Genomic DNA, 114,878 nt, shown 5'->3' with positions numbered 1-114,878 from the left:
CCGCCAGCTTGAAAGTCTCGCAGCATCAGGCGCGTTCGACGAAATTCATCCTGACCGGGCTGGAGTGCATGCAGCGGCGGATACTATCCTGAGCGTTGCCGCCAGTGCTGCTGAAGCGCGCGAAAGCGGGCAGGGCGGCTTGTTTGGCGACGTTGAGACGCCGCATGCAGACGTCCGAATTCCGCCCCATCAGACCTGGTCTACTGCGGACAGGATGGCGCAGGAAAAGGAAGCCTTTGGCTTCTACTTCTCGGCGCACCCTGTTGATCGCTATCGCCATTTGGCTGAGGCGCGTGGCGCTAGGAGCTACGGAGCGATCTGCTCCGAGCAGGTGGCGGAGGGCGGGCGCGCCAATGCGGTCATGGCCGCGATGGTGGAAGAGGTGCGCTGGCGCGAAACGCGACGCGGTGCGCGATATGCGGCAGCGACCTTCTCCGACAGCAGCGGACAATTCCAGGCGAGTTGCTTCGATGAAGATGCATGCAAAGCTATCGAGGTTATGGCGCGGGACGGTGATTGCGCCCTGTTGATGGTAGAGCTGGATCGTATGCCGGGCGAGGAAACACCTCGCGTGACGATCAGAGGCGTGGAGCAGTTTAACCAACTCGCCAGCGCATCGCGGATGGAATTGGTCGTGGATGTGCAGGATGCATCAGCTGTCAACGCGTTGGCGGAACTGCTGCTACGCAACAGGGGCGGGCGCAGCGAAGTTTTCCTGCGTACCCCACTGGCGGGCGGAAAGGCTGCGCGGATGTTCGTTGGGGATGATTTCCTGATCGGGGCGGATCAGGTGGACGCGATCGCGCTCATTCCGGGCTTGTCCATCCAAAGATTCGAACGGATGGAGCCGAAAGCGGATGGGTATCGGGCACGGACACGGCGCTCTGGCTTCAGGCTGGTCGCGGCAACGGCCTGATCAAAAGAGTTGAAGCTGCGGACCTGCAGGCGGACGGAACAAGTCGGTCCTGAGCATCAGCCTCTCGCCTGAAAAGCCGACGCGTTTTCGCGCTTTGATGAAACGGGTGCGTATCAGGTCGGCCCAAACCCCCTGTCCTCGCATTCTGGTCCCGAAATCAGGATCATTGTCGCGGCCTCCCCTAATTTCACGAATGATTCCCATGACCTTCGCGGCTCGGTCTGGGTAATGTTCCTGAAGCCAGGCGCGGAATAGGGGCGCCACTTCGAAGGGGAGCCGCACCGGGATGAAGGTAGCGTCGCGAGCTCCGGCGGCGGCGATCGTCTCGACTATGGCCTCTATCTCATGGTCCGTGATGGCGGGGATTATGGGAGAGACGCTGGCGACGACCGGCACGCCTGCTTGCGCCAGCTGACGGATAGCCTCAACCCGCCGAAGTGGATGGGCCGCGCGAGGTTCCAGAGTACGCGCGACTTTTGGATCAAGGGTCGTTACGGAGATCATCACGGCGACGAGCCGGTCGCGCGCCATCTCCTTCAGAAGATCAAGGTCGCGAAGAACCCGGTCGGACTTTGTCGTGATGAAGACTGGGTGGCGGCATTCAGCCAATATCTCAATAGACTGCCGAGTGATCTTCCAATCCCGTTCGATCGGTTGATAGGGATCGGTGTTGGTCCCCATGGCGATAGGGGAGACGCTGTAGGAGGGCTTGGACAGTTCGGCGCGGAGCAGGGCGGGCGCATCCGGCTTGGCGAAGAGGCGCGTTTCGAAATCCAGGCCGGGTGACAGATCGTGATAGGCGTGGGTTGGCCGGGCGAAACAGTAAATGCATCCATGCTCGCAGCCTCGATAAGCGTTGATCGATTGGCTAAAGGAGAGATCAGGCGACTTGTTGCGGCTGATGATAGTCCGGGGATGTTCGACGGTGACCTGTGTGCGACGGCGCGGTACGGGGCCATCTATGGCATCAAGCGTATCGAGCCAGTCGCCGTCAGCGATCTGTTCCGCGATATTGAAGCGGTGACTAGCGACATTCAACGTCGCGCCTCGACCCTTTTCAGCGACCATGCTCCATTAGAACATAATAGGAACATTGTGGCAAGGGCCAGTGCGTCAGCGCTCCATCAAGCGGGGCATCAGTTCGACGAAATTGCAGGGGCGATAACGGCTGTCGAGTTGGGTGGAGAGAATGCCGTCCCAAGCATCCTTCACCGCGCCGGTAGAACCTGGCAGTGCGAAGATATAAGTCCCGCGCGAGACGCAGGCGGTGGCTCGCGACTGTATCGTCGAGGTTCCGATTGTCTGGTAGCTGAGCCAGCGGAACAGTTCGCCGAAGCCAGGTATTTCCTTGTCCTGGACCTGGGCGATCGCTTCCGGGGTCACATCGCGACCGGTGACGCCCGTGCCTCCCGTAGAGATGATGCAATCAATTTGTGGATCGTCAATCCAGCTGTGCAGGCGCGCAACGATGGCAGATCGATCGTCTTTTTCGATATAGCGCGCAGCCAATATGTGGCCCGCAGCCTTTATCCGCTCGACCAAGGTGTCGCCGGATCGATCGTCTGCAAGGCCTCTGCTGTCGGACACCGTCAGGACCGCAATTCGCACCGGCAGAAATGGCCGGTCCTCATCGATCGGCATTAGTCAGAGCCGCCCGCGATGCTGGGTGCGGACAGATTGCTGTTCTGGCTCAGCCTGACCATGCGCGTCCCCTTGGCGGTGGGGAAGGTGGGCCACATGCCCTGCGCCATGCCGGTGAGGCAATCAGCGCTGCCCTTCGCCTGGATTTGGTACATCCAGTAGTTGCGCATGACGATGTTCACATAAGCGCGGGTTTCATAATAGGGCAGCGACTCCATGAACAGGAGAGGGTCGCCATTGTCCTTGACCTCGCTGTTCCACCGTTCGACGGGCAGGGGGCCTGCATTATAGGCGGCCATGACCTTGGGCAGCAGCCCGCCGGTGGCGCTCATGTTGCGGAGATTTTCCAGGTAACGCTGGCCATATTCCATGTTGGTCGATGGCACGAAGAGTTGGGCAGGGGAGGAAAGGCCCATGTCGCTGCCGGTGCCAGGCAGGACCTGCATCAGGCCGCGGGCACCTGCACTGCTGACGACGTCGCTACGGAACCCTGATTCCTGAAGTGTGTGGGCATAGATCAATGCGGGATCGACGCGCCATCCCCCATCCGGACGCCAGTCGGGCGTCGGGAAGCGGGCGAAGCTGCCAGGCTGTTTACCCGCCGGACCATTGTGCGCGAGCCAAAGCTGGGTGGCGGGAAGGCTGAGAGCGTTGGCCAGTTTCAGCAGCGCGTCATATTGGGCCGCGCCGCCCAGCCGCGCCTGGTGGCGGATGAACTGGTCGGCTTTCGCGATCTGCCCGATGGACGCAAGAGCAATGGCCGCGCGGACATTCGGGCTGTCCTTGAGCTGTTGCCAATCGGCTGCGCCAAAGTGGGGCGCCATTTTGGCGCCGCCAACCGGTATGCCCAGCGTCTCGCGGGCAAGCAAGCCATAGAAGGTTTCATCGGATCGAGCTGCCGTCTTCAGAAGGCTTTCGACCTTTTCGGCCTGACCGCAGACCATATAGGCGCGGGAAGCCCAATAGGCGCCTGCTGCCCGCATGTCGGCATTTCCAGCGAGAGCCGCAACATTGGCGAACGCAGGCGCGGCTGTGGCACAGTCATGCTGGCGCCAAGATGCGAGACCCAGCGTCCAATGTGCTTGCACCGTCCAGTCGCTGCTCGAACGGGTTTCGAGCGCTCGGTTGGCCATGCGGCGTGCGTCGGCGTCGTTATTCTCGATATAATAGGACCAGGCGACACGCTGGCGCACCTCCGTCACACCTTCAGGAGTAAGGCCGATTTCCCCGGACGCCAGCAGCGTTTCCGCTCCGATAGGATCGTCATTCTTAATGAAAGGCGTGATCTGGCCAACCAGCGCCTGGGCCAGCAGGTCGGTCTTCGTCGTGGCGACATATTCGCGGCGGGGGGCCGATCCCAGCCATACCATCTTCTGGATTTGCGGGAGGGTAGGCAGGATCGTCGCGCCGCGCTTCTGCGCGAGCCGCGAAAGTTGATCCGCGTTGGGAAGCCAAGCTGCCTTGTTCACCAGGTCGAGCACATCGAACAGCTCGACGCGTGGAGAGTCCTTCGCCACATAGAGGTCGGAGAGGGCAACGAAACGCATCGGATCCTGCTGATCCAACGCCAGGATCATGGCTTTTGCGTCAGCCCAACTCTGACTCGTCAGTGCGGCGTATATGGCGGAGTAACGCCCCTTGTCGGCGTCATTGATGGACAAGGCGGAGTTGAAGTCGGACCTGAATGCTGCGGCCGACGGCGCGTTATCCGCTTTTGCGGGCATGGCCGCGGCGGCACTCATGGCGGCCAGAGCCAGACAGGACGATCGGGTGAGCGCGCGAATCACTGATGCATATCCTCGACCAGGCGTTGCAATGTTCGCCAACATTCCGCTTTCGCCGCGGGCTGCCCGAGCAGGAGCCGCGGGTGGAAAGTGGCTAAAGCAGGCACAATGCCGCCATCATGGTTAAAAAAGTGTAAACTTTCCATCCCCTGCTTGTCTTGTACGGGAAGGAATGTGCGGATCGTCCGGTCGCCCAGAAGCAGGAGCTTGCCGGGAGCGGCGAGGGAAACATGGGTGCGCATGCGATCGGCCGCAGCATTCAGATCCGCCGCCTCCACCATGCCGCCGGGTGGGCGCGCGCAAAAGAGGGAAGCGATGTAGACCGTCTCACGCGACAAGCCGATGGCAGAGAGCATGGCATCGAACAAGCGTCCGGCGCGATCGGCAAGCAATGTGCCTGCGTCCATGTCTGCCGGATCGGGCATGTCCGTGATTATCATCAGCGGAGATCCAGCTTGTCCCTGCGGCAATATGGGCGTTCCGGCCCAGCGGCGCTCGGGTTGTCCCGCATCCTCAGCGAGCCAGGTCGTGAAATCCTGAAGCGATCCGGGCTTCTTCACTGTGGTGGGAGAGGAGGTGGACGATGGCGGGGTGGCAACTGGCGTTGGACGCAGCCAATTCACCGGCGTTTCCGTCGTCGCGCCATCAACGCCCGCCATTTCCCACCATGCCAGATAGGCGCTGGCAGCATCGGCCAAGTCTTCCGTCATTCCCCGCATCGTTCTTCTAGGGCCAGAGGTTGACGCCGGGGTCAAGAATCTTCATCGGCAACCAGTGGTAAATCGTTTGAGTAATGCGGCGGCCGGACAGGAGAGGGAAACTATCCGGCCCGTCTCGATGGAGGGATTATGAGCGAACGGGAATCGATGCCCTATGACATCGTCATCGTCGGCGGGGGACCGGCGGGGCTGTCCGCGGCGATCAGGCTGAAGCAGCTGGCCAATGACGCCGGTCAGGAACTGGCGGTGTGCGTTCTGGAAAAAGGGTCCGAGATCGGCGCCCATATTCTGTCGGGCGCGGTGATCGATCCCAAGGCGCTGGATGAATTGCTGCCGGACTGGCGCGACATGGGCTGTTCGCTTGCCGAGGTTCCCGTGCGCGATAACCAGCACTGGTTCCTGACCAAGCGCGGCAAATTGCCCGTGCCCCACATCGCCACGCCGCGATGGATGCACAACAAGGGGACCTATACCGGGTCGCTGGGCAATCTGTGCCGCTGGCTTGCCGAGCAGGCTGAGGGCCTGGGTGTCGAAATATTCCCCGGCTTCGCCGCCGCCGAAATTCTCTACAATGAAGATGGCAGCGTAAAAGGCGTTGCCACCGGCGACATGGGTATCGACCGGGAAGGCAATCGCAAGGGCGATTATCAGCCGGGGCTGGAACTGCACGCCAAATATACCTTCTTCGCGGAAGGCGCGCGCGGCCACCTGACCAAGATCCTCAAGCGCCAGTTCGAACTGGACAAGGATTGTGAACCGCAGGTCTATGGCCTGGGCATGAAGGAATTGTGGGATATCGATCCCGCCAAGCACAAGCCGGGCCTGGTCATCCACACGCAGGCTTGGCCACTAACAGATGCCTATGGCGGCGGCTTCCTCTATCATCAGGCAAACGGGCAGGTTGCGATCGGCTTCGTGGTTGGCCTCGGATACCGTAACCCCTACCTCTATCCCTTCGAGGAGTTCCAGCGCTGGAAACAGCATCCGGCGATCCGCCAGTATCTGGAAGGCGGGCGCCGCGTGTCCTACGGCGCGCGCGTGATCAATGAAGGTGGCTGGCAGTCGGTGCCGAAACTGGTGTTCCCTGGCGGTGCGCTGATTGGCTGCTCGGCAGGCTTCGTCAACGTACCGCGCATCAAGGGCACGCATACGGCGATGAAGTCCGGTATGCTGGCGGCCGAGGCGGCGTTTGAGGCGATTCAGAACGAGCGCTCGCGCGATGTCCTGCACGACTATGATGATCGCCTGCGGTCGAGCTGGATCGCGGACGAATTGAAGCTGGTCAAGAATGCCGAGCCGCTGCTGGCCAAGTTCGGCAATACGATCGGCACGTTGCTGGCGGGTGTCGATATGTGGATGCGCACGCTCAAGATCGGCCTGCCTTTCACGATGAAGCACAAGCCGGACAATGAAAAGATCTGGCCCAAGGAGATCGGGCACAAGATCGACTATCCCAAGCCCGATGGGGTAATCAGCTTTGACCGGCTGTCCTCTGTGTTTCTGTCGAACACCAATCATGAGGAGGACCAGCCGGTTCACCTCCAGTTGAAGGACCCGTCCATCCCCATCGCCTACAACCTCCCCATGTATGACGAACCGGCGCAGCGCTATTGCCCGGCGGGGGTCTACGAGGTGGTTGGGCAGGATGAGGGCAATCCCCGATTCCAGATCAACGCCCAGAACTGTGTCCACTGCAAGACGTGTGACATCAAGGACCCGACGCAGAACATCAACTGGGTCGTGCCCGAAGGCGGCGGGGGGCCGAACTATCCCAACATGTAGGCGCCTGCTCTCTGCGATGTTGCTGCCGATGCTGCTGGCTTTCCCTGCTGGCGCATCGGTGGATCGGTCGAGCGCGCTGCATGCTTATGCGCGGGGCAGGTTGGCCGACAGTGATGGAGCGGCGCGCATTGCGCTTAATAGCTATCGCGATGCGCTGGCCGGGGATTCGGACAGTGTGGAGGTGGCACGGCGTTCCTACCTGCATGCTTTGATGAGCGGCGACATGGCTCTGGCCATGCGATCGGCAAGGCTGCTCGACGCCAAAGGCCTGATGCCGAGGGACGGGACGCTCCTGTTCCTTGGCGAAGCTTTGACCCGCAAGGATTGGAAGGCGGCCGGTCAGATCACGGATCGGGTCGCGGCTGAAGGCAATTTCGGCTTTCTGGCGCCGATAATCCGCAGCTGGATTGCGGTGGGCGAAGACCGGGTTGCGCCGCCCGAGATCGACCCTGCGGATCGTTATGCCTCCCTCGCGCGCCGATACATTGATGAGCATCTCGCGCTCCAGGCGCTTGGCCGTGGAGACGTTGCGGGCGCTAGGCTGGCGATCAATCGCGCGCTCGGGCTGCGCACGGTCGAACTCGCCGAAATGCGGCTGACCTTCGCGGCGCAGCTTGCGGCTCGGGGCGCAAGAACGGAGGCGATGGCTTTGCTTCCTGATGGGCGGGCCGACTATGCTCTGGCGCGGAAGGATATCGCGCGCAAACGCGGAGTCGGGGAAGCAGGGCGAGCGCTGACGCCAGCGCAGGGGTTTGCCCGGCTGCTTGTGCGTTTGGCTGCCGACATTTCATCTGATGAGAGCACGCGTATGCTGGCGATCAGGCTGGCTCGCATCGCCAGCTTCGCCAATCCCGGCGGCGCTGATGGCAGGCTGGCCCTGGCGCAATTGCTGACCGAGGCCGGGCGCGGGGACCAGGCTGTGTCTGAATTGAACCAGGTCGCGCCAAAGGGTTGGTTTGGGTCGCTTCGGCAAGCGGCGATGGTCAACGCACTCGCGGCGTCTGATGATAGCAGGGCAGCAATATCGCTCGCCCGCTCCCTGGCTAACGCATCGGGTGCGGATGTGGATCATATGGTGAAGCTGGGGCAGTTGCTGGCGCAAGCAAAGGATTTCACCGGGGCTGCTGACGCTTTCCGGATGGCCGAAGGGCGCTACGGCGCGGACAATGTGCCTTGGGCTCTCTTGCTGATGCAGGGCAGTGCGCTTGAGCAGGCGGGCCGCTGGGACGAAGCGCGTGCAGCCCTGGAGCGCGCTGCGAAGATCGCGCCCAATGAACCGGCGGTGCTGAACTATTTGGGCTATGCTCAGGTCGAGCGGCGACAGAATGTTCCGGCTGCGCTTGAACTTTTGAAGAAGGCGAGCGCCCTGAAACCAGACGACCCGTCCATAACGGACTCTCTTGGATGGGCGCATTTCGTGACCGGAGATGTGGAAACGGCTGTGCCTGTGCTGGAGCGTGCGGCGGAAGGTGCTCCGGCTGATGTGACCATCAACGAACATCTCGGCGACGCGTTATGGGCCGCCGGACGCCGCTATGAAGCGCGCTACGCCTGGCGGGCTGCGGCTGTCTTCGCGGAAGGAGAAGTGGCGGCGCGACTTCATGCGAAGGCGAAAACCGGGATGACGCCAGAATATGTCGCGCCCTGAAGCTGCAATGTTGTTGGAAACCGCCTTCGCAAAGGTGAATCTCGCCCTGCACGTGCGAGATCGGCGGCCGGATGGCTATCATGCGCTGGAAAGCCTGTTTGTGTTTGCGAAGGACGGAGACCTCCTCAGCGGAAGTCTAGGCCATGGGGAGGAAATCAGCCTGACGCCGGATGGGCCGTTCGGCAAGGCATTGGGCTCCGACACCGATAATCTCGTCATGAGAGCCGCCCGGGCGCTGCAGGACTATTTGGGTGAAGCGCGCGGCGCTGCGTTGAAGCTGACGAAAAACCTTCCGGTAGCATCGGGCATTGGCGGCGGCTCCGCCGATGCGGCGGCGACGTTGCGACTGCTGAACCGGTTGTGGGACGCACGACTTCCCGGCGCTGAACTGGAGCGCATCGGCCTGTCCCTGGGTTCGGACGTGCCAGCCTGCGTCAGCAGCGTTACGCAGATGGTGCGCGGCCGGGGCGAAGTGCTCGAGGCCCTGGATGTCAAAGGCTTGGAGGGGACGGCGATGCTCCTGGTCAATCCAGGTGTCGGCGTCTCCACGGCCGATGTCTTCAGTCGATGGGACCGGCTAGATCGAGGCCCCTTAACCGCTGCGACCCTCGACGATGTGATCGCAAGTGCGCGCAATGACCTGGAACCGGCGGCGATCGCCGTAGCGCCTGTCATTGCCGACGTGCTTTCCCTGCTACGGGAGCAAGTGGGTGTCAGGCTGGCTCGGATGTCGGGGTCTGGCGCAACCTGCTTTGCGTTGTTCGATGATCCGGGCGAGCGAGCAGTGGCTGCGCGGGCAATATCAGCGATGCAACCCGGCTGGTGGGTAATGGAAACGGAGATCGGCGGAGCGTGAGCGAGGCATTTACACAGGTGGAAGGCGGCCCCCTCGACCTGCTCATCATCGCGGATCATGCGTCGGCTCATGTGCCTGCCGACATCGATTTGGGTATCGATCCTGCCCTGCTGAGCAACCATATCGCCATAGACATCGGAGCGGCCGAGGTCAGCCGGTTACTCGCGGAGCAGTTGGAATGTACCGCCATATTGGGTGGCGTTTCCAGGCTTGTGATCGACCTTAATCGCGAGGATGATGCGTCGGGCCTACTGCCCGTGATGAGCGATGGTCATGTCATTCCGGGCAATCGCCATGCGGACCTTTCCGACCGGATGATCCGCTTTCATCATCCTTATCATCATCAAATCGGCCGACTGCTCGACGAAATGACGTCGCCCTTCATCCTCTCAGTGCACAGCTTTACCCCGCAGTTGGCAAGTGACCCCGCGGCAGAACGGCCATGGGATATCGGCGTGCTTTACAATGAAGATGACCGTGCGGCCCGCATCGCCATTCCGATGCTGGAGGAGGCTGGCCTGATGGTCGGCGATCAGCTGCCCTATTCGGGGCGGTTGCTGAACGCGACCATGAACCGTCATGCCGAAGCCAATGGCATACCTTATCTCGGCATCGAGATGCGGCAGGATCTGGTGAGCGACGGCAACGGGCAAAGCCGCTTCGCCAGCATAATTGGCCCCATCGTGCTACAATGCCGCAATAGCCTTGCGTGACTCGTCCCTTTTTGGAAAGGAGGCGCGCAAGAAGGGTAGGTTTTATGTCTCATACATTCGACAAGTCGAAACTGCCGAGCCGCCATGTCTCGGTTGGTCCGGAGCGCGCTCCGCATCGTAGCTATTATTATGCGATGGGCCTGACCGAAGAAGAGATTGGCCGTCCCTTCGTAGGCATTGCGTCGGCGGGCAATGACAGCGCGCCTTGCAACACGACACTCGACATGCAGGCGGACTTCTGCCGTCAGGGCGTGAATGAGGCAGGTGGCATGCCGCGCCGGTTCAACACCATCACCGTCACCGACGGCATCGCGATGGGCCATCAGGGCATGAAGAGCTCGCTGGCGAGCCGCGAAGTCATCGCGGATTCGGTTGAGCTTTCGGTGCGCGGCCACTGCTATGACGCTCTCGTCACTTTTGCCGGATGCGACAAGTCGTTGCCGGGCATGATGATGGCGATGCTGCGCCTGAATGTGCCGTCTATCTTCGTTTATGGCGGGTCGATCCTGCCGGGCCGTTTTGAAAATCGCGACGTTACCGTCGTCGATGTGTTCGAGGTGGTCGGCAAATATGCAGCGGGCGCTTGTCCGCTGAAGGATGTGATCGCGCTAGAAAAGGTGGCTTGCCCCGGACACGGCGCTTGCGGCGGTCAGTATACGGCGAACACCATGGCCTGTGTGGGTGAGGCGATCGGCCTCTCGCTGCCGAACAGCAACATGGCGCCTGCTCCCTACAAGAGCCGCGAAGAGGTCGCCGTCGCAGCGGGCCGTCAAGTGATGGAACTACTGGCGAAGAACATACGTCCGCGTGATATCTGCACCCGTGAGGCCTTCGAGAATGCGGCCCGCATCGTCGCTGCGACGGGCGGCTCGACCAACGGAGCGCTGCATTTGCCCGCTATGGCGAACGAGTGCGGCATCGATTTCGACCTGTTCGACGTGGCGGAAATCTTCAAGTCGACGCCTTACATCGCTGACCTCAAGCCCGGCGGTAAATATGTCGCCAAGGATATGTACGATGCTGGCGGCATCTACATGCTGATGAAGACCTTGTTCGACAACGGCTTGCTGCATGGCGATTGCATGACCGTCACCGGCAAGACGATCGCCGAGAATATCGAGGAAGTGACCTGGAATTCTGACCAGAAGGTCATCTATGACGTCAAGTCGCCGATCACGCCGACCGGCGGCGTCGTGGGCTTGAAGGGGTCGCTTGCTCCCAATGGCGCGATCGTGAAGGTGGCGGGCATGCACCGCCTTCAGTTCGAAGGGCATGCTCGCGTTTTCGATTGTGAGGAAGACGCTTTTGCGGCGGTCGAAGCGCGCGACATCGCCGAAGGATCGGTTATCGTCATCCGTTACGAAGGTCCCAAGGGCGGTCCCGGCATGCGCGAGATGCTGTCGACCACCGCCGCGCTGTATGGCCAGGGCATGGGCGAGAAGGTGGCGTTGATCACCGATGGGCGCTTCTCCGGCGCGACGCGCGGCTTCTGCATTGGGCATGTGGGGCCGGAAGCTGCCGAGGGTGGTCCGATCGCGCTGGTCGAGAATGGCGACCTCATCGCTATCGACGCCGAAGCAGGCACGATCGACCTCAAGGTTTCCGAGTCCGTGTTGGCTGAGCGGCAAAAGAACTGGAAGCCTCGCCAGAATGATTATCAGTCAGGCGCGCTCTGGCGCTATGCACAGAATGTGGGACCGGCTTACAAGGGGGCAGTGACGCATCCCGGAGCGAAGACCGAAACCCATGTCTATGCGGATATCTGAACAGATCGCCGGGGCGGGGCTCCTGTGCCTCGCTCTGGCAGGCTGTGATCAGGGCGAAGGGGCGCAGAGCCCCTTTGCGAACTCTGCATCGGAAAAGAGGGCTCTTGCGGACTGCGCGATCGGTGCCGACGCCAAATGGGCGCGCATTTGCGCGGTCGAGCAGGACGGAGAGCTTCTAATCATCCGCCACCCGGATGGTGGGTTCCGCCGTTTTCATATTCTGGACGACAGGCGGGGTCTGGCATCGGCTGATGGTGCGGAGTCCGCGAAGATCGCCGTAATTAGCGACGCTGTTATCGAAGTAAGCGCGGGCCAGGATCATTACAGACTGCCAGCGACTGTTACTCCGGCAACTATGCCATGATCGGGACGTCCATCCTGACCGCCGCCGAGATGCGGCAAGCCGAACAGGCCGTGTTCGCTAGTGGTATCCCAGAATATGAACTCATGGAGCGCGCGGGGGCTGCGGCGGCAGAGGTCATCTGGCGCGCGGGCGGTCGGCGGGACCTTCTGGTGCTGTGTGGTCCAGGTAATAATGGCGGCGATGGCTTTGTCGTTGCCCGTTTGTTGCGGGCGCGGGGCGTGCCGGTCCGTGTCGCCGCATTGGGGGAGAGCCGCACGGATTCGAGCCGCCGTGCACGGGCAGCATGGAATGGGCCGATCGAGTCCCTCAATGACGCGGGTTCGGCAACCCAAATGGTCGATGCTCTATTCGGCACGGGGCTTTCGCGTGGGCTGGATACGGTTGTTGCCGAACGGCTGAACAGCCTCACGGAGCGAGCCGGTCTCAGCTACACCATCGATCTGCCGAGCGGGGTCGATACGAACAGTGGGGCACTGCTGTCCCCGGTGCCGCAATTCGACGTTTGCATTGCGCTGGGGGCGCTCAAGCCTGCTCATGTGCTGCATCCTGCGGCCGGTACGTTCAAGCGGCTGACTTGTGCGGACATTGGCGTGGGAGATGACGGAGCCGTTCATAGGCTTGCTCCGCCTCGCCTGACAGCGCCGGGAGCAACAGATCATAAATATAGCCGTGGACTGGTCGCCATAGTGGGCGGCAGCATGGCGGGGGCAGGGCGGCTTGCTGCCGAGGCTGCGGCGCGCTCCGGCGCAGGCATGGTTCGTCATCTGGTCATGGACACAGCTTCTTCCACTGTGGACGCCATCGTGACGTTGCGGTCTGACGAGCCTGATCAGGTAAAGGCGCAACTTCAGGACGAGAGGTTTGCGGCGGTGCTGGTCGGGCCTGGCTTGGGCCATGATGAGCATGCAGCCGATCGTTTGAAAGCAGTGCTGCAATGCGGTCATCCACTGGTGCTCGACGCTGACGGGCTAACATTGTTGGCAACGGGGCGGGTAGGGCCAGTTCCGCCTTCGTCGATCCTGACCCCACATGAGGGAGAGTTCGTGCGGCTGTTTGGCGATCTGCCCGGCAGCAAGATTGATCGTGCGGCTGAAGCGGCACGGCGCACGGGGGCCATAGTGATCCTCAAAGGACCGGATAGCATCATCGCGGCACCCGATGGCCGCGCTGCTGTAGCAACCGGCGGGTCATCCTGGCTATCGACAGCCGGAACGGGGGATGTTCTGGCGGGCCTGGCTGCCGGACGGCTGGCGGTTGGGGGTGACCCGTTTCGCGCGGCGAGCGAAGCCGTCTGGCTTCATGGCGAGGCAGCGAGACGTGCAGGAGCGGCGTTTGTCGCGGATGATTTGATCACCCGGTTGCCAGCGGCTATCGCCTCCCGCCTGTGACCGACATCGACAATGATCTTGTAATTCGCATCGCCGCAAAGGGCGATGGCGTAACCGCCGATGGGAGGCACGTGCCGCTTGCAGCGCCGGGAGACAGGCTGGCGGCCGATGGCAGTCTTTCAACTGGTCCCCATCATGTTGAAGCGCCCTGTATTCATTTCCCCGCCTGTGGTGGGTGCGAACTGCAGCATGTCGATGAACAAAGCCTCGCTGAGTTCGTCACGGGGCGCGTGACCGGCGCCTTGATGGGGCAGGGCCTGCCGCTGGCGGCTGGATCATTGTTGCCGCCTCATCTGTCGCCGCGCAGGACACGGCGCCGGACATCCTTACGGGCCGTTCGGGAGGGGCGGCGGATCGCCATCGGTTTTGCTGAATCGGGTAGTCACAAGCTGATCGATCTTGCGATGTGCGAGATATTGGAGCCTCGGCTTTTTGCCCTGATCGAGCCGCTGAGAGCGTTGCTGCCCCTGATCTTGCCGGATAGGCGGGCCGCGCATGTTCGCATGTCCCTCATCGATCAGGGCGTGGACCTGCTTCTGGAGAATGTTCAGGTTTCGGGCTTGGCGGCGGACGAGGCGTTGCGTGACTTTGCTGCTGTTCACAGCTTGGCGCGATTGACGATCGATGAAGGCGATGGCCAGCTAACGCGCTGGGAGCCTGAGCCGGGCACGATGACATTTGGTGGCGTTGCCGTACCCTTCCCTCCCTTCGCCTTTCTTCAGGCCACGCCGGATGGGGAAGCAGCTTTGCTCCAGGTCGTGAGACAGGCTCTGCCTGCAGGCGGTGCGGTTGCCGATCTTTTTAGCGGGCTTGGCACATTCGCGCTGGGGGTCGGTAAGGAGTGTCCGGTATATGCGGCCGAAGGCGCGCGCGATCTGGTGCTGTCGCTCAAACTGGCGGCCAATCGCGCTCAACGGCGCATGGTTGCCGACCATCGCGATCTGTTCAGGCGTCCGCTGGTTCCTGAAGAATTGAACCGGTTTGCAGCGGTGGTAATCGATCCGCCCCGGGCGGGCGCGCGGGAGCAGGTGATGCAGTTGGCGGCGTCAACAGTGCCGGTTATCGCCTATGTTTCGTGCAACCCGGCGAGCTTTGCCCGCGATGCGGCGCATCTTGTGGCGAGCGGATATGTTTTGGACAAGGTGAAGCCGGTCGGCCAGTTCCGATGGTCGACCCATGTCGAACTGGCGGCGGTCTTTCGCCGACCATAAAGAAAATCCCTCGCCACATATTTGCGGCGAGGGACAGGCACCCTCTCCAAAGGGGAGCTTGAGCCTTTTAGCCCAGCTTGATGACAGTTGCGCGACGGCGTGCCGGAACCGGATCGGCGTAGAGGCTGGCCATAGGCTCGTCCTCCACCTCAATGACCGCTTCTGATGTGAAGCCGTTGAACCCGGTGCGCATCGCCGCGCCATATGCGCCGAGCATGCCGATCTCGATATAGTCGCCCGCAGCCACATCGTCGGGCAGCATGAACGGGCCCACCATGTGATCCATGTCGTCGCAGGTCGGGCCGTAGAAGGAGAAGCCGGTCAAATCCGCCTCGCTCTCATCCTCGCGCAGCAGGGCGACTGGGAAACGCCAGCCGATATGCGCAGCGTCGAACAGCGCGCCATAGGCACCATCGTTGATGTAGAGTTCGGTGCCGCGACGACGCTCTACCCGCACGATGATGGAGCTATATTCGGCCGAAAGCGCGCGGCCAGGCTCGCACCACAGTTCGGCGGAATAGCTGATCGGCAGGCTCTCAAAGCCGCGATAGATAGCGTCGAAATAAGCTTCCAGCGCAGGCGGTTCCATGCCGGGATAAACGGACGGGAAGCCGCCACCTACGTCGATGATGTCGACCGTAACCGCCGCATCGACGATCGCCGCGCGGACGCGTTCGATCGCGTCGCTATAGGCTTGCGGGCTCATCGCCTGGCTACCCACATGGAAGCAGATGCCGAGCGCATCAGCAGCCTGACGGGTGGCCATCAGCAGTTCGCGGGTTTCGCCGAGTTCCGCGCCGAACTTGGACGCCAGGCTCAGTTCCGAATGTTCGGACGAGACGCGCAGGCGAACGCAGAGTTCAAGGTCCGTGGCGTCGTCGGTGGCACGCACAATCTTTTCCAGCTCGTCGATCGTGTCGAGCGAGAAGGTGCGCACGCCATGAACATGATAAGCCTCCGCAATGGCTTCTTCAGCCTTGACGGGGTGCATGAAGCACAGCTTCGCTTGCGGCAGCGTTTCCGCGACGAGGCGAACCTCGGCGATGGACGCAACGTCATAATGCGTGATTCCGCTGTCCCACAAAGTCCGGAGCAAGTCCGGCGAGGGATTAGCCTTTACAGCGTAAAGCGAGCGCCCCGGAAACTTCTCATCGAAGAATCGGGCGGCGCGGGCCGCAGCCTGCGGGCGGATCAGCGTTACCGGTGCTGCCGGTTTGAGGGCGGTCGCTACCCCCAGCGCGCTATGGTGCTTGTGCAACTCAAGGGACCTCCAGTGTAGTTCAGGGCATTAAAAGCTGCCTTGCGGTGGAAGTCCCATGGGGCAGCGGAACGGCGATATATGCGTAGGGGTCCCCCCTGTAAAGCGCATGCGTAAATTTTGTTGCGCGGGCGGGCATGAAGCGTGCGTCAGGAGAGACGGGACTTAAAATCCTCGTATGAAAACTGGCGGATTTGCTTGAGTTCGTCGGTGTGCGAGTTCCACAGCCAGATAGACGGGAGCGGTACACCGTTGAAGGTGTTGGTCTTTACCATCGAGTAGTGGGCTTGGTCGAGGAAGGCGATGCGCCGTCCCGGAGTCGCGCCGCCGGGGACTCGATAGTCGCCGATGATGTCGCCAGCCAGGCAGGAAGGGCCGCCGAGTCGCGTGGCGGGACCGTCCGCCTCTTCATGCAGCATGGCGGGGCGATAGGGCGCCTCTATGACGTCAGGCATGTGGCAGGTGGCTGAAATGTCGGTGATGGCGACGGGCATCCCATTGTCGATGACGTCCAGGATTTCGCCGATCAGGATTCCGGCATCGAGGGCCATTGCCTCGCCAGGTTCGATATAGAGTTCAAGTCCGGTCTGCGCCTTGATCCGCTGGAGAAAGGCGATCAGATCGTCGATCTGATAGTCGGCGCGGGTGACATGATGGCCACCGCCAAAATTCAGCCATTTGAGACCGCCCACATGCGGCATGATGCGGGATTCGATGGCTGCCCATGTGCGTTCGAGGGGCAGGAAATCCTGCTCGCAGAGATTGTGGACGTGTAGGCCATCGACGCCTTCGAGATGTTCCGGACGTAGCTGGTCGATCGGAAAACCCAGGCGGCTGTGGGGCTGTGAGGGGTCATATTTGGGTACTTCTCCCTCGGCGTGGAGGGGATTTATGCGCAGACCGATGTCGAAGTTCACACCGTTCATTCTGGCATTGTCGATGATTGGTTTCAGCCGCTCGATCTGGCCGAGGCTGTTGAAGATGACGTGGTCGGAGATTTTGAGGATCGCCGCCAGATCGTCCGGCTTATAGGCGGCGCAGTAGGTCGCGACCTCGCCGCCATATTCTTCGCGGCCGAGGCGGGCTTCGTAGATACCGGACGCGCAGACGCCGTCGAGATATTCGGCGACTACGGGGCCGAGGGACCACATGGAGAAGGCCTTGAGCGCGCCCAGCACCTTGATGCCCGCGCGATCGCCTATGTCGCGCAGGATGGCGAGGTTCCGGCGGATCGCGGCCTCATCCACCACAAAGGCGGGTGAGGGGACGCGGTGCAAGTCGAAATGCGCGAAGGCGGCGGGGTCGCCGGCTTTGGTTTCCATGTTCAATACTCCGTCATCCCAGCGCAGGCTGGGATCTCAGGTGGTCGGGCACGGCGTGACGGCACGAGACCCCGGATCAAGTCCGGGGTGACGATCCCTTACGGGACCGTCAGAAGTCCAGCGGCTTGTCCAGTTCCTTTACCTGCCAAGGCAGGCCATGCTTGTTCAGCATGTCCATGAAGGGGTCGGGATCGAACTGTTCGATGTTGAACACGCCTTCGCCCTTCCATGCGCCGGTCAGCATCATAGCAGCGCCGATCATCGCGGGGACGCCGGTGGTGTAGCTGACCGCCTGATTGCCGGTTTCGGCATAGGCGTCCTCATGGTCGCAGATGTTGAGGACATAGAAGGTCTTTTGCTTGCCGTCCTTCAGGCCGGTGGCGATGTCGCCGATGTTGGTCTTGCCCTTGGTCGTGGAGCCGAGGCTCGACGGTTCGGGGAGAACGGCTTTCAGGAACTGGAGCGGGATGATTTCCTGCCCGTTGTAGGTCACCGGATCGATGCGGGTCATGCCGACATTCTGGAGGACTTCGAGATGCTTGAGATAGGCATCGCCGAAGGTCATCCAGAAGCGGATACGTTTGATTTCCGGGTAGAATTTGGCGAGTGATTCCAGTTCCTCATGATACATGAGGTACATATTCTTTTCGCCGACCTGATCGAAATTGAACGCCTGCTTGTGCTTGAGCGCCGGGCCTTCGACCCACTTGCCGCCTTCCCAATGGCGCGAGGGTGCGGTCACTTCGCGGATGTTGATTTCCGGGTTGAAGTTGGTGGCGAAATGCTGGCCGTGGTCGCCGCCATTGCAGTCCAGAATGTCGAGCGTGTCGATCCGGTCGAGCAGATGCTTCTTGATGTAGCTGGCGAAGACGCTGGTGACGCCGGGGTCGAAGCCCGAACCCAGCAGCGCCATGATGCCCGCCTCCTTGAAATGGTCCTGATAGGCCCACTGCCAGCCATATTCGAACTTGGGCGTGTCGCGCGGTTCGTAATTGGCGGTGTCGAGATAATCGGTCTTGGTCGCGAGGCAGGCGTCCATGATCGCCAGGTCCTGATAGGGCAGGGCCAGATTGACGACGAGCTTGGGCTGGACCTTTTCGATGAGCGCAATGGTTTCCGCGACATTGTCGGCGTCAACCTGCGCCACGTCGATGGTGACGCCGGTGCGCGCCTTCACCGATTCGGCGACCTTTTCGCAGCTGACGATGCGGCGGCTGGCGAGCGTGATATGGCTGAAAATGTCAGAATTCATCGCCATCTTGTGAACTGCGACAGACCCGACGCCGCCTGCGCCGATGACCAGAACCTTGCTCAATTCCACTGCTCCATAGGTGAAGCGCGCCCTTTGCGCGAAAGCGCTCATATAGGGGCTACGCGTGACAGCGCAAAGTCAGTCTGGCAGAAGCAGGAACCTTCATCGAGGGATGGGCCGAACGGATGAGCGATGAGCAGCAGGCTTCCGCACTGATCGACGCGCGGATCGCGGAACTTGGCGACTGGCGGGGCGCGATGCTGGCGCGGGTCCGGGGGCTGATCAGGGAGGCTGATCCGGCGGTTGTCGAGGAATGGAAATGGCGCGGCGTTCCAACCTGGAGCCATGCCGGGATCATCTGCACGGGCGAGACTTACAAGGCGGTGGTGAAGCTGACCTTTGCCAAGGGGGCTTCGCTGGATGACCCGGCGGGGCTGTTCAACGCGAGTCTTGAGGGCAATGTCAGGCGCGCGATCGATATCCGCGAGGGTGAGGATATCGATGCGGAGGCGTTCAAGGCGCTGGTGCTTGCGGCGGTTGCGCTGAATGAGGCGAAGCCGCCGCGGGGCAGGAAGAAGGCTTAGGCCTTCCCTTCATGCGCCTCCGCGCGAGCAGAAATGCGGTGCGCGCGGTCCGTCCTAGAAGCTGGCGCCATCGACCTTCTTGATCTTGAGCGCGTCGATATCGACCGAGGGCACGCAGCGCAGGTTGATGGCGCGGGTCGGGCCTTCGGGGGAATCGCCCTCAGCGAAGGATTGCGTGCCGCAGATATTGCAGAAGCGGTGCGTGATCTTGTGCTTGTAGAATTGATAGTCGGTCAGCTTGTCCTCGCCGCTGTCGAGGGTGAACTGGTCGGCGGGGACAAAGGTGAGGAGGAAGCCCTTGCGGCTGCAATGGGAGCAGTTGCAGGACATGGCTTCGGTCGGGGCGTCGGCGGCTACGGTGTAGGTGACTGCGCCGCAGTGGCAGCTTCCGGTGTAGGGCATTATCCGTTCTCCTAAGCTTGCAGGCTAGCGGAGGCGAGCTAAAAGGCGAAGCACCTTTTCCGAGCGGCACTCGCATGAATAGTATCGATTCCCTTCACGGCTTGGTTTGGCATCTTGAATGCATGTCGCTCTCAGTTAGGGAAATCGAGAATTTTCATCCTCCCGCTGATTCGTTTCAAATGCGGATGCATTATTCGCTTTACCTAACTAACTTGATGTCGGCGATCGACATGGTTGCTGAATGGTGCGGTGAGCCTTTTAATAGCGAATTGCTGGATGGTTTGAAGACTCCATCGCTGTCGGGGTCTGACATCCTTGGCTATGTACGCGAACTTAGAAACGGAGTGGTTCATAGAGGTGTAGATCCCACAAATGGAGGCACTCAAATAAGTGGATGTGTTTGGGCGGTATCTCCGCCTACGGTTAAAGATCGCAAAGGTGTTCGAAGTTATTCTGCACCCACGCCGTTGTTGCGCGATCTATTTATACATTGTGAAGTCCGGGCAAAGCCAATTATCAAGCGTTTCATACAACCGAATGTGGAAAGGCTTAATTCGATCTCCCCGGACGCCATGCTTGCCGATATATTCGGTACCATGGAAGCCTTTCCTCACGTGCCGGATTGGGTAACGGAGATGGCGCGTGAGCACATAACAACAGAAATATTAGAAATGGCTCGAACTCATCATTGGGGAAAGCTTGACGATTTGCTCAGGCCATCAGCGGATCAACCGCTCGTTCAAATGTAGATAGGATCAACTCACCAACCGCCGCAACCCCTCCACAGTATCCGCCTCCCCAGCAGGCTTATCCCGCCTAATCCGCGCGATCCTTGGGAAGCGCATCGCCAGCCCCGATTTGTGCCGCTTGCTGTCGTGGATGCTGTCGAAGGCGACTTCCAGCACCAGTGACTTTTCCACCTCGCGCACGGGGCCGAAGCGGTTGACCGTGTTCGTGCGCACGAAGCGGTCTAGCCACTTCAGTTCCTCGTCGGTGAAGCCGCTATAGGCTTTGCCGACGGGGAGCAGTTCGCCTTCCTCGGTCCAGCAGCCGAAGGTGTAGTCCGAATAGAAGGACGAGCGTTTGCCGTGGCCGCGCTGGGCGTACATCATCACGCAGTCGGCGGTCAGGGGATCGCGTTTCCATTTGTACCAGAGCGCGGCCTTGCGCCCGGCGACATAGGGGCTGTCGCGGCGCTTGAGCATCACGCCTTCGATGGCGGCGTCGCGGGCGCCTGCACGGATCTGGCCAAGGGTTTCGAAGTCGGGGGCTTCGATCAGGGCAGAGATGTCGAAGCGGTCGGGGTTTAACATCGGGACGATGGTTTCGAGGCGGGGGCGGCGCTCGGCCCAAGGGAGGGGGCGCAGGTCTTCGTCGGCGTGGAGGAGGATGTCGTAGAGGCGGACGAAGGCGGGATAATCCGCCATCATTTTCGCCGTCACCGCCTTTCTGCCGAGGCGCTGCTGGAGGGCGTTGAAGCTCGCCGCTTCTCCGCCCTGAAATTCGCCTTTGACGAGGAGTTCGCCGTCGAGGACTGCGTGGGCGGTGAAGGCTTGTGCGATTTCGGGGAAGCTGCCGGTGATGTCGTCTCCGGCGCGGCTGTAGAGGCGGGTCTGCTCGCCCGTGCCGACGATCTGGATGCGGATGCCGTCCCATTTCCATTCGGCGGCATAGTGGGTCAGGTCCACGCTGTCGGCTTCGAGCGGGTGGGCGAGCATGAAGGGGCGGAAGAAGGGTGTGCCTGCGGGGTCGGGGCGACCGGACCTGCCCTCGGCCCAGTCGAACAGGGCGGTGTAGGGCGGGGAGAGGGCGTGCCAGCATTCCTCCACATCATCGACGTCCAGGTCGAAGGCGTGGGCGAAGCCGGTCTTGGCGAGGCGGGCGGAGATGCCGACGCGCAGGCCTCCGGTGGCGAGTTTCAGGAGGGCGAAGCGGCCGGAGGCGTCCAGGTGGTCCATCATTTGCGCGAGTGTATCGGGGGCGGCGGCGCGGCTGACGTTGTGGAGGCGATCGACTACGGCGGAGAGGGTGAGGGTGGCGTCGTCTATTTCGGCGGGCTGGTCTTCGCGCTTGGGCCAGAGGAGGGCTACGGTTTCGGCAAGGTCGCCGACATAGTCGCGGCTCATTTCGTAGAGGACCGGGTCGGTGCGGGCGCGGATCATTTCGCCGATGGCTGAGGCTTTGACGGCTTTTATGTCGAGATTGCCGGTTAGGGCGGCGAGCGCCCAGCCTCGATCGGGGTCAGGGGCTTCGCGCATGTAGCGGGCGATGAGGTCCAGCTTGCCGTTGCGGGAGCGGGTGTAGACGAGGCCGTCGAGGAGTTGGGAGAATTGTCTCATAGAATGAAACCTCTCGTCCGTTCGGGCTGTCCGAATGAGCCGCTTGTCTCGTTCGAATGTCGAAGCCCTTTACTTCCCTTCAAGAAAGATAAGCCCTTCGACAGGCTCAGGGCGAACGGGGATAGAGGGCGTTTGGTGATCATCAACCCTCATCCTCATCTTCGCGGCCGACCAGTTCGAGGGCGCGGGCGCGCATCTGGTGGGTCATGCACCAGTGGAGCAGGGCTTCCTCGCGGCCGTGGGTGATCCAGGTTTCTGATGGGGCGACTTCGCGGATGGTGCTGGTCAGTTCGTCCCAATCGGCATGGTCGGAGATGACGAGCGGCAGTTCGACATTCTTCTGCCGGGCGCGCTGGCGGACGCGCATCCAGCCTGACGCCATGGCGGTGATGGGATCGGGCAGGCGGCGGCTCCAGCGGTCGTTGAGGGCGGAAGGGGGCGAGACGATGAGGTGGCCTCGCATCTCCTTTGCCGGGATGCCCGTCGCGGGGCGGAGTTCGCCAAGGTCGATGCCGAAATCCTGATAGAGCGCGCACATGCGCTCCATCGCGCCGTGGATGTAGATGGGGTCATGATGGCCGCGCGCGCGGACTTCGCAGATCAGGCGTTGGGCTTTGCCAAGTGCATAGGCGCCGACGAGGACGCAGCGGTCGGGAAGGGCGTGGAGGGCGGCGAGCAGGCGGTCGACTTCGCTGCCTGTGTCAGGGTGGCGGAAGACGGGGAGGCCGAAGGTCGCTTCGGTTACGAAGATGTCGCAGGGGACTGGTTCGAACGGTTTGCAGGTGGGGTCGGGGCGGCGTTTGTAATCCCCGGTGACGACCACCCTCTCCCCCGCATGTTCAAGCAGGATTTGCGCCGAGCCGAGTACATGGCCTGCGGGAATGTAGGAGATGTCCACCCCGCCCATGCGGATATGCTCGCCGTAGCCGACGGGCGTCCCGCTCGCCGTGCCGTAGCGCAGCGCCATGATGGCGAGGGTTTCTAGCGTCGCCCAGACATGGCCGTGGCCGCCGCGCGCGTGATCAGCATGACCGTGGGTGACGAGCGCGCGTTCGGCTGGCTGGGAAGGATCGATCCAGGCGTCAGCGGGGCGGACGTATATTCCGGTGGGGTGCGGTTCGATCCAATGGGGCATATCCATCCAAGAAGATGGGAAATGCCCCTATTGTTCCGCAAGAGGTCCGGTTAGGCGGCCTTCTTGAGTTCCAGCTCCAGCCGATCCCAGATTTCGACGAGCGCCTGAACCAGGTCCTGCATCATTTCCACCGTATGCGCGGGGCCGGGCGTGAAGCGCAGCCGCTCGGTGCCGCGCGGGACGGTGGGGTAGTTGATGGGCTGAACATAGGCGCCATATTCGGCGAGCAGGATGTCGCTGATCCGCTTGGCCTTCACTGGATCGCCGACCATCAGCGGGACGATGTGGGTGACGGACGGCATGACCGGCAAGCCCGATTCCGCCATCAAACGCTTGAGCGTAGCAGCGGCGACCTGCTGGCCTTCGCGCTCTTCATTGGACTGCTTGAGGTGGCGGACGCTCGCGAGGACGCCCGCGACGAGGACGGGCGAAAGTGACGTGGTGAAGATGAAACCGGGCGCGTAGCTGCGGATCACATCGACGATCATCTGATCGGCCGTGATATAGCCGCCCATGACGCCGAAAGCCTTGCCCAGCGTGCCTTCGATGATCGTCAGGCGATGCGCGACATCGTCACGTTCGGAAATGCCGCCGCCACGCGCGCCATACATGCCGACCGCATGGACTTCGTCCAGATAGGTGAGCGCGTTGAACTCGTCGGCCAGGTCGCAGATTTCGGCGATGGGGGCGACGTCGCCATCCATCGAATAGACGCTTTCAAAGGCGATCAGCTTGGGAGCGTCGGGATCTTCTGCGGCGAGCAGCTCGCGCAAATGATCGACGTCATTGTGGCGGAAGACGCGCTTTTCACAGCCGGAATTGCGGATGCCCGCGATCATCGACGCGTGGTTCAGCTCGTCGGAAAACACGATGCAACCGGGCAGCAGCTTGGCGAGGGTGGAGAGCGCCGCTTCGTTCGACACATAGCCGGACGTGAAGAGCAGAGCCGCTTCCTTGCCATGCAGATCGGCCAGTTCAGCCTCCAGATCGACATGATAATGGGTGTTGCCGCCGATGTTGCGGGTGCCGCCGGAGCCTGCGCCCACATCGTGCAGCGCCTCTTCCATCGCGGCTACGACCTTGGGGTGTTGCCCCATGGCGAGATAGTCGTTGGAGCACCAGACGGTGATGGGCTTCGGGCCATTATGGCCGTGGAAGCAGCGGGCGTTAGGGAAGGCACCCTTGTTCCGCAGAATATCGATGAACACGCGGTAGCGGCCTTCGCTGTGAAGCCGGTCGATCGCCTGCGCGAAGATATGCTTGTAGTTCACGTAACGCCCTAGTCCCTTAGTGGCCCGCATTCCCCTCTTGCGGGCGTTTACCTGCTGCCGCGCGTCATTACCAGCGATAACCGTTCGCAGCGTTAGGGAGAAATACCTATCACGATGATAGAGGAAATTGGGAGTGGACCAAAGGTCTCACCCCTCAAAGCGCTTCCATCTGGGTAAGGCCGAAGTCAGCCAGCGCCGGGGCGAGCGTCGCGACGCTATTGTCGAGGCGCGTGAACACGGCTTTTCCGGACGGGGGGGAGGCTGGCCAGCCCTGTCCTTGGGTCAGGTAGGCGATGCGGCGCGCGATGCCCTCCCCGCCGTGGACGAAGGTGAGGGGCCTGGGCGCGGCGGCCGCGAGTTCCGCCTCCACCAGCGGGAAGTGCGTGCAGGCGAGCACCACCGTGTCCATAAGGTCGCCGCCGGGCTGATCGAGAAGGCCAGCAAGAGCGTCGCGGGCGATAGCGGGGTTCAAAGGCTCGCCACGCAGCTTGGCTTCGGCCAGCTGGACAAGGGCGGCAGAACCGTGACGCAGGACGGTGCAGTCTGCTCCGAACTCGGCGGTGAGGCGATCGACATAAGGCTGGCGCACGGTGGCGTCGGTGCCTAGCACGCCGAATACGCGACTTTTGGAAAGAAGCGCGGCTGGTTTGATCGCGGGGACGGTGCCGACGACGGGGATGTCCAGCGCGGCGCGGACAGCGGACAGCGCGATGGTCGAGGCGGTGTTGCAGGCGATCACGGCAAGGCGGGGGCGGAAGCGTTCGACCAAGCGGCCGAGCAGCGCGGGCACGCGGGCGGCGATCTCCGCCTCGCCCTTCGTTCCATAGGGGAAGCCTGCGCTGTCGGCGGCATAGACGATAGGGGCGTTGGGCAACGCTGAGCGTGCTGGCGCGAGGATGGAGAGCCCGCCAACGCCGGAATCGAAGAAGAGCAGGGGGGCTGATGGAGCGACCTTCATTATGGCGCACATGTCGCGGGTGAGGATGAGGCTGTCAATATTTCGGAGCAACCGTCGGCGTGTGCGTCAATGCAAAGCTTGCCCCCCGCGGCGGCAACGCTATGGTCGCGCCGCAATCATTTCGGCGAGATCATGAACCCTCCCTGGCTACTTCCCGCATTCGTCCTGCTGATATCCTATCTGCTGGGCTCCATACCCTTTGGCCTCCTGTTGACGCGCATCACAGGTGCCGGAGATTTGCGGCAGATCGGGTCGGGCAATATCGGCGCGACCAATGTGTTGCGGACGGGGCGCAAAGGGCTTGCGGCGGCGACCTTGTTGCTCGACCTGCTGAAAGGCGCGGCGGCCGTACTGATCGGCGCGGCGTTGATCGACAATGGCGGACCGATGGCGGGCGCGATGGCCTTTATCGGGCATTGCTATCCTGTGTGGCTGCGCTTTGCGGGTGGCAAGGGCGTAGCGACGATGATGGGCGTGGTGACCGCGCTGCACTGGCCTGCGGGAATAGTGTTTGCGCTTGTATGGCTGGGGGCGCTGTTCGGGACGAAATGGTCTTCAGTCGGAGGCATGGCGGCGGGGATTAGCGCCCCGGTCGCGTTGTGGTTCATGGGGCGGTTTGATCTGGTTCCTGTAGCGTTGGCAATGACGCTGATCCTGTTGTGGCGGCACCGGGCCAATATCGCGCGGCTTGCGAAGGGGACCGAACCCAAGATCGGGGCTGCCAGAGAGTGAGTGAGCAGGAGCGGTTCGATCGCCTCCGCCTGATCCGTTCGCCCCGCATCGGGCCGGTTACTTTCCGGCAGTTGATGGCGCGCTTCGGAAAGGCGGGAGATGCTTTGCGGGCGGTGCCGGAGCTTGCCGCAAGAGGCGGCGGGAAGGCGGCAGTGGCGGACGCAGGCGCTGTTGAGCAGGAGATTGCCCGCAGCCGGGCGCTTGGCGCGCGCTACCTGCTGATGGGGGATCAGGATTATCCGTTTTTGCTGGAGCAGATGGATGGTTCGCCGCCTGCGTTGATTGTGCGCGGCGATGTGGGACTGGCGGGGCGGCAATGCGTGGCCATGGTGGGTGCGCGAAATGCTTCTGCCGCCGCTTGCCGTTTCGCGCGGACGCTGGCGCAGGAATTGGGACAGCAGGGCGCGGTGGTGGTGTCGGGCCTTGCGAGGGGTATCGATACGGCCGCGCATCAAGGGTCGGTGGGAACCGGAACGATCGCGGTTATCGCCTGCGGCATCGATGTCGTGTTTCCGCCAGAAAATGGCGACTTGCAGGAGCAGGTCGCGAGTGAGGGTTTGCTGGTTACGGAGCATCCTCCCGGTACGCAGCCGCTCGCGCGTCACTTTCCGGCGCGTAATCGCATCATTGCTGGACTGGCCGCAGGGACGGTGGTCGTGGAAGCGGCGCCCAAATCGGGATCGCTCATCACGGCGCGCTTGGCTGTCGAGGCCGGGCGGGAGGTCATGGCGGTGCCGGGATCGCCAGCCGATCCACGGGCGCAAGGTTGCAATCACCTGATCCGCGAAGGCGCGACGCTGGTGCAGAATGGCGCGGATGTGATCGAGGCAATTGGAGGCATTGACGCGCGCATGGTGCGGCAGGGGCGGCTCGACTTTAGCGGCGCGCCGGTTTCGTCCGATGTGGCGGGGCAGGAGCGGGAGGTCGTTCTGGGACTGCTGGGCCATGCGCCGGTGCCCGTGGACGAGGTTATTCGTCTATCCGGCCTTTCCCCAGCCATTGTTCAGACCGTGCTGCTGGAGCTGGAATTGGCAGGGCGGCTGGAACGTCGTGCGGGCGGCAAGGTAAGCCTGTCGTGACGCTCTTGACGCGGGGTGCCACCGCCTTCCAGACTCGCGCGTGTACGTGAGAGAACTCAAAAACCGGGGCATTAATGCAGCTTGTCATCGTTGAATCGCCAGCCAAGGCGAAGACCATCGAGAAATATCTGGGCGGCGATTTCCACGTCCTCGCCAGCTATGGCCATATCCGCGACTTGCCGCCGAAGGACGGGTCGGTGGACCCCGACGCGGGCTTTGCCATGCAGTGGGAGAATTATGGCGACAAGGGCAAGCAGCTCAAGGCCATCACAGATGAGGCCAAGAAGGCGACCCGATTGATTCTCGCGACTGACCCTGATCGCGAAGGGGAAGCGATCAGTTGGCATGTGCAGGAAGTGCTGCGCGCGAAGAAGGCGCTGCCTGCGACCGTGGACCGGGTGACCTTTAACGCGATCACCAAGGCGGCAGTGCTGGATGCGATGGCGAAGCCGCGAGCGCTGGATGAAGATCTGATCGACGCCTATCGGGCGCGGCGGGCGCTGGACTATCTGGTGGGCTTCACGCTGTCGCCGGTATTGTGGCGTAAGCTGCCGGGGGCGAAATCCGCCGGACGCGTGCAGTCGGTGGCGCTGCGTCTGGTGGTTGAACGTGAGCGTGAGATTGAGAGCTTCGTCGCTCAGGAATATTGGTCGGTCGCGGCCGAGATGGAGCAAGGCGGCCAGGGCTTCACCGCACGGCTGGTGCGTTGGAAGGGCGAGAAGATTGACCGGCTGACCATCGGCAAGGAAGGCGACGCCATGGCCGCGAAGGCGGACGTGGAGGCCGGGCGCTTCACCGTCGAGAAGGTCGAGACCAAGCCCGTTTCGCGCAATCCTCCCGCGCCGTTCACGACATCGACTTTGCAGCAAGAGGCCGCGCGCAAGCTTGGTTTCTCCGCCAGCCATACGATGCGGATCGCGCAGCAGCTCTATGAGGACGGCGCGATCACCTATATGCGTACCGACGGCGTGCAGATGGACGGCAGCGCCATCTCCGCCGCGCGCAAGGCGATTGCGGAGCGTTATGACGGCGGTTACCTACCGGAGAAACCGCGCCAATATCAGACCAAGGCCAAGAATGCGCAGGAAGCGCACGAAGCCATTCGCCCGACCGAATTTAATCGCGACAAGGTTGGATCGGGCGATCATGCGCGGCTCTATGACCTGATCTTCAAGCGCGCGCTGGCGAGCCAGATGGCTTCGGCGCGGCTGGAGCGGACGGTGATCGATCTGGTCGATGGCACGGGGCAGCATGCGCTGCGCGCGACAGGTCAGGTTGTGATCTTTCCGGGCTTCCTCGCGCTCTACGAAGAAGGGCGCGACGATGCCGAGGATGATGACAGCAAGCTGCTGCCGCGTCTCGTGGCGGGCGACGCGCCTGCCAAGAAGAAGGTGACGGCCGAGCAGCATTTCACCCAGCCGCCGCCGCGCTATTCGGAAGCGTCGCTGGTCAAGAAGCTGGAGGAGTTGGGCATCGGGCGGCCTTCCACCTATGCCTCGACTCTGCAGGTTCTCAAGGACCGCGACTATGTGCGGGTGGAGAAGAACCGCTTCTTCGCCGAGGAGAGCGGGCGGCTGGTGACGGCGTTCTTGGAGCGCTTCTTCGAACGTTATGTCAGCTACGACTTCACGGCGGGCCTTGAGGACGAGCTGGACGAAATTTCTGGCGGCCGGGCGCAATGGCAGGCCGTTTTGGAGGCCTTCTGGCGCGACTTCAAGCCGAAGACGGCGGAAGTGATGGAGCAGAAGCCGTCGGACATCACGGCGGAACTGGACAAGTTCCTGGAGCCGATGCTGTTCCCGCCCAAGGCTGATGGCAGCAACCCGCGTGCCTGCCCGATATGTGGCGACGGACAGCTGGCATTGCGTGGCGGCCGGTTTGGCGCGTTCATCGCCTGCTCCAACTATCCGGAGTGCAAATTTACGCGCAAGTTCGGGCAACCGGGCGGCAGCGATGGCGGTGATGACAAGGGGCCGGAGGTGCTGGGGCAGCATCCCGAAACCGGGCAGGATATCGTGCGCAAGTCCGGGCGCTTTGGTCCCTATATCGAAATGGGCGAGGGCAAGGAGGCCAAGCGCGGCTCCATCCCCAAGGACCTGCCCGATGGCGAGATGACTCTGGATTGGGCGGTGAAGCTATTGAGCCTGCCGCGTGAGGTCGGGCTGCATCCGGAAACGGGCAAGCCGATCGTCGCGAATATCGGACGCTTTGGGCCTTATCTGCTGCATGACGGCAAATATGGTCGGCTGTCCTCCACCGCCGAGATTTTCGAGGTGGGGATGAACAGCGCTGTCGCCAAGTTGGCGGACGCGGCGAACAAGGGGCCGCGTGGTGGTGCGTCGCGTGATCCGCTCAAGGTGCTGGGCAAGCATCCGCGTACCGAGGCCGAGATCAAGCTGATGGCGGGGCGCTATGGTCCGTATGTAACCGACGGCACGACCAATGCGACCTTGCCCAAGACGATCGAGCAGGATGCATTGACGCTGGAGGAAGCGGCGCAGTTGATCGATGCGCGGGCGGCTGCGGCGCCTGCGAAGAAGGGGAAAAAGAAGGCCCCGGCCAAGAAAGCTGTGGCTAAAAAGCCAGCGGCGAAGAAGGCTCCGGCTAAGAAGAAGGCGGCGGCGGAGTAATCCGCCACCGGAATAAGCAGCGTGCTCCTGCCTGCGCAGGAGCACGTGGCTGCAAGACTACTCCACCCAATCCAACCCGATGTCGCGGTAGATGAAGCGGTCGTCTTCCCAATCTTCCTTCACCTTGACGTGGAGGTAGAGGTGGACCTTGACGCCCAGCAGCTGCGCCAGTTCGGCCCGAGCCTTTGAACCGATTTCCTTGAGCCGCTGACCGCCCTTGCCGAGCACGATGGCACGCTGGCTGGAACGGCCGACAAGGATCTGCTGATGGATTTCGACCGAGCCATCCTCGCGTTCCTTATACTGTTCCGTATCGACTGCAGCCGCGTAAGGCAGTTCGGCGTGAAGCTGGTGATAAAGCTGCTCGCGGGTGATTTCGGCGGCCAGCATGCGGTCGGTTGCGTCGGAGACCTGATCTTCGGGGAAGTGCCAGGGGCCTTCGGGCATAGCACTGGCGAAGGCGGTCTTGAGTTCAGCGAGACCGTCGCCGGTCGCGGCGCTGATGAAGAATGTCTCTTCGAAGCCAATCCGTTCGTAAAGCTTCTGGGTGTGGACCAGCAGCTTCTCCTTGATGGCGATATCGACCTTGTTGAGGATCAGCCATTTGCGTTCGGGCCGATGTATCAGCGCTTCGATGATCGGCTCCATCTTTGAACCGAGGCCCGCCTTCCCATCGACGATCAATGCGATCAGGTCAGCGCCTTGCGCGCCGCCCCATGCGGCCTGAACCATGGCGCGATCAAGGCGGCGCTTGGGTGCGAAGATGCCGGGTGTGTCGACCAAGACGATCTGCGTGTCGCCTTCGATAGCGACGCCCATGACGCGGGTTCGAGTCGTCTGCGCCTTGGGACTGGTGATCGCGACCTTTTGGCCGACCAGGGCGTTGACCAGCGTGGATTTACCCGCGTTGGGGGCGCCGACTATGGCGATGACGCCGCAGCGTGGGGATTCGGGATCAATCGTCAAACAAAAACTCCGTTCGCCCTGAGCTTGTCGAAGGGCTCTACTTTAATTTTGGGCGCGCCAATGTGGAGATTAGTCTTCAATCTTCTCGGATCAGAGCGAGCTTTTTGGCTCTGCTCCAGCCCTTGATTTGGCGTTCGGCTTCTAGCGCCTCCATACGTGTTCCGAACTCCTGCGACCAGACCAGTTTTACCGGGCGACGGTTTTGCGTGTAGCCAGGGATCGCGCCGGCTTCATGCTGAGCGATCCGGGTTTGCAGATGGTCCGTGTGGCCGGTGTAAAGCTGCGATCGCCGCAATGGAGCATGTAGGTGTAGAAAGGCATGTTGGCTCGAAGAAGGGAAGTGAAGCCCTTCGACAGGGCGAACGGGGTAAGTAGCAGGTTGGAAGACGGGGTTCAGCCGTTTAGCTTATCCAACAACGCCTTCGCCGCAGCCGTCTCCGCCTCTTGCTTGCTTCCCCCCGTTGCGCTCGCTTCGCCCGCGCCCTTGATACTCACCGTGACCGTGAAGCGCAGCGCATGGTGCGGCCCGGATCGGTCGGTCATCGCATATTCCGGGGGCTTGCGGCGATTGGCGGCGGCCCATTCCTGAAGGGTGGACTTGGGATGTTTGGGCGCGCTTTCCTGCGTGTCCACGCGGTCGGCCCAGAGACGACGCACCAGCCCGCGGGCATCGTCAATGCCTGCTTCCAGATAAAGCGCGCCGATCAGGGCCTCCATGACGTCACCCAGCACATTGTCGCTGTCGGCCGCGCCGTCGTCGCGGGCTTGTTTACCCAGGATGAGATGCGTGGGGACGCCAGCCGCGCGCGCTACTTCGGCGCACGTTTCACCCGACACCAGCGCGTTGAAGCGGCGCGACAGCTTGCCTTCGGGTTCTCCCGAGAAACGCTCATAAACCCATTCGGAGACGATCAGGCCAAGCACCCGATCGCCGAGAAATTCCAGCCGCTCATAATTGACGGCATTCGCGCTGCCATGGGTAAGCGCCTGACGGAAAGGCGCCTCGTCCTTCGGCGCTCGTCCGATCAGCCCGGCGAGCCAGCCAGACGTGTCGGCCTTGGTCAAAAGCCTTCCCCGATCCGGTTCCAGCGGGCTGCGGTGAACCATGTCCAGGGGAGCAACCAATTGGCGCTGCCATCGGTGGAGAAGACGGAGATCATCGCCTTTCCAACCAGATTTTCCTCGGGCACCAGCCCGATGCCGCCGCCTTCAACCGCCGGGAAGCGGCTGTCCGCGCTGCGATCACGATTGTCGCCCATCATGAACAGATGGCCCTCGGGCACCAGCACCGTGTCGCGGTCGTCGGCGGCGCCGTCCGGCACGAGATCGAGGACGTTGTAGCTTTTGCCGCCGGGCAATGTCTCACGATATTGCGGATAACGGCACTGACGCCCGCCGCTCGCTGCATCTTCCTCGAACTTCGGGCGGTAACAGGGGGAAGGGCTGCCCTCCTTGGCTGCGGCATCGACCATGTTAGGTGAGACGGGGATGACGAGGTCGGCGACCCTCTGTTTCCGAATGGCCTGACCGTTGAGGTAAACCGTGCCCCCGCGTACCGAAATCATGTCGCCGGGCAGGCCGATCACCCGCTTGATATAATCAATCTTCTGGGTAGGCGGCGCCTTGAAAACCACCACATCGCCGCGCTGGGGCGTGGATGCCAGGACGCGGCCGGGGATCAGCGGCAAGTTGAAAGGCAGCGAGTAGTGCGAATAGCCATAGGGCCATTTGGCAACGAGCAGATAGTCGCCGATCAACAGGCGGGGCTGCATCGATTCAGACGGTATATTGAACGGAGATACGATGAAGCTGCGCAGGACAAAGACGAACACCGCCAGCTTAGCGAGAAACCAAAGGAAGTCCCGCGTTTCGGATTTTGCGCTCATGCTATATTGTCTAGTCCTTCGATCCGCCTTGAAAACAGGCCGTTGCGGCTTTTGCTGCGTTGTAAACCCGCCGTCAAGCATAGCGGGCGATGCATTGGCCGTCACGCTTGGGTAAGAGACGGGAGAATCGACAGTTGCGGCGTCGTCGCTAACCACGGAAAAAAGAGGATTTACCCTTCCATGTCCAGCCCTGCACTGGAGGCCATTGCGGCCATCCCGCAGCCCGAATTGAAGTCCATCTTCACGGCGGACCCAAACCGGCTGAGCAAGTTCACGCTGACCCAGGGACCTATCCGTTTCGACTGGTCCAAGACGCATCTGACCAGCGATCTGCTGGACGGCTTTCTGAAGCTGGCCGAGGAGAAGGACTTCGCCAAATGGCGTGACGCCTTTTTCGCGGGTGAGCCCATCAATAATAGCGAAGGTCGCGCCGCCGAGCATCCTGCCGAACGGGGCGAAGGCAATGCGGAAAGCGTGTCGCGCGCAAAGATGCTGCACGCCCGTATGCGCGCGCTGATCGACGCGATCGAGGGGGAGGCGCTGGGACCGATCCGTCACATCCTGCACATCGGCATCGGAGGGTCGGCGTTGGGACCTGACCTCATCATCGACGCGCTGGGAGGCGACGGTGCCCGCTATGACGTGGCGATCGTGTCCAATGTTGACGGGACCGCGCTGGAGCGGGCGATGTCGCGCTTCGATCCGGAAGCAACACTGATCGCCGTTGCGTCCAAAACCTTCACCACCACCGAAACCATGTTGAACGCGGCAAGCGCGATCAACTGGCTTGTCGAGGCGGGGGTGGATGATCCCTATGGCAAGGTGATCGCCCTGACGGCCAACCCTGACAAGGCGATCGAATGGGGCGTTGACGAAACGCGTATTCTGCCCTTTTCCGAGACGGTAGGCGGGCGCTATTCACTCTGGTCGTCCATCGGCTTCCCTGCTGCGCTGGCGCTTGGCTGGGACGCGTTTGAAAGCCTGCTGGAAGGCGCGGCGGCCATGGATCGGCATTTCCGGCTGTCCGATCCTGCTCATAACGCTCCCCTGATCGCGGCTTTTGTGGACCAATATTATGCGCGTGTCGTTGGGTGCCAGACGCGCGCGCTGTTCGCCTATGACGAGCGGCTGCGGCTGCTGCCATCCTATCTCCAGCAGCTGGAGATGGAGAGCAATGGCAAGAGCGTGACACGCGATGGCCAGCCTGTGGATGGGCCAACAGCGCCTATTATATGGGGTGGGGTCGGCACCGACGCGCAGCATGCTGTGTTCCAGTTGCTGCATCAGGGTACGATCGTGGCGCCCGTCGAGTTCGTAGCTTCTATCGAGCCGGGGCATGCTCTCGACCCGGCGCATCATAGGGCGCTGCTGGTTAACTGCTTCGCGCAAGGGGCGGCGCTGATGCGGGGCAAGGAGAATGCGGGCGACCCGGCGCGTGCTTATCCCGGCAACCGGCCATCCACCACCATCCTGCTGGAGGATGTGACGCCCGATGCGCTGGGCGCGCTGATCGCCTTTTACGAGCATCGTACCTTTGCCAACGCCGTGCTGATGGGGATCAACCCCTTTGATCAATTCGGCGTGGAACTGGGCAAGGAAATCGCCAAGTCGATCGAGGCGGAAGGGGCGAAGGGCTTTGACCCCTCGACCATGGCACTGATCGAGCTGGCGTTAGGCGGTGCATAGAGCCCTAAGATGATTGTAACTCCGCTGGATAGCCGCCATATCCGGCCTCCATCCAGCGGAGAGCAGCATGACCGACTACGATTTCGACCTTTTCGTCATTGGTGCGGGATCGGGAGGGGTTCGTGCGTCGCGCGTGGCGGCGGCGCATGGCGCGAAGGTCGCGGTCGCCGAGGAGTATCGGGTTGGCGGCACCTGCGTCATCCGAGGCTGCGTGCCCAAGAAGCTCCTGATCTACGGCGCCCATTTCGCCGAGGATTTGAAGGATGCGCGACGCTTTGGCTGGCATGTCCCCGACTGCGACTTCGAGTGGAAAGTCCTGCGCGACAATGTGCTGGCCGATGTCGATCGGTTGGAAGGGCTCTACAGGAACACCTTAGAGAGCCATAAGGTCGAGTTGATCGCGGAACGCGCCACGATCACCGGGCCGCATTCGGTGAAGCTCTCAAGCGGCCGTGAAATCAGCGCCAGATACATCCTTGTCGCGACGGGGGCATGGCCCGCTATCCCGGGGATGGAAGGAGCGGAGCATGGCATCACATCCAACGAAGCCTTTCATCTTGAGGACGCGCCCAAGCGGATGGTGATTGTCGGCGGCGGCTATATCGCCAATGAATTTGCGGGCATCTTCCATCAACTCGGCAGTCATGTGACCATCGTCAACCGGTCATCGACGTTGCTGCGCGGCTATGACGAGCAGATCCGTGACCGGCTGCTCCAGATCTCCACGATGAAGGGCATCCAGTTCCGCTTCAATGCGGAGATGGATCGGATCGAGAAAAATGACGATGGCACGCTTTGCATGCTTTTCAGCAATGGCGATCCCATCCCCTGCGACACGGTGATGTTTGCGACGGGACGCCAGCCGCACGTCGAGGGCTTGGGCCTTGAAAATGCAGGCGTGGAGCTGGACGACAAGGGTGCGATCAAGGTCGATGAATATAGCCGCACGAGTTGCGAGAGCATCTATGCGGTCGGCGACGTCACGAACCGGCTGCAATTAACGCCGGTCGCCATCCGGGAAGGTCATGCTTTCGCCGACACGGTGTTTGGCGACAATCCCAGGACCGTGGATTATGAATGCGTCCCGTCCGCCGTATTCAGTCATCCGCCCCTGGCTGGCGTAGGATTGACCGAAGCCCAGGCGAAGAACAAGCTGGGGACGGTGAAGGTCTATACTTCAGACTTCCGCCCCATGAAGAACGTTCTTGCGGGCCGGGACGAACGCGCGCTGTACAAGATGGTGGTGGATGCGACCACGAACCGCGTGGTTGGATTGCACATGATCGGCCCGGATGCGCCAGAGATTCTACAGGCTGCGGCGGTAGCGGTGAAAGGGGGACTGACCAAGCAGCAGTTTGACGACACCGTGGCGCTCCACCCCAGCATGGCCGAAGAACTGGTGCTGCTGAAATAGGTCAGCGGGCCGCCGCGAAGGTCACGACCAGCGCGTCGCGCCACGCGGCTTGCCGTGGATCGATCGGACGGATTTCGGTGACGCCGTGCAGGATGCGGCGGTCGTCTATCAACACCGTATCCCCCGGCCGGGCGAGGGTGAACTCCCCCAGCGCCGTACCATCGGGCGCGCCGATGCGAGTCACGCCTTCGTCCACATTGCGCCGCTCGATCAGCATTACGAGGACCCAGTCCACTCCGTCGCGGTGGAGTCCCTCAGGCGTCGGGCGGCCGATATGGTCCTCGTGCGTTTCGATGCGGAACTGGTGCATTTCGACGTGCCACTCCCGTGCGCTATCGGCTCCGAAGTTTGCCGCGCAAAAAGCAAAGATCGCCTGCGTGACAGGATTGTCGATCGTCTCCTGATGGACAGGGTCGAACCAGCGCTGCACGTCTCCGTTAAGGGGGTTATAGTCGCGGCTCTGAAAATGTGGCTGGTGCGGCTTGCGCGTAAAACGTCCCTGCTCACAGCGAAATGCGGCGTGCCGCCGCCGACGATAACGTCCCCCGTCCGCCATGTAGAGGTCGGGGCCAAGGTTATTCCAGCTATCGGCGAATTGCGTCCAGCATCCTGCATCGGCTTTCAGCATCGCCAGCATTTGAGGTCCGGCGATGCGGGCAAAGCCATCGCGCATTAGGTCTGCCTGCAATTCGGCGCCGTGAAAAAGGCCGTGGTCCATAAGTCCGATCTTAAGCAGCCGGAGAAGCCCGCAAAGGGCCAGTTTCCGCAAGCTGGGTGCTGGCGTAGCGGATCAGCCGATCCAGTAAGGCACAATCTGGCGGTTGTCCGGATCGACCCGGATCGGCCGGTCGGCGGGCGGGAAGGCACGCTGGTCGCAGCTTTGGCGCGGGCAGAGGCGGCAGGTTATGCCGATGGGCGTTGCTGCCCCTTCCATCTCCAGCTGTAGCCCGTCGGCATAGACGAAGTTTGCCGCATGGGCGACTTCGCATCCCAAAACAACGGCGTAGCGACGCGGGGTGCGCGAATAGCTGCCCGAAGGCTTTACCAAACCCTTGGCCATGGACACGTACCGCACGCTGTCCGGCGTTTCGCCAAGCTGGACATTGATGCGGTCGGGTATGGCGACGGCTTCATGGACGTTCCACAAGGGGCAGGCGCCCCCGAAACGGGCGAATTGCAGGCGGGTGGCACTGTGCCGCTTGGTAATGTTGCCCGCCATGTCGACGCGGCAAAAGAAGAAGGGGATGCCGCGCAGGCCCGGTCGCTGAAGGGTTGAGAGGCGATGGCAGGCCTGTTCGAAACTGACGCCGAAGCGACGGCTAAGGCGATCTATGTCATGGCGGACTTCCCGCGCGGCTTGCCGGAATTGGGCGTAAGGCATCAGCAGGGCGCCCGCCGCATAATTGCCCAACCCTATGGCGAGGAGGCGGTCGGCGCCTTCCACCGGCAAGGCGGCCCGGTTCACGACGTCGGCAATCACGGCCTGGCCCTCCAGCATCATGAGCTGGTGAGACAGCATGAACTTGCGACTTTCCGTCGGGAGAGCCGCGTTCACGAACAGGCGGCGATCGTTAGACGAATAGGCGCGCAGGGCTGAATCGGGCGTGTCGGCGATCAGCGTTTCAATGCCGTGGCGGCGGGCGAGAGCCTCCACCAGCATGCCTTCGTCCAGAACTTGCCCGGCCGTGAAGCTGGACGCCATGTCCTCCGCCAGGCAATCGAGCGCGTGGACATAATTGCCCGCCTCATGAAACCAGTCGCGCGCCGCTTCCCAGGGCAGGCGCGCCTGCACTTCATGATCGTTGGCGATCGCTTCTTCGATCATGTTGATGCGCTCATTCGCGCGCATATGGGCGTTGTAGAGGTCGATGTAGCGGGCTGCGAACTCCGGGAATTGGAGGTGCAGCTTCTCGATCCTTTCCGGCTCCATCAAAGGGCCGGGAAGCTCGGGATGGGCCAGCGCATAGGTGAAGGCGCCGAGCAACTGCTCTTCCTCGCGGCTGTCGAAGCTGGCCCAATCAGTGGGGAAGGCGCTGGCGACGGCGGCCTTCACTTTGGCGGTTAGTGGCCGGTCGTCATTTTCCAGCTGACTGAGATAAGAGACGGAAATCCCCAACGCCTGCGCCATGGTCGCCTGGTCCATCCGGTGGTCCAGGCGAAGCTGCCGCAGCCGTGGACCTGCGAAAATACGATTGCCTCGTGCCATGCGCGGCTCTTAATTTGCGAAATGGTGATTTGCAAATTGGCAAATTTGCATTTGCGAAAAAGGTGAAAGCAGGGAAAGGGGACAATATAGCCGACCGTGCCGTCACCGGAGAGATATTCTATATGTCGAAGCTCGCCATTATCGAACAGCTGGAAGCCAAGCGCGAGGCCGCGCGCCTTGGCGGTGGCCAGCGCCGTATCGACGCGCAGCATGCCAAGGGCAAGCTGACCGCGCGGGAGCGTCTGGAAGTCCTGCTGGACGAAGACAGCTTTGAAGAAGTCGATATGTATGTCGAGCATAACTGCGTCGACTTCGGCATGAACGAGCAGCATATTCCGGGCGATGGTGTCGTCACCGGATCGGGCACAATCAACGGCCGCCTGGTCTTCGTCTTCAGCCAGGACTTCACCGTTTATGGTGGCGCGGTGTCCGAGCGGCACGCGATGAAGATTTGCAAGATCATGGACATGGCGCTGAAGGTTGGCGCGCCCGTGATCGGCCTGAATGACTCGGGCGGTGCGCGCATCCAGGAAGGCGTTGCTTCGCTCGCAGGCTATGCCGAAATCTTCCAGCGCAACGTGTTGGCGTCGGGCGTGGTGCCTCAGATCAGCGTGATCATGGGGCCGTGCGCGGGCGGCGCGGTTTATTCACCCGCGATGACCGACTTCATCTTCATGGTGAAGGATTCGAGCTTCATGTTCGTGACCGGCCCCGACGTGGTGAAGACCGTCACCAACGAGATCGTCACGCAGGAAGAACTGGGCGGCGCGGTGACGCACACGACCAAGTCGGGCGTCGCGGACGTGGCTTTCGAGAATGATATCGAGGCGCTGCTAGCGACTCGCGATTTCGTGGACTTCCTGCCCGCGTCGAACAGGGAGCCGGTGCCCGAGCGGCCGAGCGCTGATCCGTGGGACCGGATGGAAGAGAGCTTGGACACGCTGATCCCGGCCAATGCGAACCAACCCTATGACATGCATGAGCTGATCCGCAAGGTCGTGGACGAAGGCGACTTTTTCGAGGTTCAGCCTGCCCATGCGGGCAACATCCTCTGCGGTTTCGGCCGGATCGAGGGCAAGACCGTCGGGATCATCGCCAACCAGCCGATGGCGCTTGCCGGTGTGCTCGATATCAACTCTTCGAAGAAAGCGGGCCGCTTTGTTCGCTTCTGCGACGCGTTCGAAATCCCGATCGTGACCTTCGTCGATGTGCCGGGCTTCCTGCCGGGCACCGCGCAGGAGCATTCGGGCATCATCAAGCATGGCGCAAAGCTGCTGTTCGCCTATGCCGAGGCAACCGTGCCGAAGATCACCGTCATCACGCGCAAGGCCTATGGCGGCGCTTATGACGTTATGTCGTCCAAGCATCTGCGTGGCGACCTGAACTATGCGTGGCCGACTGCGGAAATCGCGGTGATGGGCGCAAAGGGCGCGGTCGAGATCATCTTCCGGGGCAAGACGCCGGAAGAGATCGCGGAAAAGACGAAGGAATATGAGGACCGCTTCGCCAATCCGTTCGTGGCGGCGGGCAAGGGCTTCATCGACGAGGTGATCCAGCCGCATTCGACCCGCAAGCGGATCGCTCTGGGGCTGCGCAAGCTGCGCAACAAGAGCCTCGAAAATCCGTGGAAGAAGCACGATAATATTCCGCTTTGATTAGATAAGCGTCATGCCAGCGGAAGCTGGCATCTCGTGCCTCACGAGACCCCAGCTTTCGCTGGGGTGACGAGACAGGTGAATTGATATGAAACTCGGTCGGCTCAATCATATCGGCGTGGCGACGCCTTCGCTGGAAGCGTCGCTCGCTTATTATCGCGACGTCATGGGCGCGACGCTGTCGCACGAGCCCTTCGACCTGCCCGCGCAGGGGGTGAAGGTGTGCTTTGTGGATACGCCGGGCGTGAACGGCACCGAAGGTACGCAGATCGAACTGATCGAACCTTTGGGTGAAAACTCGCCCATCCACGGTTTCATCGCTAAGAACCCGGCCGGTGGGCAGCATCACATGTGCTATGAGGTGCCCGACATTCATGAAGCCAAAGCGTGGTTCGAAGGGCTGGGCAAGAAGGTGCTGGGCGAACCGCGCATCGGGGCGCATGGGACGCTGATCTTCTTCGTTCACCCCAAGGATATGAACGGGGTGCTGACCGAGATCATGGAGACGCCGAAAGAGGCGCATTGAATTCACCCCTCCCGCGAGCGGGAGGGGCAGCGAGACTTGGGTCTGCGTAGCAGGCCCTAGTCGCAGCGGGGTGGGCGAGACAGCCCGCTCCAACTTCGGCTAGGCGGACAAGCCGCCAAGCCTGCGTATCCTCTCCCGCCTGCGGGAGAGGAATAAGGGTAGGGACAAATGACCGACAAGCCGACGCTGGATCAGTGGGCGACCGCCGCCGCCAAGGAAGTGAAGGGCAAAGATTTGAACTGGGAGACCCCGGAAGGGATCACCGTCAAGCCGCTCTATACTGCCGAGGATGTGACCGTCGATCCGGGCCTGCCGGGCTTTGCGCCCTTCACCCGTGGCGTGCGCGCATCCATGTATGCGGGTCGTCCCTGGACGGTTCGGCAATATGCGGGCTTCTCGACCGCAGAGGAATCCAACGCCTTCTATCGCCGCAACCTGGCGGCGGGTCAGAAGGGCCTCAGCGTCGCCTTCGATCTCGCCACCCATCGCGGCTATGACAGCGATCATCCGCGCGTCGTCGGCGACGTTGGCAAGGCGGGCGTGGCGATCGACAGCGTCGAGGATATGAAGATCCTGTTCGACGGCATTCCGCTCGACAAGATGTCCGTATCCATGACCATGAACGGCGCGGTGATCCCGATCCTGGCCTTCTTCATCGTCGCGGGCGAGGAGCAGGGGGTTGAGCGCAAGCTGCTGGACGGAACCATTCAGAACGACATTCTGAAGGAGTTCATGGTCCGCAACACCTATATCTACCCGCCCGAACCTTCGATGCGGATCATCTCGGACATTTTCGGCTACACCAGCCGCGAGATGCCCAAGTTCAACAGCATCTCGATTTCCGGGTATCATATGCAGGAGGCCGGGGCGACGCAGGTGCAGGAGCTGGCCTTCACCATCGCAGACGGCGCGGAATATGTGCGCTACGGCGTGGCGAGCGGCCTCGACATCGACAAGTTCGCGGGGCGTTTGAGCTTCTTCTTCGCCATCGGCATGAACTTCTTCATGGAGATCGCCAAGCTGCGCGCCGCCCGCGTGCTGTGGCATCGCGTGATGACGAAGCTGGGCGCGCAGGACGAGCGTTCGAAGATGCTGCGCACCCATTGCCAGACGTCGGGCGTGTCGCTGACGGAGCAGGACCCCTATAACAACGTCATGCGCACCACCATTGAGGCGATGGCGGCGATGTTGGGCGGTACGCAGTCGCTGCATACCAATGCGCTGGACGAGGCGATCGCGCTGCCGACCGACTTTTCGGCCCGCATTGCGCGCAACACGCAGATCGTCATCCAGGAAGAGACGGGCATGTGCAATGTCGTCGATCCGCTGGGTGGCAGCTATTATATCGAAGCGCTGACCCAGCAGCTGGTGGACGCGGCGCAGGAAATCATCGACCGTGTCGAGGCCGAAGGCGGCATGGCGAAGGCCGTCGCGGCAGGCTGGCCCAAGGCGATGATCGAAACCGCCGCCGCAGCCCGTCAGGCTCGCGTCGATCGGGGCGAGGATGTCATCGTCGGCGTCAACAAATATCGCCTCGCCAACGAAGATCTGCTGGAAACACTGGAAGTCGATAACACGAAGGTGCGTGAGGCACAGATCGCCCGCATCAACCGGGTGAAGGCCGATCGTGACGAGGCCGCTTGCCAGGCTGCGCTGGAATCGCTGCGTCAGGCCGCTGCCGGGCCGCAGTCGATCGAAAACAACCTCCTCGCCCATGCGGTCGAAGCGGCGCGCGCGCGCGCCACGCTGGGCGAGATTTCCTCCGCCATGGAGGACAGCTTCGATCGCTACGGCACCGTGCCGACGCCGGTGAAGGGCGTCTATGGCAAGCCCTATGCGCAGGACAGCCGCTGGAAACAGGTTCTTGACGGCGTGCAGGCCGTCGAGCGGCGCCTCGGTCGCAAACCGAAACTCCTCATCGCCAAGATGGGACAGGACGGCCACGACCGGGGCGCTAACGTGATCGCGTCCGCTTTTGGGGACATGGGCTTTGACATCGTGTCCGGCCCGCTGTTCCAGACGCCGGAGGAAACAGTGGTGCTGGCGCTGGATAGCGGCGTAGATGTGGTGGGCGCTTCGTCGCTGGCTGCGGGGCACAAGACGCTGATCCCTGAGCTCATCAGGCAGCTGCGCGAAAAGGGCCGCAACGACATCAAGGTGATCGCGGGCGGCGTCATCCCGCCGCAGGACTATGACTATCTCCGTGACGCGGGCGTGCAGGGCATTTATGGACCGGGCTCCAACGTCGTAGAATGCGCCGCCGATGTGCTGCGCCTCCTCGGCCACAACATGCCCCCCGCGGGGCTGGAGGAAGCCGCTTGACCGAGACTGCTGCCCGCACCGATTGGACCCGCGACGAAATCGCCGCGTTGTTCGACCTACCCTTCAACGACCTGATGTTCGAAGCGCAGTCGATCCATCGCGCGAATTTTCCGCGCAATGAGGTGCAGCTTTCGACGCTGCTGTCGATCAAGACTGGCGGTTGCCCGGAAGATTGCGGCTATTGCAGCCAGTCGACCGAAGCGGAAAGCGGCTTGAAAGCTACCAAGCTGATGGACGTGCAGGCGGTGCTACAGTCGGCGGCGCAGGCGAAGGATCATGGTTCGGGCCGTTTCTGCATGGGCGCGGCGTGGCGCAATCCCAAGGAACGGGACATGCCCAAGCTCATCGAAATGGTGAAGGGCGTGCGCCAGATGGGCATGGAAACCTGCATGACGCTGGGGATGTTGTCGTCGGATCAGGCGAAGCAGCTCGCGGATGCGGGGCTGGATTATTACAACCATAATATCGACACCTCGCCGGAAAATTACGCGAACGTCATCACCACCCGGACCTTTGAGGACCGGATCGAGACGCTGGAAAATGTGCGTTCGGCGGGCATCAATGTGTGCTGCGGCGGGATTGTCGGCATGGGTGAGACGCGGGCGGATCGGATCGGCTTTCTCCATGCCCTGGCGACCATGCCGCATCCTGAGAGCGTGCCGATCAACGCACTGGTGCCCGTGGCTGGGACCGTGCTGGGCGACATGCTGAAGGACACGCCGCTCGCCAAGATCGATGAGGTCGAGTTCGTTCGCACGGTCGCCGTGGCTCGGATCGTGATGCCGCAGTCGATGGTGAGGTTGTCCGCCGGCCGCGAGAGCATGAGCGAAGCCTGTCAGGCGCTCTGTTTCATGGCGGGCGCGAACAGCATCTTCACCGGCGACAAGCTGCTCACCGCAGCCAATGCCGGGGATGACAAGGATAGCGCGCTGCTTGCGAAGCTCGGGCTGACGCCGATGATGGCGCAGCCGCACGGGCATCTGGAAGCGGCTGAGTAACCGACACACCCACCTGCTCGTCACCCCGGACTTGATCCGGGGTCCCGCTTCTTCTCTGCGTGGAGAGAAGGCAGCGGGATGCCGGATCAAGTCCGGCATGACGGAAGAGGTGAGCTTTGAATTAGCTCGGCCCGCACGGCCGAAAATAGGACTGGGGCAAGGATAGATAATGGCAATCACCAAGATCCTGATCGCGAACCGTGGCGAAATTGCTTGTCGCGTCATCCGCACGGCGCGGAAGATGGGCATCAAGACCGTGGCGGTCTATTCGGACGCCGACGCCCGCGCGCCGCACGTGCTGCTGGCCGATGAAGCGGTGCATATCGGCCCGTCGCCCGCCGCTCAGTCCTATCTGATCGCGGAGAAGATCATCCAGGCCTGCAAGGATACAGGCGCTGATGCAGTCCATCCGGGCTATGGCTTCCTGTCGGAGCGCGAGAGCTTTCGCAAGGCGCTGGACGCCGAGGGCATCATCTTCGTCGGCCCGCCCGCCAATGCCATCGCGGCGATGGGCGACAAGATCGAATCCAAGAAGCTTGCCATGGAGGCGGGCGTCAATGTCGTCCCCGGCTATGTCGGCGTGATCGAGGACACCGAACATGCCGTGAAGATCTCAAACGAGATCGGCTATCCGGTGATGATGAAGGCGTCGGCCGGCGGCGGCGGCAAGGGCATGCGCCTTGCTTATTCGGAACAGGATGTCCGCGAAGGCTTCGAGGCGACCAAGCGCGAGGGGCTGAACAGCTTCGGCGATGACCGCGTTTTCATCGAGAAGTTTATCGAAAGCCCGCGCCATATCGAAATTCAGATATTGGGCGACCAGCACGGCAACATCGTTTACCTCAACGAGCGTGAATGCTCGATCCAGCGCCGCCATCAGAAGGTGGTCGAGGAAGCGCCGTCGCCCTTCGTTTCGCCCGAAATGCGCAAGAAGATGGGCGAGCAATGCGTCGCCTTGGCACGCGCGGTGGGTTATTTCAGCGCGGGCACGGTCGAACTGATCGTGTCGGGCGCGGACAAGACCGGCGACGGCTTCTACTTCCTGGAAATGAACACCCGTTTGCAGGTCGAGCATCCGGTGACCGAAGAGATCACCGGCCTCGACCTGGTCGAGCAGATGATCCGCGTCGCCAATGGCGAGGAACTGAGCTTCCGTCAGGAAGATGTGAAGATCAACGGCTGGTCGATCGAGAATCGGGTCTATGCCGAAGACCCTTATCGCGGCTTCTTGCCCTCGACGGGCCGCCTGATCCGCTACAATCCGCCGGAAACCGGCGATGGCGTGCGCGTCGATGACGGCGTGGTCGAAGGCGGCGAAGTGTCGATTTTCTATGACCCGATGATCGCCAAGCTGATCACCTGGGCGCCGACCCGTCTGGAAGCGATCGACAAGCAGATCGCGGCGCTCGACCAGTTCGAGATTGAAGGGCCGGGCCACAATATCGATTTCGTCTCGGCGCTCATGCAGCATGAGCGTTTCCGTTCGGGCAACATCACCACCGGCTTCATCGCGGAGGAATATCCGGATGGCTTCACCGGCGCGCCCGCTTCCGAAACGCTGCTGAAGAAGCTTTCGGCGATTGGCGCGTTCGCAGCGATGGCGCAGGCCGATCGTGCCCGCCGCATCGATGGACAGCTTGGCAAGAAGTTGCGCGCTCCCACCAGCTGGCAGGTGAAGATTGGCGAGGCGGTCCATGACGTGGTCATCAACGGGGATGACGTCACCGTGGATGGCGAAGCGATTGACCTCGCGCTGGAATATACGCCGGGTGATCGCCTGATCGAGGCGGAGTTTGGCGAGGAATTGCTGGCGGTGAAGATCGCGCCGGTTCGCTCCGGCTTCGTGCTGACGGCTCATGGCGCAAGCCACAAGCTGCGCATTTTGCCCGCCCATGCAGCGGTCCATGCCACGCATATGATCGAAAAGATCCCGCCTGATCTGTCGCGCTTCCTCATCTGTCCGATGCCGGGCCTGCTCGTCGCATTGCACGTCAAGGAAGGCGACAAGGTCGAGGCCGGTCAGCCGCTTGCCGTGATCGAGGCGATGAAGATGGAAAATATCCTGCGCGCTGCCAAGGCGGGCGTGGTGAAGAACGTGTCGGCCGCGCAGGGCGAAAGCCTGCCGGTGGACGCGATCATTCTGGAACTGGAATAGGAATTGGAGTTGGGTGCGGTGGGGATTGTCTCCTTTCCGCGCCCAGATCTTGTTGATGCCCAAACCCCGCGCTGCGTAAGCCGATAGGGGCTGCATCAGGCTCGGTCTTTCAGGGGCCGACGGGCTGTCCGCGATTGCATGAAGGGTCCAGCTTTCAAAGGCTGTCACGTCGGCAGTGCCGCTGACCCCGGAGCAAGAAGCCGCGCCCTGGAAAACCTCGACGCCTGTACAGGATGCCGCTATCGCAACGGCGATGACCGCATTTACCGCTCCGCTGCGCCTTCGCCTTGATGGCGGCGCACTTGTGAATAACTGGCGCTGGTTGCAACGGCATAGCGGCGGCGCGGCATGTGGCGCCGCTATCAAGGCGAACGGATACGGCACCGGCGCGGTCGAGGTGATGCGCCGACTGCTTGTCGCGGGCTGCCGGGACTTTTTCGTATCGAACTGGGCCGAAGCGGCTTTGCTGGAGCCGATGCTACAGGATGGGATCAACCTGTCCGTATTCCACGGTGTGCGCGGCGAGGATATGCAGACGGCGATTGCGTCGCGTGCGCGGCCCGTTCTCTGCACGGCGGATCAGATCGCGCGGTGGAAGGCGGCGGGCCGAGGCGCCTGCGACGTCATGGTCGATACGGGCATGAACCGGCTCGGACTGGATTGGCGGAGTGACGTCGCCGCCGCTCTGGACGGGTTGACGGTCGACACGCTGCTCAGTCACCTGGCGTCGGCCGATGAGGATAGCGGGCTCAGCAAACTGCAACTTGATCGGTTCGGCGTCTTGCGGGGGGAAGCTACCGCGCGCCGTTACAGCCTGGCGAACAGCGCGGGCATTTGCTTGGGGCAAGCCTACGCATTTGACCTGACGCGGCCGGGACTGGCGCTTTATGGCGGCATTCCCAGAACCGAAGCCGCCGGAAACATCGCGCAGGTCGTCTTTCCGCAGGCGCAGGTCCTGCAAAGGCGTCATGTGCCCGCAGGCGATGGCATCGGCTATAACGCGGTTCATATCGCCGAGCGCGACATGGAAATAGCTGTGTTGAACATCGGCTATGCGGACGGCTATCTGCGCTGCTTTTCCGGCCGAGGGATGGTTAGCGCAGGCGACGTTCAACTGCCGGTCGTGGGACGGGTCTCGATGGACCTCGTCGCGGTGGATGTGTCTACGATGCCGTCAGTGTCGGAAGGGGATTGGCTCGACATCGCCTACGACTTGCCCGCGACCGCGTCGCTATCCGGCCTGTCGCAATATGAATTGCTGACTGGCCTTGGTCCCCGTTACGATCGGGTCTGGGAATAAGGATGTGGTAAGGCCGCCGAACTCGATCCGGCGGCCCAATTACCAGCTATCTTTCGATGCACATGGCGACGCCCATGCCACCACCGATGCATAGTGTGGCAAGGCCCTTCTTCGCATCACGCTTCTGCATTTCGTAAAGCAGCGTGGTCAGCACGCGCGCACCCGACGCTCCAATCGGATGGCCGATGGCGATCGCGCCGCCGTTCACATTGACCTTTTCCGAGTCCCATCCCAGTTCCTGACCAACCGCCAGCGCCTGGGCGGCGAAAGCCTCATTCGCTTCGATCAGGTCAAGGTCAGCCAGCGACCAACCCGCCTTGGCAAGCGCGTTGCGCGAAGCGGGGGCGGGGCCGATGCCCATGATCGAAGGGTCCACCCCACAGGTGGCAAAGGCTGCGATACGTCCAAGAACAGCAGCGCCCCGCTGGGCCGCATCGGCTGCGCTCATGAGGACCAGTGCGGCGGCGCCGTCATTGATGCCACTGGCATTGCCTGCGGTTACGCTGCCGTCCTTCTTGAACGCCGGGCGCAGGCCCTGCATTGCTTCCAGCGTAGCACCAGCGCGAATATATTCGTCGGCATCAACGATGGTGTCACCCTTGCGACCCTTTACGGTCACCGGGACGATCTCGTCCCGGAACCGGCCCGAAGCCCGCGCGGCTTCCGCCTTGTTCTGGCTTGCCACGGCGAACGCATCCTGCGCTTCGCGGCTGATCTGATACCGTTCCGCCAGATTTTCGGCGGTGACGCCCATATGATAGTTGTTGAACGCATCGGTCAGGCCATCATGCGTCATCGTGTCGATGAACGAGACCGGACCCATCTTCGCGCCGCCACGCAGATATTGCGCATGGGGGGCGAGCGACATGCTTTCCTGCCCGCCTGCGATCATGATGCGCGCATCGCCCGCCTTGATCGCCTGCGCCGCGAGCGCGACGGCGCGGAGGCCCGATCCGCACAGCTGGTTAATGCCGATGGCGGTGCGTTCCACAGGTATTCCGGCGTTAACGGCGGCCTGACGCGCGGGGTTCTGCCCCTGCGCCGCACTCAGGACTTGGCCCAATATGACCTCGTCGACTTCCTCAGCGGTTACCCCGGCCTGATTGAGCGCCGCGATGATGGCGGTGCGTCCCAACTCGTGCGCAGGCGTGGACCCGAATGCGCCCATGAAACTGCCGACGGCGGTACGCTTTGCAGCGGTGATGACGATGTCTGACAAAGTCCTGTCCTCAATGAAGGGTTTCAGTTCGCAGTTGCAATATCATCAACCTCCATGGGTTGAAAGCCATAGAGACAGCGGGTCCCAGAGCAGGTGACGGGCGTTGCTTCCGACGATCATCCCGACATGGCCGAGTTGCAGTGTAAAACCCTCGGCCAGTTCCGGTGCGGCGCTGGCCGGGACGATCCGGTCGGTGGCGGATCGGACGGAGAATGTCGGGCAGCGAAGGCTTTCAGGATCGACCGTCTTGCCATCGACTCGCCATTGCCGGTGGCCAGTGATATTTCGTCCGTAGAAGTTCTCGAACAGCTCCTGGCCTGCTGCGAAGGTTAGGGGTGATCCGCCGTTCGCCCAATCCTCCACGGCTAGGAAAGCGCGCTCCGCTTCAGAGCCTAGCTCCATTCCGGCGAATGCCGCATATTTCCGGATGGTGCGGGCCGGGTCCATTGCCCAGAAGCCCGATTGCAACACTTCCATCGGCACATAACCGAGCTGCTCACTGGTGGCTTTCGCGCCGCGCCAGAGCGACGCGATAAGGTTGCGGTCGGCATCGGGAAAGCCATCAAATTGCCATGGCGCCGCGATGGTGGCGACGGCCTTCACCTCGGCAACCGCCGCCGCTCCCAGCGCAAGGCTGCCCCCCAGGCAATAGCCCACGAGGATGGGCTGCTGGGGGAGCGATTCCAGCAGAGTAAGAAGGCGCTTCGTCACATGATGCTCAAGGTCGAGGTGGGCGTCCTCGGCACGGGGGCTGCCCCAATCGACCAGATAGGCTTCATGTCCTGCTGCGGCCATGTGGCGCAGCATGGATCGCCCTTCTGACAGGTCCAGAACCTGTGGCGGGTTGATCAGTGAAGGGATGAAGACGACGGGCGCGCACCCATTTTCCGTGCCGTATCGCAGCAATCTGGCGCTTCCGGCTGCAGCAAAGACGGTAGGCGCCGGTGGGGGAGACGGCCGGGTGGCGTCCTGATATTTACGCAGACCTTGGAAAGCTGCCCGTCGCAGATCAGGGTCATGTTCCGTTTCCCGCCATAAAATGTCGAGAAAGAGGGGCAACGGCCTAGGGCCATGTTGCGGTGCGGCAACACCTTGTGCTAATGCGGAATGTACAGGTGTGGGAGAGGAATCCATGGCCAAAACCAAGACCGCCAATGAATCAGAGCCGGTCATTATCAAGAAATATGCGAACAGGCGTCTCTATAACACGGAAACGTCCAGTTACATCACTCTTGATCTGCTGTCGCAAATGACTCGTGAGGGGCGCGAGTTCGTGGTGGTGGATGCCAAGACCGGGGAGGACATAACACATAATGTCCTCACGCAAATCATCATGGAGGAAGAGCAGCGGGGCAAGAATATGCTGCCCGTCAACTTCCTGCGGCAGCTGATCGCCATGTATGGCGATTCTATGCAGTCGATGGTGCCGCAATATCTGGAAGAGTCGATGAATGCCTTCCGCAAGAACCAGATGCAGTTCCAGGAAGCGATGAAGGGTGCCTTTGGCGGTGGACCGCTGGCGGAGATCGCCAAGCGCAACATGCAGATGTTAGAAGCCGCGGCGAATGCCTTCGGCAACGTGCCGGGAATGCCTACCATGCCGGGAATGCCGGGCGCATCGGCGCCTGCGCAGCCTGCCTCCGAAAGCAGCAAGGACGACGAGATCGCGAATTTGAAGGCGCAGCTTTCCGCCCTCAATGCCAAGATCGACAAGCTGGGCTGAGCCCGCGCGTTCGGGGTCGACGGGACGGCGCGCTTCGCCTATGGCGCGCCATCCTTTAAGTCGAAGAACAAGGCCGGACCCGTGAAGCACGCCCTTTCCGTTACCCGCGAACAGGATTTCGCCGCCTGGTATCAGGCCGTCGTCAGCGAAGCCGACATGGCCGAGGAAAGCGGCGTTCGTGGTTGTATGGTCATCCGGCCATGGGGCTACGGTATCTGGGAACGGATGCAGAAGTTGCTGGACGATCGGATCAAGGCGACCGGCCACGAAAACTGTTATTTCCCGCTCTTCATCCCGCTTTCGTACTTCGAAAAGGAAGCGGAGCATGTGGATGGCTTTGCCAAGGAAATGGCGGTCGTCACGCACCATCGTCTGATCCAGAAGGACGGCAAGCTGGTGCCCGATCCGGAGGCAAAGCTGGAAGAACCGCTGGTGGTTCGCCCGACCTCGGAAACTGTTATCGGCGCGGCCTTTTCGCGCTGGGTGCAGAGCTGGCGCGACCTGCCGGTGCTGATCAACCAATGGGCCAATGTCGTCCGGTGGGAAATGCGCACGCGCATGTTCCTGCGCACCGCCGAGTTCCTCTGGCAGGAAGGGCATACGGCGCACGCCACCGTCGATGAGGCGATGGAAGAGACGATGAAGATGCTGGAAGTCTATCGCAGCTTCGCCGAAGAGTGCGTTGCGCTGCCGGTGGTCGCTGGCGAGAAGCCGGAGAATGAACGGTTCCCCGGTGCTGTCGCGACCTATTCGATCGAAGCGATGATGCAGGACGGCAAGGCGCTTCAGGCCGGCACGTCGCATTTCCTGGGTACGACTTTTTCGCGGGCGCAGAACATCAAGTTTCAGAACGCCGAAGGGCAACAGGAACTGGCGCAGACGACCAGTTGGGGCATGTCGACCCGCATGATCGGCGGCCTCATCATGGTGCATGGCGACGATGACGGCCTGCGCGTGCCCCCGCGTCTGGCGCCCTATCAGATCGTGGTCGTGCCGATGCTGCGCGATAATGACGAGGATGGCGCGATCCTGGATTATTGCGCCGATCTGGTCGCCGAGTTGAACAAGCAGGACGTATTCCGTGAGCCCGTCCGCGCGCTTCTGGACAAGCGACCCGCCAAAGCAGCGAACAAGCGCTGGGGCTGGGTGAAGAAGGGCGCGCCGATCGTGATCGAGGTGGGCGGCCGCGACGTTGCGGGCGGGAACGTATCGGTTCTGCGCCGTGATCGCCTCTATCGTGAGGACGGGAAGCTCGACAGCCAGATCGTCGCAAAGGGCGATTTTCTGGCCGCTGCGTCCGGCATGCTGGAGGAGATTCAGCAGGCTCTGTTCGCCGATGCGCAGGCCCGGCTGCATGGGAACATCGACAAGTCGATCACGTCGCTGGATGCGCTGAAAGCCTATTTCGCTGCGAGCAAGAAACAGGGCTGGGCGTTGGTACAATGGTCAAAGCCCACGGGTCCGGCGCTCGACAAGGTGATCGAGTGGCTGAAGGGCGAGAAGCTGACGCTGCGCAACGTGCCACTGGATGCAGATGCTGCTGACGGTGCGTGTATCTTCACCGGCGAGAAGGCGGTGGAGCGGGTGCTGGTCGGACGCAGCTACTAATCAATCTCCCCTCCCGCAGACGGGAGGGGAACAAAGGGTGGGGCCTCCGAAGGAGGCTCGCTACGCTCGCGCCCACCCCCGGCCCTTCAAACGAGTCACGTGCCTCGTTTGAACGCCTTCTGGAGGGGAGTAGTTACAGCACATATTTGCTGAGGTCGGTGTTCCGCGCCACCTCACTAAGCTGCTTCTCGACATAGGCTGCATCGACCACCAGCGTCTCGCCCTGACGATCCTCCGCCTCGAAGCTCACATCCTCCAGCAGCTTTTCCATGACCGTCTGGAGGCGACGGGCGCCGATATTCTCGATTTCGCCATTCACCTCGGCGGCGATCTTCGCGACCGCGCGAATGCCGTCGGGCGTGAGGTCGATCGTGACGCCTTCGGTCGCCAACAATGCGCGATATTGCGCAACCAGGCTCGCCTTGGTGTCGGACAGGATCGAAACGAAATCATCCTCTGTTAGCGCCTTCAGTTCGACACGGATCGGCAGGCGGCCCTGAAGCTCCGGCAGCAGGTCGCTGGGCTTCGCGACGTGGAAAGCACCCGATGCGATGAACAGGATGTGATCAGTCTTTAGCGGGCCATATTTGGTCGAGACCGTCGTACCCTCGATCAACGGCAACAGGTCGCGCTGCACGCCTTCGCGGCTGACGGAACCGCCGCGCACATCGCTGACGGCGATCTTGTCGATCTCATCGAGGAAGACGATGCCATTCTGCTCGGCGCTCGCGATGGCGACACGGGCGACATCGTCCTGATCCAGTCGCTTGTCCTGCTCTTCTTCGACCAACTTGTCCCAGGCCTCGGCTACGCGCAGCTTGCGGCGCTTCTTCTGGGTCTGGCCGAACGCCTTTGACATCATGTCGGACAGGTTGATCATGCCGATCTGGCCGCCCATGCCGGGGATTTCCATCGGCATGGAGGGGCTGTCGGCAACTTCCACCTCAACCTCGACATCATTCATCTGGTCGTTTTCGATCCGCTGGCGGAAGGAGAGGCGGGTCGCCTCGCTCGCTTCCTTGCCGGTGAGGGCATCGAGCAGACGGTTCATCGCCGCCTCGGAAGCAGCTTCACGCACCGCTTCGCGGCGGCGGTCCTTCTCCAGGCGCACCGCTTCCTCGACCAGATCGCGCACGATCTGCTCCACATCGCGGCCGACATAGCCGACTTCGGTAAACTTCGTCGCCTCGACCTTCACGAACGGCGCGTCTGCGAGCTTGGCAAGGCGGCGGCTGATCTCGGTCTTGCCGCAGCCGGTGGGGCCGATCATCAGGATATTCTTCGGCGTAACCTCATCGCGCAGATCGGGCGAGAGGCGCTGCCGACGCCAGCGGTTGCGCAGCGCCACGGCAACGGCGCGCTTGGCATCGGCCTGGCCGATGATGTGCGCATCGAGGGCGGAAACAATGGCCTTGGGTGTCAGATTGTCGTTCATCTTCTTCTCACTCCCCTCCCGCAAGCGGGAGGGGCCGGGGGTGGGGGCGATTGCGAAAGCAATCGACTTCAACTTTTAGGGATAGGGAAAATGCCCACCCCAACCCCTCCCGCTTGCGGGAGGGACTTTACATCAACTCACGCTCGCCAGCTCTTCGATCACAAGCTGATCATTGGTATAGACACAGATGTCCGCCGCCACAGCCATCGCCTTACGCGCAAGCGTCTCTGCATCTTCCTCATACTCAACGAGCGCGCGAGCTGCTGCGAGCGCGAAATTGCCGCCTGATCCGATAGCCGCCACGCCGCCGACCGGCTCCAGCACGTCGCCATTGCCCGTCAGGATCAGCGTCACTTCCTTGTCGGCAACGATCATCATTGCTTCCAGATTGCGGAGATATTTGTCGGTGCGCCAGTCCTTGGCCAACTCCACAGCGGCGCGCATCAACTGCCCATTGTGCCGTTCCAGCTTCGCTTCAAGTCGTTCGAACAGGGTGAAAGCGTCAGCCGTCGCTCCAGCGAAACCGCCGATGACGGAACCATCATGCAAGCGGCGAACCTTCCGAGCATTGGGCTTCATCACCGTCTGGCCCATGGAAACCTGGCCGTCACCGGCCACGATCACCTTCCCATTTTTTCGTACGGACATGATGGTGGTGCCGTGCCAGACGGGCATGGCGGAGGAGCGTTGGTCATTCATGGCGCGGCATATGGGTGCGAATGGGCTACCGCGCAAGCATAGTAGCGGAGGGCGCCGGATCGTGTCATTTTCTGGACGGATTTATGACAATCCATTCAGGAACCGATCCCGGTCAATTGACTTTGTGCAGAGCAGCAAAGATCATGTCCGGACGGTGAATGGGAGGAAATTTCACATGTCTCTGAAAGCCAGAGCGCGAGAGAAGGTCGAGCGGGCAGGGATTTCCAACTATACCTTCGACCATGACGTCCTTGTGATGTGCGGCGTCCGCTACACCATCGCGGCATGCAACTGCGGCCAGCCGGATTGCGACGGCGTGAAGCTGGAAAGAAGCGCGGCCATGACTAACCGCGTCCTCCAATAATCGGTGTGAAGGAAGGGCCGACCTATCCTTACATCGCCCTCTCACCGGCCCGTCCGACCGATTCAATGTCCCGGCCAACGCCCTTGACCGTGTTGCAGGCCGCCAAGCTGGTGAGAAGAAGCCCGGTGATCATGAGGGCAATGGTCTGACGCATCGATAGTCACTCCCTTTATCGTTCCCGCCACTAAACTTTCATGCCTAAAAGGCAATGTGCGCAATTTGCAACTCCCCGTCCAAGCTCGTCTTGACAGGAGCCGTGGCCGATGCCAATGGCCGCATCCTCCTTTCAGGGGGCGCGTAGCTCAGCGGTAGAGCACACCCTTCACACGGGTGGGGTCACAGGTTCAATCCCTGTCGCGCCCACCATGATCTCCTCCGGTCATGGTGAGAAAGATTATGTCCCTACATTGATCTTTTCGTCCACTCCGCGTTAACTCGCGGCGATACATCCGGCTGTCTTGGCCGAGGCGAAAGGATAAGGATGTCCTCATTGTTGAAGGGCAGCGCAGCCGCTCTGGCACTGCTGGCAAGTGCTGCCATCCCGGTTTCCGCACAACACCAACTGACGCTGGAACGCATCTTCGCCAATCCCGATCTATCGGGGCCTCAGCCGCGAGCGCTGAAGCTCTCGCCAGATGGCAAGCTTGTCACGCTGCTCAAGCCCCGCGCGGACGAGAAGGAACGACTGGACCTCTGGGCCATCGACAGCGCGACTGGGGCTGAGCGCATGCTGGTGGATTCAAGGAAGACCGGCAGCGGCGCCGAACTTTCAGAAGCGGAAAAGATGCAGCGCGAACGGGATCGGTCGGTTGCAGGCAGCACCGGGATCATCAGCTATGACTGGGCTCCCAATGGTAGGAGCATCCTCGTTCCGGTGGATGGCGATCTTTACCTTGCATCGCTGGATGGCCAGGTGTCGCGCCTGACCAACACTCCGAGCAGCGAGCTGAATGGCGTGGTCAGTCCCAAGGGTGGCTTTGTCTCCTTCGTGCGCGAAGGCAACCTCTTCGTGCAGCCGATCGGTGGGCGGGAGCGGCAAGTGACGCAGGGGGCGAGTGACACGGTCAGTTGGGGCGTGGCCGAGTTCGTGGCGCAGGAGGAAATGGACCGGCGCACCGGCTATTGGTGGTCGCCGGATGACCAGTTGATCGCGGTTGCCCGCGTGGATGAAGGACCGGTGGGTATCGTCACCCGCACCGCAATCGGCGGGGAAGGCACGAAGGTCTATCGGCAGCGCTATCCCGCTGCGGGGACACCCAACGCGCTGGTCGACCTTTATGTCATGCGGCCGGATGGCAGTGGCCAAGTGAAGGTCGACCTTGGCGATGACAGCGACATCTATCTGGCGCGGGTCGATTGGTCCAAGGACGGTCGGACGCTCTACGTCCAGCGCCAGACCCGTGATCAGAAGCGGCTCGATCTGCTGGCGATCGATCCTGCGACGGGCAAGTCCAGGATCATCCTGACCGAAAGAGCGAAAAGCTGGATCAACCTCAGCAATAACTTCAAGCCGCTGAATGACGGCAGCTTCCTGTGGTGGTCGGAGAAGACCGGGCACGGCCATCTCTACCATGTTCGCGACGGCAAGTGGGTCGCGCTGACCAGTGGCGCATGGGAAGTGCGGGACGTGGTCGCCGTGGATGAGCGGCAGGGCACCGTCTATTTCACCGGCAATCGCGAAACGCCTTTAGAGCAGCAGCTTTACGCAGCCTCCCTGTCGGGCAAGGGGCCGGTGCGGCAGTTGACCAGCAATGGCTGGTGGAATGATGCGGTGATGGACAGCGGCGCAACGCATCTGGTGATCTCTCGCAGCAACACGGACCAGCCCAAGCAGGTCTATCTGGCCGACGGCAGCGGCGAGCGGCTTCGATGGTTGTCGGAAAATGCCATGACCGGGGATCACCCCTATGGCCCCTACCTTGCCAGCCATGCCAAGACGCGTTTTGGCATGATCAAGGCGGCGGACGGATCAACGCTCTATACGCGGATCATGACCCCGCCGCTGGAGCCGGGCAAGCAATACCCCGTCTTCATGCTGCATTATGGCGGGCCGGGAGCGGGTAGGGTCGTCACCAATCAGTGGGGATCGCCCGTCTATCAATATCTGGTGGATCGCGGCTGGATCGTCTTTGCAGTCGATAACAGGGGCACGCCGGATCGCGGCAAGGCGTTCGAGGATCAATTATATCGTGCAATGGGCACGGTAGAGGTCGACGACCAGCTAAAGGGCGTCGAGTGGTTGAAATCTCAGCCCTATGTCGATCCGCAGCGGATCGCGACCTATGGTTGGTCCTATGGCGGCTATATGTCGGTCAAGCTGCTGGAAAAGGCGCCAGGCCTGTTCTCTGCCGCGATCGCGGGCGCTCCCGTAACTCGCTGGGAGCTTTACGACACGCATTATACGGAGCGGTATCTTGGCAAGCCACAGGATCGCCCAAGCGCCTATCCGGCATCCGGAGCGGTAGACGATGCGGTAAAGATCAAAGACCCTATGCTGCTGATCCACGGCATGTCCGATGACAATGTCGTGTTCGACAACGCCACCGCGTTGATGGCCCGGATGCAGGCGGCCGCTGTTCCCTTCGAAATGATGGTCTATCCCGGCCAGACGCACCGCGTGGGCGGCCCCGGCATCAGCATCCACCTGTGGCGCACGATCGAGGATTTCCTCCGCCGCAACGGAACCGCGCCCGAGGAGCCGCCGCCGGGTAAATAAAGGCTATCGGCCCGCAAAGCCGCTTCATGCTGGACAATTGCCGGGACAACGCTATGGCGCCCACTCCGCATTTTTGCATGGAGTGGAGTCTTTAGTCATGGGTTACAAGGTCGTCGTCGTTGGTGCCACGGGCAATGTGGGCCGCGAAATGCTGACCATTCTCGCCGAGCGCGAGTTCCCGATTGACGAGATCGCGGCGGTCGCATCGTCCCGGTCGCATGGCACCGAAGTTGATTTCGGTGACACCGGCAAGACTCTTAAAGTCAAGAATATCGAGCATTTCGACTTCACGGGCTGGGACATCGCCCTGTTCGCCGCAGGCTCTGGCCCGACGGCTGAATATGCGCCCAAGGCTGCTGCGGCTGGCTGCGTGGTGATCGACAATTCGTCGCTCTACCGCATGGACCCGGACGTGCCGTTGATCGTGCCCGAAGTGAACCCGGACGCGATCGATGGCTACAAGAAGAAGAACATCATCGCGAACCCGAACTGCTCGACCGCGCAGATGGTCGTGGCCTTGAAGCCCCTGCACGACGCCGCGAAGATCAAGCGCGTCGTCGTCGCTACCTACCAGTCCGTTTCCGGTGCTGGCAAAGAGGGCATGGACGAGCTGTTCGAACAGTCGCGCAATATCTTCGTGGGCGACCCGGCCGAGGCGAAGAAGTTTACCAAGCAGATCGCCTTCAACGTGATCCCGCACATCGACGTCTTCCTGGACGATGGTTCGACCAAGGAAGAATGGAAGATGGTCGCGGAAACCAAGAAGATCCTCGATCCCAAGGTGAAGGTGACCGCGACCTGCGTGCGCGTTCCCGTGTTCGTCGGTCACTCCGAAGCGCTGAACATTGAGTTCGAGAACGAGATTTCGGCTGAGCAGGCGCAGAACATCCTGCGTGAAGCGCCGGGCATCATGCTCGTCGATAAGCGTGAGGATGGCGGATACGTCACCCCCGTCGAGTGCGTGGGCGACTATGCGACCTTCGTCAGCCGCGTCCGCGAGGATTCGACCATCGAAAATGGCCTGAACCTCTGGTGCGTCAGCGACAACCTCCGCAAGGGGGCGGCGCTGAACGCGGTGCAGATCGCCGAACTGCTGGGCCGCCGCCACCTGAAGAAGGGCTGAGGCCAACTGATGACGTCCGGCGCTGTCGCTGTTTGGAAAAGCCTTCCGATAGCGCAGCGCCGGATGATCCTGCTGCTGATCGGCGCCATCGCCGCCGTGCAGATCAATCAGCCATTTCCCGAACTCGCGCCGTTACAGCATGGGCCGACAATCGCGCTCGCCTTGGCTGCGCCATGGCTTCTGCGGCGCTGGCCTCTAAGCAATGGCGCAGTGGCCTGCATCACCCTGTTCCTGCTCCTGCATACATTGGGCGGGCGCTACATCTATTCTTATGTGCCCTATGACGATTGGGCGCGTTCGATGACAGGCCATGACCTTTCGAGCACCTTCGGGTGGCGGCGCAATGGCTATGACCGGCTCGTCCATTTCGCCTTTGGCCTGCTTCTGACGCACCCACTGGTGCAGATCGCGCGGCGACGGGGTGGCATGGGATTGGGCTGGAGCCTGGCCTTCGGCTTCGTCACGATCGGCTTCATCAGCGCCTTTTATGAATCCTTCGAATGGCTGCTGACGCTGATGGCGGAAGGAGAAACCGCCGACTGGTATAATGGCCAGCAAGGCGACGTCTGGGACCCGCAGAAGGACATGGCCGCCGCTCAGGTCGGTGCACTAATCGCCCTGCTGATCCTTGGCCTACGCCGCCATCGACAAGGCGGCGCCAAGGCCATATCGAGCAGCGCCGACACAGTGAGGGAGTTATCATGACCGACCTTGAGCTAGAGAAAGTGGAAGTCGAGGGGCTCGGCGGTCTTCCCATTGCGGTCCATATCGCGGGGGAGGGACGCGACCTCGTCCTCATTCATGGCTATTTCTCCAACGCCTGGACCAATTGGATCCGTTACGGCCATACCGCGCGGCTTGTGGAGGCTGGCTTCCGGCTGATCATGCCCGACCTGCGCGGACATGGCGAAAGCGGCAAACCGCATGACCCCGCCGCCTATCCGCCGGATGCTCTGACGGACGACAATCTGGCCGTCATCGATCAGCTTGGCCTGACCGATTATGACTTGGGTGGCTATTCGCTGGGTGCGCGGACGACGGTGCGGATGCTGGCGCGCGGCGCGACCCCGCGCCGGGTGATCCTGGCTGGCATGGGACTGCGCGGCCTCGTCAATACGCTCGACAAGGGCGGCTATTATCGCAACGTCCTCACCAATCTCGGCACGTTTGAGCGCGGCACGTCCGAATGGATGACGGAAGCCTTCCTGAAAACGACGAAGGGCGATCCAGTCGCACTATTGCATATCCTGAACACCTTCGTGGACACGTCCGCCGACACGATCGCGACCTTCACGCAGCCGACCGAAGTCATCTGCGGCGTCGACGATCAGGATAATGGGATTGCGCAGGAGCTTGTCGATACGCTGCCCAATGGCCGCTATGTCGAGATACCCGGCAATCACATGGCCGCAGTCACGAAAAAGGAACTGGGCGAGGCCATGGTGGAGTTCCTGACCAGCTGACCCCGCCAATCGATCACCGGAATGGCGGCTCGTTGAACGCCCGCAACTTGCGGCTGTGTAGCTTAGGGCCTTCCTGCCGCAGCAGTTCGCACGTCATCAGGCCGATCCGCAGATGCCCGGCAATCGCTTCCTCATAAAAGCGGTTCGCCTGCCCCGGCAGCTTCAGTTCGCCATGGATCGGCTTGTCGGACACGCAGAGCAATGTTCCGTAGGGGACGCGGAAACGATAGCCCTGTGCCGCGATCGTCGCGGACTCCATGTCGATCCCGACCGCGCGCGACAGGCTGAACCGCAGCGCTGAACTGGAATAGCGTAGCTCCCAATTGCGATCGTCGGTCGTCACCACGGTCCCAGTGCGCAGCCTGCGCTTGAAATCTTCCTCGCTACTACCGCCGAGCACCGCTTCGGCGGATTTGGCGAGGGCGACCTGAACCTCTGCAATGGCTGGCACCGGAATTTCCGGGGGCAGCATATCATCCAGCACCTTGTCGTCGCGCAGATAGGCATGGGCGAGCACATAGTCGCCGATCCGCTGGCTGGGCCGCAGGCCACCGCAATGGCCGATCATCAACCAGGCTTCCGGTCGCAGCACCGCCAGATGATCGCAGATGGTCTTCGCATTGGCAGGACCGACGCCGATATTGACCAGCGTGATGCCACTGCGATTGGGCGCGATCAGGTGATAGGCGGGCATCTGATGTTTGCGCCATGCGCTGTCCGCGATCATGCGCGCTGGATCGGCCGTCTCCCGCGTCACATAGACGCCGCCTGCGCCGGACAAGGCGGTGTAGGGCGTGCCATCCTTTTGCAGTTCCGCGCAGGCCCAGGCCACGAACTCATCGACATAGCGATGATAGTTGGTGAAGAGGATGTATCGCTGAATATGCTCGGCTGGCGTCCCCGTATAATGTTTCAGACGGGCCAGCGAGAAATCGGTGCGCAACCCGTCGAACAGAGCCAGCGGCCGTTGCCCATCTGCATCCGGCATGAACAGGCCATCGGCGATCTCGTCCCCGATCTCCGCCAACTCGGTTGCGGGGAAATGACGCGCCAGTTCGGTCGGAGGGGTGCCGTCAAGAGCGCTGATGTCCAGCCCATCCAGCACATAGGGAAAGGGGATCTGCTGATCGCTGACCGCTGTTTCGACCTCCACTCCATAATCCCGGACGAGCAAATCAATCTGCTCGGCCAGATAATCGCCGAACATCTCCGGTCGGGTGACCGTGGTTGTATAAAGGCCGGGCTTGGACAGGCGGGCGAAGGATCGCCCCGGCGGCGGGGCATCGGTTTCGGCATGGTGGGTGATGCGCAGTTCGGGATAACAGAAGCGGCGATCGGACTTTGCCTCTGGCGGAGGCACGCTGCCATCGCGGGCATAGGCCTGCATGGCCTCGCGCAGATTTCCGATAGAGGTCTGGTAGATCCGGTCCAGTTGCGCGACCGCCGCGCTGCCGATGCTTTTCGTCATCGAACCTTGCTACCGCAGATATGTGACGGAAGGAAGGCCGGTGGCCGCGCGATGAGGGCATCGCGCGGCCATCGCGTCAGAGCTGCCCCAGCAGATGATCAGCCGACGAAAGCTTGAACTCGCCCGGTGCCTCGACATTCAGTTCGGTCACCACGCCATCCTTTACGATCATGGAAAAGCGCTGGCCACGCGTGCCCATGCCAAACTTGCTGCCGTCCATCGTCAGGCCCGCAGCCTTGACGAAGTCGCCATTGCCATCCGCCAGCATGGTGACCTTATCGTCTGCTCCGGCTGATTTGCCCCATGCGCCCATGACGAACGCGTCATTGACGGCGGTGCAGGCAATCTCGTCCACGCCCTTTTCCTTCAGGGCGTCGGCCTTTTCCACAAAACCGGGGAGGTGCTTGGCCGAGCAGGTCGGCGTAAAGGCGCCGGGAACGGAGAAGAGCGCCACCGTCCGGCCTTTGAAAAACTCGTCGGAGGAAACTTGCTCCGGCCCATTTTCCGTCATCTTGGCAAAGGTGGTAGCGGGGATGCGATCCCCTTTTGCGATGGTCATATTCTGTCTCCTGCCGTTGATGAGGCGGGAGGTCGGCGCTTGGCGGTCCTGTGTCAAGGCGCGCTTACGTGTCGCATCGCCCCCGGTGAACGACAGCCCGCCATTGGCAAAGCCGCTGGGCAGCGTATATTCATCCTATGGATCAACTTCGCTCCTATGCCGGTCAGTTCCTGCTCGCTTTGCCGGGCATGGAAGACATGCGCTTCGATCATTCCGTGATCGCCATTTGCGTCCATGATGAAAATGGCGCTCTCGGCATCGCGGTCAGCGATGAAATCGAAGGCGTGGGGCTGCATGAACTGCTCGAAAGCTTTGATATCAACCCTGCCAATGTCCCCGACATACCCGTGCTTCGCGGCGGGCCGGTCGAACCGCGCCGGGGCTTCGTGCTGCATTCCCTCGATTGGAAAGGGCATGACATGGTGGAGGTCGGGGAGGACTGGGGGCTTTCCGGCTCGCTGGAGATATTGAAGGCGATCGCGGAAGGCACTGGTCCCAGTCGCTACATCGTCGCCCTCGGCTATGCCGGTTGGGGCGCAGGACAACTCGATCAGGAGATGACCGGCGAAAGCTGGTTCCCGGCGGGATGCAGCGCGGATATATTGTTCGACGTTCCGGCGGAAAAAAAATGGGCGGCGGCCTATGCCGCTGCCGGAGTCGATGCGTCTCATCTTGTGAGCGGCGCTGGCTCCGCCTGATCAGGTCGCATAATTTGCGAGATATTTTTCCGGTTCAACTGTGTAACGATGGCGCACAACGGAGCTTGTTTCCGCATCGTAACTGAACATTTCCGGGTAAATTCCCGCTAACCGCTTTCATTTACAACGCGGCAAGCGCGCGGGCGCACCTTCATCCTCGGGAAATTGCTCGGGGGTTCAAATCATGAAGAAGTTTGTCGCGGCTATGATTGCCGCAGCGATGCCGCTCGCGCCTGCCAGCGCCGCGCCTTGCTGGAAGAAGGTCGCGGTAGAGGCGGCGCAAATTCGGGATTTTGAGATGATGCTCATGGTGTCGGCGCTGCGTTGCCGCTCTACGGGCAGCAACTTCCTGGCCGACTATAACCGCTTCATCAGGGAAAAGCGTGACGCGCTGACGCAGGTCAATGACGAACTGCGCGAACATTTCCGTTCCGTCGCCGGACCGGTTGGCGCGCTGGGAGCTTACGACAATTACGTAACCAGCCTCGCCAATGTTTATGGCGCCGGAGCCGAAGGGCTTGCCTGCCGCGACCTACAGTCGATCACGGATGCAGCTAACGCGCTCCCCGCGACCCGGGCGGCGCTGCTTGAACTGTCGGACGCTGCCGGTACGACCCCGCATCTTTCGGGCGCCCGCTGTGACGTTGTCATGGCGATTGCGGGTCGGGAAGCGGAGCCGTCGGCCGATCTGGGCGAAACGAGGGTCGCGGTCGCCTCACGCACCGGCGAGGAGTGACATAAAGAAAACTTTATATTGAGTTGCCATCACCGGCGGCGATTGGTAAAGCGCAGACCATCGCCGCCGTTTCGCCATGCGAGCGGCTCCGGCATATTCTAAACCGATGGAGACACCCTCGTGGCCACAGCACCCGCCACCCAGGCGCAGGACTATGTGATCGCCGACATCAACCTTGCCGCGTTCGGCCGCAAGGAAATCGAGATCGCCGAAACCGAAATGCCCGGCCTGATGGCCCTGCGCGACGAGTTTGGCGCTGCCAAGCCGCTGAAGGGCGCGCGCATCACTGGATCGCTGCACATGACGATCCAGACCGCCGTGCTTATCGAGACGCTGGCTGAGCTGGGCGCGGAAATCCGCTGGGCTTCGTGCAACATCTTCTCGACCCAGGACCACGCCGCCGCTGCCATCGCCGCGCGCGGCATCCCCGTCTTCGCCGTCAAGGGCGAGACGCTGGAGGAATATTGGGACTATGTCATCCGCATCTTCGACTGGGGTGACACGCCCTGCAACATGATCCTGGACGACGGCGGCGACGCCACCATGTTCGCCCTGTGGGGCGCGCGCGTCGAGGCTGGGGAAGAACTGTTCACGCCGGGTAACGAGGAAGAAGAAATCTTCGTCGCCACGCTCAAGCGCTTCCTGGCCGATCGTCCGGGCTACCTGACCAAGACCGTCGCCGCGATCAAGGGCGTTTCGGAAGAAACCACCACCGGCGTTCACCGCCTTTATGAGCTGGCGAAGAAGGGCAAGCTTCCCTTCCCGGCGATCAACGTGAACGACAGCGTCACCAAGTCGAAGTTCGACAATCTCTATGGCTGCAAGGAATCGCTGGTCGACGCCATCCGCCGCGCCACCGACGTGATGCTGGCTGGCAAGGTCGCATGCGTCGCGGGCTTCGGCGACGTTGGCAAAGGCTCGGCAGCCTCGCTCCGCAATGGCGGCGCCCGCGTGCTGGTGACCGAGGTGGATCCCATCTGCGCGCTTCAGGCCGCGATGGAAGGCTATGAAGTCGTCACGATGGAAGAAGCCGCCACCCGCGCCGACATCTTCGTGACCGCGACTGGCAACGAAGCCGTCATCACCGTCGATCACATGCGCGCGATGAAGAATATGGCGATCGTGTCCAACATCGGTCACTTCGACAGCGAAATCGAGATTGCCGGTCTTTCGAACATGAAGTGGACTGAAATCAAGCCGCAGGTCGATGAAGTCGAATTCCCCGACGGCAAGAAGATCATCGTCCTTGCCAAGGGCCGCCTGGTCAACCTGGGCTGCGCGACCGGCCACCCCAGCTTCGTAATGTCGTCCAGCTTCACCAACCAGGTGCTGGCGCAGATCGAACTGTGGACCAAGTCGGACACCTACAAGAACGACGTCTACGTCCTGCCCAAGCATCTGGACGAAAAGGTGGCGGCGCTTCACCTCGAAAAGCTCGGCGTGAAGCTGTCGAAACTGACCCCCAAGCAGGCCGCCTATATCGGCGTGACGCCGGAAGGTCCGTTCAAGCCGGATCATTACCGCTACTAAGCAAACTGGAAAGGGGGAGGCGAAAGTCTCCCCTTTTTTTATGCTCAGCCTCTCGTCATCCCAGCGAAAGCTGGGATCTATTGCCAACGGCGTCCGGCTGAGATGCCAGCTACCGCTGGGATGACAAAGATGAGGGCGTGTCCGTCTTGAAGGATCCGCGCATTTCTTCAAACTCCCCGCTTCACGCTGCTCCCGACTTGGGTTAGTCCCCTGATAATCATGCAATGGGGTGGCAGGTCGCGATGAGGGGTGAACAGGCGCAATGACGTCATTGACCCCATTTGCCGCAGTCATATTGGGGATCGTGCTGGCCGCGTGGCTGGCCGCCGCGGTGTGGGCGCTTTCGACCGGGCAGCGCATGCGTCGCGAAGGCACGCAAGTGCAGGGCAAGTTCGATCGCCTGTCCAGCCTGCTCGCCTCGGCACCCGCTGCACCCATCATCATTCATGCCGATGGCCGGATAGAAGCCGCCGACCGGCTCGCCAAATGGCTTGGCAAGGACCGGGTGCCCGCATTCGTATCCGAACTGACCGCGCCCGACGGCGGCCTGGAGCCGGAGGACGCGTCGGCCCTCGCGCAGGAAATAGCGGCGGCCCAGCGCGCCGGACGCAGCTTCGCCCTGCCTGTGCGGGGGGAGGGTTCCTCCCGGCTCCTGCTGGTGCGCGGCGCGCCTGCCGGGCCAGTGCTTGCCGAAAGCGGCGGCGTAGTCCTGTGGATATTCGACGCGACCGACAGCCAGTCGGAAATCCAGGCGCTGAAGAGCAAGGTCGAGCAACTGCGCGAAGCCCTGGAAGCGCTCGCGGGCCTTGTGGAAGCCGCGCCGTTTCCAATGTGGCATCGCACCGCCGACATGCGCCTCAGTCTGGTCAACGCAGCCTATGTCCAGGCGGTGGATGGGGCCAATGCGGCAGATGTCATCGCTCAGGGCACGGAGTTGGTCGAGGCGGTGGGCGGCCTCGGCCCTCAGTCATCAGCAGAGCAGGCGCTGACCGAGGATCGGGTGGTCGAACGCATGGTACCAGCGACCATAGATGGCGAACGCCGCACGATGCGGGTCGTCGATGTGCCGCTTGGCGAGGCCGGCGTCGCCGGTTTCGCGATGGACCAGAATGAGCTTGAACAGGCCCGGGTCGAGCATCGCCGCCTCGAAGCGGCTCAGCGCGACCTGCTCGATCGCCTCTCTGCTGGCGTGGCCCGCTTTGGCTCCGATCGCACCCTGCGTTTCTGGAATCAGCCATTTATGAGCCTGTTCGGTCTTGATCAGGAACATCTGGCCGATCAGCCCGTGTTCGAACGCGTCCTCGACCGCATGCGCGAGGCCCGCCGCCTGCCCGAACATCGCGATTTTCCGGCGTGGCGCGCTGAACGTCGCGATTGGTTCCTCTCCCCCGACCCGCGCGAAGAGAACTGGCTGCTCGCCGATGGCACGCATCTGCGCGTCTATGGTCAGCCACTGCCTGACGGCGGCCTGCTCCTGATATTCGAGGATCGGACGGAGCAGGTCCAGCTTTCCAGCGCGCGCGACACGCTGCTGCGAGTCCGCACGGCGACCTTCGACAATCTGTTCGAGTCGATCGGCGTCTTTTCGTCCGATGGCCGTTTGTCGCTTTGGAACAGTCGTTTCCGCTCGATCTGGGAAATCTCCGAAGATCTTCTGGCGCAACACCCGCGCATCGACGAACTTCTCCGCGCCGTCCAATCCCGCCTCGCCAAGCCGCAGCAGGCCAATCTCGTCCGCGAGCTGGTCCGCGCCGCGACAGTGGAGCGCAAGCAGCGCGTCGGCCATGTCGGTTTCGCGGACGGCCGCATCTTCGAATTTGCCGCCATCCCTCTGCCCGACGGCAATGCACTTTTTACGATGCTGGACGTGACCGACAGCCGCCGTGTCGAACAGGTGCTACGCGACCGCAACGAAGCGTTGGAGCAGGCCGATCGGGTCAAGACCGCCTTCGTCACCAATATGAGCTACGAATTGCGCACGCCGCTCACCACCATCGCCGGCTTCGCCGAGATGATGAGCGCGGGCTATGCCGGGGATATGAGCGATTCCGCCAAAGAATATGTCGATGGCATTCTTCAGAGTACCAATCGCCTGTCCATGTTGATCGACAATGTGCTGGACCTGACACAGGGAGAAGCCGGGACGCTCCCGGTCGACCGCGCCCCTGTCGATCTCGCCGCTTTGGCAAAGGAAAGCATCGAGCGGATCAAGGCCGAGGCAACGGCCAAGGGCATCGACCTTGCCATCTCCCTGCATGAAACATTGGGGAAGGTGGAAGGCGACAGCCGCCGGATCGGCCAGGCGCTCGATCATCTGCTGGAGAACGCCGTCTGCTACAGCGGACGTGGCGCGCGCGTATTGCTGCACGGCGACGGCAGCAGCGCTTCCGCGCGGCTCGTCGTCTCCGACAACGGTCCCGGGATCAGCGTCAAGCGCCGCGCCACGATCTTCGATGCTGCGGCGCGCGCGGAACAGGCACGAAGCGGTGAAAAGGCCGGGATCGGCCTACCGCTCGCCAAGCAATTGGCAGAGGCGCATGGCGGCACCCTCCAGCTCGTGTCAGAGCCGGGGCAGGGCACCATGGCCGTGATCGAGCTACCCCGTGGCTGAGCAGAGCCTGACCATGCCCGACGAAGCGGCGATGCTGGCCCTCGGCCGCCGTCTGGCTGACTTGGCGCGCATCGGTGACGTCATCGCGCTGGAGGGCGGCCTTGGCGCGGGAAAGACGACGCTCGCGCGCGGCATATTGGAGGGGCTTGGCCTTGCAGGCGAGGCGCCCAGCCCCAGCTTCGCGATCGTCCAGCCCTATGATGTGCCGGAGGTGAAGCTGCCCGTCGCCCATGTCGACCTCTACCGCCTTGATGATGCGGAAGAGGCGCAGGAACTGGCTCTGGACGAATATCTGATGGACAGCCTGCTGATCGTCGAATGGCCGGATCGCGTGGGTCCGGATGCATGGCCGCATGCGCTGCGGCTCCACATCGACATCGAACCCGACGGCGCTCGGCGCTTGACAGTGCGCGTGCCGGACGCTTGGACAGAGCGATGGTCGCAGATATGATCCCGCCCGCTTCCGCTCCCGCCTTTCTCTCAGCTGCGGGGTGGGGCCATGCCGTTATCGTCCCGCTGGCGGGTGATGCGTCGTTCCGCCGCTACTTCCGCGTGGTCGATGGCGCGCGCCGTGCCGTGCTGATGGACGCACCTCCGCCACATGAAGACCCCCGTCCTTTTATCGCCATTGCCGAACATCTGACGGGACAGGGTTTTGCTGCCCCGGCGATCCTTGCCCGCGATCTGGAACAAGGTCTGGTCCTCATTGAGGATTTCGGCGACTTGCGGGTCAAGGAACATCTGGATGATGTCCCCGCCGACGAGGAAGGCGTTTATAGCCGCGCAGTCGAGCTGCTCGCTGATCTTCATCGCCAGCCTGCCGCCGACCTGCCGCCCTATGACCGCGCGGTCTATCAGCGCGAGGCAGGGCTGCTCACCGAATGGTATTGCCCCGCGATCGGCCTCCCTGTCGATACAGATGCCTATACACGCGCCTGGGATGCCGTGTTGCCGGTCGTCGAGCAATCCGCCAGCCCCACAGTCACAGTGCTGCGCGATTATCATGCCGAAAATATCATGCTGATCGACCGGCCCGAAGTACGCGGGCTTGGCCTTCTTGACTTTCAGGACGCTCTGGCCGGGCATCCCGCTTATGATCTCGTGTCGCTGCTTCAGGACGCTCGGCGCGATGTGCCGCCGGAGGTGGAGGCTGCGATGATCCGCCACTATAAGGCCGTCGCAAATCCCCCGGCCGACTTCGACGCTGCCTATGCTGTGCTGGGCGCGCAGCGGAATGCAAAGATCATCGGCCTCTTCACGCGCCTATGGAAGCGGGACGGAAAGCCACGCTACCTGTCCTTCCTGCCGCGCATGTGGGACCTGCTGGAACGCGACCTGGCGCACCCCGCGCTCGCGCCGGTAGCGGACTGGTTCGCCGCCAACATACCGGCAGAAAAGCGACACCTGGCGCTTCAGGATAACGCCCCCGCATGATCGACACGGCAATGCTGATGGCGGCTGGCCTTGGCAAGCGGATGCGCCCGCTCACCGCCACGCGCCCAAAGCCGCTGGTCAAGGTCGCTGGCAAGCCGCTGATGGACCATGCGCTGGACCGGCTGTCCGCTGGCGGCATCCGCAAGGTGGTGGTCAATGTTCATTACCTCGCCGACACGGTCGAGGCGCATCTCAATGCCCATTCGAACGGCATGCAGGTGCTGATTTCGGACGAACGCCCCAAGCTGCTGGAGACGGGCGGGGGCTTGATCCATGCGCGTTCGCTGCTGGGGGATAAACCCTTCTTCTGCGCGAACAGCGACAATCTCTGGATCGACGGGCCGCAGGAAACGCTGAGCATGATGCAGCGCCTGTGGGACCCCGGTCGCATGGACGCACTGCTGCTGCTGGTGCCGCTCGCCCGCGCCCATTGCCACACGGGACCGGGCGACTTCCACATGGACGCCTCTGGCCGGTTGAGCCGCCGCAAGACGAGCCATGTGGCTCCCTTCGTCTTCACTGGCGTGCAGATACTCTCGCCCAGCCTGCTGGTTGATCCGCCGTCCGACGTCTTTTCGACCAATATCTTCTGGAACCGCGCTATCGAAGCGGGGCGCCTCTACGGCGTTTCCCATCAGGGCCTCTGGTTCGACGTCGGCACGCCGCGCGCCATTCCTTTTGTGGAATCGATGCTCGCCTATGGGTGACCGCACCCGGCCCGCCTTGTTCAACATCCCAGCTCACCGCGCCTTTTCCGACGCCTTGGCAGCGGGCATAGTCGCGCAGCATGGCAGCGATCCCATGGCGCTGGCGCAGGGCATGATCCTGCTACCCACCAACCGCGCGATCCGTGCCGTCAGTGACGCTTTCGTCCGCCGATCGGGTGGAGGCCTGCTTCTTCCCCGATTGGTCGCGATCGGCGATCCCGATCTTGGCGAACAGGCAGGCGGTGCGCTCGATCCTCTGGCGGAGGGGGAGGCCATTCCCCCCGCGATCGCGCCCATGCGCCGCCAGATGATCCTGGCCCGCATGGTTCAGCAGGCATCCGGCCAGCCAATGGACGCCGCGCAGGCGATCAAGCTCGGTCAGGCGCTCGGCACGGTGCTCGACCAGATGCAGGTGGAGCGGGTGCCCATTACCGCGCTTTCCGAACTCACGCTGTCGGATGAACTGTCGGGCCATTGGCAAAGATCGCTCGACTTATTTTCCATCCTCATTCGCCGCTGGCCCAAGGAATTGGCACGGCTTGGCCTCATCGACCTTGCTGACCGCCGCAATCGCCTGTTCGATCGCCTCACCACACGTTGGGACGCAGAGCCGCCATCCGGTTTCGTCGTCGCCGCTGGCATAGCCACGACCGCTCCGGCGGTTGCGGGTCTGCTTCGAAGGATTGCCGTCCTGCCGCGCGGCAGCGTCGTTTTCGCTGGCCTCGACCATGAAATGGACGAAGCCGCATGGAACGCCATCGGTCCCTTCGCGCCGGACCCCGTCACCGGCCGTGCGCCCCCTGCGCATGAAACCCATCCCCAATATGCCCTCAAGCGCTTGCTCAATGGAATGAGCGCCACGCGCGATGACGTAGCGCTCTGGCGCTGGGGCAGCGAGCATGATGCGCGCGCCGTCCGCAGCCGCAACATCTCCAACGCGATGCTTCCGCCGCGCCTGACCAGCCGTTGGCGCGATCTGAAGACCGCCGACCGGTCGCTTGCCGGAGTGGAGGCGCTGGAAGTCGCAACGCCGGGTGAGGAAGCTCAGGCGATCGCCATCGCCCTGCGTGAGGCGGTGGAAACGCAGGGCCGCACCGCCGCGCTGGTCACGCCCGACCGCCAACTTGCCACGCGGGTGTCGGCGCATCTGGCGCGCTGGGGAATATCAGCCGACGATTCCGCGGGCCTGCCGCTGTCTCGCTTGCCGCCGGGCACCTTGCTCATCGCGCTGGCCCAGGCGGTGGCCGAACGCTTCGCGCCCGTCGCGCTCCTGACATTGCTCAAGCATCCGCTGGTCATGCGCGGCGAAGGACGCCTTCCATGGCTGGAAGGCGTGCGCGGCCTTGATTTATTACTGCGCGGCCCGCGTCCTCCTGCGGGCCTTCAAGGGATCGACTTGCTCCTCGCCGAACGGGAAGGAGAGGATCGCCAGCAGGCGCTGCGAAACCAAACGCGGCAATGGTGGTCACAGGCGCGCGCGCTGCTCGAGCCGCTGGAGCAAGCCTGCGCCGCCGCCCCCACATTCGCCGCGCAACTGGCGGCCCTCCGCGAACAAGCCGGAGCATTGACCGGCGATGCCATATGGTCGGGTGTTCAGGGCCACGCCGCCGCCGACCTGTTCGCGGAGTTGGAACAGGCGGCCCCTGAAGGCCCTCAACAGTCTGACATCCGCTCCCTCCCGACCCTGCTCGACAATATGCTAGGCGGTGTTTCGGTGCGCCCGGTTCAGGGCGGCCATCCGCGCATTTCCATATTGGGCCTTATCGAAGCGCAACTGGTTCAGGCCGACCTCATGATCCTGGGCGGCCTCAACGAAGGCACATGGCCCGGCCTGCCGTCGCCCGATCCCTGGCTTGCTCCCCGCATCCGGCGGGAACTTGGCCTGCCCGGCCTCGAAACCCGCATCGGCCGCGCCGCCCATGACTTTGCCAGTGCATTGGGCGCTCCCCATGTCCTCATCACCCGCGCGAGAAGAGGATCGGGCGGTCCCGCTATAGCCTCCCGGTTCTGGCTGCGCCTCAAGGCCATGGCCGGTCCACAATGGAAGAGCGCCGATCGTTACGCGGCGCTGGCACAGGCACTCGACCGCCCAGCGCGGCACCAGCCAAGCCGCCGCCCCGCGCCAGTGCCACCCGCCTCCGTCCGCCCGAAGCTGATCCCCGTAACGGATGTGGACCGCCTAAAGGCTGACCCCTTCGCCTTTTACGCCAAGCGGATATTGCGCCTAAATCGCCTCGACCCGGTCGATGCCGATGCTGGCCCTGCATGGCGCGGTACGGCTGTCCATGAAATCCTTCAGCAATGGGCAGAGGCCGGGCGGCGCGATCCCGCCGATCTGGAAGCCCGCGCCCGCGCGATGTTCGACCGGCCCGATGTTCACCCGTTGCTGAAGGCGCTCTGGCAGCCAAGGTTGATCGAGGCCATCCGCTGGATCGCTGCCGAGGTGGCTGCCGATCAGGCAGCAGGCCGCTCCATATTGGCGGTTGAGACGGATGGCCGGGCGGAAATCGCTGGCGTGACCCTCACCGGCAAGGCTGACCGGATAGATCGCATGCCGGACGGCTCGCTCGCCATAGTCGACTACAAAACCGGCAAACCGCCCAGCGCCAAGCAGGTCAAGGCGGGCTATTCGCTCCAATTAGGGCTACTGGGCCTCATCGCCGAACAGGGTGGCTTCCCGGCCATCGAGGGCGCAAAAACCGCAGGATGTTTCGAATATTGGTCGCTGGCCAAGAAGAACGACGCCTTCGGCTATCGGGAAAGCCCCGTCGATCCGATGGGGAAGCGAGATAAGATCGTAACGGCCTCCTTCACATCGCTCGTCCACGAATGGTTCGAAAAGATCGCTGGCGATTATCTGACGGGTAACGCCCCCTTCGACGCGCAGGTGAATCCCGAAGTCGCAAACTATGGCGACTATGACCAGCTGATGCGGCTGGAGGAATGGTATGGCCGCGACGATGTCTAGAAAGACCTCCGCGCTTCAACCCCTCGCGGGAGCGCAGGCGCGCGCTGCGTCGCCTGACGCCCATGTGTGGCTGTCGGCTTCGGCGGGTACTGGTAAGACCCATGTGCTGACCGCGCGCGTGTTCCGCCTGCTCCTTCAGGGGGTGCGGCCTGAAAATATCCTCTGCCTCACCTTCACCAAAGCGGGCGCGGCGGAAATGGCCGACCGCATCCATGATCGCCTCGCCGCCTGGGTCCAGATGGAGGAAGGCGAACTGTTCGAGGATCTGGAGGCGCTGCACGAGGATAGCGGCCCGGAAGCACGCGACCGTGCCCGCCGCCTCTTTGCGGAGGTGCTGGAATCCACCGGCGGCGGTCTTCGCATCCAGACCATCCATGGCTTCTGCCAGCAACTGCTGACGGCCTTTCCCCTCGAAGCCGATCTACCTCCCGGCTTCCGCCCGCTCGACCAGCGGGAGCAGGCGGCGCTCGCGCGCCAGACCCTAGCCGATCTTGCCGTCCGTGCGCAGGATCAGGGCGACGACCGGCTCATGGAAGCGCTACAAGCGATCAGCCTGCGTCTGGGGGAAGGCGGCGCCGAACAATTCCTCCTGCGCTGCGCCGCCCATCTGCCCGCGCTGGAGCAATTGCCAGAAGACATCGCCGCCTCGCTCTATCGCGAACTTGGCCTTCCCGAGGGCGACGTCATCGCGCACCTCGCCAGCCAGTGCGAAGACGCGCAGTTCGACATGCGAACCCTCGTCTGGATCGCTCAGGCCAATGCCGATTGGGGCACCGGCCGCGCCCTGGAGCGCTGTGACCGCATAGCCCGATGGAGGGCTCTAAACCCCCGCGACCGCGCGGAGGCTTTGGACGATCTGCACGCCGCTTGGGCGAAGAAGGACGGCGACCTCATCTCGACCAAGGGCTGGGTTCCCCCGGTCGATGGCTATGGTGAAGCAAGCGCAGGCCTTCACTCGCGTTGCGCCGAGCTTCTTAATCTCAAGGCGCTAGCCGCCTACGCCGATTTACTCGCGGAGGGGTTGCATGCAGGCCGCGCCTACGCCCGTGCCTATCATGAGGCAAAGCAGCTTGCAGGCGCCGTGGACTTCAACGACCTCATCGCCCGCACCGCCGATCTTCTGTCCCAACCCGGCATCGCCGACTGGATTCGCTACAAGCTGGATCAGCGCATCGATCACATCATGGTCGATGAGGCGCAGGACACGAACGTCAGCCAGTGGCAGATCGTAGGCGCGCTCGCTGCCGAATTTTTCGCAGGGGAGGGCGCCAAGGGTGATCGCGTCCGCACCATCTTCACCGTCGGCGACTTCAAGCAGGCGATCTTCGGCTTCCAGGGCACCAGCCCGCAGGCCTTCGCCGCCGCGCAGATAGCATTCCAGCGTAATGCGGAAGATGCCGACCATATCTTCCACGACCTGTCGCTCGAACGCAGTTTCCGCTCCACGCCCGCCGTGCTCGACGTAGTGGACCGGACAATCGCGACCTTGAGCGCCGAGCGGCTCGGCCTCCTCTCGGGCGCCGTCCAGCACATCAGCGCCAACCGCTTCCCCGGCGAAGTCCTGCTATGGAAACCAGCCATCGCTGGCCTGTCCGACGACGCCGAAGGGGAGGAGGATTGGGCCGCCGATCAGGAACGCCTGCTCGCCCAGAACATTGCGCGGCAAATCCGCCAGTGGATCGATGACGGCATGATGCTCGAAAGTCGTGGCCGCCCCGTCACGGCAGGCGACATCATGATCCTCGTCCGCCGCCGCAGCGAACTAGCCCGCCTGATCGTTGCCCGCCTCTATGAGGAAGGCGTCGCCGTGGCAGGCATCGACCGTCTCCGCCTGAACGCACCGCTTGCCGTGCGCGACCTCCTCGCCGCGCTCCGCTTCGCCGTTCAGCCTGAGGATGATCTCAATCTAGCCTCGCTATTGGTGTCGCCGCTGATCGGCTGGTCGCAGAACGACCTCATGGCCTGCGCCATGAACCGCCGCGTTGGGCTCTGGCAGCATCTCACCCGCACCCAGGACGAAGAGCTGCTCGCCCCGCTTCGCACCCTGCTGAATCGCGCGGACCTCACTACGCCTTACCGCTATCTCGAAGCGATCCTGTCCGGCCCGATGGAGGGCCGCCGCCGCCTGATCGAACGGCTCGGCATCGAAGCCGCCGATCCGATCGAGGAACTCCTCAACGCCGCGCTCGCGTTCGAGACGGACGATCACCCCTCCTTGCAGCGCTTCGTGGACTGGTTCGACCGGGGCGAAGTGGAGATCGTCCGCGACGCGGCGGCGCAGGGCGATTCGCTCCGCCTTCTTACCGTGCACGGTGCGAAGGGTTTGCAGGCCCCGGTCGTCATATTGGCGGACGCCTGCCTTGATCCCGATGCCGGAACACGCAGCGATTCCCTTGAATGGAACGGCCTGCCTATCCTCGCTCCCCGCAAGTCCGAGCGTCTTGGCCCCATCGGGCAGGTTCTTGAGGAAGCCCGCGCCGCCGAACGGGAGGAGCATTGGCGGCTGCTCTATGTCGCGCTGACCCGTGCCGAGGAAAGGCTGGTCGTCACCGGCTCGCTAGGCCCGCGCGCCCGTGGCATGCCACAACCCGAAAGCTGGTTCACGGCAGTCGAGAACGCCATGATCGCCCTAGGCGCGGAATGGGAGGATGATCATCTGTGGGGCGCACGGCGGCGCTGGCTGGGTGCAGAGACCCTGCCTCCGCGTCCCCTGCAAAAGGCCGCTACTGTTGAAGCGGCGTCGCACGCCGAACCCGCTTGGCTCCGTCAGCCCGCGCCAGAAGAAGCGCGTCCCCCCCGGCCCCTCGCACCTTCCGCTCCGGTAGAGGATGACGTGCCCTATCCCCCGCCCACGCCTGCCATGCGGGCGGCGAGCGAGCGGGGGCGCTGGCTGCACGCCTTGTTCGAGCGTTTGCCTGACGTTTCGCCCGAACAACGCCGCGAACGCGCCGACCGCTGGCTCGAACAGCAGGGCGCAGCGGACGCATCACTGCGTCATGACGTCATCGCGCAGGCCCTCCGCGTCATCGAGGACAGCGACTTCGCACCGCTTTTTGCCCCAGGCGCCCTTGCTGAAGCGCCTGTCGCTGCGGTCGTCGGCGACATGGTGATCTCCGGCACCGTGGATCGGCTATGTATAGGCCCCGATCGGGTGCAGGTCGTGGATTTCAAGACGGGCCGCATAGCGCCCCTCAGCGTGGAGGAAGTCCCCGCTGCCCATGTCCGCCAGATGGCGGCCTATGCCGCCGCGCTTCAGGTGATCTTCCCCGACCGCCGGATAGAAGCCGCGCTGCTCTATACCAGCGCCCCGCGCCTCATCACGCTTCCGCACGACCTTCTCGCCGCGCACAAGCCGGGCTTTCCCCCCGCGCAGGAGAATTTGCCGCTTTCACCCGTTGAGACGGACGCGTCACCGTCCTAGATATCCGCCCAACTGAAGGAGAAATATAACATGGCTACCAAGGCAGTCACCGACACCAGCTTCCAGGCGGACGTGATCGACGCAGACAAGCCCGTGCTTGTCGATTTCTGGGCGGAATGGTGCGGCCCCTGCAAGATGATCGGCCCGGCCTTGGAAGAAATCTCCGAGGAACTCGCTGACAAGGTCATTATCGCCAAGATCAACATCGACGAAAATCCCGACGCGCCCGGCAAATATGGCGTGCGCGGCATCCCCACGATGATCCTGTTCAAAAATGGCGAAGCAGCCGCCACGAAAGTCGGCGCCGCGCCCAAGAGCGCGCTCAAAGGCTGGATAGAAAGCGTCCTCTAACGCACACCTAACTCCCTCTCCCCTTCAGGGGAGAGGGCTGGGGAGAGGGGAACGCGCAACCTCTCCACCACTCCGGCCCCCAAGCCTTACCGAAACAACACCCCCGCCGCAGCCTCCCACAACCGCGGCGACGAAGCCCCAAGCAATCCCCGTCGCAAATCGCCCACCACATAGGGCGACCCATCCAACCGCTGACAGCATCCGCCAGCTTCGTTCAGGAACAGCGTCCCGGCGGCATGGTCCCACGGCAATGTTCGCGCAAAGACCGAAACATCATTCTGCCCCAGCACCAGCCGAGGATATTGCTCCGCCGCACAGCGCGGAATGTCCACAAGCGCGAACACCCCTTCCGCCCGCCGTTGAATGTCAGCTCGCTCCTCGTCCGACATGAAATAAACCGCCAGCGCCGCTATCGGCAACGGATCGCCGCTCTCCCGCGCCCGGACCTGCTCGCCATCGATATAACTGCCAGCGCCCAGCGTGGCGTGACACAAGCGTCCGGTAAGCGGGTCCAATATCCATCCCGCCAATGTCGTCCCGGCATCTGCCAAAGCGATCATTATGCCGAAGGGCGGCCGCCCCGCTGCGAAATTGCCTGTCCCGTCGATCGGGTCTATGATCCAGTTGAGCCCGTCACCCGCCCGATCCAATATCGCCGGGTCCGCCGCGCAGGCTTCTTCGCCGATGATTCCCGCTTCGGGCAGGATCTGGCTCAGCCCTTCGGCCAGCCTGATCTCGCTTTCCCTGTCGGCAACGGTGACGAAGTCATCGACGGCCTTCTCGCGGATCTCGTCGACGCGTAAATTCTGGAAGCGCGGCATGACGATGTCTCGCGCCACCTCACGCATCAACGTGACGACATCGTCATGCAGCTCGATCGGCATCAGCTACGGTAATCCGCGTTGATCGAGATATATCCATGCGTCAGGTCGCAGGTCCAGACCGTCGCGCGGCCCTCGCCAAGGCCAAGGTTCACGCCGATCTGGATATCCTGCCCCTTAAGGTGCGCGGCAACCGGCGCTTCATCATATCCTTCTACAGCAAGCCCACCCGAGGCCACCTGCGTCACGCCGAACCGGATGGACAGCTTATCGCGATCCGCTGGCTCACCCGCTTTGCCTACCGCCATCACGACGCGACCCCAATTGGCGTCCTCGCCCGCGATCGCCGTCTTTACGAGCGGCGAATTGGCGATGGACAACGCGATCCGGTGCGCGCTCGCGTCGCTCTCCGCGCCTTCGACGCTGATCTCGATGAACTTCGACGCGCCCTCGCCATCGCGCACCACCAGATGCGCCAGTTGCAGGCAAAGGTCGCTCAGCGCCGCCTGAAACGCATCCGCTCCCGTATCGTCCATCGACGTCAACGGGGTGTTGCCTGCCCTGCCCGTGGCAAAGGCCAGCACGGTATCACTGGTCGACGTATCACTATCGACCGTGATGCAGGAGAAAGTCCGCCGGTTCGCCGCCGACAGCATCTGCTGCAACAGTTTCGGCTCGACCGCTGCGTCGGTAAAGATATAGCCGAGCATCGTCGCCATATCCGGCGCGATCATGCCCGATCCCTTGATGATCCCCACCAGCTCAACGCGCGTCTCGCCAATCATGGCGCTCGTGCGCGCACCCTTGGCATAGGTGTCGGTCGTCCCGATCGTATTCGCCGCCTCTTCCCACTCGCAAGGCGCGGCGGAGAAAGCTGCCTCCAGCCCAGCCTCCGCCTTGTCCACCGGCAAGGGAACACCGATCACCCCAGTCGAAGACACGAACACATCCGAAGGCAGGCACCCAAGATGATTGGCGACCTTCGCCGCGATCGCTTCGACAGCCGCCCGCCCGCGATGGCCGGTGAAGGCATTGGCATTGCCCGCATTCACCACCAGCGCCCGTGCCGACCCGAGCGGAATGGCGTCCCGGCACCATTCGACCTCGGGGGAGGGGCACTTGCTCTGCGTCGTCACGCCAGCAACCGCCGTCCCCTCGGCCAGTTCCACATATGTCAGATCGCACCGATCCCAATTCTTGTACCGCGCCCTGGCAACGCGCGCGGTCACGCCTGAAATCGCGGGAAGTTCAGGAAAGGCTAAGGGGGCGAGGGGAGAGCGCTGTGTCATGAGCGCGGATTAGCGTAATTGCGGAAACCGTCAACGCCCGCGATGATTGCAGACGTTAACCACCTTTAGCCATGGCGCTCTGTAGCCTGATACGTAAGGTGCGCCTCCGAAAGGGGGCGAGCTTGCCACAGCTTCATTCGCGTATTGCTTTCCTGCTGCTGACGGTTTTTGCCGTGGACGGGGCGCTCGCGCAGACCGAGCCGGTCAGCGGGAGTTGGTCATGCTGGACCGACCGAAAGGGAGACCGTTATTGCCGCACCACGTCTACCGTGCGCCTAGCCCGTAAATCCGTGGTGCCTCGACCAATATTCCGTCGCCCACCGCCGGTGTTTAATCCGGCGCCAGTGCTGGCGCCCCGGGTAGTTGTGGCTCCTATACAGACTTTCCGCACGGTTGACCGTTGCCCACGCACGTTTCCGCAGCGTCGACGCTGGCCGACAAGGCAGCAGGTAAGCCCAGGCGCAAAGGTGATAGATGTCGAAGCCACGCTTCGTTCCCGCGATGGCCGACCGGTTTGCCGGTGACGCAGACGCGCTCATCAATTGACTATCCCACAGCCAAACCCTAAATCGCCGCGCATATCCGTGTGCGTTGCTTTAAAAGGGCGCGCGCTCCCCTATTGTCAGGAACTTGCATGTTCGGCGCACTCGCCAAGTCCATCTTCGGATCGTCCAACGAACGTTACGTAAAGTCGTTGGGCAAGATCGTCGAACGCATCGCATCTTTCGAACCCGTCATTTCAGCGATGAGCGACGAGGAACTGACGGCCCAGACGGCCCGATTCCGGGAACGCCTGGCGCAGGGTGAAACGCTCGATGACCTGCTGCCCGAAGCCTTCGCCACGGTTCGTGAGGCTGCCAAGCGCACCCTTCACCAGCGCCACTATGATGTGCAGATGGTCGGCGGCATCGTCCTCCACCGCGGCGAGATCGCCGAAATGCGCACGGGTGAGGGCAAGACGTTGGTCGCGACGCTCGCCACCTATCTGAACGCGCTGGAGGGGAAGGGCGTCCACGTCGTCACCGTCAACGACTATCTCGCCAGCCGCGACTGCGAATGGATGGGGCAGGTCTATCGTTTCCTCGGCCTCACCACGGGCGTCATCGTCCCGAACCTCAGCGAGGATCAGCGTCGCGAAGCCTATAACGCCGACATAACCTACGCGACGAACAACGAACTCGGCTTCGACTATCTGCGCGACAATATGAAATATGACCGCGCATCGATGGTGCAGCGGCCCTTCAACTTCGCCATCGTCGATGAGGTGGACTCGATCCTGATCGACGAAGCGCGCACCCCGCTGATTATCTCCGGTCCGACCGACGACAAGTCGGAGCTTTATGTCTCCGTGGATGCGATCGTGAAGCGGTTGGACGAAGCCGATTATGAGAAGGACGAGAAGCAGCGCACCGTCACCCTGACGGAGGACGGGACGGAAAAGATCGAGCGTTTGCTGGAAGATGCCGGCCTGCTGGAGGGCGCGAACCTCTACGATTTCGAAAACACCGCCGTCGTTCACCACGTCAACCAGGCCCTGCGTGCGGTCGTGATGTTCCGCCGCGACATCGATTACATTGTCAAAGACGGCAAGGTCATCATCATCGATGAGTTCACCGGCCGCATGATGGATGGCCGCCGCTGGTCGGATGGCTTGCACCAGGCGGTGGAAGCCAAGGAAGGCGTTCAGATCGAGCCGGAAAACCAGACGCTCGCCTCCATCACCTTTCAGAATTTTTTCCGCATGTACCCGAAGCTGGGCGGCATGACCGGCACGGCCGCGACCGAAGCGACCGAATTCTACGAAATCTACAAGATGAACGTCGTCACCATCCCGACCAACCGGCCGGTGCAGCGTGTCGATGAAGAAGACAGCTTCTACAAGAATCTGGAAGACAAGTTCCGCGGCATTGCCAAGACCATCAAGGTCCATGCCGAAAAGGGCCAGCCCGTCCTTGTCGGCACGGTGTCGATCGAAAAGTCGGAAATGCTGTCCGAATTCCTCAATCAGGAAGGCGTGAAGCACGCCGTCCTGAACGCCCGCTTCCATGAAAGCGAAGCGCATATCGTCGCGCAGGCGGGTCGCAAGGGCGCGGTCACCATCGCCACCAACATGGCTGGTCGCGGCACCGACATCAAACTCGGCGGCAACCTGGAAATGCGTGTCGAGGACGAGCTGCGCGACATGCCGGAAGGGCCGGAGCGCGAAGCCGCGATCGCCCGGATCGACGCCGAGATCGAGGCGGAAAAGGCCGAAGTGCTCGCCGCTGGTGGTCTCTTCGTCCTCGCGACCGAACGGCATGAAAGCCGCCGCATCGACAACCAGCTGCGCGGTCGTTCAGGGCGTCAGGGCGACCCCGGCCTCTCGCGCTTCTACCTCAGCCTCGACGATGACCTCATGCGCATCTTCGGCCCGGACACCATGTTCGCCAAGATGATCCGCTCGAACCTGGAAGATGGCGAGGCGCTGCCCCCGTCCAAGTGGCTCAGCAAGGCGATCGAAACCGCGCAGAGGAAAGTTGAAGCGCGCAATTACGACATCCGCAAGCAGGTCGTCGAATATGACGACGTCATGAACGACCAGCGCAAGGTCATTTATGAACAGCGCGCCGACATCATGGACGCTGACACCGTTGACGACGTCGTGACGGACATGCGGCACGAAACGGTCAACGACCTTGTCGGCGCATCCTGTCCTCCGGGCACATATCCCGAACAGTGGGATATCGACCGGCTGAAGGCGCGCACCGCCGAAATCCTCGGACTTGAACCCGACTTCGACGCATGGTTGACGGAAGATGCCGTCGATCCGGAATTGATCGAGGAACGCCTCAAGGCTCTTGCCGATGAAGCGGTCGCCGAAAAGATTGGCGGGATCGATCCGGAAAACTGGCACATGATCGAAAAATCGATCCTGCTCCAGAGCTTGGACCATCACTGGAAAGAGCACCTGTCGACCCTCGACGCGCTGCGCCAGGTCGTTCACCTGCGCGCCTATGCGCAAAAGACGCCGATCAACGAATATAAGCAGGAAGCCTTCGCCCTGTTCGAGCGCATGCTGAGCAACATCCGTGAGGATGTGACCGGCTCGATCGCGCGCGTCCAGTTCAGGTTGGAAGAACCGCTGCCCGAGTTCGACCTGCCCGTGCTTCCCGACTTCATCACCACGCACATCGACCCCTTCTCGGGCGAAGATAATAGCGGCGACATCGATGCTGGCCAGTTGGGTGGCATCACCACCACGCTCCCGCGTCCGCCGGTCGGCAATGCACAGCCCGGCGAGTTCACCAATCTGGATATCAGCCGCAACGCACCATGCCCGTGCGGCTCCGGTCAGAAATACAAGCACTGCCATGGCGCGCTCGCCTGAGCGCCAACCGCTAGCGGCAGTTCTGAGAGCTTATCGAATCCCCGTCATGCCAGCAAACTGGCGCGGCGGGGCTCATATCTGAAACGAGGCGGGCGCGCACGGGGCCTTCTGGAGGGGCGATCCATACGCCCCCATCCCTCAATCCCGCTTGTCTGACCCATCTCCGTGCAGCTTGGCCCATAGGTCCGCCGTCCCTGCCTCCTGGGCCTTCGTCACATATTGGGCGGCGACCATCCAGCCCTTGATCGGGCGTAACGGCAACACTGTCGTCAATATGAGCACCGGGATACCGACGGCGATGTGCACCCATAAAGGCGGCCGCGCCAATATCTCCAACATCACGATAAAGATGACGCCGGGAACGCAGGCGAACAACTGCACGAACACCGCTGGGCCATCCGCCGGGTCCGCAAAGGAATAATCCAGTCCGCAAACCTCACACCGATCGCGGACAGTAAGAAATCCCTTGAAAATATGCCCGTCGCCGCACCGGGGGCAACGGCCCAGCGCGCCGGTTTCGATCAGCGAACGCCGTGGCGACTTATCCGACGGTTGAACCATATCTGCTTCCCCTGTGCACGTTCCGGGCCTTCGCCTGGCAAGTCCATGTGATGATAGAGGAGCCTAATTCAATTGGCCTTTTTGTCCCACCTGCATATTGCCTCGCTCCAAAGGGCGACATCCGCATTGACGTTACGGCATGGCCGCTGGAAAGTTATCACTGGATTGCAGTCGTCAACAATGTCTGTTAAACGCGCCGCGATTTGGATGCCCGACAGCATACAAGTCGCGCCCCCGGCATCCCTTGCTCGGGGGCGCTTTCATTTTTATCGGCTGCAATCCCCATAGGTTATTAATGCGCAGGCTTTCCGCCTACGGGGTCGCTCGGCACATCAAAATTTTCCATGGCGTCATGCAGGACCTGATCGGGACAGGAAGCGGCCAGCGCCCTAACCTTGTACCGCAACGCCAATTCCCGATGCGCCGCGACCTCTTCGGCAGGAGCGTGCCTTGCCAAGGCCTCGTTTACCTTGGCAGCTTCTTCCCGCGCGCGCCGGAACAAATAAGGTGCATCCGTTTGCCCAGACATTGCAACCTCCAGATGGTGAGGTGGAAGTGATAGCATGCTGGTTCACAATACTCCTTAACGAGGGTTAAGGCGAGCCACAGCTACGATCATCTGCAACGGCAATCGACAGGATCGATCACGCGGCTGAATTCTCGCCCCATTCCCCTTCAAAAGGCTGCCATAGTTTCGCTCTATGAACTTCCGCCCGATCCAGTGTAGATGACAGCATGCAGACGCGCCTTGTCGAATATTTCCTGGCGTTAGAGCGCGAAGGTCATTTCGCGCGCGCGGCGTCCTACTGCAATGTCTCGCAACCCACTCTGTCCGTGGGCATCGCGTCACTGGAAGCGCAGCTGGGAAAGCGGCTGATCCGGCGCGATCGCAAATATGTGGGTTTGACGGCTGAGGGAGAGGCTATCCTGCCATGGGCACGTCAATTGATCGCCGCTGCCGAAGCCCTTGGTCACGCGGCGGAAACGGCCCGTGGTCCGCTGAAGGGCGAATTAAGGCTGGGCGCGATCCCGGCCGCCATGCCGGTGATCGGCCATCTCACTGAAGCGATGCTGGAGCGCCATCGGGGCCTTAACATCTCCGTCCGCGCGCTCACTTCCCGGCAGATCGAGCGGGGCCTTGCTGCGTTCGAACTGGACGCCGGGATCACCTATCTCGATTTCGAACCACCGGCCCACGCCTTGTCAGTGCCTCTTTATATGGAGCGGGCGATCCTCATCGGTGCGGTCGGCTGTGCGGCGATACCCGATCCGCTGGATTGGGCCGATCTTGCAGACCTGCCGCTGTGCCTGTTGCATCAGGGCATGCAGAACAGGCGTATCCTGGACGCGCGTCTGGCCGAACGGGGGCTTGCCCTGCGCCCGGTGGTCACGGCGGACAGCTATGTCGCACTGCTCGGCCTTGTGCAGCAGGGGCGGCTCTGTTCTATCATTCCGGAAAATCATGCCACCTTGCTGGAAGGGCTGGCCTGGGCGCGCACTTATCCGCTGCCCGCCACGGCGGAAGGCAGTCGCGTGGGCGTCATAGTGTCGGATCGTGCACCGATGGGACCGTTGGCTCAAGCGGTCCTCAGCGTCGCGCGCGACCTGCGCTTGCCTAATGGCTATCGCACCGCTTCATAGAATATCTCTATCATCCATTAGGGGCTTCAATTTGACCCGAGCCGGGTGGCCCGGCACCATGGCTGCGGATCGAAGGCTGCAGGCAGGGCAGGATGGAAGCATTTATTGAACGCTGGACCGCGCGTCATGGCGCCACGCGCGACCAGTTACTGCCCCTTCTGCATGCGGTGCAGAACGAGGCGGGCTATATCGACGATGCGCAGGTCCCGATAATTGCGCAGGCGTTGAACCTCACCCGCGCGGACGTGCATGGCGTCATCACCTTCTACCATGATTTTCGCCGTGTTCCGCCCGGCCGCCACATTGTGAAGCTCTGCCGCGCGGAAAGCTGCCAATCACGCGGCGGCGCAGCGGTGGAGCATCAGGCGGCGCAAATTCTGGGCGTCGCCATGGGGGAGACCCGGGCTGACGGCCAGCTAAGTCTGGAGCCTGTCTATTGCCTGGGCCTCTGTGCGATCGGCCCGAACGCGCTGGTGGACGGCCGACCGGTTGCAGGGATCGATGCCAAAGCTTTGGAGCGGATCGCGGCGGAGATGGCGGCATGAGCCGGGTCTTCATCAGCCGGGATATGGCCTCCGTCGCGCTGGGCGCCGACGAAGTGGCGCGCGGCTTCGCGCAGGCAGGGTGCGAAGTGGTGCGTACTGGATCGCGCGGCTTGTTTTCCATCGAGCCATTGGTCGAAGTGGATATGGATGCAGGCCGTATCGGCTACGGGCCAGTCGGGCCGCAGGACGTCGCGGCGGTACTGGACGGCACGCATCCTGCTAGGCTGGGCAAGGTGGACGCGTTACCCTTCTTCGCTAATCAGCAGCGCTTTACCTTCGCGCGGTGCGGCATCATCGATCCACTGAGCCTTACCGATTATGCCACGCATGATGGCTGGAAGGGCCTGGAAAGGGCTCGCGCCATGCCTCCCCTGCAAGTGGTCGATGTGGTCAAGGCGTCGGGGCTGCGCGGACGCGGCGGCGCCGGTTTCCCGACCGGGATCAAATGGCAGACGGTGCTGGATGCGCCAGGCGCGCCTAAGTTCATCGTCTGCAACGCCGATGAAGGTGACAGCGGCACCTTCGCGGATCGGATGCTGATGGAGGGCGATCCCTTCTGCCTGATCGAAGGGATGGCGATCGCTGCCCATGCCGTCGGCGCGGCCCATGGCTACATCTATATCCGCAGCGAATATCCCTACAGTATCGCCACCATGCGCGCGGCGATCGACGCCAGCGCGCATCTCATTGCGCCCTTCACGCTGGAGGTGCGCGAAGGCGCGGGCGCTTATGTATGCGGCGAGGAAACAGCGCTGCTCGACAGTATCGAGGGCAAACGCGGGCAGGTGCGGGCAAAGCCGCCGCTCCCGGCTTTGAAGGGGCTGTTTGGTCAGCCGACCGTCATCAACAATGTGCTGTCGCTGGCTGCGGTGCCCTTCATCCTGGCGGAGGGACCGGATGCCTATGCGGCGGTCGGCTTTGGCCGTTCGCGCGGAACCATGCCGGTCCAGCTCGCGGGCAATGTGAAGCATGGCGGCCTATATGAGGTCGGCTTCGGCATAACGCTTGGCGAGTTGGTGAACGACATTGGCGGCGGCACGGCGAGCGGTCGCCCCGTGCGGGCGGTGCAAGTGGGTGGCCCCCTCGGCGCTTACTTCCCGCCATCCATGTTCCATCTGCCCTTCGACTATGAAGCCTTTGCGCAAGCTGGCGGGCTGATCGGCCATGCCGGCATCACCGTCTTCGATGACAGCGTCGATATGGCGCATATGGCGCGCTTTGCCATGGAGTTCTGTTCGGTTGAAAGCTGCGGCAAATGCACGCCCTGTCGGATCGGATCGACGCGGGGGGTGGAGATCATGGATCGGCTGCTGACCCGCAGGGCGGAGGGGCTGCCTCCAGCGAACCCGCCCATTTCGCCAGGACTGAGCAAGGCGCTTTATTCACGAGCGCCCGGTGCCATGCAACGCAGCGTGGACGAGGATCTGCAACTGCTGCGCGACCTGGCCGATACGATGAAATATGGCTCGCTCTGCGCGCTGGGTGGGTTCACACCCTTTCCGGTGTTGAGCGCGCTCGATCATTTCCCCGAAGACTTTGGCGCGCCCGCGTCTGCAAAGGAAGCTGCGGAATGACCTTCACCCGCGAAGCCGATCATGGCACCCCGCCAGCCATAGCCAACGGCAGGTCCGTCACGCTCACAATAGATGGCGAGCGCGTCACCATGCCAGAGGGCACGAGCATCATGCGCGCCGCCTCGCTGACCGGCTGCTCCATTCCCAAACTGTGCGCCACCGACAATCTGGAGAGTTTCGGCTCCTGTCGCCTATGCCTGGTCGAGGTAGAAGGACGCAGCGGCTATCCGGCATCCTGCACCACGCCCATCGCCGAAGGCATGGTGGTTCGCACTCAAAGCGATCGGCTGAAGCAGCTCCGCCGGGGCGTGATGGAGCTTTACATCTCCGACCATCCACTCGACTGCCTGACCTGCGCGGCCAATGGCGACTGCGAATTGCAGGATCAAGCCGGTGCGGTGGGGCTGCGCGAGGTCCGCTACGGCTATGACGGCGCAACTAATATGGGGCAGGCGAAGGACCAGTCGAACCCCTATTTCGACTTCGACCCCAGCAAATGCATAGTCTGCTCCCGCTGCGTGCGCGCCTGTGAAGAGGTGCAGGGCACCTTCGCGCTGACTATCGAGGACAGGGGCTTCGGATCGAAAGTCTCTGCGTCGCAGGGCGAGGATTTCCTCGGTTCCGAATGCGTGTCCTGCGGCGCCTGCGTGCAAGCTTGTCCCACCGCCTCGCTGATCGAAAAGAAAGTGGTCGAGGTCGGCACGCCCGACCGGGCCATCGTCACCACCTGCGCCTATTGCGGCGTCGGTTGCACCTTCCGCGCGGAAATGCGTGGTGAGGAGCTGGTACGCATGGTGCCGTGGAAAGAGGGCAAGGCCAATCGCGGCCATAGCTGCGTCAAGGGCCGGTTCGCCTGGGGCTATGCCCAGCATCAGGACCGGATACTCAACCCCATGATCCGCGCGTCCGTGGACCAGCCCTGGCGCGAGGTATCGTGGGACGAAGCCATTGCCCACACGGCAGCGGAGTTCCGCCGCATCCAGGCCAAATATGGTACGCGCTCCATTGGCGGCATCACGTCAAGCCGCTGCACCAATGAGGAAACCTTCCTCGTCCAGAAGCTCGTCCGCCAGGGCTTCGGCAACAACAATGTCGATACCTGCGCCCGCGTCTGCCACTCGCCGACCGGCTATGGGCTCAGCACGACCTTCGGCACCTCTGCCGGGACGCAGGATTTCGACAGCGTGATGCAGTCCGACGTGATCCTCGTCATCGGCGCCAACCCGACTGACGGCCACCCCGTATTTGCCTCGCGCATGAAAAAGCGGCTGCGGCAGGGCGCCAAGCTGATCGTCATCGACCCGCGTCGCATCGATATGGTGAAGTCCCCCCATGTCGAGGCGGAACATCATCTGCCGCTGCGCCCCGGCACCAACGTCGCCATGCTGACGGCTCTTGCTCATGTCGTCGTGACCGAGAAGCTGTACGATGAGCCCTTCATTCGTGCGCGCTGCGATTGGGACGAATTTGCCGAATGGGCCGAGTTCGTGTCACAGCCAGCCCGTTCTCCCGAAGCGATCGAACCGCTGACAGGAGTAAAGGCGGAGGAGGTCCGCGCCGCCGCTCGCCTTTACGCCACCGGCGGCAACGGCGCGATCTATTACGGCCTAGGTGTCACGGAACATAGCCAGGGCAGCTCGACCGTCATGGCAATCGCCAACCTCGCCATGGCGACCGGCAATGTCGGGCGCGAGGGCGTGGGCGTGAACCCACTGCGCGGGCAGAATAATGTGCAGGGCGCCTGTGACATGGGCAGCTTCCCGCACGAATTTTCCGGTTATCGTCACGTTTCCGACGATGCCACGCGCGCGCTGTTCGAACAAAGCTGGGGCGTTGCGCTGGACCCCGAACCGGGGCTTCGCATCCCCAACATGCTGGATGCGGCCACCGACGGCACCTTCAAGGGCATTTTCATCCAGGGCGAGGACATTCTCCAGTCCGACCCCAATACGCACCATGTCGCGGCCGGGCTGGCGGCGATGGAGTGCGTCGTGGTGCAGGACCTGTTCCTCAACGAGACCGCCAATTACGCGCATGTCTTCCTGCCCGGCTCCACCTTCCTGGAAAAGGACGGGACCTTCACCAATGCCGAACGGCGCATTCAGCGCGTGCGCAAGGTGATGGCGCCCCTTAACGGCTATGAAGATTGGGAGATCGTGCAACTGGTCGCCAACGCCATGGGATTGGGCTGGACCTACAGCCACCCATCGCAGATCATGGACGAAATCGCCGCGCTCACCCCGACCTTCGCGGGCGTGCATTACGACCGCCTGGACGCGGAGGGATCGCTGCAATGGCCCGCGAACGACCGGGCTCCTCACGGCACGCCGACCATGCATCTAGACGGTTTCGTGCGCGGCAGGGGCAAGTTCGTCGTTACCGACTATGTGCCGACCGATGAAAAGACCGGCCCGCGCTTCCCGCTACTGCTGACCACAGGGCGCATCCTTAGCCAATATAATGTCGGCGCGCAGACCCGGCGCACCGCCAATGCCGCCTGGCATCCCGAAGACCGACTGGAAATCCATCCCAGCGACGCGGAAAACAGGGGCCTTAAGGACGGTGATTGGGTAACGCTCCGTAGCAGGGCAGGGGAAACCACCCTGCGAGCGCTGGTGACCGAGCGCGTCGCGCCGGGCGTTGTCTACACGACCTTCCACCATCCAGAAACGCAGGCGAACGTCATCACCACCGACTATTCTGACTGGGCCACCAATTGCCCGGAATATAAGGTGACGGCGGTGCAGGTGTCCGCATCCAACGGTCCCAGCGACTGGCAGAAAAGCTATGACGCGCAAGCCCGGCATAGTCGGCGCATCGACATGATCCACGCAGCGGAATGACGGCATGACTGAAGACCACTCGATGATGTCCAATCAGGACCGGCTGGTCTATATGGCCAACCAGATCGCCAGAAACTTCATGACCATGGGCGAAGAGAAAGCGGCACAGGCAGTCGCTGATCACATCGCCAAATTCTGGGAACCCCGAATGCGGGCGCAGATATTCGCTCTGCACGAGAAGGGGGAAGCGACATTCGCTCCGGTTGTTGCGAGGGCAATCACTCTGTTGCGCGCCGCAGGTTCGCCGCTGCCGCAGACCCGGGGTGCAAAGTTTAGCAGCGTGAACGAAGTCGGTCGCTCCGAAGCAGGCTGAAATTCGATATGCAATCAGCGTCCTAATACGATGGAGCCGCCATGTGCCCCGAATTTGGAACAATCGCAGCGACAAAGTAAGCCTTAGTGCTCGATTTGCTGACAGCTGAAAAGTAATGCACCTCCACGGAGGCGGTGTTGCATATTTTTATTGACGAGTCGGGCACATTCACAGGCACCGGAGCCGATGCACCGGCGGTTTCGACCCTTGGCGCGCTCATTCTCGCTTCCCATCGCTTGCCTAAACTGTTCGGCAAGTATGAGCGCTTGCGCGCAAATTTGCCGAAAAATGCGAAGGGAGAGGTGAAGGGAAGCAAACTCAATGAGGCGCAAGTCGCTGCCGTGGTAGAATTATTGCGAAAGAACGGCGCGATATTCTGCGCGTCGATGATCGATCTGGCGGGCCACACGGCCGAAGAGATTGCAGGGCACCGAGAGCGTCGAGGTGCCAGCTTGGCAGCGAACCTCACCGACGGACACACCCAGGAACTACGAGACGGCGTTGCCGCTCTGCAAGCAAGGATGGCCGGCTTTTCGGACCAATTGTATGTTCAAGGTGTTGTCACCATCGACCTGCTCTACCGGGTCATGCAGGATATGATCGTCTATCACTGCCAGCGCTTTCCCAAAGAGCTTGCCGAATTTCATTGGGTGATCGACGCAAAAGACCCCGCCGCCGTTACTGACTGGGAGGATTGGTGGTCAAAGACCTTAGTCATTTGGCTCCAAGCCATGTCTCTGGAACGACCCGGTGCGATGTTGCCGGGCGGTGATTATCGGCATTTCCGACGATTTATCTTCGACGAGTTGCCTGCATATCTCCGCGAAGTTGCACCGCCGGTCGATCGAACTTACGGGGCGGGCATCGATCTTCAGTTGATGTATGGCGAGAGTTTTAGGTTTTCGAGTGAGCCGGAACCTGGCCTGGAGTTGGTTGATATCGTCACGAATACTTTGCGGCGCGGGCTCGTCGGCAACTTGGGTGAGGCAGGTTGGCTCCCGCTGCGCAGCCTTATGATACACCGAAGCGATGTTTATGTCAGTCCCATCGGCTTGATCGCTGAAGCTGACCGGCTCCTCGCGCTGCCGTTGCGCCGCGTACTGAATAAGTTTCGCGAGGGCGGCCGGATCATGGCTGCACCAAATTTTCAATTGCCCGATGAGCTTGACGCAGCCTGATGCGTAAGTTGGCGGACAGGGTGGGATTCGAACCCACGGTGAGCGTAAACCCACGGCGGTTTTCAAGACCGCTGCCTTAAACCACTCGGCCACCTGTCCGTCCGCTCGCTTCCTAGCGAAGCTTTGCGTCATGCCAAGCGTAAAATGACCAAAATCCGCTTTCGGCGCGTTCTTGTGGGTACGGAAGCGACAAGGGGGATTTCGCCTCCTGCCGTCGCTGTGCCACATAGGGCTGAGGGAGATTTTTTAATGCGTTCAACCATTCACTCGCTTCTACTGCGTCTTGCCGTCGTCACGGCGGGCATCTTGATGGCGGGTCCTGGCATGACGCAGGACATGGCTCAGGATGCGGGTTTCCGCAGCTATCTGGAAACGCTGCGGCCAAAGGCGCAGGCGATGGGCATCCGTTCTTCCACGCTGGATTCCGTCTTCCCCACGCTCACGCCGAACCCACGGGTTGTCCAACTGGACCAGAACCAGCCGGGGGGAGGGGCCTATTCCCCCATTCCCAATTTCGAACCCTATCGGCGGCAGCATGTCGATGCCGCGCGCATCAGTCGTGGCCGCACCGCTTATCAGGCGAACCGCGCCCGGCTTGCCCGGATAGAGGCGGAAACCGGCGTGCCTGAGGAAATCATGGTCGCGATCTACGGCCATGAAACCAATTATGGTTCCTATACCGGCGATTTCGACCTCATCCGCTCGCTTGCGACGCTATCCTATGAAGGCCGTCGCCGTACCCTGTTCGAACCGGAATTGCTGGCGACGCTCAAGATGCTGGACAATGGCGTGCCCCGCAGCCGCCTGGTCGGCAGTTGGGCAGGGGCGACGGGCTATCCCCAGTTCCTTCCCAGCGTTTATCTGCGTCTGGCCAAGGATGGCGACGGTGACGGCCGCGCCGATATCTGGAACAGCGAAGCCGACGCGCTTGCCTCGATCGCCAACTATTTCGTCAACGCAGGCTGGCGGCGTGGCCAGCCTTGGGGCGTGGCCGTCTCGGTGCCCGACGGGTTCAACCGGTCGAGCGTCACCGCCCGGCTTTCTCCAGCCCGCTGTCCCCGTGTATTCAACCGCCACAGCCGCTGGCTGACGATGGCCGAATGGCGCAGCCGGGGCATCGTCCCGGCGGGCGGCAGTTGGCCAGCAGACACGATGCTGGCGACGCTGCTAGAACCCGATGGGCCGGGCAAGACCGCCTATCTGCTCACCAGTAATTACCGGGCGATCCTCGATTATAATTGCTCGAATTTCTACGCCCTGTCCGTCGGGCTGCTCGCCGACGCCGTCCGGCAATAAGGGCGCAGCCGCGTCACCTGTTGCGCCAGCCCTCTTGAGAATGTGTCTGTCATGGCTAATGACAGGGGCAGGGCATTCTCATCACCCGAATCCATCAGTGCGAAGGCAGTCCTCATGAACAAGTCACTAGCCGCCATCCTCTTCGTCGGATTGCTGGCGCAGCCTCTCACGGCTGCCGCGCCTCCTTACACCAGTGAGGCGCCCATCGCTTACATGAAGGACCTGTCGTCGGGCGCCGTGCTGTATGACAAGGGCGGCGAAACGCGCATCCCGCCAGCGTCGATGGCGAAAATGATGACGGCGCACGTCGCCTTCCGCCTGATCCAGAAGGGCGACCTGAAGCTGGACACGAAATTCACTGTCCGCCCCGAAACCTGGAAGCAGTGGCATGGCCCGGCGGCCGGTTCGACCATGTTCCTGTCGGCGGGCGAACAGGTGTCGGTCGAAAATCTCCTCCACGGCATCGTGACCCTATCCGGCAATGACGCCTGCGTGGTGTTGGCCGAAGGGATCGCCGGGACGGAGCAGGCCTTCGTCGCGCAGATGAATGATGAAGCCAAGCGCCTCGGCCTCAAGAACAGCCATTTCGGCACAAGCAACGGCTGGCCGGATGAAGGTGTCACCTATGTGACCGCGCAGGACCTTGCCCGTCTCGCCGAAGCGACGATCGAGGAGACGCCTGACCTCTACAAGCGCTTCTACGCGACGCGCGCCTTCACCTGGGGCAAGACCATGGGCGGCTCCGACATTGCGCAGGCGAACCGCAACCCGATCCTGGGCAAGGTTGCCGGTGCCGACGGCCTCAAGACCGGCCATACGGAGGAAGCGGGCTTTGGCTTTACCGGCTCGGCCGAACAGGACGGCCGCCGCATCGTCATGGTTGTTGCTGGCCTGCCGACCTACAATGGCCGCGTTTCGGAATCCGTCCGCTTCATGGACTGGGGCTTCAAGGCATGGAAAGCGCAGCCGCTCTTCAAGAAAGGCCAGACCGTCGAAACGGCGGAGGTTCAACTGGGCAGTGCCACCAGCGTGCCGCTCGTCGCGCCGCAGGACATGGCCGTAACGCTGCCCCGCACCGCATCGGGCAACATCTCGGTCAAGGTCGCCTATACCGGCCCGATCAAGGCGCCGATCGCCAAGGGGCAGAAGATCGCCGAACTCATCGTCTCCACCCCCGACACCCCGCCACAGGTCCTGCCTCTAGTCGCAGGTGAGGAAGTGTCCGAAGCAGGCATCTTCGGTCGCCTCTGGAACGGTCTGAAGTCCTTCTTCGGGTGACACGCGGCCGGTTCATCACTTTGGAGGGCGGGGAGGGCGCCGGTAAATCGACCCAACTCCGCGCCCTCGCCGCCGCCTTGCGCGCGAAGGGCCTGGAAGTCGTGGAAACCCGCGAACCCGGCGGCAGCGAAGGCGCGGAAGCCATCCGCGCGCTTCTTCTCACCGGCGCCGCCGACCGCTGGAGCCCGCGCGCCGAAGCGCTCCTCTTCGCCGCCGCCCGCGCCGATCATATCGAAAAGACAATCCGTCCCGCGCTCGATCGCGGCGCATGGGTGCTGTCCGACCGCTTCCTCGACAGCAGCCGCGCCTATCAGGGCATGGGCGAACTCACCGACGCCGACATTCTGACCCTCCACCGCATCGGCAGCGCCGACTTTCTCCCCGACCGCACCTTCTTCCTGACCCTCCCCGAAGCCGAGGCGCAGCAGCGCGCCTGGTCCCGCGACGGAGACGCAGCCGACCGCATCGGAGGCCGCGACGCAGCCTTCCACGCCAATGTCGCATCCGCCTTCGCCCGCTTCGCCGAGCAAGACCCCGCCCGCATCCGCACCGTCGATGCGTCGGGCCACCCCGAAGCCGTCACCTCGCGCCTCCTCGCAGCGCTCCACGACCTGCTGCCGTGACCACAATCCTCGGCCATGACGCGCAAGCCGACATGCTGCTCACCGCCGCCCGCAGTGGCCGCATGCATCATGGCTGGATACTCGCTGGCCCGCGCGGCATCGGCAAGGCCAGCTTCGCCCGCGCCCTGGCCCTTCGTCTCCTGGCCGAAGCAGCAGGTCCCGCGCCCGAAGGCGAAGGCCTGTCAGTCCCCACCGATCACCCCATCCGCAAGCTGGTCGAAGCCGAAGCCCATCCCGACTACGCCGAACTCTATTGCCTGGAAAAAGAAACCGGCACCGCCCGCAACATCTCCGTCGATCAGGTGCGCGGCCTCCAGCGCCTAGTCCAGTCCGCCCCGTCCCTGTCCCAACGCCGCATCGTCGTCATCGACAGCGCCGACGACCTTGAGCGCGGCGCCGCCAACGCGCTCCTCAAGACGCTCGAAGAGCCGCCCGCCGACATGCTCTTCTTCCTCGTCAGCCACGCGCCCGGCCGCCTCTTGCCCACCATCCGCTCGCGCTGCCGCACCCTGCGCTTCGACCCGCTCGATGACGAAGCTATGCGCACCATCCTGCGCCAAGAGCAGCCCGACCTACCCCCCGCAGACATAGAGGCGCTCGCCGCCTTGGGAGAGGGCGCGCCCGGGAAAGCCCTGCGCTACGCGGGCCTCGACGTAACCGACCTGGACCGCATGCTCCGCGCGATCGCGGCGGATGGCGACCCCGGCAACCGCCGCCGCCTCATCCTCGCAAAGCAGCTCTCCGGCAAAGCCGCGCGCCCGCGCTATGAAGCCTTCCTCGAACGCGTCCCCGCCTTCATCGCCGACGCCGCCCGCCAGCGCAGCGGTCCCGCGCTGGGCCTGGCACTGGACCACTGGGAAGCCGCGCGCCAACTCGCCAGCGGCGCCATCATCCTCTCGCTCGACCCCGCAGCCGTCGCTTTCGAACTCGCCGGCCACGTCGCCGCACTCGCCCCGGATCAGCGTTGAAAAGCAGGCTTTGCGCGCGCCTTAACAGCCGCTAGGGAAGGCGCATGTCGCAGCCCTACACCATCACCACCGCCATCAGCTATCCCAACGGCCGCCCCCATATCGGCCACGCCTATGAGGTGATCGCCACCGACGCGATCGCCCGGTTCCAGCGGATGATGGGCCGCGACGTTTTCTTCCAGACCGGCACCGACGAACATGGCCTAAAAATGGATCAGGCGGCCCGCACGCGCGGCATCGAACCGCGCGCGCTCGCTGATGAAATGTCCGGCTATTTCAAGGATATGAACGACAGTCTGAACATCAGCTATGATCGTTTCATCCGCACCAGCGAGCCTGACCATCACCGCGCATCCCAAGCCATCTGGCAGGCGATGGAGGCCAATGGCGACCTCTATCTCGGCCGCTATGAAGGTTGGTACTCCGTCCGCGACGAAGCCTTTTACGACGAAAAGGAACTGGTCGATGAGGAAGGGGGCGAAAAGCTCTCACCCCAGGGCACGCCGGTCGAATGGACCGTCGAGGAAAGCTGGTTCTTCCGCCTGTCCGCCTATCAGCAAAAGCTGCTCGACCTCTACAACAGCCAGCCCGACTTCATTCAGCCCGACAGCCGTCGCAACGAAATCATGCGCTTCGTGGAAGGCGGCCTCTCGGACCTCAGCGTCTCGCGCACCAGCTTCGACTGGGGCGTCAAGGTTCCGGGCAGCGACGGCCATGTCATGTATGTCTGGGTCGATGCGCTCACCAATTATTTGACCGGCTGCGGCTATCCCGACGACGCCGAGCGCATGGCGCGCTACTGGTCAGAAGGCGGCGACATAACGCACATCATCGGCAAAGATATCGTGCGTTTTCATACTGTTTACTGGCCAGCATTCCTGATGAGTGCAAAGCTGCCCTTGCCCAAGCAGATCTTCGGCCACGGCTTCCTCCTCAACCGGGGTGAGAAGATGTCCAAGTCGGTCGGCAACGTCGCCGACCCGATGGAACTGGCCGAGCGTTTCGGCGTGGATCAACTCCGCTATTTCCTGCTATCCGAAGTCACCTTCGGCAATGACGGCAGCTATAGCGCGGACGCGATCGTGACCCGGTCGAACAGCGACCTGGCCAACAGCTTCGGCAATCTGGCGCAGCGAACCCTGAGCTTCATCGCCAAGAATCTCGAAGGCCGCTTGCCCGAACCCGCGCCGCAGGATGTGGACAGCGATCTGCTGAAAACCATCAGCGACGCTGCCCAAACCTTCCAGACCGCCATGGCCGGTCTCGCTCCCTCGACCGCGATTGAAGCCTGGATGCGGGCGGTATTCGCCTGCAATGCCTATATCGATGCGCAGGCGCCCTGGGCCTTGCGCAAGGCCGACCCGGCGCGGATGGAAGCGGTACTCGCGACGCTTTACGAAGCCATCGCCAACCTCGCCATCATCATTCAGCCCGTAATCCCGGCCAGTGCCACCGCGCTCCTAGACCAGATGGGCGTTCCGCAGACGAGCCGGACCTACGAAGCGATCGGCAGCAACACCTACGCCGATCTCCGCGCCAGCGGGTTCACGCTCGCCGCGCCCAAACCACTCTTCCCGCGCCTCGAACTCACCGAAGCGGACGCCTGATCCATGTTGATCGACAGCCATTGCCACTTGAATTACAAAGGCTTGGTCGAAGACCAGCAGAATGTGCTTGAACGCGCGCGCTCCGCTGGCATCGACCTGATGCTCAACATCGCGACCCGCGAAAGCGAATGGGATGCGGTGCTCGCGACAGCTGAACAGCAACCCGATGTCTACGCGACCGTGGGAATCCATCCCCACGAGGCGGACGAGCATCCCCATATCGACACGGCCAAGCTGATCGAACGCGCTGCCCACCCTCGCGTGGTCGGCATCGGGGAAACCGGCCTCGACTATTATTACGACCATAGCGACCGCGCCCGGCAGCAGAACAGCTTCCGCGCGCATATCGCAGCCTCACGCGCAACCGGCCTGCCGCTCATCGTCCACACCCGCGATGCCGAGGAAGATACGCTGGCCATCATGCGCGAGGAAATGGGGCAGGGGGCCTACCCCGGCGTCATCCACTGCTTCACCGCGAGCGGAGCCTTCGCCGATGCGGCCCTGGACCTCGGCTTTTACATCAGCATTTCGGGTATCGTGACCTTCAAAAGCGCGAAGGATCTTCAGGAAACCGCTGCCCGTCTGCCGCTAGATCGGCTGCTGGTTGAAACGGACTCCCCCTTCCTCGCCCCCGTGCCCCACCGTGGCAAGTCCTGCGAACCGGCATTCGTCGCCGACACCGCACGCTTTCTGGCAAACCTGCGCGGCGAAAGCGTCGAGCAACTGGCCGCCGCAACCTCAGCGAACTTTCACAACTTGTTCAGCAAGACCGGAGCAGCGCAAAACGCATGAGCCTCAAGCTCACTATCCTGGGCTGTGGCACCTCTTCGGGCGTCCCCCGGATCGGCAATGACTGGGGAAGTTGTGATCCCACCGAGCCGAAGAACCGGCGGACACGAGCATCGATCCTGGTGGAAAGCCCCACCACGCGCCTCCTGATCGATACGTCGCCAGACATGCGCGCCCAATTGCTGGCCGCCAATGTCATCCATATCGACGCCATTCTCTGGACCCACGACCATGCCGATCACTGTCACGGCATCGATGACGTGCGCCAGCTTTACCACCACCGCCGCACGCCCGTGCCGGGCTATGCCCGCCGCCAGACGCTCAAACTTCTGAAGGAACGCTTCGCCTACGCCTTTGAAGGACGGCAGGGCTATCATCCGACCATAGAGCCGTATGTGCTGCCCGATGGCCTGCGCATCGGTGACATCGACATCGCCTGCACAGACCAACCCCATGGCGAGATTTACTCGACCGGCTTCCGCTTCACATCGGATGGCAGGTCGATAGGCTATGCTACTGATTTTCATGATCTTACGGCCGACATGATCAGCCTTTACGACGGGTTGGACGTCTGGGTTGTCGACGCCCTCCGCGAAAAGCCGCATCCGACCCATCCGCATCTGGCCCTGACCCTCGATGGCATCTCGGCCGTCCGTCCCGGCCGCGCCGTCCTTACGCATATGGATCAGAGCATGGACTATGCGGCTCTGTTGAAAACGCTGCCGGACGGCGTGGAGCCCGGCTATGATGGCATGTGCATCGAATTGAACGGGGATGGGGGCTGAACGGCATGAATGGGGATCAGGCGGCTTCCAGCATCTGGTATGTGCTCGCGCTTGTTCTCGTCGGCTCCGCCTTGCTGGCTCGCCGCATGCCCATGGCTGGCATGCTGCGCCTTGCACTGGTCTGGGTCGCCATATTTGCGGCCCTGCTGGGATTGTTCAAAATTGGTGAGAAAGCCGGACTTTTCTCAACCAGAATGGCTGGGGAAGGGGCAGGGCCGGTTTCGCAGAAAACGCCGCCAACACCGCCTCCTGCCCGCGCCGAAGGTCAGGCACTTCGCATTCCCATGGCACCTGATGGCCATTTCTGGGTCGAAGGAACGGTCAACGGCACCGCCACCCGTTTCCTCATCGACAGCGGCGCCAGCATAACGGCCCTTTCCGTCCCCTCCGCTCGTGCGGCCGGGCTCAATTTTGACCTGAACGCACCGGGCGTGTCGATGATGACCGCGAACGGCCAGATTGACGCCAAGCGTTCCTCCATCTCCACTTTGGCCATCGGCCCGGTCCGGTCGAGCGATCTGCCCATCGTCATATCACCCGCTTTTGGTGAGGTGAACGTCATAGGGATGAACATGCTGTCCCGGCTCAAAAGCTGGGGCGTCGAAAATGGTGAGATGGTGCTCAATCCATGACGGCAACCTTGGCGCTGCGCGCACCGACCCAGCGTGAAAGGCTGAAGGCGATCGTCGGCGGATCCACCGGCAATCTCGTGGAATGGTATGACTGGTACGCCTATGCCGCCTTCACCCTTTATTTCGCACCGCATTTCTTCCCCAGCGAGGATCGCACCGCACAGCTTTTGAGCGCTGCCGGGATATTCGCCGTGGGCTTCCTAATGCGGCCGATCGGCGCCTGGTTGATGGGCATTTATGCCGACCGGCATGGACGCAAGAGCGGTCTCACCCTGTCCGTGGCTCTCATGTGCGCGGGTTCGCTGCTCATTGCGGTGACGCCGGGCTATGATGTGATCGGGGTAGGGGCGCCCCTGCTGCTCGTCCTTGCACGCCTGATGCAGGGGCTTTCGATCGGCGGCGAATATGGGGCCAGCGCGACCTATCTGTCTGAAATGGCGGGGCGTGATCGGCGCGGTTTCTTCTCCAGCTTTCAATATGTTACGCTGATCGCCGGGCAGCTTGTGGCAATCTGCGTGCTGCTCATCCTTCAAGGCGTGCTGACCACTGCGCAGCTTGACGCATGGGGGTGGCGGATACCTTTTCTGATTGGCGGCGCCCTCGCCGTGATCGTATTCTGGCTGCGCCGTGGGCTAAGTGAAACGCAGAGCTTCCACGCGGCAAAAGCCGAAGGAGCGCCGCGATCTGGCTTTGTCGAGCTCATCACGAAGCATCCCCGCGAAACGCTGACCGTGATGCTCCTCACGGCGGGCGGCACGATCGCCTTCTATGCCTATTCGATCTACATGCAGAAATTCTTGGTGAACACGTCGGGCCTCAGCCGGGAAACAGCGTCGCAGATCAATGGGATAACCTTGTTCTTTTTCATGGCTCTGCAACCGCTGGCTGGCGCGCTTTCCGACCGGATCGGGCGTAAGCCGTTGATGATCGGCTTCGGCATCCTGGGTCTGCTGTTCACCTATCCAATATTCGCCACGCTTGCCGTAACTCGTGATCCACTGGTTGCGGGGCTGCTGGTGATGGCGGGCTTGATCATCGTCACCGGCTACACATCGATCAACGCCGTCGTGAAGGCGGAGCTTTTCCCGGCCCATATCCGCGCCCTTGGCGTCGCTTTGCCATATGCCTTGGCGAATACATTGTTCGGCGGCACGGCCGAATTCGTGGCGCTCTATTTCAAGCAGATCGGCATCGAACAGGCATTTTACATCTATGTAAGCGTCATGATCGCCATATCGCTGATCATCTACATCAAAATGCCCGACACCCGCCGCCACAGCCAAATCCTGGAAGACTGAAACGGGGCGTTCTCGGTATCGCCTGATATGAGGGGGCTCACGTTTCGGTGGCAGGTGACTATCGGTGACAGCGACTAATTGCCTCATCTGGGTGTGCCACGGAACGGCTACCCCAATCGATATTTAACATAATATATATTATCGTACAAATATCAGTCCGGAAGGGATAGCCTTCCCCCCATCAAAACTCTATCTTCTCGCCACCTCTTTCTTGATTTCAGGACCCCCATGTCATCCAGCACCAAAGCGAGCCCCGCCGACATCATGCCGCTCGCAAACGTCATGGCCCGTCTCCGCGATCCGGACACCGGATGTCCCTGGGACATCCAGCAGGATTTTGCCAGCATCGCGCCCTACACAATCGAGGAAGCCTATGAGGTCGCCGACGCGATTGAGCGCAACGATATGCCCGCGCTCTGCGACGAACTCGGCGACCTCCTTCTACAGGTAGCCTTCCACAGTCGCATGGCCGAACAAGCCGGGCACTTCAATCTTCAAGCCGTCATCGACGGCGTCACCGACAAGATGATCCGCCGCCATCCGCACATCTTCGGCGAAGGTGCCGAACGCGAACATGGCCATGCTCAATGGGAAGCGATCAAAGCAGCCGAACGCGCCGCCAAGGAACCCGACAGCAGCGCTCTCGCTGGCGTCGCCAATGCGCTCCCAGCACTACTTCGTGCCGAAAAGCTTCAGAAGCGCGCCGCCCGCACGGGTTTCGACTGGCCCGACACCCAAGGAGTCGTCGCGAAGATCGAGGAGGAATTGCAGGAAGTTCACGACGCCGCATCGCCAGAAGAACATCAGGAGGAGGTTGGCGACCTGTTGTTTGCCGTGGTCAACCTGGCCCGACACCTGAAGGTCGATCCGGAAGCTGCGTTACGGGCCGCAAACGCGAAATTCGAAGCCCGCTTCCGCGTCATGGAACAGGCCGCAGGATCACACTTCCAGAGCTTGGACCTCGATGGAAAGGAAGCTCTTTGGCAGCAAGCCAAATGCGAATTGGCCCGCCGATAACCGATCAAGAGCTCGCGCGTTTGGTGAACCGGGCAAGCGCAGAGTCAGACAGCCGAACTTTAACGACGAGGTCGCTGTCCACCGTTTCGCTAGCTATCACTTCACCATGCTCGTGAAGCCAGGCAACGGCAGCGCCATCTGCCAACGGCACTCGAAGTTGATGGATTTGCGCCCCAGCAGTCACTCTGGCGCTGATGCTTCTTTGCAGATCGTCCACGCCCTCGCCGGTCAGAGCGGAAAGGATCACGACATCTCCGCGCCGCTCCGCGATTTCCCGAAGTTGCGCAGCTTCTTCCTCACCCAGCAGATCGAGTTTGTTCCACGCCTCGATAATCGGGGGGGCGTCGTCGCCTCCTCCGCCCTCAAGAGCGCCCTCACCCGCCACACCAAGCTCACTCAGCACATCCAGCACATCATCGCGCTGCGCCTCGCTATCGGGATGGGCGATGTCGCGGACATGTATGATGAGGTCAGCGGACAGAACTTCTTCCAGCGTGGCGCGAAACGCCGCGATCAACTGTGTAGGAAGGTCCGACACAAAACCGACCGTGTCCGACAAGATCGCCTTGTCCAATCCCGGTAAGGCGATCTGGCGCATGGTAGGGTCCAGCGTGGCGAACAGCAAATCTTCCGCCATGACATCGGCGCCCGTCATCCGGTTGAAAAGCGTGGACTTGCCAGCATTGGTATAGCCGACGAGCGCGATCACGGGCCAGGGAGCCCGCTGCCGCCGCGCCCGATGCAAGCTGCGGGTACGGGTCACCTGGTCAAGTTCACGCCTGATCTTTGCCATGCGATCCCGGATCATCCGCCGGTCAGCCTCAATCTGCGTTTCACCAGGACCACCCAGGAACCCAAAGCCGCCACGCTGCCGTTCAAGATGGGTCCAACTGCGCACCAGCCTGCCCGCCTGATAATCGAGATGGGCCAGTTCGACCTGAAGGCGTCCTTCATTGGTGGCCGCACGTTCGCCGAAGATTTCCAGGATCAACCCCGTTCGGTCGATCACCTTGGCTTCGGTCGCCTTTTCAAGATTGCTCTGCTGAACCGGGCTCAACGCGTTGTCGACAATGACCAGTTCGGCATCTTCCATTCGCGCAAGCGTCGCAATCTGATCGACCTGGCCACTTCCGAACAGCGTTGCGGGCTTCCGATCCCGCACACGAAACGCCTGCGCGGCGCGCACATCAATGCCGATAGCCAGAGCGAGGCCTTTCGCCTCCTCCAGCCGGGCATCACTGTCGCGCCGTTCCACCCCATGAGTTTCAGCGCGCACGACCACGGCCCGCGCGCCGCGCGATACTTCGTCGGCAGAGTCCCTGTTGAAGACGGCCATAAGCGGCTAACGCATCAAGCGCCGACCCGCCTCATCAGAAGGCGGGTCGTACCGAAATAGATTGATCAATCCTCGCCCTCACCTTCGCCACTCAGGTCGAGCGCATGGAGAGGTTGGACAGTGGAGATGGCATGCTTGTAGACAAGCTGCACCATGCCGTCGCGCTCCAGCAGCATGCAGAAAAGATCGAAAGCAGCGATCTCGCCCTGCAACATCACGCCGTTGACCAGAAACATGGTGACCGGGCTACCGGACTTGCGAACGGCGCTCAGGAATATTTCCTGAAGCAGCTTGGGCTTTGAATTGCCGTCGCTCGCCTTGCGAAGGTCGGTCAGGTCCATCGACTGAGCGGGCATCACCGTGGAAATCGCGTGCTTGTAGACAAGCTGCGATTGCCCGTCGCGCCGCAACAGAACCGAAAAGTTATCAAACCAGGTGATGATCCCCTGCAACTTCACGCCCTTTACCAGGAACATGGTCACGGGCGTCTTGCTCTTGCGCAGGTTGTTCAGGAATATGTCCTGAAGATTATTGAGTTTTTCTGCCATGGTCTTCACCTTATTGGCGGGACGTTACCCGCTCTTGCACCCCTGGGCAGGGTGTCTTGCCCGCCCCCGCTCACCGGGGGCAATCAGAAAGCTACCGCAATTGCGAAGGGGCGTCCATGCCCCAGATGGGCTATGGCTCATCTCCTTGCATCAATTGTCTTTGCCGTCCGTGATCCCAAGCAGCTTGAGCTTGCGGTGCAACGCAGACCGTTCCATGCCGATGAATGTGGCCGTTCGGGATATGTTGCCGGAAAATCGCCTGATCTGAATGCGCAGATATTCACGTTCAAAACTTTCCCGCGCCTCCCGCAACGGCGCCCCCATGATCGCGGACTGACCCATCCCTTCACCCGCGCCATTGCTCGAAAGTTCGCTAGGCAGCATGTCGAGCTCGATCCGGCCAATCCGCTCGCCCGGAGCGAGGATCATCGTTCGTTCGATGACGTTGCGCAGCTGGCGGACGTTGCCGGGCCATTCGTTTGCCTGAAGCGCGGCCATGGCATCACTGGCGATCTCCGGCGATGGCACCCGCCGTTCAGCCGCGAAACGTGCGAGATAATGCTCGACCAGCGGTGGTATGTCATCTCGCCGTTCCGACAAGGAAGGGATGATGAGGGGCACGACGTTGAGGCGATAGAACAGGTCTTCCCGGAAGCGCCGCTCCTCAATTTCCGCCGCCAGGTCCCGCGCGGTCGAAGAGATGACGCGTACGTCCACCTTCACCTGCCGCTGCCCGCCCACACGCGTGAAGCTCTGATCCGTCAGAACCCGCAATATCTTGCCCTGCGTCGTCACGGGCATGTCGGCTATCTCGTCAAGGTAAAGCGTGCCGCCATGCGCCTGCTCAAGATAGCCGGGACGCACAAGGCCGCTGGGATCCTCGACACCGAACAGCTCCTCCTCCACCCGGTCGGGGTCCATGCGCGCCGCCGCCACGACGATGAAGGGCGCGTCAGCCCTCCCGCTCCAGCTGTGAAGCATGCGCGCCGCGACTTCCTTGCCGACGCCCGCGGGACCGGAAATCAGCACCCGGCTGCCCGTTCCGGCGACCTTCTTTATCGTCGCTCTCACCGCATTGATCGCGGCTGAAGTGCCCGTCAGTTCGTCATCCTGTCCAAACCGGGCACGCAGGACCTGATTTTCCCGTCGCAATCTCTCGGTTTCGGTAGCGCGCGCGACCAGATGCAGCAGCCGGTCGGCTTCGAATGGCTTTTCGATAAAGTCCGCCGCGCCCTTGCGGATCGCGGCCACGGCCGTGTCGATATTGCCATGACCTGAAATCATGAGCACCGGAATGGTCGCGTCGCGCTGCTTGATGACGTCCAGCAATTCCAGACCATCCAGCGTCGACCCCTGAAGCCAGACGTCCAGCAGGACCAGCGAAGGACGCCTAGTATCCAGCGCCTCGATCGCGCTGTCGCTGTTGGCAGCAGTGCGAGTGGTAAAGCCCTCATCCTCAAGCACGCCCGCGACCAGATCACGGATGTCCTCTTCATCATCGACTACCAGAATATCAAGCGCCATTGGCTGTCACTTTTCCCTTGGGCAATGCTACGACCTGCCCTTCTTCCAATTTCTCAAGAGCGGCAGTGGGGAAGCGCAAAGTAACGCTCGTCCCTCCGCCTTCCGCATCTTCCAGGCGGATTTCGCCCATATGTTCCTCGACGATCTTCTTGACGATGGCGAGCCCCAGGCCCGTCCCCTTGCTGCGCGTCGTCATATAGGGTTCCAACACCCTCTCCCGCTCCGGCGGAAGCCCGACCCCGTCATCGCTGACGTTGATGAGCAGATTGCCGTCCTCCTGACCGACCGTCATGCGAACATGACCACGGACTCCGCCCTCGGCAGGTTCAGGCTTGGGTTCGATAGCCTCCACGGCATTTTTAACGATATTGGTCAGCGCCTGACCCAGCTGTCGCCGGTCGCAGACAAGTTCCATATCATGCGGCCCGCCATGAAATTCAAATTTGACGTCGGGATGCGCGACTTCGTGCAGGAACAAGGCATGACGGGCGATATCCGCAACAGCCTCGCGGCGGAACACAGGTTTGGGCATCCGGGCGAACGAGGAGAATTCATCCACGATCCGCCGCAGATCGCCTACCTGCCTGACGATGGTCCCGGTCAAGCGTGTGAAGGTCGCCTTGTCGCTCGTCACTTCCTCGGCGTAGCGGCGCTGCAAGCGCTCCGCCGCGAGCTGGATGGGCGTCAGCGGGTTCTTGATCTCATGCGCAATCCGGCGGGCCACGTCTGACCATGCGGCGCGGCGCTGATCGGACAATTGCTGCGTGATGTCGTCGAAAGTCAGGATATGGCGCGACGCGTCTTCCGACACTTTGACCGCCAAGGTCCGCACTTCGCCATGCGCGCGCGTCTGCACGATCCCCGCCCCCTCCTCCGAAGCAATGAGAGCCGCCAGTTCCGGCGAAACGGCGCTCAGCGGTCGCCCAACCGGATCATCGCCGTCCTTCACCAGAATAGCGGCGGCCGAACTGTTGAGAAGCAGGATCACCCCTTCCCTGTCCACCGACAACACGCCTGCGGAAACACCTGACAGGATGGCTTCGATGAAGGCGCGACGTTCATCCAACTGGCTGTTCGCGGCGACGAGCGCGCCTGTCTGCGCCTCCAGCCTCTGGGTCATCCTGTTGAAGGCAGAGGCGAGCGTGCCGATCTCATCCCGAGACTGCGGGCTGGTGACACGGGCGGACAGATCACCTGCGGTTACCCGTCGGGCTGCGGTCACCAACTCGTTCACTGGGCGAACCATCCAGTCCGCAACCGCCAACGCGATATAGACCGCTATACCGACCAGCAGAAGCGATCCTACGAACAGAGCGACGTTAAATCGCAGCTGAAGCGCGCGTGATTGGGCAGCGAAGATATCGTAGTCGGACAGGACCTTCTGCGCGCGCTCCACATTGCTGAACGCGGTCGAACCGGAATCCCTAGTGGCATAAAGATAGATTTTCGCGCCGGGGTAGAGCAGCGTCACCGCCTGAATCTGGTTTGGCTTTGCTGCAACAACCACATTCTCGCCTGCTTCCAGTCTCTTGATGACATCGGGCGACAGCATTTCTGAAGCAGGTCTGCTATCCGGGTCGACCGTCGCAGCGGTGCGAGCCACGCCGTCCTTGCCCACCTCGATGATTGCCGAACGATTGAGTTTTCGCGTGACGACCTGGTAGATATAACCCTCGGCGAAGCGCGGGCTCGATACTTTGGACTGGCCGAGATAATCCCGCAAGTCGCTCGCCATCGTGACCGTTTCGTCGCCCACCTCGCGAAGATTCTGCTCATAATAGCCGCGCGCGAGGTCGCTGGCATTCTGCAACATCCCGCGCGCGCTGTCCGAAAACCAGAATTGCACGCCATATTGGAACAACAGCGAGGCAAAGATGACGACCAGCAACATCGGGACGCTGGCCACGATCGAGAAGATGGCCACCAGCCTGACGTGAAGTTGTCCGTCGCTGCCTATCGCGGACTGGGCGGCGCGGCGCTTCGCGACCCGGCGTCCAAGCAGCACGAGAAGCGCGATCGCCGGAACCAGATTTCCCACCAGCAGCAGCGCGACGATGGGTGGCGTGAGCAGCGTGTAGGATTGCCCCTGGCCCGATAACAGGAAATAGGTGATGCCCGCCGTTCCAAGGAACAGCATCAACGTGACCGCCTCCACCAGCGGAGCAAGATGACGTCGAAGGAAGGGCGGAAAATATCTCTTCCATGCCCGACCTCGCGTGGAGAGAGTCACTGCACCTTCCATAGTGGCTTTCTTACAACAACGCCGTGCCTGATCAAACACAGTATTTGGGACAGATTGTCCCTTGGCCGAACACCTGTGTCGTTTCGTCCCGGCTCAGTCCGACACGCGCAGTTGCAGCGGGTCCAAACCATAGTCGGTCAACTTCTTGCGCAACGTGTTGCGGTTGATCCCCAGCAAGCCGGCCGCCCGGATCTGGTTGCCATCCACGCTCGCCAGCGTTTCCTGCAACAGGATCGGTTCGACGACGGCCAGCATATCATCATGCAGATTCCGGTTGGGCTGTCCGATGCCGATCCCCAACTGCCGCTTTGCCCATTCGCGCACGGCCAGGACCAGTTGATCGGCGGGCGCGGCATAATCCGGAGGCACCAGGTCCAGCGGCAAGCTGTTGCGCAACACCTCCCCCGCGATCACGGTCTCACGGCTGAGCACCGCCAGTCTCTGCATCAGGTTCTGAAGCTCGCGCACATTGCCCGGCCAATGATAGGCCATCAGCAATTGCGCGGCATCATCCGACAACGTTTTTCGGGGCAGTCCCTCCTGCGCGGCGCGTTCAAGGAAATGCCTTGCAAGCAGGATCACGTCCTCCCGTCGCTCGCGCAACGCAGGCAAGGGGATGGGCACGACATTCAGCCGGTAATAAAGATCTTCCCGGAACCTGTTTTCCTCAATCAGCTTGGGAAGGTCCTTGTTCGTGGCTGCAACGATGCGGACATTCACCCGCACCGGCTTCGATCCGCCAACCGTCGTCACCTCGCCTGACTGCAAGACCCGCAGCAAGCGCGTCTGCGCCTCCATCGGCATGTCGCCGATCTCGTCTAGGAAGAGGGTTCCGCCCTGCGCCTGCTCGAACTTCCCGGCGGTACGGACATTGGCCCCCGTAAACGCGCCCTTCTCATAACCGAACAGTTCGGCCTCGATCAGTTCGCGCGGAATTGCCGCCATGTTGATGGCGACAAATGGCTTGGTGCGGCGCTGCCCCAGCCCATGGATCGCTTCGGCGACAAGTTCCTTCCCCGTACCCGACTCCCCCAGCACCAGGATGCTGAGATCGTTGGACAATACCCGCGCGATCGTCCGGTAAACCTCCTGCATGGCAGGGGACCGGCCAACGAGAGGCAGTCCGTCGTGGGGAAGGCCATCTTCCTGATTGCCCTCCTCGGCCTTGTTCATGCCAAGGGCATCACCAACCGCCCGCGCTAATTCATTGAGGTCGAACGGCTTGGGGAGATATTCGAAGGCCCCCTTCTCCGTGGCGCGGATCGCCGTGTTCAATGTGTTCTGTGCCGACAATATGATCACGCTCAGGTCTGGCCTGCGCTCCAGGATCTCCGCGACGCCGTCCAGACCATCGCCATCCGGCAGCATGACGTCAGTTATGAGCACATCCGGCGCGAAACTGTCGATCAGGGCGCTACGCTCCCGAATGGACGACGCGGTCTTTACCTTATGCCCCTGCCGACGCAGCGCTTCCCCGACCACCATGCAAATGGCGGGATCGTCATCGACGACCAATATCGACCCCGTGGTCGTCATGCTCCCATCCCCATGGGAAGCAGGATTCGGAACGTCGATTCGCCCGCGTCTGGATCGCGTGAATATTGGACGAACCCATTCATGTCCCGCACCAGCTTGTCGACCAGCGCCAGCCCCAGCCCCTGCCCATCGCGCTTGCCCGTGATGAAGGGGTTGAAGAGGTGATCCAATATATGTTCGGGCACGCCCGGCCCATTATCGATGACCAGTATCTCGATCGGCAGCACCGCGCTGCCCTTTCCATCACCCAACACGACCGACACGCCATGGCGGAACGCGGTTTCAACGCGGATGCAGGGCTCTTCGACTTCGTCCAGCGCCTCAGCGGCATTTTTCAGCAGGTTGAGCATGATCTGCACAAGCGCATCGTCATTGATGACGGCAAATGGCAATGATGGATCGTAACGTTTTATAATTCTGATATTTCTTGCAAAACCGGCAGCGGCGATGTCGGCCGCCCGATCGATCATGGGATAGATGTTGCCCGGTCGGCATTCCAGCCTGTGATCGGTCGTGAAATCCTGCATACGGTCGATCAGGGCGGCGATCCGATCGACCTCGTTGCAGATCAACTGGGTCAGCACCGCGTCGCGTCCATCATTGCCGGACTCCAGAAGCTGCGCTGCGCCACGGATGCCCGATAGCGGGTTTTTAATCTCATGGGCTAATATGGCCGCAGCGCCCATGGCCGATCGCGCGCCGCCCGGGGTGCCACGATGACCAATTTGCCGCGCGTGGCTTTGAGCGTGGATCGACACCACCCGCCACCCTTCATGGTCGACAATCGGGGCGATCATCAGATCGACTTCCATCTCAGCCGTTCGCCCTGCATGCACCTTGACGTCATAGGCGGCGATCGGCTTGCTGCTATGCCAAATGTCGAAGCGCGAACTCGCGTCTGCCATGCGAACCGTGCGCGTGACGTCACTTCCCACGATCGCGGATCGCGCCATGTTGAGCAGAGTTTCCGCCCGGACATTCGCATCGGCAATGCTGTTGTCCGGCGCTACGATCAATGTCGCCACGGGGAGTGCGATCATCAATTCCGACGGTGATGGTACATCCTGCTGCATCGGGGGCGGCGGGATGGTGCTTAGTGGCATCGTCATGCCGCCTTGCGCGTCTCGATCGCTCCGTCCTGTGCAATCAGCGGTTCGTAAAAGCGCGCCAGCATATCGAGTACCACGGCGCCATCCGGCTCCTGATTGACAGCGTTACGAAACTCCGCCGATCCGGTGAGGCCCTTCGTATACCAACCGATATGCTTGCGAGCCATGTTGACGCCCGTCAGGCCGTCATAATGCTCGATCATCGCACGATAATGCTCTGTTATCAGCTGATATTGTTCGGCTAGCGAAGGATCGGGAAGGCGCTGCCCCGTGCGGAACCAGTGCATCACTTGTCCGATCAGCCAGGGCCGCCCATAAGCGCCCCGGCCAATCATGACGCCGTCCGCGCCGCTCTGCTCCAGCGCCGTTTCCGCATCTTCGATCGAGCAGATGTCTCCGTTGACGATCACGGGCAACGACACTGCATCCTTCACATTCCGCACGAACGCCCAATCGGCGCTACCCTTGTACATCTGGCAACGGGTCCGCCCATGCACAGTGATCATCTTCGCCCCCAGATCCTGCGCAATCCGCGCCAGTTCAGGGGCATTCAGGCTGGCATGATCCCACCCCATGCGCATCTTGACGGTCACGGGAACATCGACGGCCTTCACCGTCGCATCGATCAACGCGGCGGCCAGAGGCAGGTCGCGCATCAGAGCGCTGCCGGCGTCGCCATTCACCACCTTCTTGACCGGACAACCCATATTGATGTCGATGATCGCCGCGCCACGATCCGCATTCAGCTTCGCCGCTTCGGCCATCTCCTGCGGTGAGCAGCCCGCAAGCTGCATCGACACCGGCTCTTCCACCGGATGCCAAGCCGCCTTCTGCAAAGACTGCCGCGTCTCGCGGATCATCGCCGCGCTCGCAATCATCTCTGTCACGTTCAGACCCGATCCGTAACGGCGTACCAAAGTGCGGAACGGCATATCCGTGACGCCAGTCATCGGCGCCAGGATTACGGGCATGTCGATCGTCACCGGACCAACGGAGATGGGGGAAATTATGCGCATCACCAGCTTTGCCTAAAAAACAGGCAGCCCTTAGCGGAAAAGCGGCGATGCGGCAAGCAAGCCGTCTGGCGGAGCGATCCACCGTTCGCTACACGCGCTGCGATGACAAGGAGCAATCACAGGGTCGCCGCGCTGGTGCTCGCCGCCGGACAGGGCAGTCGCGCCGGAGGCGATACACCCAAGCAATTTCGTCACATTGGGGGCAAGGCCATCATCGCCCACTCCGTTCAGGCGCTGGCAGCTCATCCGCTAGTCGGTGCGGTCTACCTGGTCGTCGGCGCCGGGCAGGAGGAAACAGTCCGATCCCTGATTGACGAGGATCAGGTCACGTCCATCGTCCAGGGTGCGGACAGCCGCCGCGGATCGGTCCGTGCCGGGCTTGAGGCTATCGCTGCCGCCGGTCGTGCCGACAGGGTGTTGATCCACGATGCTGCCCGCCCTTTCCTGTCCGCTTCCATGATCGATCAACTACTGGCCGCACTCGACTTCGCGCCGGGCGCCATCCCCGCCCTGCCCGTTGCTGACACATTGGTAAGGTCAGCGGGCGACCTCGCAGGCGACATTGTCGATCGATCAGCGCTGTTCCGCGTGCAAACCCCACAAGCATTTCACTTCGACGCCATCCTCGCCGCGCATCGCAATTGGGACGATGAGCGCGAAGCCACCGATGATGCCCAGATGCTGCGACACGCGGGCCATGACGTCACTCTGGTTCCCGGCGACGAAAGGCTGGAAAAATTGACCTACCCCCAGGATTTCATCCGGGCCGAAGCGCTTCTGGCATCACAGCGAACGACCCGCGTCGGCATGGGCTATGATGTGCACCGGTTCGCTGCGGACGAGGAGCTTTGGCTTTGCGGCGTTCAGGTCCCCCATGAAAAGGGACTGGCGGGGCACAGCGATGCGGATGTTGCGATCCACGCGATCGTCGATGCCATGCTCGGCGCTCTTGCCGAAGGGGACATCGGCAGTCACTTCCCCCCGTCAGATCCACAATGGCGCGGTGCGGCATCCTCCCGATTCCTCGAATATGCCGAGGAACGCGTAACATCCCGGGGCGGCCGCATCGACCATATCGACGTCACGATCATTTGCGAGGCGCCGAAGATCGGCCCTCACCGTGATGCCATGCGTCAGCGGATCAGCGATCTCCTCGGCATCCCCCTTGACCGGGTAAGCGTGAAAGCCACCACCACCGAACGCCTGGGCTTTGCCGGACGCCGCGAAGGCATTGCTGCACAAGCCGTTGCAACCATCTCCCTCCCCGCGCTATTCTGACCCCATGCCAGATCGCATCCTCCCCGCCCCGTTGGTTGACCTCGCCGAGCGAGTCATCATCGCCAATCGCCGCGCTGGCCGCACCATCGCTGTTGCGGAAAGCTGCACCGGCGGCCTTGTGTCCGCTGCTCTCACCGAAATCGCCGGGTCTTCGGAGGTCTTTGAAGCGGGATTCATCACCTATTCCAATGACATGAAGAATGAGCTGCTGAAGGTTTCTCAGGATGTGCTGGAAACCTTCGGGGCCGTTTCCATCGCCACCGCTTGGGCAATGGCGCAGGGCGCTCTCACCAAAAGCCACGCCAATGTCGCCGTTGCCATTACGGGCATCGCTGGCCCCGGCGGCGGATCAGAGCAAAAGCCGGTGGGCACCGTCGTTTTCGCCCGCGCCGAACGGGGCGGCAACCCGGACAAGGTCGTCGCTGACATGCGCCATTTTGAGGATAGCGGCCGGGGCGGTGTACGTCTTCAGGCGGCGCTTTGCGCGCTTGAGCTTCTGCTGCCTGAGTCGCCGTAAAGTTCAGCCGCTCGCGTTTCGAACGCCCCGATCATCTTGCGCAGGGCCTTGTCGAACATTTGCCCGGCGATCATCTCGAACAGCCGATTCTTGAACTCAAATTCGACCTCGAAATCGACAAGGACGCCACCCTTCCCGTCATCGCGGAACCGCCACTGGTTGTGCAGGTGCTTGAGCGGGCCTTCCAGATAGTCCACGCGCACGAAATCAGGCCGGTGCTTGTGCACGCGCGACGTAAAGCTTTCCTTGATGCCTTTGAAGCCGACGATCATGTCAGCGACCATCTCCGAATCACTGTCCTGACGAACGCGTATCGCGCTGATCCACGGCAGGAATTCAGGATAGGACGCCACATTCGAAACAAGGTCGAACATCTGGTCAGGCGTGTAGGGAAGTGGCCTTGTTTCGTGATGCTTCGGCATGTTTTCAGCGCGCTGCCCGTGCCAACTGAGCCTCACGCGCCGCCCGCATCTCGGCGAAATCCTTACCCGCATGATAGCTGGAACGGGTCAGCGGGCTCGATGCGACCTGCAAAAATCCCTTGGCACGCGCGATCCCTGCATAGGCATTGAACGCCGCGGGAGTCACGAACTCCATCACCTTGGCATGCTTTGGCGTAGGTTGCAGATATTGTCCCATGGTCAGGAAATCGATGTCGGCCGAACGCATGTCGTCCATCACCTGATGGACCTCCAGACGCTCTTCACCCAGACCGAGCATGATCCCCGACTTGGTGAAGATCGACGGGTCCAGCTTCTTCACTGTCTCCAGCAACCGCAGCGACGCATAGTAGCGGGCACCGGGGCGAATCGTCGGATACAGACGGGGCACTGTCTCAAGGTTATGATTATAGACGTCCGGCCGCGCAGCCACGATCATCTCGACTGCGCGTTCATGCTTGTTCCGGAAATCCGGGGTCAAAATCTCGATCGTCGTGTCCGGAGTCGTCCGCCGCAACGCTTCGATCACCTTCACGAACTGCGAAGCGCCGCCATCGGGCAGATCATCGCGATCGACGGAGGTGATGACAATATGCTCCAGCCCCATTTCCGCGCAGGCGTCGGCCAGGTTCTGCGGCTCGTTCGGATCAACCTTGCGCGGCATGCCGGTCTTGACGTTGCAGAAGGCGCAGGCCCGCGTGCACACGTCGCCCAGGATCATCACGGTCGCATGCTTTTTGGTCCAGCATTCCCCGATATTCGGGCAAGCCGCTTCTTCGCAGACCGTGGCCAGCCCCTTTTCCCGCATCAGCTTCCGGGTTTCGTTATAGCCCGGACTCGTCGGCGCCTTCACCCTGATCCAATCGGGCTTGCGCGCACGTTGCGGAGTGGCTTGCACAGGTAGCGGAGCGGTGTCTGTCATGCGCCATCAAATAGCGATGCATGCCCACTCTTGCCAGCCCCCAGATTGTTGGGCAGAGACTTGGGCATGACCGACTTTTCCGACATGCTCGAAGGCTATCGCCGCTTCCGCAACACCGGCTGGACTCAACAACGTGGCCGATGGGATGAATTGAGCGAAGGGCAGAGCCCTCGCGTCATGGTCATCGCCTGCTCCGACAGCCGAGTCGATCCTGCGCAGATCTTCGACACCAGCCCCGGCGAGATATTCGTGGTCCGCAATGTGGCGGCGCTCGTGCCTCCCTTTGAAACCAATCCGGGCCATCACGGCGTTTCGGCGGCGCTGGAGTTTGCTGTTCAGGTGCTCAAGGTTGGCGAGATCGTCGTCATGGGCCATGGCAAGTGCGGCGGCTGCAAGGCGGCGCTCAGCCAGGAACTGAAGGACGCCCCTCCCGGAGAAGGCGGCTTCATCCATAACTGGATCGACATGCTTGATGGCGCGCGGGAAAAGGTCGTCCAACGCTTCGGCGATGATCACGGCCGCGACGCGCATCGCGCCATGGAGCAGGAAGGGGTGAAGGTCAGCCTTGCAAACCTGCGTACCTTCCCCTGCGTCCGCACCAAGGAACGCAATGGCGAATTGAAGTTGGTCGGCGCATTCTTCGCGATTGCAGACGGGCAGCTTCATCTGTTGGATGAAACGACCGGAGAATTCCATCCGGCGGCGCTGGAATCGGCCTGATGCCCTCGGCGATCCCCAGCGGCAATGTCGCCCTGTTGATCGACGCCGACAACGCCTCCGCCGACCATTTCGACCCTGTTTTGACCGTTCTGGCTGAGCTCGGGACGGTCAACATCCGCCGCGCCTATGGCAATTGGAGCAAGCCTTCGCTCAAGGGCTGGGCGCGGCAGGCCGTGACCCAGGCCATCGAAACGCAGCAGCAATTCGACCTTACCAAGGGGAAGAATGCGACCGATATGAAGATGACGATCGACGCCATGGACCTGATGGCGGGCGGCCGGGTCACGGGCTTCGGCCTCATGTCGAGCGACAGCGATTTCACGCCGTTGGTGACGCGTATCCGTCAGGAAGGGATCGACGTCTATGGCTTCGGTTCGGACAAGACTCCCGAGGGCTTCCGCCGGGCCTGCACCCGCTTCATCGACGTAGCCGCGCTAGCCCGCTCTCTGACGGCATCGGCGTCCGAAGCGATGCCGGAACCGACGCCGCTCGACGTCTCGACCAAAGCCGCCGCGCCAGCCAGGAATGAATACAAGAAGGTGGATGATGAAGTCATCCGCCTCCTGATAGAAGCCTATGATGCGGCCAAGCGCGATGAGAAAGGCTTCGCCGCGCTGGGACCAGTCGGGCAACGCGTCGGCAACCGATCCAGCTTCGATGTGCGCAATTACGGTTTCAAGCGTCTGTCGGATCTGGTGCAGGCGATTCCCAATTTCATCACGGAAACGCGGGCAGACGGCCAGACCTGGATCAAACGGGTTCACTGACGATGGTCGTCGCCCGGCATCTCATGATCCTTGGTCGGGTGCAGGGGGTGTTTTACCGCAACTGGGCAAAACAGACGGCCACCGGGTTGGGCTTGGCCGGATGGGTCCGCAATCGGCTGGACGGCAGCGTTGAAGCGGTGATCGAAGGCGCCAATGAAGCCGTAGAACGGTTCACGGCCTTGGCGGCTGAAGGCCCGCCAGCGGCTCAAGTGTCGCGCGTCGAAGCGGCCGACATGCCTGTCGAAGGCTTGAGGTCTTTCGAAAAGAAGCCGACCTGTTAGGGCCAATCTATCCTCTCAAACCGTTCGCCCTGAGCTTGTCGAAGGGCTCTACTTCCTTTTAAAGCGCGACCCTTTCGGCTGTCTGCAACAAACGCTCAGGTGAGCTGGCCTCGCTTTCCAAATGTGAACCGATTGAGTGACCCAAACAAATTCAAGGAGCCATTCACTCGCCCCTCGACCAAAAAAATGGCCGACCCAATCGGGTCGGCCTGAAAGTTTTAGGAGAGGATGCCTGAAAGGCCTCTCTGATATGTGGTTCACACCGTCATTGTGCAAGTGCGAAGGGCGAAGATATCGTTGCTGTAATTGCAATCATCCTCACCCAACGCGCCGCACAAATTTCCATCAGCGCGTGAGTTTCTTGTAAGCCAGGCTCGTCGGCCGGTCGGCGGCATCACCCAGCCTCCGCCGCTTGTCCTCTTCATACATTTCGAAGTTGCCCTCGAACCACTCGACATGGCTGTTGCCTTCGAAGGCAAGAATGTGCGTGGCAAGGCGATCGAGGAAGAAGCGATCGTGG

General features: G+C 62.0%; 99 protein-coding genes, 2 tRNA genes and 1 pseudogene (2 of these 102 running past the window's edge). 62 read left to right on the top strand and 40 right to left on the bottom strand.

The genetic code is table 11. The features are described 5' to 3' along the window. Positions 1-916 carry the end of a DNA polymerase III subunit alpha gene (dnaE, locus tag ACZ5ZH_RS05105; RefSeq protein WP_464772376.1) on the top strand. 2,627 nt of this gene lie to the left of the window's left edge, so only the last 916 of its 3,543 coding nucleotides appear in the window; its start codon lies beyond the left edge, outside the window; it ends in the stop codon at positions 914-916. Here dnaE and ACZ5ZH_RS05100 read toward each other — a convergent pair whose 3' ends face one another. From ACZ5ZH_RS05100 to ACZ5ZH_RS05085, 4 genes are read right to left on the bottom strand one after another with little or no spacing between them, the layout of a single operon-like run. After that, positions 917-1,984, bottom strand: coding sequence for a PA0069 family radical SAM protein (locus tag ACZ5ZH_RS05100; protein WP_464772375.1), 1,068 nt, complete (start codon positions 1,982-1,984; stop codon positions 917-919). A 45-nt stretch (positions 1,985-2,029) separates the two neighbouring features. Then, positions 2,030-2,557 (bottom strand): molybdenum cofactor biosynthesis protein B, encoded by a 528-nt coding sequence (gene moaB, locus ACZ5ZH_RS05095; protein ID WP_464772374.1) that lies wholly within the window; start codon positions 2,555-2,557, stop codon positions 2,030-2,032. After that, on the bottom strand, positions 2,557-4,344 hold the full coding sequence (locus tag ACZ5ZH_RS05090) for a lytic transglycosylase domain-containing protein (protein ID WP_464772373.1): 1,788 nt from the start codon (positions 4,342-4,344) through the stop codon (positions 2,557-2,559). Before ACZ5ZH_RS05090 ends, moaB begins: the two co-directional genes overlap by 1 nt. Then, on the bottom strand, positions 4,341-5,051 hold the full coding sequence (locus ACZ5ZH_RS05085; protein ID WP_464772601.1) for a uracil-DNA glycosylase family protein: 711 nt from the start codon (positions 5,049-5,051) through the stop codon (positions 4,341-4,343). Before ACZ5ZH_RS05085 ends, ACZ5ZH_RS05090 begins: the two co-directional genes overlap by 4 nt. Positions 5,052-5,189: 138 nt before the next feature. Between ACZ5ZH_RS05085 and ACZ5ZH_RS05080 the strand changes: the two genes are divergently transcribed. The 8 genes from ACZ5ZH_RS05080 to ACZ5ZH_RS05045 are packed head-to-tail and all read left to right on the top strand — an operon-like array spanning position 5,190 to position 14,788. Next, a complete protein-coding gene (locus ACZ5ZH_RS05080) occupies positions 5,190-6,842 on the top strand; it encodes an electron transfer flavoprotein-ubiquinone oxidoreductase (protein ID WP_464772372.1) in 1,653 nt (550 codons plus the stop codon). 16 nt (positions 6,843-6,858) lie between these two features. After that, positions 6,859-8,490 carry a tetratricopeptide repeat protein gene (locus ACZ5ZH_RS05075; RefSeq protein ID WP_464772371.1) on the top strand — a complete coding sequence of 544 codons (1,632 nt, stop codon included), beginning with the start codon at positions 6,859-6,861 and terminating at the stop codon, positions 8,488-8,490. Beyond that, a complete protein-coding gene (locus ACZ5ZH_RS05070; protein WP_464772370.1) occupies positions 8,477-9,346 on the top strand; it encodes a 4-(cytidine 5'-diphospho)-2-C-methyl-D-erythritol kinase in 870 nt (289 codons plus the stop codon). The genes ACZ5ZH_RS05075 and ACZ5ZH_RS05070 overlap by 14 nt, the downstream gene beginning before the upstream one ends. Then, complete coding sequence (locus ACZ5ZH_RS05065; RefSeq protein ID WP_464772369.1) at positions 9,343-10,059, top strand: N-formylglutamate amidohydrolase; 717 nt, start codon at positions 9,343-9,345, stop codon at positions 10,057-10,059. Before ACZ5ZH_RS05070 ends, ACZ5ZH_RS05065 begins: the two co-directional genes overlap by 4 nt. Positions 10,060-10,103: 44 nt before the next feature. After that, positions 10,104-11,825, top strand: coding sequence for a dihydroxy-acid dehydratase (ilvD, locus tag ACZ5ZH_RS05060; RefSeq protein WP_464772368.1), 1,722 nt, complete (start codon positions 10,104-10,106; stop codon positions 11,823-11,825). Beyond that, entirely contained in the window at positions 11,806-12,189 is a 384-nt protein-coding gene (locus ACZ5ZH_RS05055; RefSeq protein ID WP_464775210.1) for a hypothetical protein, read from the top strand. Before ilvD ends, ACZ5ZH_RS05055 begins: the two co-directional genes overlap by 20 nt. Continuing rightward, positions 12,186-13,577, top strand: coding sequence for an NAD(P)H-hydrate dehydratase (locus ACZ5ZH_RS05050; protein ID WP_464772366.1), 1,392 nt, complete (start codon positions 12,186-12,188; stop codon positions 13,575-13,577). Before ACZ5ZH_RS05055 ends, ACZ5ZH_RS05050 begins: the two co-directional genes overlap by 4 nt. Beyond that, entirely contained in the window at positions 13,574-14,788 is a 1,215-nt protein-coding gene (locus tag ACZ5ZH_RS05045; protein ID WP_464772365.1) for a class I SAM-dependent RNA methyltransferase, read from the top strand. The genes ACZ5ZH_RS05050 and ACZ5ZH_RS05045 overlap by 4 nt, the downstream gene beginning before the upstream one ends. Before the next feature lie 67 nt (positions 14,789-14,855). Here ACZ5ZH_RS05045 and ACZ5ZH_RS05040 read toward each other — a convergent pair whose 3' ends face one another. From ACZ5ZH_RS05040 to ACZ5ZH_RS05030, 3 genes are all read right to left on the bottom strand, one after another. Continuing rightward, positions 14,856-16,046 carry a type III PLP-dependent enzyme gene (locus ACZ5ZH_RS05040; RefSeq protein ID WP_464772364.1) on the bottom strand — a complete coding sequence of 397 codons (1,191 nt, stop codon included), beginning with the start codon at positions 16,044-16,046 and terminating at the stop codon, positions 14,856-14,858. Between the two features lie 149 nt (positions 16,047-16,195). After that, complete coding sequence (locus ACZ5ZH_RS05035) at positions 16,196-17,368, bottom strand: carboxynorspermidine decarboxylase (RefSeq protein ID WP_464772363.1); 1,173 nt, start codon at positions 17,366-17,368, stop codon at positions 16,196-16,198. Positions 17,369-17,477: 109 nt separating this feature from the next. After that, a complete protein-coding gene (locus ACZ5ZH_RS05030; protein ID WP_464772600.1) occupies positions 17,478-18,683 on the bottom strand; it encodes a saccharopine dehydrogenase family protein in 1,206 nt (401 codons plus the stop codon). A gap of 122 nt (positions 18,684-18,805) precedes the next feature. On the opposite strand from ACZ5ZH_RS05030, the gene ACZ5ZH_RS05025 reads away from it, so the two are divergent. Next, entirely contained in the window at positions 18,806-19,204 is a 399-nt protein-coding gene (locus tag ACZ5ZH_RS05025) for a DUF1801 domain-containing protein (RefSeq protein ID WP_464772362.1), read from the top strand. A gap of 54 nt (positions 19,205-19,258) precedes the next feature. On the opposite strand, the gene ACZ5ZH_RS05020 is transcribed toward ACZ5ZH_RS05025, so the two are convergent. Continuing rightward, the gene (locus ACZ5ZH_RS05020; RefSeq protein ID WP_464772361.1) at positions 19,259-19,606 is read right to left on the bottom strand and encodes a GFA family protein; all 348 of its coding nucleotides are present in this window, start codon (positions 19,604-19,606) and stop codon (positions 19,259-19,261) included. Positions 19,607-19,680: 74 nt separating this feature from the next. Between ACZ5ZH_RS05020 and ACZ5ZH_RS05015 the strand changes: the two genes are divergently transcribed. Continuing rightward, complete coding sequence (locus tag ACZ5ZH_RS05015) at positions 19,681-20,355, top strand: hypothetical protein (RefSeq protein WP_464772360.1); 675 nt, start codon at positions 19,681-19,683, stop codon at positions 20,353-20,355. Positions 20,356-20,361: 6 nt separating this feature from the next. Here ACZ5ZH_RS05015 and ACZ5ZH_RS05010 read toward each other — a convergent pair whose 3' ends face one another. The 4 genes from ACZ5ZH_RS05010 to murI form a co-directional block, all read right to left on the bottom strand. Beyond that, positions 20,362-21,945 carry a cisplatin damage response ATP-dependent DNA ligase gene (locus tag ACZ5ZH_RS05010; protein ID WP_464772359.1) on the bottom strand — a complete coding sequence of 528 codons (1,584 nt, stop codon included), beginning with the start codon at positions 21,943-21,945 and terminating at the stop codon, positions 20,362-20,364. 142 nt (positions 21,946-22,087) lie between these two features. Further along, entirely contained in the window at positions 22,088-23,080 is a 993-nt protein-coding gene (locus ACZ5ZH_RS05005; protein WP_460988075.1) for a ligase-associated DNA damage response exonuclease, read from the bottom strand. 50 nt (positions 23,081-23,130) lie between these two features. Then, positions 23,131-24,351: a 5-aminolevulinate synthase gene (gene hemA, locus ACZ5ZH_RS05000; RefSeq protein WP_449472429.1), complete on the bottom strand. Its 1,221-nt coding sequence runs from the start codon at positions 24,349-24,351 to the stop codon at positions 23,131-23,133. A 154-nt stretch (positions 24,352-24,505) separates the two neighbouring features. After that, positions 24,506-25,309, bottom strand: a complete 804-nt coding sequence (murI, locus tag ACZ5ZH_RS04995; RefSeq protein ID WP_449472427.1) for a glutamate racemase — start codon at positions 25,307-25,309, stop codon at positions 24,506-24,508. 132 nt (positions 25,310-25,441) lie between these two features. On the opposite strand from murI, the gene plsY reads away from it, so the two are divergent. The 3 genes from plsY to topA all read left to right on the top strand — a co-directional run bounded on the left by plsY (position 25,442) and on the right by topA (position 29,750). Next, positions 25,442-26,041: a glycerol-3-phosphate 1-O-acyltransferase PlsY gene (gene plsY / locus ACZ5ZH_RS04990; protein WP_460985862.1), complete on the top strand. Its 600-nt coding sequence runs from the start codon at positions 25,442-25,444 to the stop codon at positions 26,039-26,041. After that, positions 26,038-27,120, top strand: coding sequence for a DNA-processing protein DprA (gene dprA, locus ACZ5ZH_RS04985; protein ID WP_460985861.1), 1,083 nt, complete (start codon positions 26,038-26,040; stop codon positions 27,118-27,120). Before plsY ends, dprA begins: the two co-directional genes overlap by 4 nt. 74 nt (positions 27,121-27,194) lie before the next feature. After that, the gene (topA, locus tag ACZ5ZH_RS04980) at positions 27,195-29,750 is read left to right on the top strand and encodes a type I DNA topoisomerase (protein WP_464772358.1); all 2,556 of its coding nucleotides are present in this window, start codon (positions 27,195-27,197) and stop codon (positions 29,748-29,750) included. Positions 29,751-29,807: 57 nt separating this feature from the next. On the opposite strand, the gene era is transcribed toward topA, so the two are convergent. The 4 genes from era to lepB all read right to left on the bottom strand — a co-directional run bounded on the left by era (position 29,808) and on the right by lepB (position 32,602). Next, positions 29,808-30,716: a GTPase Era gene (gene era, locus ACZ5ZH_RS04975; RefSeq protein ID WP_464772357.1), complete on the bottom strand. Its 909-nt coding sequence runs from the start codon at positions 30,714-30,716 to the stop codon at positions 29,808-29,810. 76 nt (positions 30,717-30,792) lie between these two features. Further along, positions 30,793-31,011 carry a GIY-YIG nuclease family protein gene (locus ACZ5ZH_RS04970; protein WP_464772356.1) on the bottom strand — a complete coding sequence of 73 codons (219 nt, stop codon included), beginning with the start codon at positions 31,009-31,011 and terminating at the stop codon, positions 30,793-30,795. A 98-nt stretch (positions 31,012-31,109) separates the two neighbouring features. After that, positions 31,110-31,823 carry a ribonuclease III gene (gene rnc / locus ACZ5ZH_RS04965; RefSeq protein WP_449472417.1) on the bottom strand — a complete coding sequence of 238 codons (714 nt, stop codon included), beginning with the start codon at positions 31,821-31,823 and terminating at the stop codon, positions 31,110-31,112. After that, entirely contained in the window at positions 31,778-32,602 is an 825-nt protein-coding gene (lepB, locus tag ACZ5ZH_RS04960) for a signal peptidase I (RefSeq protein ID WP_464772355.1), read from the bottom strand. The genes rnc and lepB overlap by 46 nt, the downstream gene beginning before the upstream one ends. Positions 32,603-32,782: 180 nt before the next feature. Here lepB and pgi point away from each other — a divergent pair, with 180 nt between their 5' ends. Together pgi and gor are read left to right on the top strand one after the other, a co-directional pair. Next, the gene (pgi, locus tag ACZ5ZH_RS04955) at positions 32,783-34,288 is read left to right on the top strand and encodes a glucose-6-phosphate isomerase (protein WP_464772354.1); all 1,506 of its coding nucleotides are present in this window, start codon (positions 32,783-32,785) and stop codon (positions 34,286-34,288) included. Between the two features lie 67 nt (positions 34,289-34,355). Then, positions 34,356-35,702, top strand: coding sequence for a glutathione-disulfide reductase (gor, locus tag ACZ5ZH_RS04950; protein ID WP_464772353.1), 1,347 nt, complete (start codon positions 34,356-34,358; stop codon positions 35,700-35,702). A 1-nt stretch (position 35,703) separates the two neighbouring features. On the opposite strand, the gene ACZ5ZH_RS04945 is transcribed toward gor, so the two are convergent. Both ACZ5ZH_RS04945 and ACZ5ZH_RS04940 read right to left on the bottom strand, forming a co-directional pair. After that, positions 35,704-36,420 (bottom strand): 2OG-Fe dioxygenase family protein, encoded by a 717-nt coding sequence (locus ACZ5ZH_RS04945; RefSeq protein ID WP_464772352.1) that lies wholly within the window; start codon positions 36,418-36,420, stop codon positions 35,704-35,706. Positions 36,421-36,492: 72 nt separating this feature from the next. Beyond that, positions 36,493-37,908 (bottom strand): helix-turn-helix domain-containing protein, encoded by a 1,416-nt coding sequence (locus ACZ5ZH_RS04940; RefSeq protein WP_449472408.1) that lies wholly within the window; start codon positions 37,906-37,908, stop codon positions 36,493-36,495. A 122-nt stretch (positions 37,909-38,030) separates the two neighbouring features. Here ACZ5ZH_RS04940 and ACZ5ZH_RS04935 point away from each other — a divergent pair, with 122 nt between their 5' ends. The 6 genes from ACZ5ZH_RS04935 (at position 38,031) to alr (ending at position 46,864) form a co-directional block, all read left to right on the top strand. Further along, entirely contained in the window at positions 38,031-39,563 is a 1,533-nt protein-coding gene (locus ACZ5ZH_RS04935; RefSeq protein ID WP_464772599.1) for an acyl-CoA carboxylase subunit beta, read from the top strand. A gap of 88 nt (positions 39,564-39,651) precedes the next feature. Further along, positions 39,652-40,089: a methylmalonyl-CoA epimerase gene (gene mce / locus ACZ5ZH_RS04930; RefSeq protein WP_464772351.1), complete on the top strand. Its 438-nt coding sequence runs from the start codon at positions 39,652-39,654 to the stop codon at positions 40,087-40,089. Between the two features lie 168 nt (positions 40,090-40,257). Further along, on the top strand, positions 40,258-42,411 hold the full coding sequence (scpA, locus tag ACZ5ZH_RS04925; protein ID WP_464772350.1) for a methylmalonyl-CoA mutase: 2,154 nt from the start codon (positions 40,258-40,260) through the stop codon (positions 42,409-42,411). Further along, complete coding sequence (bioB, locus tag ACZ5ZH_RS04920; RefSeq protein WP_460985850.1) at positions 42,408-43,409, top strand: biotin synthase BioB; 1,002 nt, start codon at positions 42,408-42,410, stop codon at positions 43,407-43,409. Before scpA ends, bioB begins: the two co-directional genes overlap by 4 nt. Positions 43,410-43,578: 169 nt before the next feature. Next, positions 43,579-45,564, top strand: coding sequence for an acetyl-CoA carboxylase biotin carboxylase subunit (locus ACZ5ZH_RS04915; protein WP_464772349.1), 1,986 nt, complete (start codon positions 43,579-43,581; stop codon positions 45,562-45,564). A gap of 253 nt (positions 45,565-45,817) precedes the next feature. Continuing rightward, entirely contained in the window at positions 45,818-46,864 is a 1,047-nt protein-coding gene (gene alr / locus ACZ5ZH_RS04910) for an alanine racemase (protein WP_464772348.1), read from the top strand. Between the two features lie 46 nt (positions 46,865-46,910). On the opposite strand, the gene ACZ5ZH_RS04905 is transcribed toward alr, so the two are convergent. Both ACZ5ZH_RS04905 and ACZ5ZH_RS04900 read right to left on the bottom strand, forming a co-directional pair. Further along, entirely contained in the window at positions 46,911-48,083 is a 1,173-nt protein-coding gene (locus tag ACZ5ZH_RS04905; protein ID WP_464772347.1) for an acetyl-CoA C-acetyltransferase, read from the bottom strand. A gap of 45 nt (positions 48,084-48,128) precedes the next feature. Continuing rightward, positions 48,129-49,217: an alpha/beta fold hydrolase gene (locus ACZ5ZH_RS04900; protein WP_464772346.1), complete on the bottom strand. Its 1,089-nt coding sequence runs from the start codon at positions 49,215-49,217 to the stop codon at positions 48,129-48,131. On the opposite strand from ACZ5ZH_RS04900, the gene phaR reads away from it, so the two are divergent. Both phaR and proS read left to right on the top strand, forming a co-directional pair. After that, entirely contained in the window at positions 49,216-49,806 is a 591-nt protein-coding gene (gene phaR, locus ACZ5ZH_RS04895; RefSeq protein WP_449472391.1) for a polyhydroxyalkanoate synthesis repressor PhaR, read from the top strand. The genes ACZ5ZH_RS04900 and phaR overlap by 2 nt on opposite strands. An 81-nt stretch (positions 49,807-49,887) precedes the next feature. Next, a complete protein-coding gene (gene proS, locus ACZ5ZH_RS04890; protein WP_464772345.1) occupies positions 49,888-51,414 on the top strand; it encodes a proline--tRNA ligase in 1,527 nt (508 codons plus the stop codon). 133 nt (positions 51,415-51,547) lie between these two features. On the opposite strand, the gene hslU is transcribed toward proS, so the two are convergent. Together hslU and hslV are read right to left on the bottom strand one after the other, a co-directional pair. Next, on the bottom strand, positions 51,548-52,849 hold the full coding sequence (gene hslU, locus ACZ5ZH_RS04885) for an ATP-dependent protease ATPase subunit HslU (protein WP_449472387.1): 1,302 nt from the start codon (positions 52,847-52,849) through the stop codon (positions 51,548-51,550). A 132-nt stretch (positions 52,850-52,981) separates the two neighbouring features. Then, positions 52,982-53,524: an ATP-dependent protease subunit HslV gene (gene hslV / locus ACZ5ZH_RS04880; RefSeq protein ID WP_449474625.1), complete on the bottom strand. Its 543-nt coding sequence runs from the start codon at positions 53,522-53,524 to the stop codon at positions 52,982-52,984. Between the two features lie 199 nt (positions 53,525-53,723). Here hslV and ACZ5ZH_RS04875 point away from each other — a divergent pair, with 199 nt between their 5' ends. Beyond that, positions 53,724-53,912, top strand: a complete 189-nt coding sequence (locus tag ACZ5ZH_RS04875) for a hypothetical protein (RefSeq protein WP_449472385.1) — start codon at positions 53,724-53,726, stop codon at positions 53,910-53,912. A gap of 28 nt (positions 53,913-53,940) precedes the next feature. On the opposite strand, the gene ACZ5ZH_RS04870 is transcribed toward ACZ5ZH_RS04875, so the two are convergent. Further along, on the bottom strand, positions 53,941-54,066 hold the full coding sequence (locus tag ACZ5ZH_RS04870; protein ID WP_097091531.1) for an entericidin A/B family lipoprotein: 126 nt from the start codon (positions 54,064-54,066) through the stop codon (positions 53,941-53,943). Positions 54,067-54,203: 137 nt separating this feature from the next. Between ACZ5ZH_RS04870 and ACZ5ZH_RS04865 the strand changes: the two genes are divergently transcribed. From ACZ5ZH_RS04865 to ACZ5ZH_RS04845, 5 genes are all read left to right on the top strand, one after another. After that, positions 54,204-54,278 (top strand) — tRNA-Val (locus ACZ5ZH_RS04865). A gap of 115 nt (positions 54,279-54,393) precedes the next feature. Next, positions 54,394-56,628, top strand: coding sequence for a S9 family peptidase (locus tag ACZ5ZH_RS04860; protein WP_464772344.1), 2,235 nt, complete (start codon positions 54,394-54,396; stop codon positions 56,626-56,628). A gap of 97 nt (positions 56,629-56,725) precedes the next feature. After that, positions 56,726-57,751: an aspartate-semialdehyde dehydrogenase gene (locus ACZ5ZH_RS04855; protein ID WP_464772343.1), complete on the top strand. Its 1,026-nt coding sequence runs from the start codon at positions 56,726-56,728 to the stop codon at positions 57,749-57,751. A gap of 9 nt (positions 57,752-57,760) precedes the next feature. Then, a complete protein-coding gene (locus tag ACZ5ZH_RS04850) occupies positions 57,761-58,456 on the top strand; it encodes a DUF2238 domain-containing protein (protein WP_464772342.1) in 696 nt (231 codons plus the stop codon). Continuing rightward, positions 58,453-59,214: an alpha/beta fold hydrolase gene (locus tag ACZ5ZH_RS04845; RefSeq protein WP_464772341.1), complete on the top strand. Its 762-nt coding sequence runs from the start codon at positions 58,453-58,455 to the stop codon at positions 59,212-59,214. The genes ACZ5ZH_RS04850 and ACZ5ZH_RS04845 overlap by 4 nt, the downstream gene beginning before the upstream one ends. A gap of 13 nt (positions 59,215-59,227) precedes the next feature. On the opposite strand, the gene ACZ5ZH_RS04840 is transcribed toward ACZ5ZH_RS04845, so the two are convergent. Both ACZ5ZH_RS04840 and ACZ5ZH_RS04835 read right to left on the bottom strand, forming a co-directional pair. After that, on the bottom strand, positions 59,228-60,682 hold the full coding sequence (locus ACZ5ZH_RS04840) for an AMP nucleosidase (protein WP_460985838.1): 1,455 nt from the start codon (positions 60,680-60,682) through the stop codon (positions 59,228-59,230). Between the two features lie 76 nt (positions 60,683-60,758). Beyond that, positions 60,759-61,241, bottom strand: a complete 483-nt coding sequence (locus ACZ5ZH_RS04835) for a peroxiredoxin (RefSeq protein WP_460985837.1) — start codon at positions 61,239-61,241, stop codon at positions 60,759-60,761. Between the two features lie 137 nt (positions 61,242-61,378). On the opposite strand from ACZ5ZH_RS04835, the gene ACZ5ZH_RS04830 reads away from it, so the two are divergent. From ACZ5ZH_RS04830 to trxA, 10 genes are all read left to right on the top strand, one after another. Next, entirely contained in the window at positions 61,379-61,939 is a 561-nt protein-coding gene (locus tag ACZ5ZH_RS04830) for a YqgE/AlgH family protein (RefSeq protein WP_196226065.1), read from the top strand. Positions 61,940-62,123: 184 nt separating this feature from the next. Then, positions 62,124-62,675, top strand: coding sequence for a hypothetical protein (locus tag ACZ5ZH_RS04825; RefSeq protein ID WP_464772340.1), 552 nt, complete (start codon positions 62,124-62,126; stop codon positions 62,673-62,675). 120 nt (positions 62,676-62,795) lie between these two features. Then, entirely contained in the window at positions 62,796-64,205 is a 1,410-nt protein-coding gene (gene ahcY, locus ACZ5ZH_RS04820; protein ID WP_464772339.1) for an adenosylhomocysteinase, read from the top strand. Positions 64,206-64,467: 262 nt separating this feature from the next. Continuing rightward, positions 64,468-66,816, top strand: coding sequence for a PAS domain-containing sensor histidine kinase (locus tag ACZ5ZH_RS04815; protein WP_464772338.1), 2,349 nt, complete (start codon positions 64,468-64,470; stop codon positions 66,814-66,816). A 13-nt stretch (positions 66,817-66,829) separates the two neighbouring features. Then, positions 66,830-67,267, top strand: a complete 438-nt coding sequence (gene tsaE, locus ACZ5ZH_RS04810; protein ID WP_464772598.1) for a tRNA (adenosine(37)-N6)-threonylcarbamoyltransferase complex ATPase subunit type 1 TsaE — start codon at positions 66,830-66,832, stop codon at positions 67,265-67,267. Continuing rightward, on the top strand, positions 67,264-68,250 hold the full coding sequence (locus ACZ5ZH_RS04805; RefSeq protein WP_464772597.1) for an aminoglycoside phosphotransferase family protein: 987 nt from the start codon (positions 67,264-67,266) through the stop codon (positions 68,248-68,250). Before tsaE ends, ACZ5ZH_RS04805 begins: the two co-directional genes overlap by 4 nt. Next, positions 68,247-68,957 (top strand): nucleotidyltransferase family protein, encoded by a 711-nt coding sequence (locus ACZ5ZH_RS04800; RefSeq protein WP_464772337.1) that lies wholly within the window; start codon positions 68,247-68,249, stop codon positions 68,955-68,957. The genes ACZ5ZH_RS04805 and ACZ5ZH_RS04800 overlap by 4 nt, the downstream gene beginning before the upstream one ends. Beyond that, entirely contained in the window at positions 68,950-71,925 is a 2,976-nt protein-coding gene (gene addB / locus ACZ5ZH_RS04795) for a double-strand break repair protein AddB (protein WP_464772336.1), read from the top strand. The genes ACZ5ZH_RS04800 and addB overlap by 8 nt, the downstream gene beginning before the upstream one ends. After that, positions 71,906-75,346: a double-strand break repair helicase AddA gene (addA, locus tag ACZ5ZH_RS04790; RefSeq protein ID WP_464772335.1), complete on the top strand. Its 3,441-nt coding sequence runs from the start codon at positions 71,906-71,908 to the stop codon at positions 75,344-75,346. The genes addB and addA overlap by 20 nt, the downstream gene beginning before the upstream one ends. Positions 75,347-75,376: 30 nt before the next feature. Then, positions 75,377-75,697 carry a thioredoxin TrxA gene (gene trxA / locus ACZ5ZH_RS04785; protein ID WP_449472362.1) on the top strand — a complete coding sequence of 107 codons (321 nt, stop codon included), beginning with the start codon at positions 75,377-75,379 and terminating at the stop codon, positions 75,695-75,697. 86 nt (positions 75,698-75,783) lie between these two features. Here trxA and ACZ5ZH_RS04780 read toward each other — a convergent pair whose 3' ends face one another. Together ACZ5ZH_RS04780 and argJ are read right to left on the bottom strand one after the other, a co-directional pair. Then, complete coding sequence (locus ACZ5ZH_RS04780) at positions 75,784-76,581, bottom strand: inositol monophosphatase family protein (RefSeq protein ID WP_464772334.1); 798 nt, start codon at positions 76,579-76,581, stop codon at positions 75,784-75,786. Next, positions 76,581-77,807, bottom strand: a complete 1,227-nt coding sequence (argJ, locus tag ACZ5ZH_RS04775) for a bifunctional glutamate N-acetyltransferase/amino-acid acetyltransferase ArgJ (protein ID WP_464772333.1) — start codon at positions 77,805-77,807, stop codon at positions 76,581-76,583. Before argJ ends, ACZ5ZH_RS04780 begins: the two co-directional genes overlap by 1 nt. 634 nt (positions 77,808-78,441) lie before the next feature. Between argJ and secA the strand changes: the two genes are divergently transcribed. Next, the gene (gene secA, locus ACZ5ZH_RS04770) at positions 78,442-81,174 is read left to right on the top strand and encodes a preprotein translocase subunit SecA (RefSeq protein WP_464772332.1); all 2,733 of its coding nucleotides are present in this window, start codon (positions 78,442-78,444) and stop codon (positions 81,172-81,174) included. 138 nt (positions 81,175-81,312) lie between these two features. Here secA and ACZ5ZH_RS04765 read toward each other — a convergent pair whose 3' ends face one another. Together ACZ5ZH_RS04765 and ACZ5ZH_RS04760 are read right to left on the bottom strand one after the other, a co-directional pair. Then, positions 81,313-81,735 carry a DUF983 domain-containing protein gene (locus ACZ5ZH_RS04765; RefSeq protein WP_464772331.1) on the bottom strand — a complete coding sequence of 141 codons (423 nt, stop codon included), beginning with the start codon at positions 81,733-81,735 and terminating at the stop codon, positions 81,313-81,315. Positions 81,736-82,027: 292 nt separating this feature from the next. Next, a complete protein-coding gene (locus ACZ5ZH_RS04760) occupies positions 82,028-82,264 on the bottom strand; it encodes a hypothetical protein (protein WP_464772330.1) in 237 nt (78 codons plus the stop codon). 206 nt (positions 82,265-82,470) lie between these two features. Here ACZ5ZH_RS04760 and ACZ5ZH_RS04755 point away from each other — a divergent pair, with 206 nt between their 5' ends. The 6 genes from ACZ5ZH_RS04755 (at position 82,471) to ACZ5ZH_RS04730 (ending at position 89,829) form a co-directional block, all read left to right on the top strand. After that, entirely contained in the window at positions 82,471-83,376 is a 906-nt protein-coding gene (locus ACZ5ZH_RS04755) for a LysR family transcriptional regulator (RefSeq protein ID WP_460985825.1), read from the top strand. A gap of 92 nt (positions 83,377-83,468) precedes the next feature. Next, positions 83,469-83,921, top strand: a complete 453-nt coding sequence (locus ACZ5ZH_RS04750; protein ID WP_464772329.1) for an NAD(P)H-dependent oxidoreductase subunit E — start codon at positions 83,469-83,471, stop codon at positions 83,919-83,921. Further along, positions 83,918-85,495 (top strand): formate dehydrogenase beta subunit, encoded by a 1,578-nt coding sequence (locus tag ACZ5ZH_RS04745; protein WP_464772328.1) that lies wholly within the window; start codon positions 83,918-83,920, stop codon positions 85,493-85,495. Before ACZ5ZH_RS04750 ends, ACZ5ZH_RS04745 begins: the two co-directional genes overlap by 4 nt. After that, positions 85,492-88,338 carry a formate dehydrogenase subunit alpha gene (fdhF, locus tag ACZ5ZH_RS04740; RefSeq protein ID WP_464772327.1) on the top strand — a complete coding sequence of 949 codons (2,847 nt, stop codon included), beginning with the start codon at positions 85,492-85,494 and terminating at the stop codon, positions 88,336-88,338. Before ACZ5ZH_RS04745 ends, fdhF begins: the two co-directional genes overlap by 4 nt. Positions 88,339-88,342: 4 nt before the next feature. After that, positions 88,343-88,651 (top strand): formate dehydrogenase subunit delta, encoded by a 309-nt coding sequence (locus ACZ5ZH_RS04735; RefSeq protein ID WP_464772326.1) that lies wholly within the window; start codon positions 88,343-88,345, stop codon positions 88,649-88,651. A 137-nt stretch (positions 88,652-88,788) separates the two neighbouring features. Further along, positions 88,789-89,829 (top strand): hypothetical protein, encoded by a 1,041-nt coding sequence (locus tag ACZ5ZH_RS04730; RefSeq protein ID WP_464772325.1) that lies wholly within the window; start codon positions 88,789-88,791, stop codon positions 89,827-89,829. Between the two features lie 9 nt (positions 89,830-89,838). Here the strand turns inward: ACZ5ZH_RS04730 and ACZ5ZH_RS04725 are convergent. Continuing rightward, a tRNA-Ser gene (locus tag ACZ5ZH_RS04725) sits at positions 89,839-89,928 on the bottom strand. Positions 89,929-90,078: 150 nt separating this feature from the next. Here ACZ5ZH_RS04725 and ACZ5ZH_RS04720 point away from each other — a divergent pair. The 10 genes from ACZ5ZH_RS04720 (at position 90,079) to mazG (ending at position 100,122) form a co-directional block, all read left to right on the top strand. Then, on the top strand, positions 90,079-91,125 hold the full coding sequence (locus ACZ5ZH_RS04720) for a lytic murein transglycosylase (RefSeq protein WP_464772324.1): 1,047 nt from the start codon (positions 90,079-90,081) through the stop codon (positions 91,123-91,125). Positions 91,126-91,239: 114 nt separating this feature from the next. After that, positions 91,240-92,403 (top strand): D-alanyl-D-alanine carboxypeptidase family protein, encoded by a 1,164-nt coding sequence (locus ACZ5ZH_RS04715; RefSeq protein ID WP_464772323.1) that lies wholly within the window; start codon positions 91,240-91,242, stop codon positions 92,401-92,403. Continuing rightward, positions 92,400-93,026, top strand: coding sequence for a dTMP kinase (gene tmk / locus ACZ5ZH_RS04710; RefSeq protein WP_464772322.1), 627 nt, complete (start codon positions 92,400-92,402; stop codon positions 93,024-93,026). The genes ACZ5ZH_RS04715 and tmk overlap by 4 nt, the downstream gene beginning before the upstream one ends. Beyond that, positions 93,023-93,994: an AAA family ATPase gene (locus tag ACZ5ZH_RS04705; protein ID WP_464772321.1), complete on the top strand. Its 972-nt coding sequence runs from the start codon at positions 93,023-93,025 to the stop codon at positions 93,992-93,994. The genes tmk and ACZ5ZH_RS04705 overlap by 4 nt, the downstream gene beginning before the upstream one ends. Before the next feature lie 44 nt (positions 93,995-94,038). Continuing rightward, positions 94,039-95,601, top strand: a complete 1,563-nt coding sequence (gene metG / locus ACZ5ZH_RS04700; RefSeq protein WP_464772320.1) for a methionine--tRNA ligase — start codon at positions 94,039-94,041, stop codon at positions 95,599-95,601. Positions 95,602-95,604: 3 nt separating this feature from the next. Next, positions 95,605-96,393, top strand: coding sequence for a TatD family hydrolase (locus ACZ5ZH_RS04695; RefSeq protein WP_464772319.1), 789 nt, complete (start codon positions 95,605-95,607; stop codon positions 96,391-96,393). Next, complete coding sequence (locus tag ACZ5ZH_RS04690) at positions 96,390-97,175, top strand: MBL fold metallo-hydrolase (protein WP_464772318.1); 786 nt, start codon at positions 96,390-96,392, stop codon at positions 97,173-97,175. Before ACZ5ZH_RS04695 ends, ACZ5ZH_RS04690 begins: the two co-directional genes overlap by 4 nt. Positions 97,176-97,180: 5 nt before the next feature. Next, positions 97,181-97,807, top strand: coding sequence for a retropepsin-like aspartic protease family protein (locus ACZ5ZH_RS04685; RefSeq protein ID WP_464772317.1), 627 nt, complete (start codon positions 97,181-97,183; stop codon positions 97,805-97,807). Continuing rightward, positions 97,804-99,105, top strand: a complete 1,302-nt coding sequence (locus ACZ5ZH_RS04680) for an MFS transporter (protein ID WP_464772316.1) — start codon at positions 97,804-97,806, stop codon at positions 99,103-99,105. Before ACZ5ZH_RS04685 ends, ACZ5ZH_RS04680 begins: the two co-directional genes overlap by 4 nt. 228 nt (positions 99,106-99,333) lie before the next feature. Next, positions 99,334-100,122: a nucleoside triphosphate pyrophosphohydrolase gene (gene mazG, locus ACZ5ZH_RS04675; RefSeq protein ID WP_464772315.1), complete on the top strand. Its 789-nt coding sequence runs from the start codon at positions 99,334-99,336 to the stop codon at positions 100,120-100,122. 4 nt (positions 100,123-100,126) lie between these two features. On the opposite strand, the gene hflX is transcribed toward mazG, so the two are convergent. The 7 genes from hflX to dusB all read right to left on the bottom strand — a co-directional run bounded on the left by hflX (position 100,127) and on the right by dusB (position 109,433). Continuing rightward, positions 100,127-101,458 (bottom strand): GTPase HflX, encoded by a 1,332-nt coding sequence (gene hflX, locus ACZ5ZH_RS04670; RefSeq protein WP_464772314.1) that lies wholly within the window; start codon positions 101,456-101,458, stop codon positions 100,127-100,129. 65 nt (positions 101,459-101,523) lie between these two features. Further along, complete coding sequence (gene hfq, locus ACZ5ZH_RS04665; protein WP_196226095.1) at positions 101,524-102,006, bottom strand: RNA chaperone Hfq; 483 nt, start codon at positions 102,004-102,006, stop codon at positions 101,524-101,526. A gap of 150 nt (positions 102,007-102,156) precedes the next feature. Beyond that, complete coding sequence (gene ntrX / locus ACZ5ZH_RS04660) at positions 102,157-103,530, bottom strand: nitrogen assimilation response regulator NtrX (protein WP_449472322.1); 1,374 nt, start codon at positions 103,528-103,530, stop codon at positions 102,157-102,159. Next, positions 103,520-105,772, bottom strand: coding sequence for a sensor histidine kinase (locus tag ACZ5ZH_RS04655; RefSeq protein ID WP_464772313.1), 2,253 nt, complete (start codon positions 105,770-105,772; stop codon positions 103,520-103,522). The genes ntrX and ACZ5ZH_RS04655 overlap by 11 nt, the downstream gene beginning before the upstream one ends. A gap of 93 nt (positions 105,773-105,865) precedes the next feature. After that, positions 105,866-107,308 carry a nitrogen regulation protein NR(I) gene (gene ntrC, locus ACZ5ZH_RS04650; protein ID WP_449472318.1) on the bottom strand — a complete coding sequence of 481 codons (1,443 nt, stop codon included), beginning with the start codon at positions 107,306-107,308 and terminating at the stop codon, positions 105,866-105,868. Beyond that, positions 107,305-108,417 (bottom strand): two-component system sensor histidine kinase NtrB, encoded by a 1,113-nt coding sequence (locus ACZ5ZH_RS04645; RefSeq protein ID WP_464772312.1) that lies wholly within the window; start codon positions 108,415-108,417, stop codon positions 107,305-107,307. Before ACZ5ZH_RS04645 ends, ntrC begins: the two co-directional genes overlap by 4 nt. Continuing rightward, positions 108,414-109,433 carry a tRNA dihydrouridine synthase DusB gene (gene dusB / locus ACZ5ZH_RS04640; RefSeq protein WP_464772596.1) on the bottom strand — a complete coding sequence of 340 codons (1,020 nt, stop codon included), beginning with the start codon at positions 109,431-109,433 and terminating at the stop codon, positions 108,414-108,416. Before dusB ends, ACZ5ZH_RS04645 begins: the two co-directional genes overlap by 4 nt. A 102-nt stretch (positions 109,434-109,535) precedes the next feature. Here dusB and ACZ5ZH_RS04635 point away from each other — a divergent pair, with 102 nt between their 5' ends. Together ACZ5ZH_RS04635 and ACZ5ZH_RS04630 are read left to right on the top strand one after the other, a co-directional pair. After that, positions 109,536-110,711, top strand: coding sequence for a bifunctional 2-C-methyl-D-erythritol 4-phosphate cytidylyltransferase/2-C-methyl-D-erythritol 2,4-cyclodiphosphate synthase (locus ACZ5ZH_RS04635; RefSeq protein WP_464772311.1), 1,176 nt, complete (start codon positions 109,536-109,538; stop codon positions 110,709-110,711). 4 nt (positions 110,712-110,715) lie between these two features. Next, positions 110,716-111,228 carry a CinA family protein gene (locus ACZ5ZH_RS04630; protein ID WP_196226101.1) on the top strand — a complete coding sequence of 171 codons (513 nt, stop codon included), beginning with the start codon at positions 110,716-110,718 and terminating at the stop codon, positions 111,226-111,228. Here ACZ5ZH_RS04630 and ACZ5ZH_RS04625 read toward each other — a convergent pair. Together ACZ5ZH_RS04625 and lipA are read right to left on the bottom strand one after the other, a co-directional pair. Further along, entirely contained in the window at positions 111,180-111,650 is a 471-nt protein-coding gene (locus ACZ5ZH_RS04625) for a type II toxin-antitoxin system RatA family toxin (RefSeq protein WP_460988065.1), read from the bottom strand. The two genes, ACZ5ZH_RS04630 and ACZ5ZH_RS04625, sit on opposite strands and share 49 nt — an antisense overlap. Before the next feature lie 4 nt (positions 111,651-111,654). Then, a pseudogene (lipA, locus tag ACZ5ZH_RS04620) lies at positions 111,655-112,612 on the bottom strand (lipoyl synthase). A 44-nt stretch (positions 112,613-112,656) separates the two neighbouring features. Here lipA and ACZ5ZH_RS04615 point away from each other — a divergent pair. The 3 genes from ACZ5ZH_RS04615 to ACZ5ZH_RS04605 are packed head-to-tail and all read left to right on the top strand — an operon-like array spanning position 112,657 to position 114,358. Further along, entirely contained in the window at positions 112,657-113,310 is a 654-nt protein-coding gene (locus tag ACZ5ZH_RS04615) for a carbonic anhydrase (RefSeq protein ID WP_464772310.1), read from the top strand. Next, on the top strand, positions 113,310-114,077 hold the full coding sequence (locus tag ACZ5ZH_RS04610; RefSeq protein ID WP_460988064.1) for an NYN domain-containing protein: 768 nt from the start codon (positions 113,310-113,312) through the stop codon (positions 114,075-114,077). The genes ACZ5ZH_RS04615 and ACZ5ZH_RS04610 overlap by 1 nt, the downstream gene beginning before the upstream one ends. A gap of 2 nt (positions 114,078-114,079) precedes the next feature. Continuing rightward, positions 114,080-114,358 carry an acylphosphatase gene (locus ACZ5ZH_RS04605; RefSeq protein ID WP_449472310.1) on the top strand — a complete coding sequence of 93 codons (279 nt, stop codon included), beginning with the start codon at positions 114,080-114,082 and terminating at the stop codon, positions 114,356-114,358. A 345-nt stretch (positions 114,359-114,703) separates the two neighbouring features. On the opposite strand, the gene ettA is transcribed toward ACZ5ZH_RS04605, so the two are convergent. Continuing rightward, positions 114,704-114,878 carry the 3' portion of an energy-dependent translational throttle protein EttA gene (gene ettA, locus ACZ5ZH_RS04600; RefSeq protein WP_449472309.1) on the bottom strand. 1,511 nt of this gene lie beyond the right edge of the window, so 175 of the gene's 1,686 nt are visible here — the last part of the coding sequence; its start codon lies off the right edge, out of view; the stop codon is at positions 114,704-114,706.

The sequence above is a fragment of the Sphingobium sp. TomMM7A genome (assembly GCF_055397305.1).
This window is presented reverse-complemented; position numbering and strand designations above follow the sequence as displayed.

What these genes read in the sequence shown, in the direction of transcription:
- ACZ5ZH_RS05050 (WP_464772366.1), top strand. Translation starts at nt 12,186, where the DNA reads ATGATCGGGACGTCCATCCTGACCGCCGCCGAGATGCGGCAAGCCGAA.
- ACZ5ZH_RS05010 (WP_464772359.1), bottom strand. Translation starts at nt 21,945, where the DNA reads ATGAGACAATTCTCCCAACTCCTCGACGGCCTCGTCTACACCCGCTCC.
- ACZ5ZH_RS05055 (WP_464775210.1), top strand. Translation starts at nt 11,806, where the DNA reads ATGTCTATGCGGATATCTGAACAGATCGCCGGGGCGGGGCTCCTGTGC.
- ACZ5ZH_RS04645 (WP_464772312.1), bottom strand. Translation starts at nt 108,417, where the DNA reads ATGACGATGCCACTAAGCACCATCCCGCCGCCCCCGATGCAGCAGGAT.
- ACZ5ZH_RS04760 (WP_464772330.1), bottom strand. Translation starts at nt 82,264, where the DNA reads ATGTCTGGGCAAACGGATGCACCTTATTTGTTCCGGCGCGCGCGGGAA.
- ACZ5ZH_RS04780 (WP_464772334.1), bottom strand. Translation starts at nt 76,581, where the DNA reads ATGCCGATCGAGCTGCATGACGATGTCGTCACGTTGATGCGTGAGGTG.
- ACZ5ZH_RS05005 (WP_460988075.1), bottom strand. Translation starts at nt 23,080, where the DNA reads ATGCCCCATTGGATCGAACCGCACCCCACCGGAATATACGTCCGCCCC.
- ACZ5ZH_RS04870 (WP_097091531.1), bottom strand. Translation starts at nt 54,066, where the DNA reads ATGCGTCAGACCATTGCCCTCATGATCACCGGGCTTCTTCTCACCAGC.
- secA (WP_464772332.1), top strand. Translation starts at nt 78,442, where the DNA reads ATGTTCGGCGCACTCGCCAAGTCCATCTTCGGATCGTCCAACGAACGT.
- moaB (WP_464772374.1), bottom strand. Translation starts at nt 2,557, where the DNA reads ATGCCGATCGATGAGGACCGGCCATTTCTGCCGGTGCGAATTGCGGTC.
- ACZ5ZH_RS04735 (WP_464772326.1), top strand. Translation starts at nt 88,343, where the DNA reads ATGACTGAAGACCACTCGATGATGTCCAATCAGGACCGGCTGGTCTAT.
- ACZ5ZH_RS05075 (WP_464772371.1), top strand. Translation starts at nt 6,859, where the DNA reads ATGTTGCTGCCGATGCTGCTGGCTTTCCCTGCTGGCGCATCGGTGGAT.
- ACZ5ZH_RS04915 (WP_464772349.1), top strand. Translation starts at nt 43,579, where the DNA reads ATGGCAATCACCAAGATCCTGATCGCGAACCGTGGCGAAATTGCTTGT.
- ilvD (WP_464772368.1), top strand. Translation starts at nt 10,104, where the DNA reads ATGTCTCATACATTCGACAAGTCGAAACTGCCGAGCCGCCATGTCTCG.
- ACZ5ZH_RS04945 (WP_464772352.1), bottom strand. Translation starts at nt 36,420, where the DNA reads ATGGACCACGGCCTTTTTCACGGCGCCGAATTGCAGGCAGACCTAATG.
- ACZ5ZH_RS04615 (WP_464772310.1), top strand. Translation starts at nt 112,657, where the DNA reads ATGACCGACTTTTCCGACATGCTCGAAGGCTATCGCCGCTTCCGCAAC.
- ACZ5ZH_RS05085 (WP_464772601.1), bottom strand. Translation starts at nt 5,051, where the DNA reads ATGACGGAAGACTTGGCCGATGCTGCCAGCGCCTATCTGGCATGGTGG.
- hflX (WP_464772314.1), bottom strand. Translation starts at nt 101,458, where the DNA reads ATGGCCGTCTTCAACAGGGACTCTGCCGACGAAGTATCGCGCGGCGCG.
- ACZ5ZH_RS04940 (WP_449472408.1), bottom strand. Translation starts at nt 37,908, where the DNA reads ATGGCACGAGGCAATCGTATTTTCGCAGGTCCACGGCTGCGGCAGCTT.
- ACZ5ZH_RS04690 (WP_464772318.1), top strand. Translation starts at nt 96,390, where the DNA reads ATGAGCCTCAAGCTCACTATCCTGGGCTGTGGCACCTCTTCGGGCGTC.
- mazG (WP_464772315.1), top strand. Translation starts at nt 99,334, where the DNA reads ATGTCATCCAGCACCAAAGCGAGCCCCGCCGACATCATGCCGCTCGCA.
- ACZ5ZH_RS05020 (WP_464772361.1), bottom strand. Translation starts at nt 19,606, where the DNA reads ATGCCCTACACCGGAAGCTGCCACTGCGGCGCAGTCACCTACACCGTA.
- ACZ5ZH_RS04845 (WP_464772341.1), top strand. Translation starts at nt 58,453, where the DNA reads ATGACCGACCTTGAGCTAGAGAAAGTGGAAGTCGAGGGGCTCGGCGGT.
- alr (WP_464772348.1), top strand. Translation starts at nt 45,818, where the DNA reads ATGACCGCATTTACCGCTCCGCTGCGCCTTCGCCTTGATGGCGGCGCA.
- mce (WP_464772351.1), top strand. Translation starts at nt 39,652, where the DNA reads ATGAAACTCGGTCGGCTCAATCATATCGGCGTGGCGACGCCTTCGCTG.
- ntrC (WP_449472318.1), bottom strand. Translation starts at nt 107,308, where the DNA reads ATGACGACCACGGGGTCGATATTGGTCGTCGATGACGATCCCGCCATT.
- ACZ5ZH_RS04855 (WP_464772343.1), top strand. Translation starts at nt 56,726, where the DNA reads ATGGGTTACAAGGTCGTCGTCGTTGGTGCCACGGGCAATGTGGGCCGC.
- ACZ5ZH_RS04745 (WP_464772328.1), top strand. Translation starts at nt 83,918, where the DNA reads ATGAGCCGGGTCTTCATCAGCCGGGATATGGCCTCCGTCGCGCTGGGC.
- metG (WP_464772320.1), top strand. Translation starts at nt 94,039, where the DNA reads ATGTCGCAGCCCTACACCATCACCACCGCCATCAGCTATCCCAACGGC.
- lepB (WP_464772355.1), bottom strand. Translation starts at nt 32,602, where the DNA reads ATGAGCGCAAAATCCGAAACGCGGGACTTCCTTTGGTTTCTCGCTAAG.
- ACZ5ZH_RS04850 (WP_464772342.1), top strand. Translation starts at nt 57,761, where the DNA reads ATGACGTCCGGCGCTGTCGCTGTTTGGAAAAGCCTTCCGATAGCGCAG.
- ACZ5ZH_RS04610 (WP_460988064.1), top strand. Translation starts at nt 113,310, where the DNA reads ATGCCCTCGGCGATCCCCAGCGGCAATGTCGCCCTGTTGATCGACGCC.
- ACZ5ZH_RS04655 (WP_464772313.1), bottom strand. Translation starts at nt 105,772, where the DNA reads ATGGAAGGTGCAGTGACTCTCTCCACGCGAGGTCGGGCATGGAAGAGA.
- ACZ5ZH_RS04720 (WP_464772324.1), top strand. Translation starts at nt 90,079, where the DNA reads ATGCGTTCAACCATTCACTCGCTTCTACTGCGTCTTGCCGTCGTCACG.
- dusB (WP_464772596.1), bottom strand. Translation starts at nt 109,433, where the DNA reads ATGCGCATAATTTCCCCCATCTCCGTTGGTCCGGTGACGATCGACATG.
- ACZ5ZH_RS05080 (WP_464772372.1), top strand. Translation starts at nt 5,190, where the DNA reads ATGAGCGAACGGGAATCGATGCCCTATGACATCGTCATCGTCGGCGGG.
- ACZ5ZH_RS04840 (WP_460985838.1), bottom strand. Translation starts at nt 60,682, where the DNA reads ATGACGAAAAGCATCGGCAGCGCGGCGGTCGCGCAACTGGACCGGATC.
- ACZ5ZH_RS04835 (WP_460985837.1), bottom strand. Translation starts at nt 61,241, where the DNA reads ATGACCATCGCAAAAGGGGATCGCATCCCCGCTACCACCTTTGCCAAG.
- ACZ5ZH_RS04750 (WP_464772329.1), top strand. Translation starts at nt 83,469, where the DNA reads ATGGAAGCATTTATTGAACGCTGGACCGCGCGTCATGGCGCCACGCGC.
- addA (WP_464772335.1), top strand. Translation starts at nt 71,906, where the DNA reads ATGGCCGCGACGATGTCTAGAAAGACCTCCGCGCTTCAACCCCTCGCG.
- ACZ5ZH_RS04755 (WP_460985825.1), top strand. Translation starts at nt 82,471, where the DNA reads ATGCAGACGCGCCTTGTCGAATATTTCCTGGCGTTAGAGCGCGAAGGT.
- ACZ5ZH_RS04805 (WP_464772597.1), top strand. Translation starts at nt 67,264, where the DNA reads ATGATCCCGCCCGCTTCCGCTCCCGCCTTTCTCTCAGCTGCGGGGTGG.
- ACZ5ZH_RS04830 (WP_196226065.1), top strand. Translation starts at nt 61,379, where the DNA reads ATGGATCAACTTCGCTCCTATGCCGGTCAGTTCCTGCTCGCTTTGCCG.
- ACZ5ZH_RS04860 (WP_464772344.1), top strand. Translation starts at nt 54,394, where the DNA reads ATGTCCTCATTGTTGAAGGGCAGCGCAGCCGCTCTGGCACTGCTGGCA.
- phaR (WP_449472391.1), top strand. Translation starts at nt 49,216, where the DNA reads ATGGCCAAAACCAAGACCGCCAATGAATCAGAGCCGGTCATTATCAAG.
- argJ (WP_464772333.1), bottom strand. Translation starts at nt 77,807, where the DNA reads ATGACACAGCGCTCTCCCCTCGCCCCCTTAGCCTTTCCTGAACTTCCC.
- ACZ5ZH_RS05015 (WP_464772360.1), top strand. Translation starts at nt 19,681, where the DNA reads ATGAATAGTATCGATTCCCTTCACGGCTTGGTTTGGCATCTTGAATGC.
- ntrX (WP_449472322.1), bottom strand. Translation starts at nt 103,530, where the DNA reads ATGGCGCTTGATATTCTGGTAGTCGATGATGAAGAGGACATCCGTGAT.
- ACZ5ZH_RS04765 (WP_464772331.1), bottom strand. Translation starts at nt 81,735, where the DNA reads ATGGTTCAACCGTCGGATAAGTCGCCACGGCGTTCGCTGATCGAAACC.
- murI (WP_449472427.1), bottom strand. Translation starts at nt 25,309, where the DNA reads ATGAAGGTCGCTCCATCAGCCCCCCTGCTCTTCTTCGATTCCGGCGTT.
- ACZ5ZH_RS05035 (WP_464772363.1), bottom strand. Translation starts at nt 17,368, where the DNA reads ATGGAAACCAAAGCCGGCGACCCCGCCGCCTTCGCGCATTTCGACTTG.
- ACZ5ZH_RS04630 (WP_196226101.1), top strand. Translation starts at nt 110,716, where the DNA reads ATGCCAGATCGCATCCTCCCCGCCCCGTTGGTTGACCTCGCCGAGCGA.
- ACZ5ZH_RS04800 (WP_464772337.1), top strand. Translation starts at nt 68,247, where the DNA reads ATGATCGACACGGCAATGCTGATGGCGGCTGGCCTTGGCAAGCGGATG.
- ACZ5ZH_RS04715 (WP_464772323.1), top strand. Translation starts at nt 91,240, where the DNA reads ATGAACAAGTCACTAGCCGCCATCCTCTTCGTCGGATTGCTGGCGCAG.
- ACZ5ZH_RS04605 (WP_449472310.1), top strand. Translation starts at nt 114,080, where the DNA reads ATGGTCGTCGCCCGGCATCTCATGATCCTTGGTCGGGTGCAGGGGGTG.
- ACZ5ZH_RS04815 (WP_464772338.1), top strand. Translation starts at nt 64,468, where the DNA reads ATGACGTCATTGACCCCATTTGCCGCAGTCATATTGGGGATCGTGCTG.
- addB (WP_464772336.1), top strand. Translation starts at nt 68,950, where the DNA reads ATGGGTGACCGCACCCGGCCCGCCTTGTTCAACATCCCAGCTCACCGC.
- fdhF (WP_464772327.1), top strand. Translation starts at nt 85,492, where the DNA reads ATGACCTTCACCCGCGAAGCCGATCATGGCACCCCGCCAGCCATAGCC.
- trxA (WP_449472362.1), top strand. Translation starts at nt 75,377, where the DNA reads ATGGCTACCAAGGCAGTCACCGACACCAGCTTCCAGGCGGACGTGATC.
- pgi (WP_464772354.1), top strand. Translation starts at nt 32,783, where the DNA reads ATGTCCAGCCCTGCACTGGAGGCCATTGCGGCCATCCCGCAGCCCGAA.
- ACZ5ZH_RS04685 (WP_464772317.1), top strand. Translation starts at nt 97,181, where the DNA reads ATGAATGGGGATCAGGCGGCTTCCAGCATCTGGTATGTGCTCGCGCTT.
- ACZ5ZH_RS04900 (WP_464772346.1), bottom strand. Translation starts at nt 49,217, where the DNA reads ATGGATTCCTCTCCCACACCTGTACATTCCGCATTAGCACAAGGTGTT.
- ACZ5ZH_RS04875 (WP_449472385.1), top strand. Translation starts at nt 53,724, where the DNA reads ATGTCTCTGAAAGCCAGAGCGCGAGAGAAGGTCGAGCGGGCAGGGATT.
- plsY (WP_460985862.1), top strand. Translation starts at nt 25,442, where the DNA reads ATGAACCCTCCCTGGCTACTTCCCGCATTCGTCCTGCTGATATCCTAT.
- tsaE (WP_464772598.1), top strand. Translation starts at nt 66,830, where the DNA reads ATGCCCGACGAAGCGGCGATGCTGGCCCTCGGCCGCCGTCTGGCTGAC.
- ACZ5ZH_RS04635 (WP_464772311.1), top strand. Translation starts at nt 109,536, where the DNA reads ATGACAAGGAGCAATCACAGGGTCGCCGCGCTGGTGCTCGCCGCCGGA.
- ACZ5ZH_RS04935 (WP_464772599.1), top strand. Translation starts at nt 38,031, where the DNA reads ATGTCGAAGCTCGCCATTATCGAACAGCTGGAAGCCAAGCGCGAGGCC.
- ACZ5ZH_RS05025 (WP_464772362.1), top strand. Translation starts at nt 18,806, where the DNA reads ATGAGCGATGAGCAGCAGGCTTCCGCACTGATCGACGCGCGGATCGCG.
- ACZ5ZH_RS04680 (WP_464772316.1), top strand. Translation starts at nt 97,804, where the DNA reads ATGACGGCAACCTTGGCGCTGCGCGCACCGACCCAGCGTGAAAGGCTG.
- ACZ5ZH_RS04825 (WP_464772340.1), top strand. Translation starts at nt 62,124, where the DNA reads ATGAAGAAGTTTGTCGCGGCTATGATTGCCGCAGCGATGCCGCTCGCG.
- hfq (WP_196226095.1), bottom strand. Translation starts at nt 102,006, where the DNA reads ATGGCAGAAAAACTCAATAATCTTCAGGACATATTCCTGAACAACCTG.
- ACZ5ZH_RS05100 (WP_464772375.1), bottom strand. Translation starts at nt 1,984, where the DNA reads ATGGTCGCTGAAAAGGGTCGAGGCGCGACGTTGAATGTCGCTAGTCAC.
- topA (WP_464772358.1), top strand. Translation starts at nt 27,195, where the DNA reads ATGCAGCTTGTCATCGTTGAATCGCCAGCCAAGGCGAAGACCATCGAG.
- ACZ5ZH_RS05070 (WP_464772370.1), top strand. Translation starts at nt 8,477, where the DNA reads ATGTCGCGCCCTGAAGCTGCAATGTTGTTGGAAACCGCCTTCGCAAAG.
- ACZ5ZH_RS04625 (WP_460988065.1), bottom strand. Translation starts at nt 111,650, where the DNA reads ATGCCGAAGCATCACGAAACAAGGCCACTTCCCTACACGCCTGACCAG.
- hslU (WP_449472387.1), bottom strand. Translation starts at nt 52,849, where the DNA reads ATGAACGACAATCTGACACCCAAGGCCATTGTTTCCGCCCTCGATGCG.
- gor (WP_464772353.1), top strand. Translation starts at nt 34,356, where the DNA reads ATGACCGACTACGATTTCGACCTTTTCGTCATTGGTGCGGGATCGGGA.
- rnc (WP_449472417.1), bottom strand. Translation starts at nt 31,823, where the DNA reads ATGGTTCACCGCAGCCCGCTGGAACCGGATCGGGGAAGGCTTTTGACC.
- ACZ5ZH_RS04695 (WP_464772319.1), top strand. Translation starts at nt 95,605, where the DNA reads ATGTTGATCGACAGCCATTGCCACTTGAATTACAAAGGCTTGGTCGAA.
- scpA (WP_464772350.1), top strand. Translation starts at nt 40,258, where the DNA reads ATGACCGACAAGCCGACGCTGGATCAGTGGGCGACCGCCGCCGCCAAG.
- hslV (WP_449474625.1), bottom strand. Translation starts at nt 53,524, where the DNA reads ATGCCCGTCTGGCACGGCACCACCATCATGTCCGTACGAAAAAATGGG.